General features: G+C 74.0%; 99 protein-coding genes and 4 tRNA genes (1 of these 103 only partly in view). 41 read left to right on the forward strand and 62 right to left on the reverse strand.

The features are described 5' to 3' along the window. On the forward strand, nt 1-369 hold a 369-nt coding region (locus tag ACFQ11_RS03860; protein ID WP_378296372.1), incomplete at its 5' end, for a magnesium transporter MgtE N-terminal domain-containing protein. 4 nt (nt 370-373) lie between these two features. Here ACFQ11_RS03860 and ACFQ11_RS03865 read toward each other — a convergent pair. Beyond that, on the reverse strand, nt 374-805 hold the full coding sequence (locus tag ACFQ11_RS03865) for a ChaB family protein (RefSeq protein ID WP_378296373.1): 432 nt from the start codon (nt 803-805) through the stop codon (nt 374-376). A gap of 146 nt (nt 806-951) precedes the next feature. Here ACFQ11_RS03865 and ACFQ11_RS03870 point away from each other — a divergent pair, with 146 nt between their 5' ends. Further along, a complete protein-coding gene (locus ACFQ11_RS03870; RefSeq protein WP_378296375.1) occupies nt 952-1,512 on the forward strand; it encodes a hemerythrin domain-containing protein in 561 nt (186 codons plus the stop codon). On the opposite strand, the gene ACFQ11_RS03875 is transcribed toward ACFQ11_RS03870, so the two are convergent. Further along, nucleotides 1,513-2,793 (reverse strand): ArsB/NhaD family transporter, encoded by a 1,281-nt coding sequence (locus ACFQ11_RS03875; protein WP_378296376.1) that lies wholly within the window; start codon nt 2,791-2,793, stop codon nt 1,513-1,515. Nucleotides 2,794-2,857: 64 nt separating this feature from the next. Continuing rightward, the gene (locus ACFQ11_RS03880) at nt 2,858-4,183 is read right to left on the reverse strand and encodes a cation:proton antiporter (RefSeq protein WP_378296377.1); all 1,326 of its coding nucleotides are present in this window, start codon (nt 4,181-4,183) and stop codon (nt 2,858-2,860) included. 150 nt (nt 4,184-4,333) lie between these two features. On the opposite strand from ACFQ11_RS03880, the gene ACFQ11_RS03885 reads away from it, so the two are divergent. After that, nucleotides 4,334-4,795, forward strand: coding sequence for a CBS domain-containing protein (locus ACFQ11_RS03885; protein ID WP_378296378.1), 462 nt, complete (start codon nt 4,334-4,336; stop codon nt 4,793-4,795). A gap of 211 nt (nt 4,796-5,006) precedes the next feature. On the opposite strand, the gene ACFQ11_RS03890 is transcribed toward ACFQ11_RS03885, so the two are convergent. After that, entirely contained in the window at nt 5,007-5,603 is a 597-nt protein-coding gene (locus tag ACFQ11_RS03890; protein ID WP_378296379.1) for a TetR/AcrR family transcriptional regulator, read from the reverse strand. 128 nt (nt 5,604-5,731) lie between these two features. Here ACFQ11_RS03890 and ACFQ11_RS03895 point away from each other — a divergent pair, with 128 nt between their 5' ends. Both ACFQ11_RS03895 and ACFQ11_RS03900 read left to right on the forward strand, forming a co-directional pair. After that, the gene (locus ACFQ11_RS03895; RefSeq protein ID WP_378296380.1) at nt 5,732-7,291 is read left to right on the forward strand and encodes an AMP-binding protein; all 1,560 of its coding nucleotides are present in this window, start codon (nt 5,732-5,734) and stop codon (nt 7,289-7,291) included. A 9-nt stretch (nt 7,292-7,300) separates the two neighbouring features. After that, on the forward strand, nt 7,301-8,548 hold the full coding sequence (locus tag ACFQ11_RS03900) for an acyl-CoA dehydrogenase family protein (RefSeq protein WP_378296382.1): 1,248 nt from the start codon (nt 7,301-7,303) through the stop codon (nt 8,546-8,548). Here ACFQ11_RS03900 and ACFQ11_RS03905 read toward each other — a convergent pair. From ACFQ11_RS03905 to ACFQ11_RS03920, 4 genes are all read right to left on the reverse strand, one after another. Further along, nucleotides 8,532-9,584: a glucose 1-dehydrogenase gene (locus tag ACFQ11_RS03905; RefSeq protein WP_378296383.1), complete on the reverse strand. Its 1,053-nt coding sequence runs from the start codon at nt 9,582-9,584 to the stop codon at nt 8,532-8,534. The genes ACFQ11_RS03900 and ACFQ11_RS03905 overlap by 17 nt on opposite strands. 10 nt (nt 9,585-9,594) lie before the next feature. Beyond that, entirely contained in the window at nt 9,595-11,376 is a 1,782-nt protein-coding gene (locus ACFQ11_RS03910; protein WP_378296521.1) for a glycoside hydrolase family 15 protein, read from the reverse strand. Between the two features lie 87 nt (nt 11,377-11,463). Then, complete coding sequence (locus ACFQ11_RS03915; RefSeq protein WP_378296384.1) at nt 11,464-12,501, reverse strand: hypothetical protein; 1,038 nt, start codon at nt 12,499-12,501, stop codon at nt 11,464-11,466. Nucleotides 12,502-12,674: 173 nt separating this feature from the next. Beyond that, nucleotides 12,675-13,856: a cytochrome P450 gene (locus tag ACFQ11_RS03920; protein ID WP_378296385.1), complete on the reverse strand. Its 1,182-nt coding sequence runs from the start codon at nt 13,854-13,856 to the stop codon at nt 12,675-12,677. Between the two features lie 152 nt (nt 13,857-14,008). Between ACFQ11_RS03920 and ACFQ11_RS03925 the strand changes: the two genes are divergently transcribed. Beyond that, a complete protein-coding gene (locus tag ACFQ11_RS03925) occupies nt 14,009-14,818 on the forward strand; it encodes an SAM-dependent methyltransferase (RefSeq protein ID WP_378296386.1) in 810 nt (269 codons plus the stop codon). Between the two features lie 46 nt (nt 14,819-14,864). Then, nucleotides 14,865-16,145, forward strand: a complete 1,281-nt coding sequence (locus tag ACFQ11_RS03930; protein WP_378296387.1) for an acyltransferase family protein — start codon at nt 14,865-14,867, stop codon at nt 16,143-16,145. A 148-nt stretch (nt 16,146-16,293) separates the two neighbouring features. On the opposite strand, the gene ACFQ11_RS03935 is transcribed toward ACFQ11_RS03930, so the two are convergent. Next, a complete protein-coding gene (locus tag ACFQ11_RS03935; protein ID WP_378296388.1) occupies nt 16,294-17,661 on the reverse strand; it encodes a carbohydrate-binding protein in 1,368 nt (455 codons plus the stop codon). A 294-nt stretch (nt 17,662-17,955) separates the two neighbouring features. Here ACFQ11_RS03935 and ACFQ11_RS03940 point away from each other — a divergent pair, with 294 nt between their 5' ends. Then, a complete protein-coding gene (locus ACFQ11_RS03940) occupies nt 17,956-18,954 on the forward strand; it encodes a LuxR C-terminal-related transcriptional regulator (RefSeq protein WP_378296389.1) in 999 nt (332 codons plus the stop codon). Between the two features lie 7 nt (nt 18,955-18,961). Here the strand turns inward: ACFQ11_RS03940 and ACFQ11_RS03945 are convergent, their stop codons facing one another. Together ACFQ11_RS03945 and ACFQ11_RS03950 are read right to left on the reverse strand one after the other, a co-directional pair. Further along, nucleotides 18,962-19,114, reverse strand: coding sequence for a hypothetical protein (locus ACFQ11_RS03945; protein WP_378296390.1), 153 nt, complete (start codon nt 19,112-19,114; stop codon nt 18,962-18,964). Between the two features lie 78 nt (nt 19,115-19,192). Continuing rightward, entirely contained in the window at nt 19,193-19,780 is a 588-nt protein-coding gene (locus tag ACFQ11_RS03950; protein ID WP_378296391.1) for a TetR/AcrR family transcriptional regulator, read from the reverse strand. Between the two features lie 80 nt (nt 19,781-19,860). Between ACFQ11_RS03950 and ACFQ11_RS03955 the strand changes: the two genes are divergently transcribed. Further along, nucleotides 19,861-21,384, forward strand: coding sequence for a CocE/NonD family hydrolase (locus ACFQ11_RS03955; RefSeq protein ID WP_378296392.1), 1,524 nt, complete (start codon nt 19,861-19,863; stop codon nt 21,382-21,384). A gap of 9 nt (nt 21,385-21,393) precedes the next feature. Here ACFQ11_RS03955 and ACFQ11_RS03960 read toward each other — a convergent pair whose 3' ends face one another. Both ACFQ11_RS03960 and ACFQ11_RS03965 read right to left on the reverse strand, forming a co-directional pair. Then, on the reverse strand, nt 21,394-22,557 hold the full coding sequence (locus ACFQ11_RS03960) for an NADH:flavin oxidoreductase (protein ID WP_378296393.1): 1,164 nt from the start codon (nt 22,555-22,557) through the stop codon (nt 21,394-21,396). A 14-nt stretch (nt 22,558-22,571) separates the two neighbouring features. Continuing rightward, nucleotides 22,572-23,402, reverse strand: coding sequence for an SDR family oxidoreductase (locus ACFQ11_RS03965; protein WP_378296395.1), 831 nt, complete (start codon nt 23,400-23,402; stop codon nt 22,572-22,574). 88 nt (nt 23,403-23,490) lie between these two features. On the opposite strand from ACFQ11_RS03965, the gene ACFQ11_RS03970 reads away from it, so the two are divergent. The 8 genes from ACFQ11_RS03970 to ACFQ11_RS04005 all read left to right on the forward strand — a co-directional run bounded on the left by ACFQ11_RS03970 (nt 23,491) and on the right by ACFQ11_RS04005 (nt 29,641). Further along, nucleotides 23,491-24,141 carry a TetR/AcrR family transcriptional regulator gene (locus ACFQ11_RS03970; RefSeq protein ID WP_378296396.1) on the forward strand — a complete coding sequence of 217 codons (651 nt, stop codon included), beginning with the start codon at nt 23,491-23,493 and terminating at the stop codon, nt 24,139-24,141. A gap of 31 nt (nt 24,142-24,172) precedes the next feature. Beyond that, nucleotides 24,173-24,790 carry a TetR/AcrR family transcriptional regulator gene (locus tag ACFQ11_RS03975; protein ID WP_378296397.1) on the forward strand — a complete coding sequence of 206 codons (618 nt, stop codon included), beginning with the start codon at nt 24,173-24,175 and terminating at the stop codon, nt 24,788-24,790. 121 nt (nt 24,791-24,911) lie between these two features. Further along, a complete protein-coding gene (locus ACFQ11_RS03980; RefSeq protein WP_378296398.1) occupies nt 24,912-25,925 on the forward strand; it encodes a zinc-binding dehydrogenase in 1,014 nt (337 codons plus the stop codon). A 55-nt stretch (nt 25,926-25,980) separates the two neighbouring features. Next, nucleotides 25,981-26,487, forward strand: a complete 507-nt coding sequence (locus ACFQ11_RS03985) for a S26 family signal peptidase (RefSeq protein WP_378296400.1) — start codon at nt 25,981-25,983, stop codon at nt 26,485-26,487. Nucleotides 26,488-26,645: 158 nt separating this feature from the next. Further along, nucleotides 26,646-26,786 (forward strand): hypothetical protein, encoded by a 141-nt coding sequence (locus tag ACFQ11_RS03990; RefSeq protein ID WP_378296401.1) that lies wholly within the window; start codon nt 26,646-26,648, stop codon nt 26,784-26,786. A gap of 14 nt (nt 26,787-26,800) precedes the next feature. Beyond that, on the forward strand, nt 26,801-27,325 hold the full coding sequence (locus ACFQ11_RS03995) for a MauE/DoxX family redox-associated membrane protein (protein ID WP_378296402.1): 525 nt from the start codon (nt 26,801-26,803) through the stop codon (nt 27,323-27,325). Between the two features lie 22 nt (nt 27,326-27,347). After that, nucleotides 27,348-27,857: a TlpA disulfide reductase family protein gene (locus ACFQ11_RS04000; RefSeq protein ID WP_378296403.1), complete on the forward strand. Its 510-nt coding sequence runs from the start codon at nt 27,348-27,350 to the stop codon at nt 27,855-27,857. Then, nucleotides 27,854-29,641, forward strand: coding sequence for an ABC transporter ATP-binding protein (locus tag ACFQ11_RS04005; protein ID WP_378296404.1), 1,788 nt, complete (start codon nt 27,854-27,856; stop codon nt 29,639-29,641). Before ACFQ11_RS04000 ends, ACFQ11_RS04005 begins: the two co-directional genes overlap by 4 nt. 250 nt (nt 29,642-29,891) lie before the next feature. Here ACFQ11_RS04005 and ACFQ11_RS04010 read toward each other — a convergent pair. The 3 genes from ACFQ11_RS04010 to ACFQ11_RS04020 form a co-directional block, all read right to left on the reverse strand. Further along, nucleotides 29,892-29,964 (reverse strand) — tRNA-Lys (locus ACFQ11_RS04010). Between the two features lie 85 nt (nt 29,965-30,049). After that, nucleotides 30,050-30,619 carry a response regulator transcription factor gene (locus ACFQ11_RS04015; RefSeq protein ID WP_378296405.1) on the reverse strand — a complete coding sequence of 190 codons (570 nt, stop codon included), beginning with the start codon at nt 30,617-30,619 and terminating at the stop codon, nt 30,050-30,052. Between the two features lie 214 nt (nt 30,620-30,833). Further along, the gene (locus ACFQ11_RS04020) at nt 30,834-31,598 is read right to left on the reverse strand and encodes a TetR/AcrR family transcriptional regulator (RefSeq protein WP_378296406.1); all 765 of its coding nucleotides are present in this window, start codon (nt 31,596-31,598) and stop codon (nt 30,834-30,836) included. Nucleotides 31,599-31,662: 64 nt separating this feature from the next. On the opposite strand from ACFQ11_RS04020, the gene ACFQ11_RS04025 reads away from it, so the two are divergent. Beyond that, a complete protein-coding gene (locus tag ACFQ11_RS04025; protein ID WP_378296407.1) occupies nt 31,663-32,538 on the forward strand; it encodes an ATP-binding cassette domain-containing protein in 876 nt (291 codons plus the stop codon). Continuing rightward, nucleotides 32,535-33,341 carry an ABC transporter permease gene (locus tag ACFQ11_RS04030; RefSeq protein ID WP_378296408.1) on the forward strand — a complete coding sequence of 269 codons (807 nt, stop codon included), beginning with the start codon at nt 32,535-32,537 and terminating at the stop codon, nt 33,339-33,341. Before ACFQ11_RS04025 ends, ACFQ11_RS04030 begins: the two co-directional genes overlap by 4 nt. A gap of 10 nt (nt 33,342-33,351) precedes the next feature. On the opposite strand, the gene ACFQ11_RS04035 is transcribed toward ACFQ11_RS04030, so the two are convergent. The 4 genes from ACFQ11_RS04035 to ACFQ11_RS04050 all read right to left on the reverse strand — a co-directional run bounded on the left by ACFQ11_RS04035 (nt 33,352) and on the right by ACFQ11_RS04050 (nt 35,462). After that, nucleotides 33,352-33,939, reverse strand: coding sequence for a hypothetical protein (locus tag ACFQ11_RS04035; protein ID WP_378296409.1), 588 nt, complete (start codon nt 33,937-33,939; stop codon nt 33,352-33,354). A 107-nt stretch (nt 33,940-34,046) separates the two neighbouring features. Next, nucleotides 34,047-34,122: transfer RNA gene (locus ACFQ11_RS04040), tRNA-His, on the reverse strand. A gap of 53 nt (nt 34,123-34,175) precedes the next feature. Next, nucleotides 34,176-34,769 (reverse strand): oligoribonuclease, encoded by a 594-nt coding sequence (gene orn, locus ACFQ11_RS04045; RefSeq protein ID WP_378296410.1) that lies wholly within the window; start codon nt 34,767-34,769, stop codon nt 34,176-34,178. A 45-nt stretch (nt 34,770-34,814) separates the two neighbouring features. Continuing rightward, nucleotides 34,815-35,462 carry a pyridoxamine 5'-phosphate oxidase family protein gene (locus ACFQ11_RS04050; RefSeq protein WP_378296411.1) on the reverse strand — a complete coding sequence of 216 codons (648 nt, stop codon included), beginning with the start codon at nt 35,460-35,462 and terminating at the stop codon, nt 34,815-34,817. 69 nt (nt 35,463-35,531) lie between these two features. Between ACFQ11_RS04050 and pdxR the strand changes: the two genes are divergently transcribed. Beyond that, nucleotides 35,532-36,875, forward strand: coding sequence for a MocR-like pyridoxine biosynthesis transcription factor PdxR (pdxR, locus tag ACFQ11_RS04055; protein ID WP_378296412.1), 1,344 nt, complete (start codon nt 35,532-35,534; stop codon nt 36,873-36,875). Here the strand turns inward: pdxR and ACFQ11_RS04060 are convergent. Beyond that, nucleotides 36,872-37,510 carry a hypothetical protein gene (locus ACFQ11_RS04060; RefSeq protein ID WP_378296413.1) on the reverse strand — a complete coding sequence of 213 codons (639 nt, stop codon included), beginning with the start codon at nt 37,508-37,510 and terminating at the stop codon, nt 36,872-36,874. The genes pdxR and ACFQ11_RS04060 overlap by 4 nt on opposite strands. Before the next feature lie 430 nt (nt 37,511-37,940). On the opposite strand from ACFQ11_RS04060, the gene ACFQ11_RS04065 reads away from it, so the two are divergent. Next, nucleotides 37,941-39,041 carry a phosphotransferase family protein gene (locus tag ACFQ11_RS04065; protein WP_378296414.1) on the forward strand — a complete coding sequence of 367 codons (1,101 nt, stop codon included), beginning with the start codon at nt 37,941-37,943 and terminating at the stop codon, nt 39,039-39,041. A 27-nt stretch (nt 39,042-39,068) separates the two neighbouring features. On the opposite strand, the gene ACFQ11_RS04070 is transcribed toward ACFQ11_RS04065, so the two are convergent. The 3 genes from ACFQ11_RS04070 to ACFQ11_RS04080 all read right to left on the reverse strand — a co-directional run bounded on the left by ACFQ11_RS04070 (nt 39,069) and on the right by ACFQ11_RS04080 (nt 45,068). Then, nucleotides 39,069-40,559, reverse strand: coding sequence for an RNA polymerase sigma factor (locus ACFQ11_RS04070; protein WP_378296415.1), 1,491 nt, complete (start codon nt 40,557-40,559; stop codon nt 39,069-39,071). A gap of 224 nt (nt 40,560-40,783) precedes the next feature. Then, on the reverse strand, nt 40,784-42,364 hold the full coding sequence (locus ACFQ11_RS04075; RefSeq protein ID WP_378296416.1) for an RNA polymerase sigma factor: 1,581 nt from the start codon (nt 42,362-42,364) through the stop codon (nt 40,784-40,786). A gap of 262 nt (nt 42,365-42,626) precedes the next feature. Continuing rightward, entirely contained in the window at nt 42,627-45,068 is a 2,442-nt protein-coding gene (locus ACFQ11_RS04080) for a substrate-binding and VWA domain-containing protein (protein ID WP_378296417.1), read from the reverse strand. A gap of 210 nt (nt 45,069-45,278) precedes the next feature. Here ACFQ11_RS04080 and ACFQ11_RS04085 point away from each other — a divergent pair, with 210 nt between their 5' ends. After that, the gene (locus ACFQ11_RS04085; RefSeq protein ID WP_378296418.1) at nt 45,279-46,094 is read left to right on the forward strand and encodes a TrmH family RNA methyltransferase; all 816 of its coding nucleotides are present in this window, start codon (nt 45,279-45,281) and stop codon (nt 46,092-46,094) included. Nucleotides 46,095-46,110: 16 nt separating this feature from the next. Here the strand turns inward: ACFQ11_RS04085 and ACFQ11_RS04090 are convergent, their stop codons facing one another. From ACFQ11_RS04090 to ACFQ11_RS04100, 3 genes are all read right to left on the reverse strand, one after another. After that, nucleotides 46,111-47,190: a hypothetical protein gene (locus tag ACFQ11_RS04090; RefSeq protein ID WP_378296419.1), complete on the reverse strand. Its 1,080-nt coding sequence runs from the start codon at nt 47,188-47,190 to the stop codon at nt 46,111-46,113. A gap of 115 nt (nt 47,191-47,305) precedes the next feature. Then, complete coding sequence (locus ACFQ11_RS04095; protein ID WP_378296420.1) at nt 47,306-47,674, reverse strand: hypothetical protein; 369 nt, start codon at nt 47,672-47,674, stop codon at nt 47,306-47,308. Continuing rightward, nucleotides 47,671-53,349, reverse strand: coding sequence for an SseB family protein (locus tag ACFQ11_RS04100; RefSeq protein ID WP_378296421.1), 5,679 nt, complete (start codon nt 53,347-53,349; stop codon nt 47,671-47,673). Before ACFQ11_RS04100 ends, ACFQ11_RS04095 begins: the two co-directional genes overlap by 4 nt. Before the next feature lie 262 nt (nt 53,350-53,611). Between ACFQ11_RS04100 and ACFQ11_RS04105 the strand changes: the two genes are divergently transcribed. Beyond that, nucleotides 53,612-53,986 carry a hypothetical protein gene (locus ACFQ11_RS04105; RefSeq protein WP_378296422.1) on the forward strand — a complete coding sequence of 125 codons (375 nt, stop codon included), beginning with the start codon at nt 53,612-53,614 and terminating at the stop codon, nt 53,984-53,986. Between the two features lie 10 nt (nt 53,987-53,996). Here ACFQ11_RS04105 and ACFQ11_RS04110 read toward each other — a convergent pair whose 3' ends face one another. The 15 genes from ACFQ11_RS04110 to ACFQ11_RS04180 all read right to left on the reverse strand — a co-directional run bounded on the left by ACFQ11_RS04110 (nt 53,997) and on the right by ACFQ11_RS04180 (nt 72,642). Beyond that, nucleotides 53,997-56,966 (reverse strand): transglycosylase domain-containing protein, encoded by a 2,970-nt coding sequence (locus ACFQ11_RS04110; protein ID WP_378296423.1) that lies wholly within the window; start codon nt 56,964-56,966, stop codon nt 53,997-53,999. A 166-nt stretch (nt 56,967-57,132) separates the two neighbouring features. Beyond that, nucleotides 57,133-58,260 (reverse strand): FKBP-type peptidyl-prolyl cis-trans isomerase, encoded by a 1,128-nt coding sequence (locus ACFQ11_RS04115; protein WP_378296425.1) that lies wholly within the window; start codon nt 58,258-58,260, stop codon nt 57,133-57,135. A gap of 163 nt (nt 58,261-58,423) precedes the next feature. Continuing rightward, nucleotides 58,424-59,011 carry a methyltransferase domain-containing protein gene (locus ACFQ11_RS04120; RefSeq protein ID WP_378296426.1) on the reverse strand — a complete coding sequence of 196 codons (588 nt, stop codon included), beginning with the start codon at nt 59,009-59,011 and terminating at the stop codon, nt 58,424-58,426. Nucleotides 59,012-59,020: 9 nt separating this feature from the next. Continuing rightward, nucleotides 59,021-59,797 (reverse strand): class I SAM-dependent methyltransferase, encoded by a 777-nt coding sequence (locus ACFQ11_RS04125; protein WP_378296427.1) that lies wholly within the window; start codon nt 59,795-59,797, stop codon nt 59,021-59,023. A 51-nt stretch (nt 59,798-59,848) separates the two neighbouring features. Further along, nucleotides 59,849-60,895 (reverse strand): hypothetical protein, encoded by a 1,047-nt coding sequence (locus tag ACFQ11_RS04130; protein ID WP_378296428.1) that lies wholly within the window; start codon nt 60,893-60,895, stop codon nt 59,849-59,851. Nucleotides 60,896-61,004: 109 nt separating this feature from the next. Beyond that, entirely contained in the window at nt 61,005-61,814 is an 810-nt protein-coding gene (locus ACFQ11_RS04135) for an SAM-dependent methyltransferase (protein WP_378296430.1), read from the reverse strand. A 14-nt stretch (nt 61,815-61,828) separates the two neighbouring features. Beyond that, nucleotides 61,829-62,344: an ATP-binding protein gene (locus tag ACFQ11_RS04140; RefSeq protein ID WP_378296431.1), complete on the reverse strand. Its 516-nt coding sequence runs from the start codon at nt 62,342-62,344 to the stop codon at nt 61,829-61,831. 306 nt (nt 62,345-62,650) lie between these two features. Beyond that, nucleotides 62,651-65,452: a DUF5682 family protein gene (locus tag ACFQ11_RS04145; RefSeq protein ID WP_378296432.1), complete on the reverse strand. Its 2,802-nt coding sequence runs from the start codon at nt 65,450-65,452 to the stop codon at nt 62,651-62,653. Beyond that, nucleotides 65,449-66,558: an ATP-binding protein gene (locus tag ACFQ11_RS04150; RefSeq protein ID WP_378296433.1), complete on the reverse strand. Its 1,110-nt coding sequence runs from the start codon at nt 66,556-66,558 to the stop codon at nt 65,449-65,451. The genes ACFQ11_RS04145 and ACFQ11_RS04150 overlap by 4 nt, the downstream gene beginning before the upstream one ends. A gap of 28 nt (nt 66,559-66,586) precedes the next feature. Beyond that, complete coding sequence (locus tag ACFQ11_RS04155; RefSeq protein WP_378296434.1) at nt 66,587-68,095, reverse strand: vWA domain-containing protein; 1,509 nt, start codon at nt 68,093-68,095, stop codon at nt 66,587-66,589. After that, nucleotides 68,092-69,471, reverse strand: a complete 1,380-nt coding sequence (locus tag ACFQ11_RS04160; RefSeq protein WP_378296435.1) for a hypothetical protein — start codon at nt 69,469-69,471, stop codon at nt 68,092-68,094. Before ACFQ11_RS04160 ends, ACFQ11_RS04155 begins: the two co-directional genes overlap by 4 nt. Further along, nucleotides 69,471-69,941, reverse strand: a complete 471-nt coding sequence (locus ACFQ11_RS04165; protein WP_378296522.1) for a hypothetical protein — start codon at nt 69,939-69,941, stop codon at nt 69,471-69,473. The genes ACFQ11_RS04160 and ACFQ11_RS04165 overlap by 1 nt, the downstream gene beginning before the upstream one ends. Before the next feature lie 309 nt (nt 69,942-70,250). Continuing rightward, nucleotides 70,251-72,440 carry a transcriptional regulator gene (locus ACFQ11_RS04170; protein ID WP_378296436.1) on the reverse strand — a complete coding sequence of 730 codons (2,190 nt, stop codon included), beginning with the start codon at nt 72,438-72,440 and terminating at the stop codon, nt 70,251-70,253. Nucleotides 72,441-72,442: 2 nt separating this feature from the next. Continuing rightward, nucleotides 72,443-72,515, reverse strand: a tRNA-Ser gene (locus ACFQ11_RS04175). 54 nt (nt 72,516-72,569) lie between these two features. After that, nucleotides 72,570-72,642 (reverse strand) — tRNA-Phe (locus ACFQ11_RS04180). Between the two features lie 171 nt (nt 72,643-72,813). On the opposite strand from ACFQ11_RS04180, the gene ACFQ11_RS04185 reads away from it, so the two are divergent. Then, complete coding sequence (locus ACFQ11_RS04185; RefSeq protein ID WP_378296437.1) at nt 72,814-74,307, forward strand: carboxylesterase/lipase family protein; 1,494 nt, start codon at nt 72,814-72,816, stop codon at nt 74,305-74,307. Between the two features lie 152 nt (nt 74,308-74,459). On the opposite strand, the gene ACFQ11_RS04190 is transcribed toward ACFQ11_RS04185, so the two are convergent. Next, nucleotides 74,460-75,329 carry a M23 family metallopeptidase gene (locus ACFQ11_RS04190; protein ID WP_378296438.1) on the reverse strand — a complete coding sequence of 290 codons (870 nt, stop codon included), beginning with the start codon at nt 75,327-75,329 and terminating at the stop codon, nt 74,460-74,462. 11 nt (nt 75,330-75,340) lie between these two features. Next, nucleotides 75,341-75,838, reverse strand: coding sequence for an ArsR/SmtB family transcription factor (locus ACFQ11_RS04195; protein ID WP_378296439.1), 498 nt, complete (start codon nt 75,836-75,838; stop codon nt 75,341-75,343). A gap of 217 nt (nt 75,839-76,055) precedes the next feature. Between ACFQ11_RS04195 and ACFQ11_RS04200 the strand changes: the two genes are divergently transcribed. Further along, nucleotides 76,056-76,685, forward strand: coding sequence for a hypothetical protein (locus tag ACFQ11_RS04200; protein ID WP_378296440.1), 630 nt, complete (start codon nt 76,056-76,058; stop codon nt 76,683-76,685). A gap of 211 nt (nt 76,686-76,896) precedes the next feature. Here the strand turns inward: ACFQ11_RS04200 and ACFQ11_RS04205 are convergent, their stop codons facing one another. Further along, the gene (locus tag ACFQ11_RS04205; RefSeq protein ID WP_378296441.1) at nt 76,897-77,418 is read right to left on the reverse strand and encodes a hypothetical protein; all 522 of its coding nucleotides are present in this window, start codon (nt 77,416-77,418) and stop codon (nt 76,897-76,899) included. Between the two features lie 70 nt (nt 77,419-77,488). Here ACFQ11_RS04205 and ACFQ11_RS04210 point away from each other — a divergent pair, with 70 nt between their 5' ends. Then, on the forward strand, nt 77,489-77,842 hold the full coding sequence (locus ACFQ11_RS04210; protein WP_378296442.1) for a hypothetical protein: 354 nt from the start codon (nt 77,489-77,491) through the stop codon (nt 77,840-77,842). 213 nt (nt 77,843-78,055) lie between these two features. After that, on the forward strand, nt 78,056-78,625 hold the full coding sequence (locus tag ACFQ11_RS04215) for a dihydrofolate reductase family protein (RefSeq protein WP_378296443.1): 570 nt from the start codon (nt 78,056-78,058) through the stop codon (nt 78,623-78,625). Between the two features lie 67 nt (nt 78,626-78,692). Here ACFQ11_RS04215 and ACFQ11_RS04220 read toward each other — a convergent pair whose 3' ends face one another. Beyond that, a complete protein-coding gene (locus ACFQ11_RS04220; protein ID WP_378296444.1) occupies nt 78,693-79,592 on the reverse strand; it encodes an oxidoreductase in 900 nt (299 codons plus the stop codon). A 66-nt stretch (nt 79,593-79,658) separates the two neighbouring features. On the opposite strand from ACFQ11_RS04220, the gene ACFQ11_RS04225 reads away from it, so the two are divergent. Next, complete coding sequence (locus ACFQ11_RS04225; protein WP_378296445.1) at nt 79,659-80,264, forward strand: TetR/AcrR family transcriptional regulator; 606 nt, start codon at nt 79,659-79,661, stop codon at nt 80,262-80,264. A gap of 60 nt (nt 80,265-80,324) precedes the next feature. Here the strand turns inward: ACFQ11_RS04225 and ACFQ11_RS04230 are convergent, their stop codons facing one another. Continuing rightward, entirely contained in the window at nt 80,325-81,344 is a 1,020-nt protein-coding gene (locus tag ACFQ11_RS04230) for an SDR family NAD(P)-dependent oxidoreductase (protein ID WP_378296446.1), read from the reverse strand. Between the two features lie 78 nt (nt 81,345-81,422). Here ACFQ11_RS04230 and ACFQ11_RS04235 point away from each other — a divergent pair, with 78 nt between their 5' ends. The 3 genes from ACFQ11_RS04235 (at nt 81,423) to ACFQ11_RS04245 (ending at nt 83,116) form a co-directional block, all read left to right on the forward strand. Further along, nucleotides 81,423-81,767, forward strand: coding sequence for a MerR family transcriptional regulator (locus ACFQ11_RS04235; RefSeq protein ID WP_378296447.1), 345 nt, complete (start codon nt 81,423-81,425; stop codon nt 81,765-81,767). A 277-nt stretch (nt 81,768-82,044) separates the two neighbouring features. Next, entirely contained in the window at nt 82,045-82,671 is a 627-nt protein-coding gene (locus ACFQ11_RS04240; protein WP_378296449.1) for a DUF6221 family protein, read from the forward strand. A 148-nt stretch (nt 82,672-82,819) separates the two neighbouring features. After that, complete coding sequence (locus tag ACFQ11_RS04245) at nt 82,820-83,116, forward strand: pyridoxamine 5'-phosphate oxidase family protein (RefSeq protein ID WP_378296450.1); 297 nt, start codon at nt 82,820-82,822, stop codon at nt 83,114-83,116. A gap of 36 nt (nt 83,117-83,152) precedes the next feature. Here the strand turns inward: ACFQ11_RS04245 and ACFQ11_RS04250 are convergent, their stop codons facing one another. Continuing rightward, a complete protein-coding gene (locus ACFQ11_RS04250) occupies nt 83,153-83,635 on the reverse strand; it encodes a protein-tyrosine phosphatase family protein (protein ID WP_378296451.1) in 483 nt (160 codons plus the stop codon). A gap of 170 nt (nt 83,636-83,805) precedes the next feature. Next, nucleotides 83,806-84,234, reverse strand: coding sequence for an ATP-binding protein (locus ACFQ11_RS04255; RefSeq protein ID WP_378296452.1), 429 nt, complete (start codon nt 84,232-84,234; stop codon nt 83,806-83,808). Nucleotides 84,235-84,333: 99 nt separating this feature from the next. Between ACFQ11_RS04255 and ACFQ11_RS04260 the strand changes: the two genes are divergently transcribed. Genes ACFQ11_RS04260 through ACFQ11_RS04275 form a run of 4 tightly spaced genes read left to right on the forward strand, consistent with a single transcriptional unit; the run spans nt 84,334 to nt 86,125 of the window. Continuing rightward, nucleotides 84,334-85,149 carry a Scr1 family TA system antitoxin-like transcriptional regulator gene (locus ACFQ11_RS04260; RefSeq protein WP_378296453.1) on the forward strand — a complete coding sequence of 272 codons (816 nt, stop codon included), beginning with the start codon at nt 84,334-84,336 and terminating at the stop codon, nt 85,147-85,149. Further along, nucleotides 85,146-85,340, forward strand: a complete 195-nt coding sequence (locus ACFQ11_RS04265) for a DUF397 domain-containing protein (RefSeq protein ID WP_378296455.1) — start codon at nt 85,146-85,148, stop codon at nt 85,338-85,340. The genes ACFQ11_RS04260 and ACFQ11_RS04265 overlap by 4 nt, the downstream gene beginning before the upstream one ends. After that, the gene (locus tag ACFQ11_RS04270) at nt 85,337-85,525 is read left to right on the forward strand and encodes a DUF397 domain-containing protein (protein WP_378296456.1); all 189 of its coding nucleotides are present in this window, start codon (nt 85,337-85,339) and stop codon (nt 85,523-85,525) included. The genes ACFQ11_RS04265 and ACFQ11_RS04270 overlap by 4 nt, the downstream gene beginning before the upstream one ends. A gap of 30 nt (nt 85,526-85,555) precedes the next feature. Next, nucleotides 85,556-86,125: a YciI family protein gene (locus ACFQ11_RS04275; RefSeq protein ID WP_378296458.1), complete on the forward strand. Its 570-nt coding sequence runs from the start codon at nt 85,556-85,558 to the stop codon at nt 86,123-86,125. A 77-nt stretch (nt 86,126-86,202) separates the two neighbouring features. On the opposite strand, the gene ACFQ11_RS04280 is transcribed toward ACFQ11_RS04275, so the two are convergent. Next, nucleotides 86,203-87,021, reverse strand: a complete 819-nt coding sequence (locus ACFQ11_RS04280) for an NAD(P)H-binding protein (RefSeq protein ID WP_378296459.1) — start codon at nt 87,019-87,021, stop codon at nt 86,203-86,205. Between the two features lie 331 nt (nt 87,022-87,352). Between ACFQ11_RS04280 and ACFQ11_RS04285 the strand changes: the two genes are divergently transcribed. Continuing rightward, complete coding sequence (locus tag ACFQ11_RS04285; protein ID WP_378296460.1) at nt 87,353-92,803, forward strand: ATP-binding protein; 5,451 nt, start codon at nt 87,353-87,355, stop codon at nt 92,801-92,803. Nucleotides 92,804-92,984: 181 nt separating this feature from the next. Further along, a complete protein-coding gene (locus ACFQ11_RS04290; protein ID WP_378296461.1) occupies nt 92,985-94,790 on the forward strand; it encodes a bifunctional metallophosphatase/5'-nucleotidase in 1,806 nt (601 codons plus the stop codon). A 39-nt stretch (nt 94,791-94,829) separates the two neighbouring features. On the opposite strand, the gene ACFQ11_RS04295 is transcribed toward ACFQ11_RS04290, so the two are convergent. The 12 genes from ACFQ11_RS04295 to ACFQ11_RS04350 form a co-directional block, all read right to left on the reverse strand. Further along, on the reverse strand, nt 94,830-95,894 hold the full coding sequence (locus tag ACFQ11_RS04295) for a restriction endonuclease subunit S (protein ID WP_378296462.1): 1,065 nt from the start codon (nt 95,892-95,894) through the stop codon (nt 94,830-94,832). Then, a complete protein-coding gene (locus ACFQ11_RS04300) occupies nt 95,887-97,308 on the reverse strand; it encodes a type I restriction-modification system subunit M (protein WP_378296523.1) in 1,422 nt (473 codons plus the stop codon). The genes ACFQ11_RS04295 and ACFQ11_RS04300 overlap by 8 nt, the downstream gene beginning before the upstream one ends. Before the next feature lie 12 nt (nt 97,309-97,320). Next, nucleotides 97,321-97,734, reverse strand: coding sequence for a DUF1257 domain-containing protein (locus tag ACFQ11_RS04305; RefSeq protein WP_378296463.1), 414 nt, complete (start codon nt 97,732-97,734; stop codon nt 97,321-97,323). A gap of 21 nt (nt 97,735-97,755) precedes the next feature. Continuing rightward, nucleotides 97,756-99,354, reverse strand: coding sequence for an Hsp70 family protein (locus ACFQ11_RS04310; protein WP_378296464.1), 1,599 nt, complete (start codon nt 99,352-99,354; stop codon nt 97,756-97,758). Nucleotides 99,355-99,427: 73 nt separating this feature from the next. Beyond that, nucleotides 99,428-101,806 (reverse strand): hypothetical protein, encoded by a 2,379-nt coding sequence (locus ACFQ11_RS04315; protein ID WP_378296465.1) that lies wholly within the window; start codon nt 101,804-101,806, stop codon nt 99,428-99,430. A 33-nt stretch (nt 101,807-101,839) separates the two neighbouring features. Further along, complete coding sequence (locus tag ACFQ11_RS04320; RefSeq protein WP_378296466.1) at nt 101,840-104,248, reverse strand: hypothetical protein; 2,409 nt, start codon at nt 104,246-104,248, stop codon at nt 101,840-101,842. 10 nt (nt 104,249-104,258) lie between these two features. Further along, nucleotides 104,259-104,393 (reverse strand): hypothetical protein, encoded by a 135-nt coding sequence (locus tag ACFQ11_RS04325; protein ID WP_378296467.1) that lies wholly within the window; start codon nt 104,391-104,393, stop codon nt 104,259-104,261. A gap of 9 nt (nt 104,394-104,402) precedes the next feature. After that, the gene (locus tag ACFQ11_RS04330; protein WP_378296469.1) at nt 104,403-106,790 is read right to left on the reverse strand and encodes a hypothetical protein; all 2,388 of its coding nucleotides are present in this window, start codon (nt 106,788-106,790) and stop codon (nt 104,403-104,405) included. Beyond that, on the reverse strand, nt 106,787-108,331 hold the full coding sequence (locus ACFQ11_RS04335) for an AAA family ATPase (protein ID WP_378296470.1): 1,545 nt from the start codon (nt 108,329-108,331) through the stop codon (nt 106,787-106,789). Before ACFQ11_RS04335 ends, ACFQ11_RS04330 begins: the two co-directional genes overlap by 4 nt. 15 nt (nt 108,332-108,346) lie before the next feature. Beyond that, nucleotides 108,347-108,904: a 4Fe-4S single cluster domain-containing protein gene (locus ACFQ11_RS04340; RefSeq protein WP_378296471.1), complete on the reverse strand. Its 558-nt coding sequence runs from the start codon at nt 108,902-108,904 to the stop codon at nt 108,347-108,349. Next, entirely contained in the window at nt 108,895-109,092 is a 198-nt protein-coding gene (locus ACFQ11_RS04345) for a DUF2997 domain-containing protein (protein WP_378296472.1), read from the reverse strand. The genes ACFQ11_RS04340 and ACFQ11_RS04345 overlap by 10 nt, the downstream gene beginning before the upstream one ends. After that, entirely contained in the window at nt 109,092-109,400 is a 309-nt protein-coding gene (locus ACFQ11_RS04350) for a hypothetical protein (protein WP_378296474.1), read from the reverse strand. The genes ACFQ11_RS04345 and ACFQ11_RS04350 overlap by 1 nt, the downstream gene beginning before the upstream one ends. 155 nt (nt 109,401-109,555) lie before the next feature. Here ACFQ11_RS04350 and ACFQ11_RS04355 point away from each other — a divergent pair, with 155 nt between their 5' ends. From ACFQ11_RS04355 to ACFQ11_RS04370, 4 genes are all read left to right on the forward strand, one after another. Further along, the gene (locus ACFQ11_RS04355; RefSeq protein WP_378296475.1) at nt 109,556-111,505 is read left to right on the forward strand and encodes a serine/threonine-protein kinase; all 1,950 of its coding nucleotides are present in this window, start codon (nt 109,556-109,558) and stop codon (nt 111,503-111,505) included. Nucleotides 111,506-111,624: 119 nt separating this feature from the next. Beyond that, nucleotides 111,625-112,260 carry a DUF5701 family protein gene (locus ACFQ11_RS04360; protein ID WP_378296477.1) on the forward strand — a complete coding sequence of 212 codons (636 nt, stop codon included), beginning with the start codon at nt 111,625-111,627 and terminating at the stop codon, nt 112,258-112,260. A gap of 62 nt (nt 112,261-112,322) precedes the next feature. After that, complete coding sequence (locus ACFQ11_RS04365) at nt 112,323-112,964, forward strand: TetR/AcrR family transcriptional regulator (RefSeq protein WP_378296478.1); 642 nt, start codon at nt 112,323-112,325, stop codon at nt 112,962-112,964. Nucleotides 112,965-113,054: 90 nt separating this feature from the next. After that, a protein-coding gene (locus ACFQ11_RS04370) for a nuclease-related domain-containing protein (RefSeq protein WP_378296479.1) crosses the window boundary here: on the forward strand, nt 113,055-113,577 show its 5' end (the start). 812 nt of this gene lie beyond the right edge of the window; the window shows 523 of its 1,335 coding nt (coding positions 1-523); its start codon is at nt 113,055-113,057; the stop codon falls past the right edge of the window.

Genomic DNA, 113,577 nt, shown 5'->3' on the forward strand with positions numbered 1-113,577 from the left:
CGGCGGACGGCGGCGCCCGCGGCGGTGGTGCTGCAGATGCTCGAGCCCCCGCAGGCCGCGGGCGCCGCCGGCGGGCTCGACCCGGACGCGGCCGGGGCCGTTCTGCCCGCGCACCCGCCGGACGACGCCGCGCGGGTCCTGGCCCGCGCGGAACCGCGCGCCGCGGCGGGGATCATCGGGGCGCTGCCGGCCGCCGTGGCCGCGCGGGTGGCGGACGCGATGCCGGTCCGGCCGCTGTGCGCGGCGCTCGCGTACGTGCCGCCCGCGGTCGTCGCGGACCTGCTGCGCGGCTCGGGGGCGGGCCGCACCGAGACGGTCCTGCGCAACCTCGGCCGTCCCGTCCGCGACCAGGTCGAGCGCCGCCTCTGACGGCTCAGGACCTGCTGCGCGCCTTGCGCGTCCTGCTGTTGTTCGCCTTCTCGATGGCCTTCACCAGCTCGTTCTTGTTCATGTTCGAGCGGCCCGAGATGTCGAGGCGCTTGGCGACGTCGTAGAGGTGGGACTTCGACGCGTTCGCGTCGACGCCGCCGGCGGTCTTGCGGGAGGTGTTCCGGCCGCCTTCGGCCTGCTTGTCGGACGGCCCCTTGGCGCCGCCGGACTTCGGCTCCCAGCGGTCGCCCACCTTCTCGTGGGTGTGCTTCAGGGCCGCGTAGGCGACCTGGTGGGCCCGGCGGCCCTCGCCGTACTCCTCGACGGCCGAGTCGTGAGCCTTCGCGAAGGTGCGCTGCGCCTTGGCGTCCGAACGCTTGATGGTGTCCGGCAGCTCCTCCTTCTTCGCCTGGCCCTTGCCGGTGGTCTTCGGCATCGTCCTGGCTCCTTTCCGATCGGCTCTGCTGGGGGCGGTACCCGGCGAACCGGGTTAATCACACGTGACGTGCGTCCCGTGGGCGCGGACGTTTGCGCCGCCCCCACGGGGCATGGGCGGAATGTCCGCCATCGAGAGGAGGACCCATGGCTGACGTCTTCGAAGTGCTCGGGCAGGACCACGACCACGTGAAGGAGGTCCTCGCCGAGCTGGAGGCCGGGGCCGGACGGACGGGTCCGGAGGGTCTCGAGCATCGCAGGAAGATGGTCGAGCGGCTGATCATGGACGAGTCCAGGCACGAGGCCGTCGAGGAGGAGTACTTCTGGCCGACGGTGCGGGAGCTGGTGCCCGAGGGCGACCGGCTCGCGGACCACGCCGTGGGGCAGGAGCAGTCCGCGAAGTTCGTCCTGAACGACCTCATGGGCATGGACCCGGACGACGAGCGGTTCGAGGAGCTGCTGCGCACGTTCATCGTGGACGGGCGCGAGCACATCTCCTACGAGGAGACCCGGGTGTGGCCGGAACTGCGCAAGGTCATCACCAAGGAACGGGCCGAGGAGCTGGGCCGGAAGCTGGCCGAGGCCAAGAAGAAGGCCCCGACGCGGCCGCATCCGCACACGCCGCCCAAGCCGGGCGTCCTGAAGGCCGCCGGGCCGGCGGTGGCCGCCGCCGACCGGCTGCGCGACCGGATGGCCCACCGCGGCTGATCACAGGTAGCGGATCCACAGGTACGGGGTCGCCAGCGCGATCGTGGTGATCGTGACGACGATCCCGTACCCGGTGAACCGCCAGAAGCCGATCGGCGCCCCGTTGCGGGCGGCGATCCCGAGCACCACGACGTTCGCGCTGGCGCCGATCGCGGTGGCGTTGCCGCCGAGGTCGGCGCCGAGCGCGAGCGCCCACCACAGCACCCGGCCGTCGTCGCCCGGGTAGCCCTGGACGAGGTCGGCGACGATCGGGCTCATCGTGGCGACGTACGGGATGTTGTCGACGATCGCGGAGATCGCGGCCGAGCCCCACAGCAGCACCATCGCGGCGAGCCCCCGCCGCCCCTCGGTGTGCCCGGCGGCGAAGGCCGACACCTCGCCGATGACGCCCGTCTCGACGAGCCCGCCGACCATCACGAACAGGCCCGCGAAGAACACCAGCGTGGGCCACTCGACCTCGCGCAGCGCGTCCTCGGTGGTCACCTTCGTGGCGGCGACGAGCAGGCCCCCGCCGAGCAGCGCCACGACGGACGGCTCGTAGCCCAGCACCGGGTGCAGGACGAACGCGGCGATCACGACGGCGAGGACGGCGAGGCCCTGCCGCAGCAGCCGCCGGTCGGTGATCGCCTCGCGCTCGTTCAGCGCCATGACCTCTTTCGTGCGTTCCGGGTCGTACCGGAACACGGACCGGAACAGCACCCGGCAGAGCAGGCAGAACACGGCGAGCAGCACCAGGACGAGCGGTGCCAGGTGGATCAGGAAGTCGTTGAACGACAGCCCGGCGCGGCTCGCGATGATGATGTTCGGCGGGTCGCCGACGAGGGTGGCGGTGCCGCCGATGTTCGACGCCATCACCTCGGCGATCAGGTACGGGACGACCCGCAGCCCGAGCCGCTCGCACACCAGGAACGTCACGGGCGCGACCAGCAGCACGGTCGTCACGTTGTCCAGCAGCGCGGACGCGAACGCGGTGATGAGGACGAGCATCACCATCAGCCGGTACGGCCTCCCGCGGGCCCGTTTGGCCGCCCAGATCGCGACGAACTCGAACACGCCGGTCTGCCGCAGCACCGAGACGATCACCATCATGCCGAGCAGCAGGAAGACGACGTTCCAGTCGACGCCGGTCTCCTCGGAGAAGAACGCCGCCTCGGCGTCGGTGACGTGCAGCAGGAGCATCAGCCCGGCGCCGCCGAGCGCGACGGCGGTGCGGTGGATCTTCTCCGAGGCGATCAGGGCGTACGCGACGACGAAGATCGCGATCGCGGCGGCGGCGGCCAATGCTCCTCCCTCCCGGGCCGGACACGCCCAGGGGGAGGGGCGAAGCGCTACGGAGACCAGTTGATCACACGGAGCGGTCCCCGGACGGCGGCGGGGAGCCGTCCCCGGACCCGCCCGTGCCGCCCGTGCCCGGCGCGGCGTCCGGGCCGTCGCCCGGACCGGCGGCGGTCTCGACGGCGTCCACCGGGCCCTTGTCCCGCTCGTCCCGCCGCCACCATGCGGGGACCTCCCGCTCGTTGTCGAACCCGCGCGCCACGACGATGTCGGTGGAGGAGTGCGCGAAGATCGACAGCATGATCGTCACCGCGATCAGATGGAAGATCTCGTCCGCGTCCGCGATCTGCGAGTCGAGGACGATCAGCCCGTAGACCACCGAGGCGAAGCCCTTCGGGCCGAACCACATCACGGCGCCCTGCTCGCGGGCGGTGAGCCGGGACCCGAGGAACGACACCCAGATCGCCACGGGCCGCGCGACGATCAGGGCGAGGACGGCGAACACCCAGCCCGTCCAGCCGACGTCGCCGAGGAAGGACGGGGACAGCAGCGCCCCGAACACCAGCAGCGCGGCGAGCTTCAGCAGTTCGGCGATCAGCTCGCCGAACTGCTCGAACGCCTCCTGGAAGTGCTCGCCGACCGACGCGACCGTGACGCCGGCGGCGAACGCGGCCAGGAACAGGTTGCCGTGGGTGGCCTGGCCGAGCGCGAGGACGAGCAGCCCGATCGCGACCGCGTTCAGCGGCGCGTACTTGGGGGAGACCGCGAACCAGCGGGTCGACTCCAGTTTCAGCGCCGCCCACGGCACCGCCACGCCGATGACGAGCCCGATGGCCAGCTCGCTCGCGAGCGCGCCGATGTGCAGGTCCTCCGAGCCCTCGGCGAGCGCGAGGAAGATCAGGACGAACGGCAGGATCAGGCCGTCGTTCACGCCGGACTCGACGTTCAGCAGGTGGCGCAGCCGCGGCGGGACCTTGTCGTTGCCGACGAGCGCGGCCGCGAACACCGGGTCGGTCGGGGTCAGCACCGCGGCGATCAGCAGCGACTCGATCCAGCCGAGCCCGACCACGTAGTGGGCCAGCAGCGCCGTGATCACCAGGGTCAGCGGGAGCCCCCAGCCGAGGGCGCGGCCGGGCAGCCGCCAGGCGCTGCGCAGGTCCTTCCACCCGGCGTGCATGCCGTCGGTGAACAGCACCGCGAACAGCGCCAGCTCGGCGAGGGTCGAGACGATCCCGTCCTCGGGCTTCAGCGGGATCACGTCGAGCATGCCGTCGCCGAGGAGGAACCCGCCGACCAGGAACAGCACCGCGGTGGACAGCACGGTCCGGTGCGCCAGACTCGACAGCAGCACCGCCATCAGGAGCATGACGGCGAAGGCCAGCAGCAGGTTCGTCATCCCAGGACTTTCGCGATCGACGACTCGGACGCCCCGGCGGACGTCCCGGCCAACAGGGTGATGACCTTAACCGCACGCGATGAACTTTTTCCACGTCGGGGTGGGGCCACGGGCTCGTGCCCGCGTGCCCGGCACGTATACCGTCGAGGTGTGCGCGCCCGCGATCTCGCCGTCGAGTACCCCGCCGTCACTCCGGACGACAGCGCTCTGGACGCCGCCTGGCTGCTGGCCGAGCACCGCTTCCCCGGGCTGATCGTGGTGGACGCCGCGCGCCGCCCCGTCGCCGTCCTGCCGGGCGCGCTGCTGCTCCGGGACGTCATGCCCGCGTACGTCCGGGACGACCCCAACCTCGCCCGCGTCTACGGCGAGCGGAACGCCGACCGGCTGTGCGGGACGCTCGCCGGGCGCCGGGTCGGGGACCTGCTGGCGCACGGCGAGCGGGTCCTGCCGGTGGTGGACGCCGACGCGAACGTCATGGAGATCGCGAGCGTCATGGCGGAGTCCGGCAGCCCGGTGGTCGCGGTCTGCGAGGCGGGCGGCGGGCCGATGCTCGGCGCCATCGCCGTCGCGCACCTGCTGACCCGGCTGCTGCCGGAACGCGGCGCGCCCTGACCGGGGCGGCCGCGTTCCACGTCCCCGACGCCGGGGACCGACGGCGGCAGCGGCAGGATGTGAACGAAGAGTTCAGTTACAGCCAGACTGTCAGCGATCTTGGTCACATTTCCGGTGCCCTCGCGAGGACGGCGCACGCGAACGGCCCCCGGCCGTGGCGGCCGGGGGGCGGAGACGCGCCTGCCGGAACGGGGGGCAGCGGTCCGGGAGGCTAGGCAGGGACGTCGAAACCGCTCGCCCAGTACCGGCCGTGGACGGCGAGGTCGAGCAGCATCCGGGCGACCTCCTCGGCCGGCGGGCGGGGATCGTCGATCTCCAGCCACCACTGCAGGACGGCCGTCTGCTCGCCGACCCAGGCCCGCGCGAGCAGCCCGGGGTTGACGCGCGGCTCGACGCCGTTGCGCTCGGAGCGGCCGCGGAACTCCTCGGCGGTGACCCGCACGCAGGACTCGACGAACATCCGCAGCGGCTTCCCGTCGCCCTCGCCCCGCAGGATGATCCGGTACAGGTCGCGCTCCTGCTCGGCGTGCCGGAACATCTCCAGGACGGGCTTGCCGGTGAAGCCCACGGCGTTCTCGGCGATCAGCGGGCGCTGCCGCGCGCCCAGCTCGTCCAGCAGGTCCCGGGTGAGCCGGGTGAACAGGTCGTCCTTGTCGCGGCAGTGGCTGTAGAAGGTGGCGCGGGCGATGTCGGCGCGCTCGGTGATGTCCTCCACGGTGATCGACGCGTAGCCGCGTTCCAGCACCAGTCCCACCAGGGCGTCGCGCAGCGCCTTGCGCGTCCGCCGTGTCCGCCTGTCCTCAGCCATCGCCGTCCCTCGTTCACGGTGGTTCCGCCCGCGCTCGCCGGCGGGTTCCCAAGTGTAGAGACCTCTTGACAACCAGGGAGATACTGAACACTCTGTCTGCTATTGATCTGACAGTACGGAGAGTGTGCATGAACCTGGGGAGCTACCTGACCCGCAGCGCCCGGTACTGGCCGGACGAGCGGGCCGTCGTCTGCGGCGAGCACGTCTGGACGTTCCGGGCGCTGGAGGACGAGGCGAACCGGCTCGCGTCGGCGCTGCTCGCCCGGGGGCTGCGCCCCGGCGACGCCGTCGCGTCGCTCGCCTGGAACCGCGGCGAGCTGGTCGTCGCCGAGTTCGCGCTGTACAAGGCGGGCCTGCTGCGGGCCCCCGTGAACGCGCGCCTCGGCCGCGGGGAGGTCGAGCACGTCCTCGGCTACGCGGGCGCGAGGCTGCTGCTGTTCGACGCCGCGCACGCCGACGACGCGCTCGCGGCCGTCCGCCCCGGCTGCGAGGCCGTCGTGCTCGACCCCGAGAACCTCGCCGGCGAGGCCCGCCCGCTCACCTACGCCGAGCTGCTCGAGGACGGGAAGCCGGAACCGGTCGCCGTGGACGTCTCCCCGGACGACCCCTGCACCCTGCACTTCACGTCCGGTTCGACGGGCAGGCTGAAGGCGGCCGTGCAGACGTTCGGCAACCGCCGGGCGAACATGCGCAAGCAGATGATGAGCGACGACTCCCGCTCCCGCCCCGGCGTCCGCTACCTGGCGTGCGGGCCGATCACGCACGCGCCCGGGATGGGGCTGCTCGCGGGCGTGTTCGGCGGCGCGACCGCGCACATCCTGCCCGCATGGGACACCGGCGCGTTCCTCGACACGATCGAGCGCGAGCGGATCACCGCCACGTTCATCGTCCCGGCCATGCTGAACATGCTGCTCGCCCACCCCGGGATCGCCGACCGCGACCTGTCGAGCCTGACGAGCCTGCGGATCGGCGGGGCGCCGGTGTCCCCGCAGCGGCTCCGGCAGGCGGTCGAGACGTTCGGCCCGATCGTCGCGCAGGGCTACGGGCTCGGCGAGACGACCAGCGTCGTCGCCGGGCTGAGCAGCGCGGCGCTCGCCGAGGCCGTCCAGAACGACCCCGAGCTGCTCGCGTCCTGCGGCCGCGCCGCGTACGACACCGAGATCCGCATCGTGGACGACGCGGGCCGCGAGCTGCCGCCCCGCGAGATCGGCGAGCTGGTCGTCCGGGGCGAGGACTGCGTCCGCGAGTACTGGCGCGAGCCCGAGCTGACGGCGGAGACGTTCCGGGACGGCTGGGTGCACACCGGCGACCTGGCGTGGATGCGCGAGGACGGCTACCTGTTCATCGTCGACCGCAAGAAGGACATGATCATCTCGGGCGGGTTCAACATCTACTGCACCGAGGTGGAGTCGGCCCTCTACGAGCACCCGGCGGTCCGCGAGGTCTGCGTCGTCGGCGTCCCCGACGAGAAATGGGGCGAGGCCGTCAAGGCCGTCGTCGTCCGCCACGACGGGACGGACGTCACCGCGGACGAGCTGATCGAGTTCTGCGCCGACCGCCTCGACCGCTACAAGAAGCCGCGCTCGGTCGACTTCGTCGCCGGGCTGCCGGTCAACCGCAACGGCAAGGTCGACCGCAAGGCCGTCCGCGAACCGTTCTGGGCCGGCGTCGACCGGCGCGTCAACTGAGGGGACACGATGACCTTCTCGCAGAGCTTCTCGACCTTCACGCTGCGGCCGTCCTACGACGACGACCCCGAGCTGAACGGCCTCGTCGCGTCCCTGCGCGGCTACCTCGCGGGGGAACTCGCCGGCTACGAGCGCGAGCACGGCGTCGACCGCACCACCCGGCTCACCCGCGAGATCCTCGAACCGGTGTGGCGGCGCAGCCGCGAACTCGGCTTCTACGGCATCCACCTGCCCGAGGAGTACGGCGGCCGGGGCCTGACGCACACCCGGCTCGCCGCGCTCAAGGAGGAGATCGCCGCGGGCGGGCGCGTCCTCGGGCACAGCGTCCTCGGCGAGATGGGCGGCCCCCTCCGCGCCGGCGACATCTTCCGCAACGCCACCGAGCGGCAGATCGAGGAGTACCTGCTGCCGGTCGCGCGCGGCGAGCGGGCCTGCTGCTTCTCGCTCACCGAGGCCGACGCGGGCTCGGACGTCCGCGCCATGCGGACGGTCGCGGTCCGCGACGGCGACGGGTACCGGCTCACCGGCCGCAAGGTGTTCAGCACGGCCGGGCCGTTCGCCGACTTCGCCATCGTGATCGCCCGCATGGACGGCACCGAGAACTCCTACTCGGCGTTCTTCGTCGACCTCGACGGGCCCGGCTGCCGCGTCGAGGACGGCGCGACCCCGATGTCCGGCGAGCACATCGAGGCCGACGTCGTCCTGGACGGCTGCCGCGTCCCCGCCGCCAACCTGATCGGCGCCGAGGGCGAGGGCATGCGCATCGGCCTCGGCCGCGTCACCGTCAACCGGCTCCTGCACTGCCCCACGCTGCTCGGCATGGCCCGCCGCGCGATCGAACTGTCGCTCGTGCGGGCGCGGACCCGGATCGTCCACGGTGCGCCGCTGCTGAAGTTGCAGGCCATCCAGCACAAGCTCGCCGACATGGCCACCGAGTACTACGCGGCCCGCTCGATGACCTACGGCGCGATCGCCGCGCTCGACGCCGGGACGTCTCCGCGCCTCGAGGCGTTCATGTGCAAGCTGTACGTCGCCGAGACCGCGTTCCGGATCCTCGACGAGGCCGTGCAGATCCACGGCAAGGAGGGCCTCACGCAGGGCTCCGAGGTCGAGTACCTGTTCCGGAAGGTCCGCATGTTCCGGGTCCTCACCGGCACCTCGGAGATCCAGCGCAACGCGATCGCGAAGGGCCTGTCGATGTACGCCGAGGCCCTCGCCGCGGGGCCCGCCGGGGAGGCCGCTACGAGCCGAGCGTGAGGGCGACCTTGACGTCGTCGGCGCGGGAGTCGAACGCGTCGGCGAAGTCGTCCAGCGGGACGCGGCGGGTGACCAGGCGGCCGAGCCAGTCCCGGTCGGCCTTCACGAGGGCGTCCGCCGCGGCCGCGTAATGGTTCAGGTTCGCGTTCACCGAGCCGACGATCGCGTCGTTCTCGAGGACGATGTCGCGGTTCAGCGTGCCCGCGTCCACGGTCAGGCTCCGCCCCGCCGGCGACACGCCGGTGAGGCACACGATCCCGTAGGTCGCGGTGGAGCCGATCGCGCCGAACACCAGCCGCCCGACGCCCGTCGCCTCGATCACCACGTCCGGCCTCGCCGCCCGCACCGCGGCGTCGAGGCCGTCGTGGTGGTACGTCGCGCCGAGGTCGGCGACCAGGCCGGGCTTCGGGCCCTCGGTGACCTGGTCCAGCACGTGGACGTCCAGGCCCCGCTGGACGCCGAGCAGCGCGGCGAGCAGCCCGATCGAGCCCGCGCCGGTCACCAGCGCCGTGCGGGGCTCGAACCAGGCACGGGACCCGACCTTCTCGACCTGCTCCCACGCCTTCGCGACCACGGTCGTCGGCTCCATCAGCACGCCGACGTCCGCGAGCCGGGGGTCGAGCGTCACCGCGTACCCGGTCTCGACCCGCCACAGCTCGCTCGCGTACCCGTCGATGTCCTTGATGCCGCGCTCGGTATAGCGGCCGTTGCGGCACATGTCGAACTCGCCGCGCGCGCACGCCCCGCACGGCTCCGGGTCGGGCCGCCGGACGACGCCCACGACCAGGTCGCCGGGGGAGAAGCCGCTGCCGGACGGCGCGTGCCGCACCCGGCCCAGCGACTCGTGCCCGATGACCAGGCGGTCGCGTCCCGGCGGGGCCGAGCCGTACTCCCCGGCCGCGATCTCCCGGTCGGTGCCGCACACCCCCACGGCGATCCCCTCGACGAGCAGGTCGTCGGGGCCCGGCTCAGGGTCCGGGACCTCGGTGACCGACAGCGACCCGGGCCGCCCGGGCAGGATGGTCAACGCGCGCATGCCGTCTCCTTCATCGCGTGGCGGGGCGCGCCGCCGGCGGCGCGCCGCTGAGGTGCCGGGCGGTGTTGACCAGCCCGACGTGCGAGTACGCCTGCGGGGTGTTCCCGACCTGCCGCCGGGCCACCGTGTCGTACTCCTCGCTGAGCAGCCCCAGGTCGTTGCGCAGGTCGAGGAGCCGCCCGAACAGCTCCTCGGCGTCCGCGGTGCGGCCGATGCCGTGCAGCGCGTCCGCGAACCAGAACGTGCAGGCCAGGAACGCGCCCTCGTGCCCGGGCAGCCCGTCCACCCCGGCGGCCGTGTCGTAGCGGAGGACGAACCCGTCCCGGTAGAGGTCGCGTTCGATCGCCTCGACCGTCCCGACCACCCGGGGGTCGCCCCACGGCAGGAAGCCGACCTGCGGGATCAGCAGCGTCGCGGCGTCCAGCGCGTCCGACCCGTAGAACTGCGTGAACGTGTTCCGCCTGGCGTCGTACCCGTTCTCGCAGACGTCCCGGTGGATCGTCTCCCGCAGCGCCCGCCACCGGTCGACCGGGCCGTCCAGACCGTGCCGCTCCACCGCCTGGACGGCCCGGTCGACGCCCGTCCAGGCCAGCACCTTCGAGTGGACGAAGTGCCGCGGATCCCCGCGCACCTCCCACAGGCTGTCGTCGGGGTCGCGCCAGTGCCCCTCCAGGAAGTCGAGCAGGGCCCGCTGGACGTCCCACGCCGTCTCGTCCGCCTCGATGCGGGCCTCCCGCGCGAGGTGCAGCCCCTCGAGGACCTCGCCCCACACGTCGAGCTGGAACTGCCCGGACGCCGCGTTCCCGATCCGCACCGGCGACGCGCCCTCGTACCCGGAGAGCCAGTCGAGCTCGTACTCGGGGAGCCGCCGCGTCCCGTCGATCCCGTACATGATCTGGAGATCGGCCGGGTTGCCCGCGACCGCCCGCAGCAGCCACTCCCGCCACGCCTTCGCCTCCGCGACGAACCCGGTGCCGAGGAGGGCCTGCAGCGTGAACGTCGCGTCCCGCAGCCAGCAGAACCGGTAGTCCCAGTTGCGGGAACCGCCGAGCTGCTCGGGCAGCGACGTCGTCGCGGCCGCGACGATCCCGCCCGTCGGGTGGTACGTCAGCGCCTTCAGCGTGATCAGCGACCGCCGGACGGCCTCGGGCCAGCGGCCCTCGTACCGGAAGCCCTCGATCCAGTCGGCCCAGAACGCCTCGGTGTCGGCGAGGGCCTGCTCGGGATCCACCGGGTGCGGGTACGGCTCGTGCGACGCACGGTACGTCAGGACGAACGGCACCCGCTCGCCCGCCGACACGGCGAAGTCGGCGTACGTCGTCTCCTCGCGGCCCTCCAGCGGCACGGGGGTGTCGAGCCACGCCGCGTCCGGCCCGGCGATCGCGTTGAGCTGCCCGTCGCGGCGCCGCACCCACGGGACGATCCGCCCGTAGTCGAACCGCAGCCGCAACGCCATGTGCACCGGGACCCGCCCGCTGACGCCCTCCACGATCCGGACGACGTCCGCGGCCTCGCCCCGGCGCGGCATCGCGTCGATCAGCCGGATCGTCCCCTCGGGGGTCTCCCACTCGGTCTCCAGGATCAGCGAGTCCCCCCGGTACCGGCGTCGCGTGCACAGCCCGCCCGCCGCGGGCGCGATACGCCAGAAACCCGCGTGCTCGTCGCCCAGCAGGGCGGCGAAGCACGCGGGCGAGTCGAAGCGCGGCAGGCACAGCCAGTCGATCGACCCGTCGCGGCCCACGAGCGCGGCCGTCTCCAGGTCGCCGAGCAGCCCGTAATCCTCGATCCGCAACGCCACAGATTCACTCCTCGGGATGGGGGACGCCCCCTGCCTACCCGTCTCCGAGGCGGTGAAAGCTCGCGCGGCGGACCGTGCCCGCTACCCGGTGACGACGGCCTCGGTGGTGACCGTCCCCGCGGTGGACAGGACCCACTTCGCGGAGATCCGCACCTTCGTGCCGACCGGCACCGACTCCGCCACGTCGATGCGGAAGTGCCTGCCCGCCTCGTCGGCCGGGATCTCGATCTTCTCCGGCACCGTCACGCCCGGGGTGTGGCTGGTCAGCTCGATGACGGCCCCGAACGGGTGCCAGCGGTCGCCCAGGCCGACCGCCCCGAGGTTCCGCCCGGCGCCCGCGCGCAGCTCGCGGACGACGCCGACCGTGTACTGCTTCGGCACCAGCAGCACGGCCTCCCGCATGGCGGGGTGCCCGAGGTCGGCCTCGACGTCGGCGATGCCGATCCCCTGGACGGGGACGCCGGGGTGCTCCAGGGTGAACGTGCCGCGGGTGCTTCCCGCGGGAACGACCGCGTAAGGCGGGATCTTGGCGTGGGGACCGTCCGGGAGGCCCGACACGTTCGTCATCCGCAGGTCCACCGACGTCCCGCCGACCGCGGCCGGGGCCGCCAGCTCCACCGAGCCGGTGACCTTCGTGCCCGCGACCACCGCGTTGGAGTCCCCGGGGACGTCGACCTCCACGTCCTTCACCGTCTGCTCGCGCCAGTCGAGCGGCTGCACGGTCACGTCCGTCCCGGCGGAGACGCCGTGCCGGCGGGCCACCAGCGGGACGACGGTCTCGTCCTCGTAGGCCTCAAGCCGGATCGGGAAGGTGACGCTGGTCCGGCCCTCGGGGACGCGGACGAACCCGCCGCCGGTGGAGTGCTGGTAGTTGCCGTCGGCGAACCCCACGCTGATCACCTCGACGCCGAGCCCGCCCGCGGGCGCGGGCGCGGTCAGCCGGACGGTCTGCAGCGCCTGCCCGCCGGCCGGGATCACGGCGGGCGAGACGCTGGTCGAGGCGACCTGGGGTGTCGTGTCGGCGGCGGCGGACGGGGCGGCGGCGAGCGCGGCGGGAACGGCGAGGGCGAGGGCCGCGGCTCCGAGGCCCGCCCGGCGGTGGATCGTCAGGTGCGACATGAGGGCGAACGTAGTGATCACCGGACCCGTCCGGGAGGTCCGGGATCATCACGTTCGCGGCCCGTAAGAATTGCTCACGCGGCGCCCCTGCGCGCTCGCGCCGCGAGACCGCCCCGGCCGCCCCGGCCGGGTCAGCGGCGCCGGGTCAGCGGCGGCGGGTCAGCGGCGGCAGGTCAGCGGCGCCGGGTGATGCGGGACGGCAGCGCCGCGAACCCCCGGTCGTTGGACGAGCGGACGCGCCGGGCGTTCGCCTCGTCGATCTCGAAGTCGGCGACGAGCCCGGTGATCTCCTCCAGGGCGATCCGGGCCTCCAGCCGTCCGAGGTTCGCGCCCAGGCAGTGGTGCCGCCCGTTGCCGAACGCGAGGGACGCGCCCGTGTCCCGGTCGAGGTCGAACCGGTCGGGGTCGTCGAACACCCGCGGGTCGCGGTTCGCGGACCCGGTGAGCAGCAGGATCCGCGCGTCCGCCGGGATCGTGGTGCCGTGCAGCGCGACGGCCTCGGTCGTCGTCCGGGCGATCGCCTGCGTCGGCGGGTCCCAGCGCAGCGTCTCCTCGATCCAGTCGCCGACCCGCCCGCCGAACGCCGCCGCCCGCGCCTCCGGGTGCAGCCACGCCGCGTTCCACGCGTTCCCGAGCAGCAGCATCGTCGTCTCGATGCCCGCCCCCACCAGCAGGATCAGCACCCCCACGATCTCCTCGGGGGTGAGCCGGTCGGCGCCGTCCGCGGCGTCGAGCAGCCCCGACAGCAGGTCGTCCCGGCGCTCCCGGCCCCGCTCGACCGTCAGCTCGGTGTAGTACCCGACCAGCGCGCCGATCGCCTGCAGCGCCTCGGGCGGCAGGTCGTCGCCCTCCTCGTCCCGGTACATGATCGCCATGCCGAGGTCGCGGACCTTGGCGCGGTCCGCCTCCGGGACGCCCACCAGCTCGGAGATCACGTCGGTGGGGAACCGCGCCGCGAAGTCGGTCATCATGTCGAACGCGTCGCCCTCGACGTGCGGGCGGATGCACTCCCGCGCGATCTCCCGGATCCGCGGCTCCAGCTCCTGGACGCGCCGCGCCGTGAACGCCCGCGACACCAGGCCCCGCATCCGGGTGTGCCGCGGCGGGTCCATCGCGACGAACGAGAAGAACCTCTCCGCGTCCGGCCCCCAGAAAGCGGGCTCCAGCCGCAGCCCGTTGACACTCGAGAAACGGTTCGCGTCCTTCAGCGCCGCAATGACGTCCGCATGGCGGGACAGGGCCCAGAAATCGTCCTTGTCATTACGGTAGACCGGCGACTCTTCGCGCAACCGCGCGTACACCGGGTAAGGGTCGTCCTGGACGGCGAAGTCGAACGGACTGTAGAAGGTTTCCACGGCGAAGTCTCCCGGTTCGTCGGCGCCCTGAGGAAACGATCTTGCCTGCTCCGGGGCGTGGTCGCCACCATTTCACGACAACTCCGGCGCACCCGCGTCCCGGTCAGGCGACCGGACGCAATAAAGTGGGCCGAAACATGCGGGAGGCGCCCATGGAACCGGTTCCGCCGGGGATCGATCCGACGAAGGCTCACCCTTCGCGCCGGTACAACTACTGGCTGGGCGGCAAGGACAATTTTTCGGTCGACCGCGAATCCGCCGACACGGTCGCGTCCGGCTTCCCCACCGTCGCCCTCGCCGCCCGCGAGAACCGGAAGTTCATGGCCCGCGCCGTCCGGTACCTCGCCCGCGACGCCGGCATCACCCAGTTCCTCGACATCGGCACCGGGCTGCCGTCGGCCGGCAACGTCCACGAGGTCGCCCAGTCGATCGACCCCGCGGCCCGCATCGTCTACGTCGACAACGACCCCGTCGTCCTCGTCCACGCGCGCGCCCTGCTCACCAGCTCCCCCGAGGGCCGCACCGCCTACATCGACGCCGACCTGCGCGAACCCGGCCGGATCCTCGCCGCGCCCGAACTCGCCGAGACCCTCGACCTGACCCGTCCCGTCGCGCTGATGCTCGTCGCCATCATGCACTTCGTGTCCGACGACGAGGACCCGTACGGCATCGTCGCGCGGCTCGTCGACGCGCTCCCGTCCGGCAGCCACGTCGTCATCACCCACGCCACCGGCGACCACCTCACCCCCGAGCAGTACGAGGAGGCCGTGGAGACGAACCGCCGCAGCGGCGTCCCGTTCAGCCTCCGCACCCGCGACGAGTTCGCCCGCTTCTTCGACGGCCTCGACCTCGTCGACCCCGGCGTCACGAGCGTCGTCGAGTGGCGTCCCGACCTCCCGCCGGAACACCGTCCCCGCGTGGAGGACGTCTCGATGTACTGCGCCGCCGCCCGCATCCCCTGATTCGGCCCGCCGCCCCGCGGGAACGGTTCCCGGTGCGGGGTGAGCGATGCCCGGAGTGCGCCGACTGGCCGAACGGACGCCGCCGCGGCGGGACCGGTGGGTCGACCTGGTCCGCGCGGTCGCGATCGTCCTCGTGGTGCTCGGCCACTGGCTCGCCGTGATCGTCACCTACGACGACGGCCTCGGCGGCCGCCACGTCCTGACCGCCCTGCCGTGGACCCGGTGGCTTTCCTGGGCGTTCCAGGTCATGCCGGTGTTCTTCCTCGCCGGCGGCTTCGCGAACGCCGCCTCCCTGAAACCCGACCGGCGCGCCTGGCTGCTCGCCCGCACCGACCGGCTGCTCCGCCCGACCACCGTGTTCCTCGCCGTCATCGCCGCGTCCGCGGCCCTCGCCCGCGCCCTCGGCGCCCCGCCCGGCCCCGTCGGGACGGCCGTCTGGCTCGCGACCGTCCCCCTCTGGTTCCTGGCCGCCTACCTCCCGATGGTGGCGCTCACCCCGCTGATGCACGCCCTGCACCGCCGCTGGGGCCTCGCCGTCCCGGCCGTCCTCGCCGTCCTCGTCGGCCTCGGCGACGCCGCCCGCCTGTGGGCCGACGTCCCCCACGGCGGCACGGCCAACTACCTCCTGATGTGGCTCGCCGTCCACCAGCTCGGGTTCGCCTGGCAGGACGGCCGCCTGCCCGCACGGGCGGCGCCGGCCCTGCTCATCGCCGGACTGTGCGGCCTCGTCCTGCTCACCACGATCGGCCCCTACCCGGTCAGCATGGTCGCCGAGCCGGGCGCGGACGTCCAGAACACCGCCCCGCCCACCTTCGCCCTCCTGTGCCTCGCCGCCGCCCAGACGGGCCTCGTCCTCCTCCTGCACGACCGGGGCGGCCGGTGGCTCCGGCGGACCCGCCCCTGGACGGCCGTCGTGGCGGTCAGCACCGTGATCCTCACCCTCTTCCTCTGGCACATGACGGCCCTCGTGATCGCCGCCGCCGTCCTGTACCCGACCGGCGTCTTCCCGCAGCCCCCGATCGGGACGGGGGAGTGGTACGCGCTCCGCGTCCCGTGGCTGGCGTGCCTGCTGCTCGTCCTGGCCGCCCTCCTCGCCCTCTTCGCGCGCGCCGAACGCCCCGCCCGTCCGCCCCGCCGCCGGACGCCCGCCGCCCTCACCGTCGCCTGCCTGGCCGGCGCGCAGGCGGGCCTGATCGGCATCGCCCTGGCGGGCCCCGCCTTCCACAGTCCCGCCGCCCTGCCCGCCTGGACTCTCGTGACGTACCTGGCCGCCGCGACCGTCCTCCACGTGCTCCGCCGGCGCGCGGCGGCCGATCCGGCGGCGTAGGCGGACGGCGCCGCCCGCGCCGCCGTACCGGCCCGGCCCACGGCACGGACCTGCCCCCGGCGGCCGCCGCCGGGGGCAGGTCCTGGGAGCGGCGCCCGGGGAGCCGGGTTCGGGCGCCGATTCAGGGTGCCGGTTCAGGTGCCGGTCGTCAGGCGCGTTCCCACAGCGCCGGCACGACGTCCGGGGTCCAGCCGGGCTGGGCCTGGTGGGCCTGGATGCACCGGTACCTGGCGCCGCCGTAGGTGACGACGTCCCCGGCCTGGTAGACGGTGCCCGCCGCCCAGGTGCCGCCCGGGGGCGGGTCGTCCGGCGGCGGGTCGTCGGGCGGGTTGGAACCGCCGGTGTGCAGCGTCAGGCCGTACACCTGGAGGAGCTCGTTGATCGGCTGGAAGAACGTCGTGCCGCCGCGCGTGCAGTCACCGGAGCCGCCGGACGTCACGCCCTGCGCCTGGGTTCCGGAGATGTACGAGCCGCCCGAGTCGCCGGGCTCGGCGCACACGGTCGTCTGCGTCACCCCGTAGATGGTGCCCTCCGGGTAGGTGACGCTGGTGTTGAGCTGCTGGATGGTCCCGCAGTGCCAGCCGGTCGTGGAGCCGGAGCGGCACACCGCCGCGCCCGGCTGCGCCACGGTCGAGCCTTCCACGGCCCGGTCCTGGACGCGGCCGTAGCCGTTCACCCGCGCGGTCGGGGTCCAGTTGCTATTCGTCGCCACCCAGGCGTAGTCGTTGCCGGGGAAGCTGGAGCCCTGGAAGGTGCCCTGCTGGACTCGGTTGTACCCGCTGGTGGTCGTCCCGGCCCGGCCGCAGTGCCCGGCGGTGGCGAAGCCGGCCTGCCCGCCCCGGGTGACCGGGAAGCCGACCGAGCAGCGTCCGCCGCTGCCCATGTAGTAGGCGTCGCCGCCGCGCAGGTCGTAGTACGTGCGGGGCTCGATGTCCGACCGCCGCACGGTGACCTTGCCGAGGTCGGCTCCGGCCGCCTCGACGAAGGCGCGCGCCTTCGCGGGCGCGGAGCTCAGCACCGCGACCCGGTTGCGGCGGACGTCCACGTACCAGACGGGGGAGTGGGCCGGCGCCTTCTTCTCGGCCGCGCGGTCCAGCTCGGCCTTGACGGCGGTGAGCTCGGCGAGGGTGTGCTCGACGACCTCCGCCCGGGCCGCGCCGCGGCGGATCACGTCCGCCTCGCCGGGGTCGGTGGTGGCGACGTGCAGCGTCCCGCCCGTCTTGCCGCTGACCCAGCTGCCGGCGAAGGACGAGCCGAGCCGCAGCCGCAGCCTGCCCGCGGCGACACCGGTCTCGAACTGGTTGACCAGCGACTCCTTCGCCTGGGCCGGGGTGAGGCCGAGGTCGCGCTGCATCGCCTTCAGCACGTCCGCCGGCACGTCCGCGACGGTCGCCGCGGAGTACGGCGCGGGGGGCTCCGGCCCGGACGGCTGGGCCGCCGCGACGCCCTGCACGCCGGTCAGGGCCAGGGCCCCGGCGGCGAGCACGGCGACGCGCAAACCGCGTCTGTGAGACATGGTCTCTCCTTGGTGTGGGGGGTGCGGCAAACTTAAGAGCCTTCGGGTCCGGCCGGAAAGGCTCTCTCCGTTCGCCGTTTGGCGAGTTCCCGCCGCTGTCGGAAGTCGCCATCCAAGGCGCTTGCCTCGCGTGCCCGAATGGCGGAAAGTCGAATGTTCTCATTCGCCCCCGCACGCATCGGGCGGTGGAAAAAGTGCAGTGGACGTCGCCGCGGGCGCGATAACTTGCGGGCCCCGTCAGAATCCGTGTGCGGCCTCTTGGCGGCCCCGGCCGCCTGCTAGATAATCGCCGGCATGTTCCCGCCCCCCGCAGCCGGGGAGAATCCGTTCGCGGCTCTCGGCGTCACCGCGCCGCAGCAGGCCCTTTACCGGACGCTGCTGCGCCACCCGGGCAGCACCGCGACCGAGCTCGCGGTGCTGTCGGGAGAGTCCCGGTCCATGCTGGCGGGCCTCCTCCGGGAGCTCGAGATGCTCGGCATGGTCGACGTCGCCCTGTCCGCCGACCCGGCCTACTTCCCGAACCCGCCGGACGCCGTCGTCGAGACGCTCATACGCATGCGGGAGACGGAGTTCATCCGCGCGCGCATCGAGGCCGAGCGGCTCTGCGGCGATCTGCGGGCCGCCGAGCAGCGCGCGGACCCCGAGAAACTGGTGGAGATCATCGACGGCCTGGACGCGGTCGTCCAGCGTTACGAGAACGCCCAGCGCGGCGCGAAGGCGCGGATCAAGGCGATCGACAAACCGCCCTACGCGGTCGATCCCCGCCGCCCCAACGAGATCGAGCGCGAACGCATCTCGGACGGCGTGGAGTATCGCGTCATTTATGCGCCGGAGGCTCTCGCCATCCCGGAGAAACTCGAACTCGCCCGCCTCGATTCGGGCCTCGGGGAACGCGCCCGGGTGCTGCGCGATCCGCCCGCCAAACTGATCATCGTGGACGATGAAATGGCGCTGATGCCGCTGCGCGGCGACGAACCCGGCATCACCGCGCTGATCCGCCCGTCCACGCTCCTCGACGTCCTCATCGGCGTGTTCGATTCCTGCTGGGAACAGGCCACCCCGTTCCACGGCGACCACGAGCCCGGGACCCGCGACGTCTGGCCCCGGCTGTCCGACGCCGACATGCACCTGCTCACCCTGCTGGCCGCGGGACTCAAGGACGAGGCGGTGGCCCGCCACACCGGGATGGGCCCGCGCACGGTCAGCCGGCACGTCGCCCGACTCCTGCGCACCCTCAACGCCCGCACCAGGTTCCAGGCGGGCGTCCACGCCGCCCGCCGCGGCCTGATCTGACCCCGGCTCACTTGCAGGCACCGACCCGCCGCATCGCCACGACGGTGCGCGCGGGGATCACCCGGGGACCGGCGCCCGCCCTCTCCTTCACGACCAGGTTCCGGGCGTCGATTCCGAGGAGCTCGCCGCAGGCCCGCCCGCCGTCGTACCGGACGTCCATCAGCGAGGCCGTTGACCGGATCAGGCCGGAGGCGGGACGCGGGCGCCGGTCGTGCGCCCGGCGAGCGGAGCGGCGCGGTCAACCGTCATTCGGTGGTGCGCAGAGGCGGTCGAAGGTCTCGACGAGGGCGGCCATGTCGAGGGACGGGTCGAGGAGCCACTGGAGCTGGAGGCCGTCGGACACGGCCAGGAGGAGCCGGGCCATGTGCTCGGCGTCCTCGTCGTCGCGGACCGCGCCGGAGCGCCGGCCCGACTCGAACCCGCGGACGATCGTGGCGGTGAGGTCGCGGTAGCGGTCGGCGAAGAACCCGTGCGCGGGGTGGGACGGGTCGGTCGCGGCGGCGGACAGGGCGACGAACAGGCGGACGAGGCCCGGCTGGTCCATGTTGTGCCGGACGGTCCGGGCGACGGCCTCGCCCGGGCCGTCGGAGCCCTCGCAGGCCGCGAGGTCGAGGGTGTCGCGGCGGCGGAGGACGGCGAGGAGGAGTTCCTCGCGGGAGCCGAAGTAGTGCAGGACTCCGGCCTGCGACAGGCCGACGCGGTCGGCGATCTCCTGCAGGGGCGCGTCGCCGCGGCCGGCGAACACCTCCAGCGCGGTGTCGAGGATCTGCTCCCGCCGCCGGACGCCCTTGCGGTACGGGCCGCGCGGCTTGCGTTGGGTCGTCACGGGCCCGACCGTACTCCAGACGCGGAAATGAGATGGTTTCGTGTCCGGACGCGAAACCCGAACTTCACTAGGTTTCCGGCATGCGTTCCAAGATCGCGGCCCTGGCGGCCGGAACCGTTCTGCTGTCGGCCGGGTTCGCGGCCGCGCCCGCCGCGGCGGCCGAGGCGTCCGGGCGGCGCACGGTCGAGGTCGCCTCCTTCGACGGCACGAAGATCGTCACGAACTTCTTCCCGGCGCCCGGGCTGAAGGAGGGCGAACGCGCGGAGTCCGTCCTGCTGGGCTCGGGGTTCGGCGGGCGCGGCGCCACCGACCCGGAGTCGGGCGAGCTGGGCTACCTGCTGGACGCCGGATACAACGTGATCACGTGGAATCCGCGCGGGTTCGGGTCCGAGGGTGAGGTGCAGATCGACCATCCGCAGGCCGAGGGACGCGACGTGCGGGCGCTGATCGACTGGATCGCGCGGCAGCCCGAGGTGCGCCTCGACGGGCGGGGCGACCCGCGGCTCGGCATGGCGGGCGGCAGCTACGGCGGCGCCATCCAGCTCGTCACGGCCGGGATGGACGACCGCGTCGACGTGATCGTCCCCGGCTACACGTACCACTCGCTGAACGACGCCCTGTACCCCAACCGGACGATCAAGGCCGGTTGGGCGTTCGGGCTGTGCTCGGCGGGCCTGCAGAACGGCAACAGGTTCCACCCGCGGGTGTCGTCGATCTGCTGGCGGGCGCTGCTCACCGGGCAGGTCACCGCGGCGGACGAGCAGTGGATGCGGGAGCACGGCCCCGACTTCCTCATGCGGAACATCGACGTCCCGACCCTGTTCGTCCAGGGCGTCACCGACACGCTGTTCCCGGTGAGCCACGCGATCGCCGGGTACCGGACGGTCAAGGCGAACGGCGCCCCGGTGAAGATGGTGTGGACGTGCGGCGGTCACGCGAACTGCATGGACGCCGAGCACGACGGGGCCGTCGACCGCGAGGCGACGCTCGCGTGGTTCCAGCGCCACCTGCGCGGCGACAAGAGCGTCCGGACGGGCCCGGAGTTCACCTACCCGGACAACACCGGCGCCCGGCACTCCGCGAAGGCGTTCCCGCCCCCGGCGGCGAAGCCGGCCCGCGGCTCCGGTTCGGGCACGACGCTGTTCAGCCCGGCCGACAACTCCGGCGCCATGTTCACCGGCGGGTACTCCCGCAACGCGATCGAGATCCCGGTCGACGCGCCGTCCACCGGGGTGCTCGTCGGCGCACCGAAGCTGACGATGGCGTACCAGGGGCGGGCGACGAACGCGAAGACGTCCGTCTACGCGCAGCTCATCGACGCGAGCGTCCCGGTGCCGGGCGACCTGCCCGCGTCGGTGATCCCGCCGCTGGCCGAGGGGGACCCGCAGGTCGTCAACGGGATGGTCACCCCGGTGCCGGTCACGCTGGACGGCGCCGCGCACCGGCTGACGATCGACCTGGAGGACGTCGTGTGGCGGCTCCGCCCGGGAACGAAGCTGAAGCTCCAGATCATCCCGAACAGCGCGATGTTCAACCAGCAGCGCGCCGCCGGCTGGATCAAGGTGTCCTCCGCGACCGTGACCGTCCCCACCACCGCGGGGTGAGGCCGCCGCTCACGCGAGGACGCAGCGCGTGCCGGTGAAGATCGTCGGCATGCACTTGTTGCAGTGGACGCACAGCGACCTCGTCGACGCGTCGGCCTGGACGCGGTTGACGAGGTCGGGCTCGCGGAGGAGGGCGCGGCCCATCGCGACGAACTGGAAGCCCTCCGCCATCGCGCGGTCCATCGTGGCGCGTTCGGTGACGCCGCCGAGCAGGACGAGCGGCAGGTCGAGGGCCGCGCGGAACTGGCGGGCGGCGCCGAGGAGGAACGCCTCCTCGTACGGGTACGCGCGGAGGAACCGCTCCCCGGCGAGCCGGACGCCGAGCCGCATCGGCCCCCCGAACGCCGCGGCGAACTCGCGGACCGGGGCGTCCCCGCGGAACAGGTACATCGGGTTGAGCAGCGAGCTGCCCGCGGTGAGCTCGAGGGCGTCGACGGTGCCCTCCGCCTCGAGCCACGCCGCGACCCGGATGCTCTCGTCCAGCCAGAACCCGCCGGGCACGCCGTCGTCCATGTTCAGCTTGGCGAGGATCGCGATGCGGTCGCCGACGGCCTCGCGGACGGCGCGGGCGGCGCCGAGCGCGACCTTCGCGCGGTTCGCGAGCGGGCCGCCGTACTCGTCCGTCCGCCTGTTGAGCTTCGGGGAGAGGAACGAGCTGGCGAAGTAGTTGTGGCCGAGGTGGATCTCGACGGCGTCGAATCCCGCCTCGACCGCCATCCGCGCGGCGTCCGCGTGGGCGCGCACGACCCGCTCGATGTCGGCGCGGGTCGCCCGTCGCGTCATCCGCATCGACTGCGGGTTGAACATCCGGACCGGCGCGATGGACGGGACGCCGTTGGAGCGGCCGTTCGCGACCGGCCCGGCGTGCCCGATCTGCGCGGACGCGGCGGCGCCCGCGGCGTGCACGGCGTCGGTCAGCCGGCGCAGGCCCGGCAGCGCCTCGGGCCGCCAGTGGATCTGGTCGTACTCGGTGCGGCCGTCGGGCGTGACCGCGCAGTACGCGACGGTCGTCATCGCGACGCCGCCCGCCGCGTGCGCCCGGTGGAACTCGATCAGCTCGTCGGTGACGAGGGCGCCCTTCGTCATGCCCTCGAAGGTCGCGGCCTTGATCGTCCGGTTGCGGAGGGTCAGGGGGCCGAGGCGTGCGGGGGCGAAGACGTCCGGGGTGGGCATGTGCGCCTCCAGGGTCAGAGTGTCATCGCTGTCGGCTGCGCGTCGGGGCGCATGGCCGCGTCGGTGCCGCCGTCCACGAACAGGACGGCCCCGGTGGTGAAGCGCGCCTCGGGCCGGAGGAACTGGTGGACCCAGAACGCGATGTCCTCCGGCTCGCCGAAGATCCCGAGCGGCATCGGGGTGGGGAAGTCGTCGGGGTCGTGGCCGGCGCCGGCGCCGGTCGCGCCGGTCATCAGCGGGGTCAGCACGGCGCCGGGCGCTATCGCGTTCAGCAGCACCCCCCGCCGCGCCCACGCGGGCGTGACGGCGGTGCGGCGCACCCAGCGGGCCAGCGCGAACTTCGACGACGCGTACGCGATGATCGACGGCGGCGCGAGGTCGGCGAACTCCTTCGGCATCTCCCGCGCGGCCTCGCCGGCCCGCGCGCGGGCGGCGTCCTCGTCGCCGGACAGGGCCCGCTCGACGAGCGCCTCGTCGATCAGCGGGACGGTCGTCGCCGAGTTCGACGCGATCGCGACGGCGCGGCCCGCGCCGGAGCGGGCGAGGGCGGGGCGCAGGCCGTCCAGCACGGCGACCGCCCCGAAGTAGTTGATCGACAGCACGGCGGCGGAGTCCGGCATGTCCGGCCCGACTCCCGCGACGGCCGCGACGCCGTCGAGGGCGCCGCCGCAGCGCGCGAGGACCTCCGCGACGGCGGACGCCCGGCCGTCCGGGGTGCCGAGGTCGGCGACGACGTCCGCGTCGCGCAGGTCGACCCCGATGACGGTGTGCCCGGCCTCGGCCAGGACGTCCCGGGTGGCCGCGCCCATGCCCGACGCGGACCCGGTGACGGCGAAGGTTCCCATGCTCGGTCTCCTCACGAATCGGCACGGCTCCACCGGCATTCAATCACTGATTGAATCGCGATTGCACCAGGTGTGGTGCAATGTCCGCATGGCTTCTGCCTCGACCTCCACCCGCGACCGGCTGCTCGACGCCGCCGAACGCCTGTTCCTCGCCAAGGACGCCGACCAGGTGTCCGTCCGCGCGATCAACGCCGAGGCGGGGCTGAACCCCGGCGCCGTCCACTACCACTTCGGCTCCCGCGAGGGGCTCGTCGCCGCCCTCCTCGAACGCGAGCTGCTGCCGCTGTGGGCGGAGCGGCTGGAGGACATCGCCGAACGGTCCGCCGCCGGGGAGGACGGCGGCGCGCCGTTCGCCGTCGCCGACCTCGTCGCCGCGATCGTCGAACCCTTCGACGAACTCGTCCGCACCGGCAAGGGCCGCATGCTGTGCCACCTGCTGGCCCGCTCGGTGCTCGCCGCGTCCCGGCTGCCCGCCGGCTCCCCGTGGTTCGGGCAGGCGCCGTTCGAGGTCATGCTCGGCCGCGCGCTCCCGGACCTGACCGTCCGGGAGATCTCCGACCGGTGGCGGCTGGCGTTCACCCTGCTGCTGGAGATCTACGGGCGCGCGGTCGCGCCCGCCCCCGCGCCCGCCGCGCCGCTCCCCGAGACCCGCACCGTGATCGCGTTCGTCACCGCCGGCCTCACCGCCCCGCCCGTCACCGGACGGCTCCCTCGCGCCGCCACCAAGGGCGGCGCTTAGCGCGATCATGCCATCACGTAAAGTGATGAATGTGGAACGACCGGAGCTCGACAAGGTCCTCGACACGGCCACGCGGCTGTTCGCCGAGCTGGGGTACGACGGGACGTCCCTGCAACTTGTCGCCGACGCCGCCGGGGTCGGCGTCGCGGACGTCCGCGCGTTCGGCCCCGGCAAGGGCGAGCTCTACCGGGCCGTGTTCCTGCGCGCCGACGAGGCCGAGCGGGACGCGCTGGAGCCCATGCTGGCCGCCTTCACCCCGGACATGCCGGGCGTGCTGCGCATCGTGGACGCCTACCTCGACTTCTACGTGCAGCGCACCGACGTCCTGGCGCTGTGGCTGCACCGCTGGATGGGCGACGCCGCCGACGTCCCGGGCCTCGAGGAGCACTACACGACGCCGCTGTCGCGCCGCGCCGCGGACGCCGTCCGCCCCATGGTCCCGCCGGACGTCGACCCCGACCACCTCGTGTGGACGATCGTGTGGTGCGTCTACGGGTTCCTCAGCGGCGGGATCATCTACAGCGACCGGGAGGAAGCCCCGCACCGGCTGCGCGGCCAGGGCATCGGCCCCCGCGACGCCGTCGCCGTCGAACGCTTCCGCTCCCACCTGCACATGCTCGTCGAACGCCTGCTGACGCCGCTGCCCTGACCGGCGGTGCCGTTCCGGAACGGCGGCGACCGGGCGGCCGCGACCGAGCCTCGCTTCACCCTGCGGGCATCGGGTACGAACCGCCCGTTGACGCACGCACCCGCACACGGAGGTCGGGGACATGGCGGAGATGCTGGCCGGACGGCTGGACGTGCGGACCCGGAGGTTCGCGGTCAAGGAGGTCCCGGTGCCCGAGCCGGGACACGGAGAGGTGCGGATCGCGGTGAAGGCCGCGGGCGTCTGCCTGTCCGACCTGCACCTGATCGACGGCACGCTCTCCCCCCTCTACCTGCGCGGGGACGAGGTCACGCTCGGCCACGAGGTCGCGGGCGTCGTCGAGGCGGCCGGGGAGGGCGCGACCCGGTTCGCCCCCGGACGCCGCGTCCTCCTGCAAGCGGGCGAGGAGGACCTCGACGGCAGGATCCTCACCCGCGGCGTCGACTACGACGGCGGCTGGGCCCAGTTCGCCGTCGCCGCGGAACGGACGATCGTCCCGATCCCCGACTCGCTCCCGTTCGAGCAGGCGTGCATCGTCCCCGACGCCGTCTCGACCCCGTGGGCGGCCGTCGGCGCCACCGCGCGGACGCAGGCCGGGGAGGCCGTCGGCGTCTGGGGACTCGGCGGCCTCGGCGCCCACGCCGTCAAGCTGCTGCGCCTGCTCGGCGCCGCCCCGATCATCGCGATCGACCCCGTCGAAGCGGCCCGGGAGCGGGCCCTGCGGTTCGGCGCCGACCTCGTGCTCGACCCGGGCGCCGCCGACTTCGGCGACACGGTCAAGGCCGCCACCGGCGGCCGCGGGCTCGCCGCCGCGTTCGACTTCGCGGGCGTCCCGGCCGTCCGCGACCAGGCCCTCGGCGTCCTCGGCAAGGACGGCAGGCTCGTCCTCGTCGGCCTCAGCGGACGGCCCGTCACCATCGCCCACGACACCCTGTTCAGCTACCTGCGCCAGCAGGTGCTCGGGCACTACGGCTCCGAACCCGAGCACGTCGAACAGCTCGTCCGCCTCATCGAGCAGGGCCGCCTCGACCTCGCCGAGTCCGTCAGCGACGTCCTCCCCCTCGCCGACGCCGCCCAGGCCGTCGAACGCCTCGCGGGCAAGGAGGGCAACCCCATCCGCCTCGTCCTGCGCCCCTGACCGCCCGCGCACGCCGCGGACGGCGCCGGGCTACCATCTGTCGGCCATGAGCCGGATGTCGATCTCACGGAGACGGCTGGCGCCGGGCGTCGCCGCCGCGGCGGCGCTGGCCGCCCTCGGATGGGCGCGCGGGAACCTGGTGGTCGTCACCGTCGGCGGCACCAGCATGGCGCCCACCCTGCGCGAAGGCGACCGCGTCCTGGTCCGGCGGCGGCCCCTGCACCGCGTCCGGCGCGGGGACGTCGTCGTCCTGGAACCGCCCCCGGACGGCCCCCTCCTGCCGGGCCCGCCGGGACCCGACGGCCGCACCTGGAACGTCAAACGCGTCGCCGCCCTCCCCGGGGACCCGCTGCCCCCGGGCGTCCCCGGCGAGGACGGGACGGTGCCCGCCGGGACCCTCGCGGTCCTCGGCGACAACCCCGACAGCGTCGACTCCCGCCACCGCGGACCGTACCCCGGCGACCGGCTACTGGGCGTGGTGGTGCGCCGCTTGAGCGTCACTCCGCCGCCCGGTCAACGGCCGTCCCATGGCACAAACCCACCAACCGGCGGGCACCGTTGATCGCACACTCCACAAGATCGGTCCACCGCGGGCCCGCTCCCTTGCCGGAGATGATCAGCGAGGTTAGCTTCTGGGCAGCGAGCGCCGATCACCTCCGAGACGCGCCGCACGACACCCCGCCGGCCGGTACGACACCGGCACGACCGGAGGAGGCCCCCATGATCCGTGCAGTCAACCGCCTGGGCGACCGGATTCTCGACCGGCTCCTGCCCTCCACCACCGCACGCGCCGAGCCCTGCTGGTGGACCTCCACCGGCATGCGCTGCTGCATCTACGCCGGTAAGACCTACTGCCGCTAGGACGCCGGGGCATCGTGCAGTACGCCGCGCTCGCCGCCCGCTGCGCCATCGCCGCGATCTTCGTCGTCGCGGTGCTCGGCAAGGTGCGCGGACGGGCGGCGTTCGCGGAGTTCCGGCGCTCGGTGCCCGGGCTGGCACCCGGCCTCCCGGCGACCGCGACGGCCCTCGCCGTCGTGGCCGCCGAGACGGCCGCCGCCGCCCTGCAGGCGACCGCGCGGACCGCGCCCGCCGGCCTCGCGCTGGCCGCCGCCGTCCTGCTCGCGTTCGCCGCGGCGATCCACCGCTCGCTCCGCGCCGGCCGTCCCGCCGCCTGCCGCTGCTTCGGCACGGGGACCGCCCCCCTAGGCCGCCCCCACGTCGTCCGCAACCTCGCGCTCGCGGCGATCGCCGCGGGCGGCCTGGCCGCGCACCTGACGGCGCCGGGCCCGGCGCACCCCGGGGGAGCGGCCGTCGCCGTCGCCGCCGCGGGCGTCCTCACCCTCGTGTTCGTCTTCTTCGGCGAACTGACCGACCTGCTGACCGCGCCCGCCCCACGCTGACGCGGCCACAAGGGGACCACCGTTGCCATACCTCGTCGCGGGCCTCGTCTTCGTCGGGCTCCTCAGCGTGTTCGACCTCGTACTGATCCTGGCGATCGTCCGCCGCCTCCGCGAGCGGCCCGCCGCCCCGCCCGTCCCGTTCACCCCGCCCGGTACCCCGCTGGGCGAGTTCACCGCGACCGGCATCGACGGCACCGCCGTGTCCCGCGCGTTCTTCACCGAGCCGACGATCGTGGGCCTCTTCTCCACCACGTGCGCCTCCTGCCGGGAGCGGCTGCCCGAGTTCGCCGACCGCGCCCGCGGCTCCGCCGGCCCCGTCCTGGCGGTGGTCGAAGGCGGACGGGACGACGCCGAACCGTTCGTCGCGGCACTGTCCCCGGTCGCCGCCGTCGTGGTCGAACCGCCGGACGGTCCCGTGGCCGCCGCGTTCGGCCGTCCCGCCTTCCCCGGCTTCTACGTCGTCGGGCCGGACGCGGTCGTCACGGCCGCGGCGCTCGACCCGTCCGGGCTGCCCGCGCCGGCCCGTACGTGAACGGACCCGCCCGGCGGGCCGGGACCGTCGCCGCGCTCGCGTGGCGCGCGCACCCCGCCGCGACGACCGCGTCCGTGCTCCTCGCCGTCCTCGCCGGCCTGGCCCCGGTCGCCACCGCGTGGCTCACCAAACTCGTCCTGGACGGACTCGCCCGCGGAGCCGACCGGGACGCCCTCACCCTCCTCGCCGCGGGGCTCGCCGCGTGCGGGCTGTCGGTCGTCCTCGTGCCGCACGCCTCCACCTACGCGCAGGCCCAGCTTCGCCGGGCCGTCCGCGCCCTGGTCGTCGACCGCCTGTTCGGCGCCGTCAACGCCGACGCGGGCCTGCGCCGCCTCGAGGACCCCGCGTTCCAGGACCGCCTCCGGCTCGCGCACGAGTCCAGCCAGAACGCGCCGGACCGGCTGATCGGCGGCGCCCTCGCCATCGCCCAGTCGCTCATCACCATGTCGGGCTTCGTCGGCACCCTCCTGGTGATCAACCCCTTCCTCGTCGGGGTGATCTTCCTGGCGACCCTTCCCGCGATCACGATCCAGCTCCGCCTCAGCCGGGAACGGGCCCGGACGATGTGGCGGATCAGCCCCGGCATGCGGCGCGAGGTGTTCTACGGGGAACTGCTGACCCGGCCGGAGGCCGCGAAGGAGACGCGGCTCTTCGGCCTGGGCGACCACTTCCGCGCCCGGATGCTCGCCGAGGTCCGCTCGACCAACGACGCCGAACGCCGGGTCGACCTGAAGACGCTGCGCGGCCAGTCCCTCCTCGCCCTCGTCGGCGGCGCCGTCGCGGGCGGCGGCCTCGTGTGGGCCGTCCTGGAAGCGGCCTCGAACCGCCTCACCCCCGGCGACGTGACCGTGTTCGTCGCCGCCGTCGCGGGCGTCCAGGCGGCCCTGGCCTCGGTCATCGACCGGTGGGCCGACGCGCACAACGCCCTCCTCATGTTCGCGCACTACTCGGCCGTCGTCACCGCGGAGCCCGGCATGCCCGCGCGTCCGGGCCGTCCCGTCCCCGCCCTGCGGCACGGCATCGAGTTCCGCGACGTCTGGTTCCGCTACGGGGACGAGCACCCCTGGATCCTGCGCGGCATCGACCTGTTCGTCCCGGCCGGCCGGTCCGTCGCCCTCGTCGGCGTGAACGGTGCGGGCAAGAGCACCCTCGTCAAACTCCTGTGCAGGCTGTACGACCCGGACAAGGGCTCGATCACCTGGGACGGCGTGGACCTGCGCGACGCCGACCCCACCGAACTCCGCGAACGGATCGGCGTCGTCTTCCAGGACTTCATGGAGTACGACCTCACCGCCGCCGAGAACATCAACCTCGGCGACCTGAACGTCCACGACGACGCCCTCGTCCGGGAGGCCGCACGCCGCGCCGGCGTCCACGACGCGATCGAGGCCCTCCCGAACGGCTACGCCACGATGCTCAGCCGCATCTTCGGCGGCGAGGAGGACGCGGGCGTCGCCCTGTCGGGCGGGCAGTGGCAGCGCCTCGCCCTCGCCCGCGCCCTCCTGCGCCGCGACCGCGACCTGCTCCTGCTGGACGAGCCCAGCTCGGGCCTCGACGCCGAGGCGGAGCACGACGTCCACGCGTCCCTCCGCCGCCACCGCCACGGCCGCACCAGCGTCCTCGTCTCGCACCGCCTCGGCACCGTCCGCGACGCCGACCTCATCGTCGTCCTGAGCGACGGCCGCATCACCGAACACGGAACCCACGACGCCCTGATGGCGGCGAACGGCGACTACGCCCGCCTCTTCACCCTCCAGGCCACCCCCTACGACCCCCGCCTCTAACCGGCGTCCTTCGCGGAAGCCGTGTCCGGCTTCACCACCTGAAGGACCTCCCGCCGGAAGCGGTCCACCAACCCGGCCGCGAGGGTTCTGCGTTGACGGAACGTCCGAATGCAGGGACGGCCGGGCCCGAAGGATCGGAAGTATGGGGCCGTGAAATGTGCGCGTGGAGGCGGGCGCGAGTGGCTTGATTCCGCCTTATGCGGCGACAGCGACGACTCTCGCCGGAGAGGTCGTCGCTGTTTGTCGTGGGTGCGCCGTCAGGGACTTGAACCCCGAACCCGCGGATTAAGAGTCCGCTGCTCTGCCAATTGAGCTAACGGCGCCTGTCGTTGGGGGCTCCGGCCTTGGCCGGTGTCCCTGGCGACAGGAAGAACAGTATCAGGAGCCGTGGAGCAGTGCGAATCGGTTTCAGTCCTTCGCCGGCATGACGCTCATCATGCCCCGCCACATGGCGATGGCGGTGGCGCGGGAGCTGACGCCGAGCTTGGCGTAGATGCGGTTGACGTGGTTCTTGATCGTCTTCTCGCTGAGGAAGAGCTGGCGGGCGATCTCGCCGTTGGAGCGGCCGGTGGCGATGAGGTCCATGACCTCGGCCTCGCGGGCGGACAGGCCGAGGGAGACGCGGGAGGCGTCGCGGACGCCGCGGATCAGGTCCTGCGGGGTGAAGGCGCCGGGGACGAGGTGGCCGCAGGCGCCGTCCCGGACGGCGGACGCGGCGGCGCCGTCGCCGGGTGCGGCGAGGACGAACACGCGGGCGGTGCGGGCCAGCGACGTCGAGTGCCGGGCCGCGGCGGCGTCCACGAGGACGATGTCGGGGCGCAGGCGTTCGGCGAGGGCGAGGGCGGCGGATCCGGTGGCGGTGTCGGCGACGACCGAGAGTTCGTCGCTGGACTCCAGCAGGGCGATCACGTCGGCGCGGACCCGGGCGTCGCCGTCCACCACGAGGACGCGCAGGGGGGCCGTTTCATCGACACTCATCCGTTGCCCTTGGGGTGTCGTTGACAGGTATGAAGACGGAGCATAACCGGCCGGTGATCCATAGTCGATGGAACCGTGCCGAGCGGGACGGACGCGCGTGTGCGATCTCCCCCGAACGGCGGGTGCGGCATCGGCCGCGCGGGGCCCGTGGGAGTCCGGCTGCTCGTTCAGCCTGGGCCCGGCCCAGGTGTCCGAGCCGCTGCGGCCGTCCTCCTCACGGTCGTCTCCGCGCGCGGCGTTCCAGGGACTCGAGGCCGGCGATGAGCAGGTCGAGGCCGAACTCGTACTCGTCGTCCACCCCTTCGGGGGCGTCCGGGGGCGCGGGGGCGTCGGCGACGTAGCCCCCGGCGGCCATGATCGCGGCGATGTGGGGGAAGCGGTCGGGGGCGATGGCCCGGCGGAGCTTCTCCAGCCCCTCGGGGGTGGCGGTGAACCCGCCTTCGGCGGCGAGGGACCGCTCGAGCTCCACCATCGAGGCGACGTGCTGGGAGATGAGCAGGAGCACGGCGATCTTCTCGCCGTCGTCGAGGGCGATGCCCGACATCGCCGCCAGCCCGAGGTCGGCGGTGCGGACCGTGCGGGGCATGAGGACGGCCGCCTGCCCGCGCGGGATCTCGAGCGCCCAGGGGTGCACGCGGTAGGCGTCCCGGATGAGGTCGGCCCACGCGCGCAGGGCCGCGCGCCAGTCGTCCGGCAGCTCGACCTCCTCGGGCAAGGACAGCGCGGCGTCCTGCATGAGGCGCAGCAGCTCGTCCTTGCTGGACACGTACCGGTAGAGCGACATGGTGGTGAAGTCGAGCGACTTCGCCACCGCCTGCATGGTCACGGCACCGAGCCCGTGCGCGTCGGCGATCTCGATGGCGGCGGCCACGATCCGCTCGTGCGTCAGCCCCCGGCTGGGGCCGCGCTGCGGGACGTCCTGCACCCCCCAGGCGATCGCGAGAGCGCGCGGCAGGCCGGTCTCGGTCGTGTCTCCCATGGTCCCCGATGCTCTCACCAAAATTACTGTGTATGAGATAAACGGTGTATGGCATACTCAGTGTATGCGATACACAGAACATCTCATCGAGCTCGACGGGCTCACCAAGGGGTTCGGGAAGCAGGAGGTCCTCAACGGCCTCGACCTGCGGCTCCCGCCGGGCGTCCACGCGCTCCTCGGCCCGAACGGCGCGGGCAAGACCACGCTGGTCAACATCCTGTCCACGCTGACGTCCCCCGACTCCGGCGCCGCCCGCGTGCTGGGCCTGGACGTCCGCAGGGACAAGAGGGAACTCCAGGGCCTCATCTCCCTCACCGGGCAGTACGCCGCGGTGGACGGGCAGCTCAGCGGGATCGAGAACCTGCTCATGATGGGGCGGCTCTTCGGCCTGTCCCGCCGCGCCGCCGCCGCCCGCGCCGCCGACCTGCTCGACCGCTTCGACCTGGCGAAGGCGGCGGGCAGGCGCGTCGGCACCTACTCGGGCGGGATGCGCCGCAAGCTCGACATCGCGGTGAGCCTCATCGCCCACCCCGAACTGATCTTCCTCGACGAGCCCACCACCGGCCTGGACACCCGCAGCCGGCGGGCGCTGTGGGAGGAGATCACCGCCCTCGCCGCCGGCGGCACGTCGATCTTCCTCACCACCCAGTACCTCGAGGAGGCCGACGTCCTCGCCGAGCGGGTCCTGGTCCTGAACGGCGGACGCATCGTCGCGGACGGCACCCCGTCCCAGCTCAAGGAGAACGTGGGCGGCTCGACCATCCAGGTGCACGACGGCCACGGCCGCGTCATCGAGGAGATCCCCACCCGGGGCTCGGCCGCCGACGTCTCCCGGCGCCTCGCGGCCCTCGCCGCCGCACGCCCCGACGTCCAGGTCACCGTCCGCCGCCCCACGCTCGACGAGGTGTTCCTCCAGCTCACCGGAAAGAAGGCAGCATGACCGCCACCCCCGTGACCCCGGCCCGCGGCGCCGGGTTCCTCACCGGCCTGCACGTCTTCACCGTCCGCAGCCTCCGGCACTCCTTCCGCGACGGCGAGTCGCTGCTGATGGCGGTCCTGCTCCCGGTCATGCTGATGCTGATCTTCACGTACGTCCTCGGCGGCGCGATGGACGTCGGCGGGGGCGGCGGGCGCGCGGCGTACCTGTCGTTCGTCATGCCGGCGATCGCCCTGACCGCCGCGGGCTTCGGCGCCTCCTACACGTCCGTCGTGGTCAGCAACGACATGACCACCGGGTTCATGAACCGGCTGCGCACCATGCCGTTCCCGTCCGTGACCGTGCTGCTCGGCCACACGGCGTCGTCGATGGTCCGCAACCTGCTGGCGACCTCGGTGGTGATCCTCGTGGGCTTCGCCGTCGGCTTCCGCACCGACGCGGACGTCCCGCGGTTCCTCGCCGCCGTCGGCCTGATCGCGCTGTGGATCCTCATGATCACGTGCGTGTTCGCGCTGCTCGGGATGGTCGCGGGTTCGGCCGAGGCCGCGAACGGCTACGGCTTCATCCTGCTCTTCCTGCCCTACGTGTCGAGCGGGTTCGCGCGCGTGGAGTCCATGCCGTCCTGGCTGCGCCCCATCGCGGAACACCAGCCGATGACGCCGATCATCGACGCCTCGCGGGCGCTGATGAACGGCCACTCCCCGGGCTCCGACGCCTGGATCGGCGTCCTGTGGTGCACGGGCCTGATGGCTCTCGCGGTCTGGCTGATCGCCGTCGTCTTCCCCCGCAAGGTCGCCCGCACCTGAGTCGCCGCGCTCAGAGGTCGTCGTCCTCGAGGGGCCGCGTCCAGGCCGCGGCGAAGGGCAGGCAGACGACGACGGCTCCGCCGCCGAACAGCATCCGCCTGGGCCAGGGGTTCTCGCTCCGGCTCTCCCAGTCCGCCGCCTCGACGGCGTCGGTACGGCCGCGGGGGTCGTACCGGACCGGGACGAGACCGTCCGCGTTCCGCGTGAGGCGGTCGGTCGTGAGATCGGCCGTCCGCCCGTCCGGACACTCCAGCCGCCACCGCCGGCTGTTCTCGCTGGGCGGGGGGAGCCGCCGCTGGAACCTGCACTCGGCGTCGACGCCGTGCTCGCGCAGAAGGCGGGTGTTGATCTCCAACGACAGCCCCACGCCGAACGCGAGCGCGGCGAACGCCCCGGCGAGCAGGGTGACGCACCCCAGCGGGGAGGCGCCGGAGGCGTAGAAGAACGTGCCGGGGCCGCAGAAGATCGCTCCGAGGACGATGATGAACATGCCGAGGGCGTCCCGCCCGAGCCCCTCGTCCACCCAGGCCCCGAACGCTCCGAGCGCGAGCGTCCCGCAGACCACCAGCGCCGGCCGGCCGAAGGCTTCCTTGATCACGCGCACAACCTAGCCCGGATCCCGTCCCCCGAACAGCCGCGCTGCACCGGCCGTCCGGGGAAACGGAAAGGGCCCCGGTCGCCTGCGACGACCGGGGCCCTTACGCCTGGGGTGAGTGAGGGGACTTGAACCCCCGACATCTTGGACCACAACCAAGTGCTCTGCCAGCTGAGCTACACCCACCGTGGCCGGAACTCGTCCGGCTCCCAGTAGTGTAGCGGGTCCGCGGGAGTGGGTCAGCCGGAGATCTCGGCGGCGAGGGCCCGGGCGGTGTCGGAGTCGGGGCCCGGCTGGGGGACGAAGACGGCGGCGCGGTAGTAGCGCAGTTCCTGGATGCTCTCGGTGATGTCGGCGAGGGCGCGGTGGCCGCCCTTCTTCTCCGGGCTGGCGAAGTAGGCGCGGGGGTACCAGCGCCGGGCCAGTTCCTTGATGGAGGAGACGTCGACCATGCGGTAGTGCAGGTGGGCGTCGAGGGCGGGCATGTCCCGGGCGAGGAACGACCGGTCGGTGGCGATCGAGTTGCCGCACAGGGGGGCCTTGTTGGCGTCCTTGACGTGTCCGCGGACGTAGTCGAGGACGGTCTTCTCCGCCTCGGCGAGCGTGACGCCGCCGGGCAGGACGTCGAGCAGCCCGGACGTCGTGTGCATGTCGCGGACGATCTTGGTCATCTGCGTGACGGCCTCCGGCGGGGGCTTGATCACGATGTCGACGCCCTCGTCGAGGATGTTCAGGTCGCTGTCGGTCACCAGCGCGGCTATCTCGATCAGGGCGTCCTTGCGCAGGTCGAGCCCCGTCATCTCACAGTCCACCCATACGAGCCGCTCGTTCATGGCCTTCACTTTACGACCATGGACGACCACGCGGGGCACCGAGTATCAGGACGTCGGACGGGACGTGATGTGCGGCGGGGGCTCGATGCCGGGGCGCAGCGTCGGGTCGGGGACCGGGGGGAGGAAGGTCTGGCGGACGGGCACCACGCCGGCCCACGCGTCGAGGGCGAGGTCCTCGGGGTCGTCGCCCGGGGGGCCCTGCCGGATCTTGACGGACGCCTCGGCGAGGGGGAGGGCGAGGACGGTCGTGGCCGCGAGTTCCTTGCGGTTCGGCCGGCGGGCGTGGTCCCACTGGCCGGGGGTGAGGTGCTCGGTGATGGCGCGCAGGCCGGTGAGCTTGTCGTCGCCGGTGAGGACGGCGGGGGTGCCGTAGACGATGGCGCTGCGGTAGTTGAGGGAGTGGTGGAACAGGGAGCGGGCGACGACGATGCCGTCGAGGTGGGTGACGGTGACGCAGACGTCGCGGGACGGGCCGTGGCGGAGGCTCGCGGCGCCGGATGAGCCGTGCAGGTAGAGGGTGTCGTCCAGGCGGCCGAAGCCGGTGGGGATGACGCGGGGGGAGCCGTCGATGACGACGCCGAGGTGGCAGATCAGCGCGGCGTCGAGGATCTCGTGGAGCACGGCGCGGTCGGCGGACGAGCGTTCCGGCAGGCGGCCGAGCCGCGTGCGGGGCGTCGCGGAGAGCGGGTTCATGCCGGTTTACGCTAGGCCGACGGTGGCCTGGTCGGGAGGGCCACTCGCGGTCGATAAGGAGAGACCACTTTGCTGCCCATCGTCGTCGACCGGGACGCGGACGAGTCCCTGCACGCGCAGCTCGCGGGACAGTTGCGCGGCGCCATGCGGGACGGACGCCTGGCGGCGGGGGATCGGCTGCCGGCGACGCGGGCGCTGGCGGCGCGGCTCGGGGTGAGCCGGACGGTGGTGACGGAGGCGTACGAGCAGTTGTACGCGGAGGGCTGGCTGGTGGGCCGGCACGGGTCGGGCACGTTCGTCGCGGAGGGGGTGACGGCCGATCCGGAGCCGGGCGCGGGACGGGTGCGGGCCGCGGAGCCGGAGCCGGGGGACGGGGTGATCGACCTGCGGCCGGGCCTGCCGTGGGTGGGCGCGCTGGACACGCCGGCGTGGCGGCGGGCGTGGCGGCTGGCGTCCGGGGTGCCGCCGCGGTGGCGGCAGGACCCGCGGGGGCTGCCGGGGCTGCGGGCGGAGCTCGCCGAGCACGTGCGCCGGAACCGCGGGGTGCACTGCCCGGACGTCCTGGTCACGCGGGGCGCGACGAACGGGCTGGACCTGCTGGCGGCGACGGTGCTGCGGCCGGGCGACCGGGTGGGCGTGGAGGATCCCGGGTACCGGCGGGCGCGGGCGGTGCTGGCGGGGCGGGGCGCGGAACCGGTGCCGTGCCCGGTGGACGAGCACGGGCTGGTCGTCGAGGCGCTGCCGGACGATCTGCGGTTGGTGTACACGACGCCGTCGCACCAGTTCCCGATGGGCGGGGTGCTGCCGGTGCCGCGGCGGCGGGCGCTGCTGGCGTGGGCGCGGCGGACGGGCGCGCTGATCGCCGAGGACGACTACGACGGCGAGTTCCGGTACGACGTCGCGCCGCTGCCGGCGCTGTACGGGCTCGACCCGGAGGTCGTGGTGTACCTGGGGACGACGTCGAAGATCCTCACGGTCGACATGGGCGTGGGGTGGCTCGTCGGGCGTCCCGACCTGGTGGAGGCGGTGGCGCGGCGGCGGGCGGAGCTGAACGACCGGACGCCGGTGGTGCCGCAGGAGGCGCTGCGGCTGCTGCTGGAGCGCGGGGACGTCGACCGGCACGTCCGCCGGATGAGCCGCGAGTACGCGCGGCGGCGGGCGGCGGTGGTGGCGGCGCTGGCCGGGCTGCGGCTGCACGGCGACACCGCGGGCCTGCACCTGGTGGTGGACGTCCCGGGGGACCCGGCGGACGTCGCGGCGCGCGCGGCGGCGCGGGGCGTGCTGGTGGACACGCTCGAACAGCATTCCGCCGGGCCGGCGGCCGCGTCCGGGCTGGTGATCGGCTACGGGACGGCGGCGGGCCCGGCGGAGCTGCGGGCGGGCTGCGCGGTGATCCGCGAGCTCGCCGGTTAGGACGGGGCGCCGACCGGGACGGGCTCACCGGCCGGCGGGCGCGCCGGGCCGGGCAGCGGCGCCGTGCGGGTCAGCAGGGACGGCTCGGGGATCGGCGCGCGCGGCCGGGGAATGGGCGCGACGGGCGTGTCGGGTCCGGTGATGCGGCGGATGTCGATGCCGCCCGGGTCGGGGCGCTCCGCGAGCGGGGCCTGGGACGCGCCGAAGTGCCCGCCGCGCGCCCAGTCGCGGCGGCTGCGCTGCGAGTGGTACGACTGCGGGGAGGGCAGCGGCGGGCCGGCGGGCCAGCGGCGGGCGATGTGCCAGGCGTCCAGCCAGCGCATGATGGCGTCGATGCCGGTGAGCAGCGACCCGGTGAACGGCACGCGGGCCTGCCCGACGACCATGATCTGCAGGCAGGTGCGGCCCTCGCGGCACACGGGGGCGGCGAGCAGCCGGGCGGCGCGGGTGGCGGGCAGGAGCTGGACGGTCTCGCCGGTGCCGGGATGCCAGACCAGGTGCGTCGGGCGGCCCTGCTTGACCAGGTCGGCGGCGACGGAACGGGCGGAGACGGAGCGGGGATCATGGTCCCCGGTGAACCAGACGACCCGAGGCGCACCTCCCTGCATTCCTCCGCCGTCGTCTCGTACGGGCATGCGTGCGGCTCCCGGCAGCCATGCGTCTGCCACGGTGCGTCCCCCCAATCGGGCCGGGGTCGGCCCCGAATGGTCTAGTCCTATTCTCTTAGCCCAGCGAGACCGATATGTCCAGCTTGCCGCCATGGGCCGGTGTCGGCGGCCGCGACGTCGCCCGGGACGCCCACTTCGTCCCGGTCATCGTCGCTCGCGCGGGCCCCGCCGTCCCGGAACGCCCGGCGCGGTGCCGATCGGCCGGGCGAAATTCTCATGAACCGGTCCATGCGGGGTGAATCCGGCGCACGTCAACACTTCCACTTGACGCTCGGTAAATCAGTGTGACGCGACGGCCGGATGTGGCCGAATAATCACGGTGCGCAAGGACATCCGATCGCGCCGACACCCCTCGGGGGTTTACCTTCCGAACCGAGTGGCGTTCTAATAGGGCGTCATGACCGTTGACGCAGACCTTCCGGCCGGGGTCCCCGGCATCGACGTCCCCCGCCTCGCGGACTGGCTGGCCGGCGCGCTGCCCGGCGGCGGCCGGATCACCGCGATCGACCTCATCGCCGGCGGCCGCTCCAACCTCACCTACGGCATCACGCTGGACGGCGGACCGGACGGCGCCCGCCGCATCGTGCTGCGCCGCCCGCCGCTCGGGCACGTCCAGCCCACCGCGCACGACATGGCCCGCGAGTACCGGGTGCTGAGCGCGCTCGGCGCCGGGACGTCCGTGCCCGTGCCGACGACGCTGGCGTTCTGCGACGACGAGGACGTCATCGGCGCCCGCTTCTACCTCATGGACTTCGTCGAGGGCCGGGTCCTGCGCACCCGCGAGGACGCCGCCGGGATGAGCCCCGGGCAGGCGCGCGGGCTCAGCGAGGCGCTCGTCCGGGCGCTCGCCGCGATCCACACCGTGGACGTCGGCGCCGCGGGCCTCGGCGACTTCGGCCGCCCGAACGGCTACATGGCGCGGCAGCTCAAGCGGTGGGGCAAGCAGTGGGACGGCTCGCAGGAGGCGGTCCGCGCCACCGGGGCCGTCCGCGACCTGCCCGAGTACGACCGGCTCGTCGCGCGGCTCGGCGAGCGGCTGCCCGCGGACGCCCCGGCCCGGCTCGTCCACGGCGACTTCCGGCTGGACAACGCGCTGGCCCGGCTGGAACCCGAACCGGAGATCGCCGCGGTCGTCGACTGGGAGATGTCCACGCTCGGCGACCCGCTGTCGGACCTCGGCCTGACGCTCGTGTACTGGGCGGAGGCCGCCGACGCCGCGGACGAGCTGCTGCCCGTCGGCGCGACGATCACCGCGGCGCCCGGGTTCCTCACCCGCGCCGAGTTCGCCGCCCGGTACGCGGAGCTGACCGGGTTCGACGTCGCCGACCTCGACTACTACGTTGCGTTCGCGTGCTTCAAGCTCGCGGTGATCCTCGAGGGCATCCACGCCCGCTACCTGCAGAAGGCGACCGTCGGCGAGGGCTTCGACCGGATCGGGGACGCGGTGCCGGTGCTGCTGGCCCGCGCGCACCGCGTCCTCGACACCGGCACGTTCTGACGGCCGGGCCGTGCGCGGAGGCGGGGGTCAGCAGTAGGTGACCGACGCGGCTCCGCCCGGGGAGAAGGAGACCGAACCGGTCCTCTCTCCCCAGCACGCGGCCTCCTTGCGCACCGGCACCGTCGTGGACCGGCCCGCCGCGAGGTGGCCCGACCCGCCCGCGCTGAGCCCGTCCGACACGCCGGTGACGCGCCAGTCGACCGGGCCGCCGACCGCGCGGATCGTGATGCCGCACTCGTCGTCCGGCCAGTCCATCTCGCAGCCGCTCACGGCGAGGCTGCCCCGGGTGGGACGGTCCGGGCGGTCCGGCGTGGAGGGCGGCGGGTCCTCGGCCGGCCGCTCGGTCGTCGGCGTCTGCGACGGCGTCTCGGACGGGGTCTCGGACGGCGACTCCGACGGCGACGCCGACTCGGTCGGGGAGGGCGACGAGCTCGTCGGCGACGGGTCGACCGGCTTCGACTCGGTCGGGATCGGCCCGCCGGACGCGTCGCTGATGCTGGGGCGGGCCGAGACCCGCGGCAGCGACGACGCGCCGTCGCCCTCGCCGCCGAACGCGGTCAGCGCCCCGGCCAGCACGACGATGCCCGTGACGCCCGCGCCGACCAGCGCGTAGACCGGCCCGCGCTTGCGCTGCGGCTTCTCCTTGGCGCGCGTGACCGTCGGCTCGTAGGGGAGCGGCCAGCCGTACTCGTCGAACGGCTCGGTCCACGCGGCGATCGCCCGCCGGTTCCCGGCCCGGTCGTCGGCGGTCGCGGCGGTCAGCACGTCCAGCCGCAGGTCGGCCGGGATCGCGGCGATCGGCAGCACGGCCAGCAGCCGGTCCGGCGGCGGCACCTGGAGTTCCCGCGCCCCGCACACGGGGCACTCCGCGACGTGCCGGACGAGGTCGGCCGCGGTCTGCGGAGGCAGCGGCCACGCGTCGGCGAGCGCGGCGGCGGCCGGGCAGTCCCGGAGGTGGTTCTGCGCGACGAGCGCCGCCCGGACCCCGGCGTCCAGGTCCCGGCGCGTCTGCTCGACGAGGGGATAGACGTCCTCGAGCGGCACGCCCAGGACGCCGCACAGGTCGACCTCGTCCAGCTCGTGCCGGACGTGCAGGTCGATCGTCTCCCGCTGCCGCCCGCTCAGCGCGGCGAGGGCGCTGTGCGCGAGCTTGCGGCGTTCGTCGCGGCGCGCCACCTGCTCGGGGGTCAGCCCGTCGTCGGCCTCCGGCGCCTCCTGCCCGGTGTGCCGGTTCGGGCTGTCGCGGCGCCGCATGCACTCCTTGCGGGCGATCGCGTACAGCCAGCCGCGCAGCCGCTCCGGCTCCGTCAGCCGGCCGGCGTGCTCGCGCGCGGCGATCACGCAGTTCCGCAGCGCCCCGGCCGCCTCGACGCGGTCGCGCAGCAGCCCGTGGCAGTAGTCGAAGAGGAACGGCGCATAGGCGTCGTAGACCTCGGTCAGCGCGATGACGTCCCCGGCCCGCAGCGACTCCGCCAGCCGGACGGCGTCGTTCTGCCCGGGCCTCGGCTCACCGGCCACGGATGTCCTCCTCGGTCGATTCCGGTGTGTCTGATCGAGCGCCCCCGGTGAGCGCCGACGTGCGTCGGGCCGCTCTGGTTGCCCGATCTTGCCACCAAATTTCGCGGATTTCTCCCGGATGACCGAATCTTTGTGATGGGGGACGTACTCCCCGTGGCCGTTTCGGCTACTTGATCAGGTACTACGCGCGCGAAAGTGATGTGGGTCTCATGACCGGCCGGTCGTCAGTCGTCCGGCCCGTCCCCCTGCCCGTCGTTCCCGCCGGGGCACGTCCAGGACACCTGGACCGACGCGCCGCCGGGGGAGAACGTTACCGCCCCCGTCCCCGACCCGGGCTCGGAACAGTGCAGCGACACCGCCGCGGCGCCGCCCTCACCGCTCCGCAACGTACCGCCGCCCGCGGCCGAGAGCGGCGGCGACGCGCCGGCCGACCAGCTCACGGGGCCGCCGACCGCGCGCACGGGAATCGAGCACCCGTCACCGTCGCCGTGCAGCCTGCAGGGACCGCCCTCCACCCGCAGCGACCCCGCGGCCTGCTCGCCGCCGTCCGGGGCGGACGGGCGGGACGGACGGGACGTGCGCGTCGCCGTCCGGCGCGGCGTCGCGGACCGGGCGGGCGACGCGGACGTCGCCGACGGCGTGGCGGACGCGGTCGGGGTGCCGCTCGGGGACGCCGACCCCGACGGGGACGGCGAGTCCCCCGGCGACCGCGCCGGGTCGGCGGGCGCGACGGCGGCGGTGCCGCTCGGGCCCGGGCGGGCGCCCAGCGGGTTCTCGTTCGACGAGTCCGGCATCATCACGAACGCCACGAGGACGACCAGGACCACGGCGCCCCCGGCGGCGAGCGCGGGCACGAGCCCGCGCGGGCCGTCCCGTCGGTCCCGCCCGGCGCCCTCGCCGGCCCCGCCGCCGGACGCCGCGGCGGCGAACCCGGGCGCGCGGTCGCCGGACGCGGGCCAGCCCCACTCGTCGAACGGCCCGGCGCGGTCGGCGGCGGCGGCGTACTCGGCGGCCATGGCCGGGTCGGTGGCCGTGGCCATGACGCGGCCGCGCAGGTCGTGCGGCATCATCGCGACCGGAAGCAGCGCCAGCAGCCGGCCCGCGGACGGGGACCGGTCGACGTGCGGGGCGCACAGCGGGCACGCCCCGACGTGCCGGACGAGGTCCCGGACGGCCGGCGCCGGGAGCGGCCACCCGCCGCCGGCGACGCCGGCGAGGTGCGGGCAGACGTCCGGCGCGGTGCGCAGCAGGATCGCCGCGGCGATCGCGTCGTCCAGCCGGGCGCGGGCGGCTCCGGTCAGCTCCGCGGCCTCCGGCGCGTCCAGGTCGAGGACGCCGCCGATCTCCGTGTCGTCCAGGCCGTGCCGCAGCATCAGGTCCAGCGACTCGCGCTCGCGGCCGCGCAGCACCGACAGGGCGCCGCGCACGAGCCGGCGGGCCTCGAGGCGCCGCGCCAGCTCGTCCTCGTCGAGGAAGCCGTCCTCGACCTCGGGCGCCTCGTGCCGCTCCGCCGGACGGCCGGGGGCGCCCAGCCGCCGCAGGCACTCCGCCCGGACGAGCGCGTACAGCCACGCCCGGAACAGGTGCGGCTCCCGCAGCCGCGAGATCTGCGCGTGCGCGCCGACGAGCGAGTCGTGCAGCGCCGCGGCGGCGTCGTCGCGGTCGCGCAGCAGCGCGTGGCAGTAGTCGTAGAGGCGGGCGGCGTAGCGGTCCATGACCTGGAGGAGCGCGGCGGGGTCGCCGCCCGCCAGGGCGAGGGCCGACCGTTCGTCGTCGGCGCGATCGAAGGTGGGCCAACCGGACACGAGGTCCTCCCGCGGGCTGAGAGCGCGGCCGCCGTCCACGTCGTCAGGGACGGGCGGGCCGGTGAGGCAGGGGGGGAAGCGTTCGACTCTCCCGGCCGCCGGACTCGAGGGCGTCGGCGCGGGCCGGAGAGAGGAGGAAGGAAGGTCGGAGGCCCGACGGCCCCGCTCCCCGTCGGGCCTCCGTATGTTCGACGGGCGACCGCGGCACCCGGTTGACAGATCTATGCGGAAAAAGTGGAAACTACTTGACGTGTCGGAAGTGTTACCGCATGCGGCGGGAGAGCATCTGCAGGAAGATCTTCTGGATGTCCGCCGGGGTCTGCGCGACCGCCACGCCGCCGCCCGTCGCCTCCGCGATCTTCTCCAGCTCGTTGCGGTCGACGCCGGGGCCGAACCCGATCATGTTGACCTGGATCGGCTTGTTCGGGTCCCGCATGTCCCGCAGCCGCTTGAGGGTCTCCTGGAGCGTCGGGCCCTCCGGGTCGTCGTTCTTCCCGTCGGTGAGCAGCAGGATCGAGTTGCCGAACTCCGGCTTGAACGTGTCGTTCATCTTCTTGTAGGCGTCCAGCATCGTCCGGTACAGGGCCGTGTCGCCGGTCGGGTTCGGGCGCATCTTGCTCAGCACCGACAGCACCCGGTTCCGCCGCGTGTTGGACCCGATCCGCTCACCGAGCGGGCCGATCGGCACCGTCACCTCGTACGGCGCGCCGTTCTTCATGTTCGTGGAGAACAGCCACTGGCCGAGCTCGGTGTCGTCCGACATCATCCCGAGACCGGCCTGCGAGACCGCGCCGATGGCCTGCAGCCGGTTGGTGTTCTCGTCGACCATCTCCGCCATCGAGCCGGACACGTCGATCAGCGTCAGCATCCGCAGGCCGAGCGTCAGCTTCGCCCACGCCTGCATGACGGCGTTGACCTCTTCGCTCTTCGGCGCGGGCAACTGCCGGGGCCGGGCCGGGCTGACGCCGCTCTGCTCGCCGAACCCCGCCGGGGCCTTGCCGTCGGAGGTGCGGAACCCGGCCGCCTGCAGGTCCTCCTGCGTCTCGGCGTCGCCGAGCGCCTCCTCCAGCAGCTTCGCGGCCTCCCGCTCGCCGGCGTCCTGGGTGGCGACGGTGTACGGGTAGTCCATCGGCAGCGTGCCCTCGATCGGGTACAGCGCCACCGCCGGAACCTCCGGCTTCTTCTGGTTGAAGGCCCACAGCGCCTGCTCCGACGACAGCGAGATCGGCTGCTTGCCGCCGCCCTGCCCCTTGCCGAACTGCTCGAACTGGGCTTCCACCGTCGGGACCTGGCTCTCCCGCACCGTCCGGACGATCCCGGTGAAGATCGAGTCGCGGTTGGGGTCGTTCGCCAGCAGGGTGCTCGTGATCATCAGCGCGCCCATGCCCGCCGCGTTCTTCATCGGGTCCGGGACGTAGAGCCGCACCGACCCCGCCGGGATCATCTGGTTCTTGGTGACGGCGCCGCCCGCGACGCCGCCCGCCGCCTTGAGCAGGTTGTCCCACGACGGCGTCGAGGTGACGCCGTTCTGCTTAAGCTGCTCCGCCAGGGTCGAGGGCATCCCGATGACGATCGGGCTCTTCGCGACCGACCGGGAGGACGCGAGCTGCGTCTTGCCGTCGTCGCGGGCCGCACGCGAGATCCACAGCGACGAGTCCGGGATCCACACGTCCGGCCGGTCCTCGTCGTCGGACGCCACGCCCTGCCCGGACAGCAGCGTCGCGACGGTCGACGGCTCGGCCGACCTCACGCGCGCCTGGACGCACTTCCCGGACACCTCGTGCCCGGCGTCGTTGAACCGGCCCGCGGCCTTCGCGATCACCGGCTGGATGTCGGGCGCCGCCGCGACCGACAGCGTCATCGCGTCGTCGCCCGAGCAGCCGCCGCCGCTCTGCGCGAACGCGTACACGCCGCCGCCCAGCAGCACCACCAGGCCGACCGCCCCGGCCAGCGGCCCCAGCAGGGCGCCCTTCCGGCTCCGCTTCTTCTTGCGCTTGCGGCCGTACTCGTAGCCGCCCGAACCGCCGTACTCGCCCGAACCGCCGGAGCCGCCGGAGCCGCCGCCGTACTCGCCCGAGCCCCCGCCGTACTCGCCGGAGCCGCCGCCGGCCCGTCCGCCGAAGAACCCGGACGGGGTCTCGTCGGAGCTGCGGATCGACTCGTACTCGCTGTATCCGGTACCGGCGAGCGGCGAGCTCTCCGGGGGCCGCCCCTGCGGCGCGCCGTGGCCGCCGGAAGCCGCGGCCCCGCCGGGAGCCGCATAACCGCCCGAACCGGCACCGCCTTGGTGCCCCGGCTGCCCGTAGGCGCCGGAACCGGACGCGCCGGGACGTTCGGCGTCGCCGTACCCGCCCTGCCCGTACCCGCCCGGTTCGTATCCGCCCGGTTCGTACCCGCCCTGCCCGTATCCGCCGGACGAACCGGACGCTTCGGGTCGCGCGGTTCCGTAACCCCCGGTGCCGTAGCCACCGGAAGCGGACGGCCCGCCGTACGAGGGCTGCTGCGGCGACCGCTCCGAGCCGGCCCACTCGCCGGTCTCACCCGGCCGCCCCCGGTCACCGCCCTGCCCGGGCGGGGGCGTCTGCGGGTTCCGGGTGCCGAACCAGTCGGACGATCCGTCGTTCGCCGGACCGAAGACGGGCTTGGACGGGTCCCAGCCGTCTTCGCCCCCCTCAGGGAAGTCACTGCGATGACGTCCGCTCATGGCTGCCCTCGATTCACCCAAAAACCCGCCGATGTTCCCCGGCACTGTAGTAGTACGGCATAGAGGTTACAAAGAACTCAAAACCGTTAATGACGCAGGTCATGAGCGTATGCTTGGACGAACCTGGCATCCCGCCCCACCGTAGCGCCGCGGGAACGCAACGGCGCCGCATGGCCGTAACCGGCCTTGTGGGCCCGGCACAATGGGGGGATGGCCACCCTGGTCCCCGTCACAGACCCCGCCGATCCGCGCCTCGCCGACTACGTCCGGCTCCGCGACGTCAACCTCCGCAAGAGCCTCGAGGCCGAGCACGGGCTCTTCGTCGCCGAGGGCGAGAAGGTCATCCGCCGCGCGGTCGCCGCCGGGCACCCCGTCCGGTCCCTGCTCATGGCGCGGCGCTGGGCGGCCCCCCTCGCCGACCTCCTCGACGGCCTGCGCGCCCCCGTCTACGTCGCCGCCGACGACGTCCTGGAGGAGATCGCGGGATTCCAGGTGCACCGCGGCGCGCTCGCCTCCATGGCCCGCCTGCCGCTCCCGCCCGTCGACGCCGTCGTCGCCGGGGCCCGCCGCATCCTCGTCCTCGAAGACCTCGTCGACCACGCGAACGTCGGCTCCATCTACCGGTGCGCCGCCGCCCTCGGCATCGACGCCGTCGTCCTGTCCCCGCGCTGCGCCGACCCCCTCTACCGCCGCGCCGTCAAGGTCTCCATGGGCGCCGTCTTCGCCGTCCCGTACGCGCGCATGACGAACCGGCGGGACGACCTCGCGAAACTGCGCGCGTCCGGGTTCCGGCTCCTCGCCCTCACCCCCGACCAGACCTCCGTCCCGCTGGACGCCGCCCCGATGGGCGACCGCGTCGCGCTCATGCTCGGCTCGGAGGGCGACGGCCTGTCGTCCCACTGGCTCGACGAGGCCGACGACCGGGTGTGCATCCCGATGAGCGCCACCGCCATGGCGAACGGCGTCGACTCCCTCAACGTCACGGCCGCCACCGCCATCGCCTGCCACGCGCTGCTGCGCGCCTGACGTCCGCCCGGGGGGCTCAGCGGCCGAACATGCCGCGGCGCGTCCGCCGGTGCTGCCCCCGCGGCACCCGTCCACGCGCCATCGCGGCGCGCCGTCCCAGCCGCACCTGCGTCAGCAGCAGCCCGAACACCACCATCAGGGCCGCGAGCCACGCCACCTGCGTGCTCGCCACCCGCTCGAACGTGAGCTCCTGCGCGACCGGCGCCTTGTTCTCCCGCAGCCGGCTCTGCGGCGTCGCCGGGACGGGGTTCGGCGCGACGGACGGGCTCGGCGCCGCGATCGGCGGGAGCGCCACGGCCGGGCTCCGCGCCTCGAACGACGCGTTCGGCGCGGGATCGGGGTAGTCGAGATCGGTCGACCCGCCGCCGGACCCGGACGAGCCACTGGACCCGGAGGAGCCACTGGAGCCGGACGACCCGCTGGAGCCGGACGAACCCGACGAGCCGCCGCCGTCGTCCTTGCCGTCGCCGGTCGGCTTCGGGGACGGGGACTTGGTCCGGGTCGGCTTGCCCGTGGGCTTCTCGGTGGGGTCCTTGGTCGGGGGCGGCGGAACGGTGAAGGTCACGGACGCCTCGGCGACGACGTTCTCCTCGAGCCCGGCCGCCGCCACCGTGACCGCGAAGGCGACCTTGACGGTCTTCTTCGTCTCCTTCGGCACAGACAGCGTCCAGGCGAGGGTGTCCTTGTCGTCCTCTTCGAGCGATCCGATGACGCAGACCGCCGACTCGAACGGCTCCGTGCAGTCGCCCTCGACGATCGGCTTCGCACCCGTCGGCGTCGCCTTGACGCCCACGACCTTGACGCCCGAGACCGGCCCGTCCTGGGCCGCGAAGTGCGCCGTCAGCTTCACCGGCTCGGCGCCGACCTTCACCTTCTGCGCGGCCGGCGCGATGTCGACCTTCAGCGTCCCCGGCCGCGGCGTCCCGGTGGGAGACGTCGAGGGGGAGGTCGTGGGGGAGGTCGTGGGGGAGGTCGTGGGGGACGTCGAGGGGGACGTCGTGGGCGGCGGCGTCGTCGGATCCGTCGCCGCGACGGCCGACGCACCGCCCGCGGCGACCACGGCCGCGGCCGCGAGCCCTACGAAGAGCGGTTTCATCGCCGGTCGGCAGACCACCGCCGCAGCACCTCCGTCGTCTTGTGAACGCCGTAACGAAAGGGGGATCGGCCCCGGACACATGCGAACACGGATCCAGCCCCGGATCAACCCCCGATCAAACGAACTCCTGGTGGACGTCCTCCACCTCCGCGCGCGGTGCCCACGCCTGCCACACCCCGTGGTCGATCCGGTCGAGGCCGAGCCGTTCGGCGACCGGGGCCCGGCCGCCGGTGTACTCCACCCGCACCCACGACTCGTGCTCGCCCACGACGACGAACGGCTCGCCGCGCCACGTGCACGCCGTCCGCACGTACCGCAGCTCCTCGACCTCCGACGCCGGGACGATCCGCCGGTACCGGCCCGGCCGCAGCTCCTCGAACCCCTCCGTCGGGTCCGGCGTGTACAGCCGGACCTCGCCGTCCGCACCGGGCGACGCCTCGAAGTCCCGCCCGAGCCACCGTGCGACGTACCCGTCCCGGATCACTGCGCGGCCTCCGTCCGTCCGTCCCAGCCCTCGGTACCCGCCTCGGGCCGCAGCCAGCCGAGCCGGTCCGGGTCGTACATCGCCACGAACCGCTCCGAACGATCCGGGGCGATGTAGTACATCTCCGACCCGTAGGGGAGCCGGATGCTGTCCACCTTGAACTCGCGGATCGACCCCGCGCTGCCCGGCGCGAACCCCGTCCCGACGAACGGCGCCCGCTCGACGACCCACCCGGCCTCGCCCCACGCGGCCATCTCCGCCTCCGTGGCGCCGCCGAACGGGACCCGGTAGACGTCCGGGCAGTACGCGGGCCACCGGATCACGTAGACGCCCTCGTCCCCGGGCGTGAACGGGGAGTCGTCGTAGAGCAGCCCCAGCGCCTCGTACAACTGCGCGGGCGTCTGCAACTCGGCCACGTCGCTCGTCAGGTGCACGAACCCGCCGACCCGGTCGTACCCCTGCTCCAGGTACCAGCCGACATGCCCGTGCGGCACGACCTTCTGCATGATCGCGAGCTGTGACACCCGGTCGTCCGGATCCGCGCCCGGCTGCGGCAGCGCCGCGGGGCGCGCCTCGGCCCGCGGCTGCGGCTCGGGCTCGCGCGGCGGCGGCGCCTCCGGCCGCGCCTGGATCAGCCCCACGCGGATCGCCCACTCGCTGAGCGCCCGCACCTGCTCGCCCCGCAGCGACGCACCGATCCGCGTCCCCGGATTGAGCAGCATCGCCCAGTCCGCGCGCGGCCACGCGCCGATCAGCTCCCGGAAGTCCGCGTAGACGAACCGGGCCTCCTCCGGCAGGACCTCGCGCAGCCGCACCAGCGACGTGAACACCCGAACCGCCGCGTCGTCCCGCAACGCGGCGTCCCACCGGAAGTCCCGCTGGATCGGCGTCACTTCGAGCGGCGCGTCCTCCGGGATCGGGACGAGCACGTTCGCGTTCAGGAGGACCCGCAGGAACGCGTCCGAGTCCCCGGCGAGCGTCGCGTCGTACAACTCCTGGTCGAGGCGGTTGCCGGGCTCGAACGCCGGCTCGGCGTCCGGCACGGCCCGCAGCCCGCGCCCGCCGTCACCCGGCTGCTCGCCGCCGGTGCGCCCCGGAAGCCCGCGCGGCCGCGCGTCCGCGGAGTCGTCGGCCGCCCCGCCTTGGGACGTCCCGTCGTGCGGGCCGCCGGACTGTGCGGGACGCCCGTGGTCGCGTCCCTCACCCGCCCGGCCCGGCCCGTCGACCGCCGAAGGCGGGTCGTCCCCCATGGGGCCGCCGGGCTCCTCGTCGGGCCTGTCGGCCGTGCTGCCCGGTGCGGTCGCCTCCCGTGGGCTCGCGGGCTCGTAGTCGCGCTCGGCGACCGTCCCGGCCTGCCCGGGGAACTCGTGGTGCGCCGCGCTGTCGGGGGCGTCGGCCGTCGTGGCCGGGCCGTGCCGGGGTTCGTCACCGCCCTGCGGCGGGTTGTCCGGAGCTTCGGGGGTTGGAAGCGGCCCGGTGCCGATCGGGGCGGGCGGGTTGACGCCATGTTGGGGTGCGTCGGCCCTGTCGGGTCCGTATTCGGCACCATCGGGGGCCTGTGCGGGACGGTCGTACGCTTCGGGCATCGCAGGCCGGCCGGGCAGCTCGGACGGCCGTCCGTCCCCGGGGTCGCCGGTGGTGACCGCCGGGGGTGTTGTGTCCTGCGGGTTCGCGGACTCGTGGTCGTGTTCGGCGACGGCTCCGGCTTGTTCCGCGCCGCCGTTGCCCGTGGTCTGCCGGGGGGACTCGTGCCGCGCGGCGTACTCGGGGGCGCTGGTCGGGGTGGCCGGGTCGTGTGCGGCCGGGGTGTCCGGAGCTTCGGGGGTTGGAAGCGGCCCGGTGCCGATCGGGGCGGGCGGGTTGACGCCATGTTGGGGTGCGTCGGCCCTGTCGGGTCCGTATTTGGCACCATCGGGGGCCTGTGCGGGACGGTCGTACGCTTCGGGCATCGCAGGGTGCCCGGGCAGTTCGTGTGGTCGTCCGTCGCCGGGGTCGCCGGTCGTGGGCGCCGGGGGAGTTGTGCTCTGTGGGTTCGCGGGCTCGTGGTCGTGTTCGGCGACGGCTCCGGCCTGTTCCGCGCCGCCGTTGCCCGTGGTCTGCCGGGGGGACTCGTGCCGCGCGGCGTACTCGGGGGCGCTGGTCGGGGTGGCCGGGTCGTGTGCGGCCGGGGCGTCCGGGAGCTCGTCGCCGCCCTGCGGCGGGTTGCTCGGAGCTTCGGGGGTTGGAAGCGGCCCGGTGGGAGTGGCCGAGGTGGGGCCGTGGTCCGGCTCGGCCGCCCTGACCGGCCCGTACTCGGCACCGTCCGGCGCCCCAGCAGGACGGCCGGACGCCTCGGGCATCGCAGGCCGGCCGGGCAGCTCGGACGGCCGTCCGTCGCCGGGGGCGCCGGTCGTGGGCGCCGGGGGTGTTGTGTCCTGCGGATTCGCGGACTCGCGGTCGTGTTCGGCGACGGCTCCGGCTTGTTCCGCGCCGCCGTTGCCCGGGGTCTGCCCGGGGGACTCGTGCCGCGCGGCGTATTCGGGGTGGTCGACCGTGGCCGGGCCGTGTGCGAGCGGGGCGTGCTGGGGCTCGCCGCTGCCCTGCGGCGGGTTGTCCACAGCTCCGGTGCCGATGGGGCCGAGCGGGTTGACGCCGTGCTCGGGTGCGTCGACCCTTTCTGGTCCGTAACCGGCATCACCGCTCGTCGGAGCGGGGCGGGCGGGCAGCCCGTGCGTCTTTTCGTCCTCGGTCGCCTTGGTGGTCGCGGCCGGGGTTGCCGTCTCCTCTGGGCGCGCGGACCCGTAGTCGGCGCTCCCTCCCGTCCTGATCTCGCCGTGCTCGTGGCCGGGGAGCCCAAGCGGCGCGGCATTCTCGGGCGCGTCGGTCGGGCCGTGCGCGGGCGGGTTGCCCGGCGCTTCGGAGGGCGGGAGCGGCCCGGTGCTGGTGAGGACGGGCGGGGTGACGCCGTGTCCGGGTTCGGCGGCGCCGCCGAACTGGGCGGGCCGACCGGGCAGCTCGTGCGGTCGTCCGTCCTCAAGGTCGCCGGTGGTGGCCGCCGGGGGCGTCGTGTTCTGCGGGTTCGCGGGCCCGTCGTCGTGTGCGGCGGCCGCCCCAATGCGGTCGTGCGTGGGGCTGGATGCTCCGGGCATCGCAGGCTGGTCGTTGCCTGCGGGCTGGCCGGGCAGTTCGGACGGCCGTCCGTCCCCGAGGTCGCCGGTGGTGGCCGCCGGGGGCGTTGTGTTCTGTGGGTTCGCGGGCCCGTGGTGGTGTGCGGCGGTCGTTCCGGTCGGGTCGTCGTTGCCTGTGGTGTGTCCGGGGAGTCTGCGGGGTGCGGCGTTCTGGGGGGCGCCGGTCGTGGCGGCCGGGCCGTGCGTGGACGGCGCGTGCCCCGGCTCGCCGCCGGCCTGTGGCGGGTTGCCCGGTGCTTCGGGCGTCGGGAGCGGGCCGGGGCCGGTGGGGGTGGCCGGGTTGAGGTTGTGCCCGCCGCCCGTCTCGGCGGGACGGCCGGACGCCTCGGGGAACGGAGGCTGGCCGGTGCCTACGGGCTGGCCGGGGAGCCCGTCGAGGCCGCCGGTCGGCGGGGCGGCTGTGTCCTGCGGGTTCGCGGGCCCGTGGTGGTGTGCGGTGGCCGTTCCGGTCGGGTCGTCGTTGCCTGTGGTGTGTTCGGGGAGTCCAGGGGGTGCGGCGTTCTGGGGGGCGCCCGTCGTGGTGGCCGGGGGGAGGCCGTGTGCGGGCTCGCCCGCCCTGTCCGGCCCGGGCTCGGCAGCGCTGGTCGGCTGGGCGGGACGGCCGGGCAGCTCGTGCGGCCGTCCGTCCCCGAGGTCGCCGGGCGTGGCGGCCACTGCGGCCGTGTGCGCGGGTGTCGGTGCTTCGGGGGCGCCGGTCTCGGGGACGCCGGGACGGTCGGCCGGGGGAGCCGTGCCGTCCGGGCGTGCGGGCCCGTGGCCGGTGCCGACCGGGCCCTGCGCGGACGGGACGGGCTGGGGCATGTCGCCGCCCTGTGGCGGTTCGCCCGCCGGGGCCTGCCCATGCTCGGGTCCCTCGCCCGGACGGCCGGTTCCACCGGGCGCGTCGTGCCGCGGCCAGCCGATCGTGTCGCCGGGGGCGCCCGGGGCGGGTTCGTGCTCGGGCGTCGCGGCGCGCGCGGGGTCGGGCAGGCGCTCGTCGGACGGGTCGTGCTGGGGCCAGGCGGTGCCGGGGCCTTCGGGGGCGACGCGGGTGCCCAGGGCGTCGAGTGCGTCCGACGCCGTCCGCGCGGGGTCGGCGTCGGACGGTTCGGGCGCGGCGGGGACCGGCGGGGCGACGGGGACGGCGGGGGCGTCCGGCGGCGGGGGCGTCGCGGCGGACGGGGGAGTCGCGGGCTCCTCGGGGACGGCGCGGCCCGCGAGGGCGCGGACCTGGTCGCCGGGCAGGCTCGCGTCGATGGGGGTGCCGGGGTTGAGGACGAACGTCCACGCGGTGTCCGGCCACGCGGCGAGCATGTCGAGCAGGGTCGGCATCACGAAACGCGACGAGCTGAGGGCGTCGTTCATCCACTTCGGCGACGTGAACACCTGGATGGACGTGCGGCCGTGGACGTTGACGGGCTGCCACGGGAACGCGGGGTCGTCCGGGGTGACGCCCCAGGGGGTGTCGGGGTCGGCGGGGACGAGGACCTGCGCGCCGAGCAGGATCTTGTAGAAGGCGTCGGTGTCGCGGCGCCGGGCGGCGTCGAAGAGCCGCTGCTCGACCTCGTTCTGCGGCTCGAACCCGTCGGTCATCCGCTGCGCGGCGCGCTGGTCGGCCCAGGTCGCGAGGCCGGGAAGCTGCTGCGCCTGGACGGTGCCGCCGGCGGGGGAACCGGAGTTGATCGCGAGCTGCCAGTCGGGGTGCGGCCAGTAGCGGAGCGCGACGGTGAACGGCAGCCGGATGTACTCGGTGCCGGTCCCGGCGGCGCGGGCGGCCTCGATGAGCCGTTCCGGGGACGTGAAGACGGGGACGACCGTGGCACCGTCGACGTCGCGGGTCTGCCACGGGAAGCCGGGGCGGCCGGGACGCAGCGAGTAGTCGGTGTCCTCGGGGACGGGCAGCAGGACCTCGGTCCCGGCGAGCGTCTGCAGGAACAGGTCGTGGTCGTTGTTCGCGGCGGCCCGCAGCAGTTCGCGTTCGACGTCGTTGGCGGGCTGGAACTCGGGCCGGCGGGACTCGCGGGGCAGGTCGCGGTGCTGCCCGCGGAGTTCCTCCCACGGCCCGTCGGCGGGCGCGCCGGGACGGCCGACGCGGGGCGGCCGCCCGTCCCCCTCGGCGACCTGCCGGACGAACCAGGACGGGAGCCGCGCCTCGATCGGCAGCGCCGCGTCGACGCCGTGCCCGGGGACGTCCACGGCGAGCCACCAGGCGGCGTCCGGCCAGCTCTGCGCGATGTCGCCGAACCGCAGCGTCATGAAGTGCTTGTAGGCGGGGCCGAGGCAGGCGCGCATCGCCGCGGCGGACGTGTAGGTCAGGACGTGGACGCGGCCGTCCTCCTCCTGGGTGGGCCACGTCGGCTGCGCCGTGTTGGCGAGGACGTCGTCGACGACGTCGGGCGGGACGGGCAGCACCAGCTCGCTGTCCGCGAGGACGCGGAAGTAGCCTTCCTGGTCGCCGGCCCGGACGCTCTCGTGCAGTCGGCGCTCGAGTTCCGACGTGGGTCGCCACGCGTCGGCCACGGTCGCCACCCCCTGTTTCTTCCGTGCTCGTCCCCACGCGACTGCCTACGCTACATGGGCGAACAGGACCAAAGAGCCTATACGTCCGGCTCTGCGGAAGTCCCCGCAGGTCAGCGGGTCGGCCCGGTCCGCGAGGGTGATGTGGATCAGGTTGCTCGGCCCGGTCCACCGACAGCGTAAGCGCCGTCCCGCGCGCCTTCCACCGGTCCGGCGAACCCGGCGCGATACGGAAGTATGTGCGGGGCGAACGTGCATCGAGCGGGAGGAATCAATGCCGATTCGGACACTTGCCGGGGCCGTGCTGCTGGCGGGCGTCGCGGGACTGCTGGGCGGGTGCGGCGTGCTCAGCGGCGACTCCGACGAGGTGTGCGCGTCCGTCACCGCGGAGTACCGGCGGTACACGGACGAGCTCGAGCGGGCGTCCGCGGCCGACGAGGGGACGTGGGTGCAGGCGACGCAGCGGTTCGCGGGCCGCGTCGACGCGCTGGCGAAGAAGGCGGACGATCCGGAGCTGAAGGAGGTCCTCCAGCAGCAGACCGCCCGCCTCAAGGCGGCCGCCGGCGGGCTCGGTGAGGGCGACGTCGCCGAACTGAACGCCGTCCTGCGGGACGCCCCCGCGAAGATCGGCGCCGCCTGCGACGGCTGACCGGGCGCGGTCAGCCCGACCCGGCGGGCGGGTCGCCCCCGCCGCCGGTGTCTCCGCCGCCACCTCCGCCGCCGGTGTCGCCTCCACCGCCGCCGCCGTCGTTCCCGCCGCCGCCGTCACCGCCGCCGCCGTTGTTCCCGCCGCCGCCGTCGTTTCCGCCGCCGCCGTCGCCCGGGTCGGGCGGGCCCGTGCCGGAGTCGCCGCCGGACGGCGGGGGCGGACCGTCCGGTTCCTCCGGTCCCGTGGACGGCGGGGCGTCGGACGGGCCGGACGGCTCGGGGTCCCCGCGGTCGTCGGGCCCGCCGGTCTGCGGGGCGCCGCCGTAGCCGCCGCCCGGACGCGTCGACGGCTCGCCGAACGACTTCGGTTCGAGGTCGCGGATCTGGACGGCCTCGGACATGTACGAGCGCCAGATCTGCGCCGGGAGCGCCCCGCCGTACGCCCCGTAACCCGGGATGTCGAGCGGTTTGCGCTCGCTGTGGAACATCGCCACGCTCGTCGCCATCTGCGGGATGAACCCGTTGAACCAGATCGCCTTGCCCTCGTCGGTGGTGCCCGTCTTGCCCGCGACGTCCCGTCCGTCCGGGAGTTGGGCGCCCGTCCCGGTGCCGTACTGGACGACCCGCTGCATCGCGTACGTGGCGTCCCGGGCGTTCTGGGCGCTGAACGCCCGCTCGCCCTTCTCGGTGAACGTGCGCTTGTGGCCCTCGTTGTCGGTGACCGCCTTCACCGTGTACGGCTGCCGGTACACGCCCTCGGAGGCGAACGCCGAGTACACGCCCGCCTGCTGCACCGGGTGCAGCGACACGATGCCGAGCGGCAGCGTCGCCGCGCTCCGCTGGCCCTCGGTGATCTGCGAGGACGGGATGCCGAGCTTCTCCGCCATCTCGAGGATGGCGTCGTTGCCGATGTCCCGGCCGAGGTTCACGTACGCGGTGTTGATCGAGTTCTGGGTGGCCTGCGCGAGGTTGACCGTCCCGAAGCTCCGGCCCCCGTCGTTCTTGATCGGGGTGCCGTTGATGTAGATCGGCGAACTGCCGTTGTACGACGTGGACAGCGACTTGCCCGAGTCGAGCGCGGCGATCAGCGCGATCGGCTTGAACCCCGAGCCGGCCTGCGCCCAGTCACCGAACGTGCTGGTCAGCGCCTCCTCCAGGTAGCCGCGCCCGCCGTAGAAGCCGACGACCTGCCCGGTGGCCGGATCCACCGACACGACGCCGGTCCGGATCTTCTTGCTCATCCCCTTCGGGGTGCTCGACTCGACGGCCTTCTTCGCGGCGTCCATCAGCCGCTTGTCGAACGTCGTGGTGATCTTCAGGCCGCTGCGGTTGATCTCGTCCTCGGTGTACCCGCGCCGCTCGATGAGCTCCTTGCGGGCCACGTTGACCATGTAGCCCTTCTGGCCCTTGAGGATGTCGGTGACGTGCTGCTCGACGGGTTCGGGGAACTTCATCGCGGCCGCGTCCGCCGACGACAGCATGTCGTTGTCGACCATGTTGCCGAGCACCGACCGCCACCGCGTCTCGGCGCGCGCCCGGTTGTCCCCGCTCGGGTCGGAGAAGTTGCTCGGCTGCTGGATGGCCGCCGCGAGGTACGCGCCCTCCGCCGCCGTCAGCTCACTGACGTCCTTGCCGTAGTACGCCTTCGCCGCGGCCTGCACCCCGTACGCGTTGCGCCCGAAGTAGATGGTGTTGAGGTACTGCTCGAGGATCCAGTCCTTCGACTTGGACTGGTCGACCTTCAGGGCGACCATGACCTCCTTGAGCTTCCGGGTGATCGTCTGCTCCCGGCCGATGCCGCCGTAGTAGTTCCGCACCATCTGCTGGGTGATCGTCGACCCGCCCTGGAGCTGCTTGCCCGTCACGGTCGACCACACGGCGCGCGTCGTCCCCTGGATCGACACCCCGGGGTCCTCGTAGAACGTCTGGTTCTCCGCCGCGATCACCGCGTCCCGCACGGGTTCGGGGATCCGCTCGAGCTCCACCGCCGTCCGGTTCACGCCCGTCTTCGCGATCTGCGTCTCGCCGTCGGCGTAGTAGAAGATCGGGCCCTGCGCGACGGCCTTCCCCTGCGGCGACGGCACCGGCGTGAACAGGTACGCGACGGCGAACGCCACCACGCAGAACCCGATGAACCCCAGCACGCCGAACACGACCCGCCGCATGATCCGCCGCTTGCGGCTGCGCGTCTTCTTCCCGGGCCCCTTCTTCCCGGACCCGTCCGACCCTTCCTCGGACACCACGCCCCCCGACGCAGTTCTCGCCTCGGACGCGCTGGCCGCGCGTCCCGGACCCGCGCCGTCCGCGGGCGTCCCGCCCGGACCGGCGCTCATCTTCCCGGCACCCGTTCCCGAGGACCGCCCGCTGAAGCCTCCCGGGCCGCCCCCGTCGCTCTCGTCCCCGTCGTCTCCCTTGCCCCCGCCGTCTCCGTGATCCCCGGCGTCCGCGTCGGCCCCGTCGTCGGCAACGGCCTCGTCCGCCTCGGCGGCGGTGCCGGCGGCGGTGCCGGTCTTGCCTGCGTCGTCCGCGTTCGCCGGACGGACGTCCGCGCCCTCGTCGCTCGCCTCCGGCTCGCCGCCCGCCCGGTCCGCGTCGCCCGCGCCCGTCTCGGCCGTCGCGTCGTCCGGCTCGTCCGCGCCCGCGGCGTCCGCGTCCGCGTCGGTTTCCGCCTCGGAAGTGGTCGGGGCGGGGGATGGCGGGGGAGTCGCGGAGGGCGAAGAATCGGGGGCGGAAAGTTCCGATTCGGAGGGATTCTGCGGGGCTTCGTCGTCGTGAGGGATGGGGGCTCCTGGCGCCATGTCGCCGTTCTGAGATATGTCGTTCTCGCGGCTTTTTTCGGATTCGGGTGGGGGAGGAGTCGGGGCGTCGGCCTGCTCGGACGTCCGTCCGGGCACCTGGTCGGGCGCCTGGTCGGGCACCTGGTCGGGCGCGGTGCCGTCGCCGTCCCGGGCGCGTCCGGCGCCCTTTCTCCTGTTGCTCACAAGCCCCCCGTGATCAATGCGTTACCGACGATACCCGAGGGGGTCGGTGCGGCGAGCCGTCGATGAGAAGGACGGCCGGCCTCCTCGCCCGGTTGTCGTCATCGGAGAACGCGCGAGCGGCGGGACCCGGTTCCGGGTCCCGCCGCTCGCGGAAGTGGGCTCGGTCTCAGAATTTGGCGAGGACGTCCACGACGAACACGAGGGTGTCGTCCCCCTTGATCCCGGCCTGCGGGTTGCCCTCCTCGCCGTAGCCCTCCTTCGGCGGAAGGACGAGCATGACGCGGCTGCCGACCTTGACGCCGGTCAGCCCCTTGTCGAAGCCGGGGATGGTGGCGCCCTCACCGATCGGGAAGGCCTGCATCTGGCCGCTCTTCCAGCTCGAGTCGAAGACCTCGCCGTTCCGCCAGAGCTGCCCCTGGTAGTTCATGATGGCCTTGTCGCCCTTGGCCAGGGCGGGCCCGGTGCCCTCGATGAGGGTAACGGCCTTCAGCCCCTTGGGCGGGTCGCCGTCGGGGATCTTCACCTCGGGGGCCTTGCCTGCGCCCTTGTCCTCGACGGTGGGCAGCGAGTCGTCGTCGACCTTCTTCTCGGTGCCCTTCGGGACGGCGTTCTGCGGGACGGACGCGCGGATGTCGGCGACGAACAGCAGCGAGTCGTTCTTCGAGACGCCGACCTGGGCGCCCTGCTCGCCGAACCCCTTCTCCGGGGGGATCTCCACGACGACGCGGCTGCCGACGGTCTTGCCGACGAGGCTCTCGTCGAGGCCCTTCACCGGGCTCTCGCCGACCTTGATCGTCGTGACGCCGTCGCCCTGCTCGTAGGTGCTCTCGGCCTTCTCGCTGGAGCTCTTGACCTTCGAGTCCTCCGGGTCGTCCTTCGGAGACCACTTGTAGTAGGCGAACTGGAGGAACGCGGTGTCGCCCTTGGCGACCTCGTTCCCCTCCCCGACGATCGGGGTGGACGCCTTCAGGGTCTCGGGCGGCGCGACCTCGGTCGGGATCTCGACCTTGGGCGCCTTGCCGAAGGCGCCGGTGACGGAGACGGCCGGGTCCGGGCGGGTCAGGTAGTACGTCGTCCCGCCGGCGATGGCGACGACGGCGACGACGGCGCCCGCGATCGCCGCGATGCGGCGGCGCTTCGCCTGCTTGGCGGTGAGCGCGGACGGCCGGTTCAGGCCGCTGCCGCGTCCGGCGCTGATGCCGTGCGGGGTGAACTCCGGGCTCCGGATGCTCTTGGCGCTGGGGATCTTCGCCTTGACCGCCGGTTCGCCCCGGGGCTTGTCATCCTCGGACATGTTTCCTCACTCGCTCCGGGTTCGACGACAACACGGATTGACCACCCTTCCAGGCCCGGGCTAAGCGCAGTGTGAAAACCGCGTGAAGGAGGCCGACCCGCAATCTACCGGTCAAACCTCCATGAAGGGGCCGCTCGGCGGCTTGGCAGCGGCACCCAGCGTACTAACTCCGGGCCAGGACGCGACGTTTCCCGCCCCGCACGTCCCGCTGGTCGAGGACGCGGAAGCCGTCCGGGAGCAGGGACGCGGGCTCCCCGGCGGCCAGGCACCACTCCGCGGGCAGGTGCGGGCGGTCCCGGCGCGCCTCCGCCGTGAACGCCTCCCACGCCAGCACGCCGCCGGGCGCGACGGCGGCCACGGCGGCGGTGAAGGCGGCGCGGTCCCAGAACCCCGTGCACAGGACGGCCGCGAACGCGGCGGCGGGCGGGCGCCACGTCCCGAGGTCGGCCTGGACGAGCGTGATCCGTCCGGTGAGCCCGCGGCGGCGGGCCGCGGCGCCCAGCCGGGCGAGGGCGATGTCCGAGATGTCCACCGCGGTCACGGGACGTCCGGCCTCGGCGGCCAGCAGCGCGGCGCCGGACGGCCCGCACGCGAGGTCGAGGACGGGCCCGTCCGGGGCCGCGTCCAGTGCCGCGACGGCCAGCGGGTGCGCCGCGGGCACCGGCCCGTCCGGCCCGTCCGGCCCGTATTTGGCGTTCCACCGCAGACGGTCGGGGTGCCCGGCCAGGTCCGGCGGCACGCTGTCGTCCATGCCCCGAGGTTAGCGGCGTTCCGCGATCAGCAGCATGAACAGCGCCGTCGGGAAGCCCTTCCGCCACCACGGGTCGTCCCGCAACTGCTCCGGCGTCGGGTGCGGCTCGCGCAGGTCGGCGATCACGAAACCGGCGTCTCGGAGCGTTCCAGAGTAGTACTCGAGGGGCCGCAGCCACGACGTGATCATCGCGGGGGACTCCAGGCCGTCCACGTTGAAGTACTGGTCGACGCCGCGCGGGCGGAAGTAGCGGGACGCCGGGACGCTGTTCATCGCGCCCTGCTCGGAGTTCTCCACGTAGAAGCAGGGGTGCAGGGTCAGCACCACGAGCCGCCCGCCGCTGCGCAGCACCCGCGCGAACTCGCCGATCGCGGACGTCGGGTCCTGCAGGTGGCTGAACAGGTGGTTGCAGACGACGAGGTCGAACTCGCCGTCCGCGGCGGGCACGTCGTCGACGCCCGCGCGGACGAACGACAGCGAGCCCCCGCCGCCCGCCGGGGCGCCCGCCGCGGCCGCCCGGGCCGCGTCGATCAGCCCCTGCGACACGTCCACCCCGAGGACGTCCGCGCCCTGCGCGGCGAGCGTCCGGGCGACGTACCCCTCGCCGCAGCCGGCGTCCAGGACGCGCAGGCCCGCGGTGTCGCCGATCGCGTCGAGGACGGCCGCGTCGGTCAGCTCGGTCCGGTACCGGTCGCGGCGCTCCCGGATCACCCTGACCCAGTACTCGGCGTTGTCCTCCCATCGCTGCCTCGTCAGCTTCGCGATCGCTTCCGCCGTGTGCTCCACCGGCTCCCCATTCTTCCCGTCGCGACGCGCCCGCACGTTCGGGCGGTCGATTCAGATGCGGCCCTTCAACCGGCGCACCAACGTGTTGCAGGACTCGCGGACCCTGCGGTCCGCGCAGTCGGCCATCCGCAGCTGCAGCGCCCGGACCAGCTCCGGGAGCTTCCCGCCGAACGCGGGGTCGCGCCTCAGCGCGAGCGGAATGTACGTGGACGCCAGGTAGTACACGCAGGCGTCGTTGTACGCGGTGATCTCCCGCAGGACCTCGTTCGCGGTGTTGCGCAGCGACAGCGAGCTCGGGAGCGTGAAGTCGGAGCTGATCCGCCCGTCCCGCATGTACGTGGGGAACGACCATTCCTCCAGCGCCGCGTAGACGGGCGTGGCGTTCAGCTCCCTGCGGTAGCGCTCGGCGAGGTCGATGTCACCCGTCTTGATGAGCAGGCCCATGACGACGCCGCGCATCATGAACGCGTCCTGCCGCCCGGGCACCTCGAAGCCGAGGTCGGTCTCCAGCTCGGCGCCGACCTTGCTGACCTGGTGCGTCAGGATGTTCAGCGCCAGGATCGAATGGAACGAGTACGACTTGCGGTTCAGCCGCGGCGCCAGATCGACCGACGACTCGAAGAGCCGCTGCGGGTTGCGCAGCAGGCCCTGGCCGGGTTCGGCCGAGTACAGCGACTCCAGCGCGCTGTCCTGCTCGCGGCCCCAGAACCGCGCGATGAACGACGACGTCTTCTGCGTCGCCTGCCCGCGCACGATGTGCAGCCCGGCCTCGAGCGCGTTCAGCAGGTGCTGCTGCGGGAGCGCCGACCGCTCCAGGGCGTCCACGTTCACCTCGAGGCCCGCGTCGTGCAGGTCGGCGACGAGCGCGTTGCGGCGCTTGCGGACGGCGTGCGCCATCGAGTACTCGGCGATCCCCGGGATCGACGACATGAGCGCCTGCAACGACCGCCCGGTCACCCGGTCGAGCCACTCGGTGTTGTCCCACAACCGGAACACGGTGCTCTCGTCCAGCCCCGAGAAGGCCGCCACGTCGGACATGTTCAGGCCCATGTCCTTGGTGATCTCGGAGAGTGACTTCGGCTCGCCGTCCGCGGTCATCGCCCGTCCCGGGAGTGGCAGGTATGGACGGTCCGATCGTAGCGAAACGGGGCGCATCGGGCGCTGCGGAACGGCGGACGCGCGGAGACACGGCATGGCGGGCCCCGGGTCAGTCCGGCCTGCGGCCGATGCAGCCGACGAGCGGCGCGGGGCCGGACCGGCGGCCGGCGGCGGCGAGCGGCAGCGCGACCGGGTAAGGGCCGGTCACCGCGAGCTCGCCGCAGATCCGGTCGATCTCCGCGCGGCTCCGCGGCGTGAACGGCAGGCCCGCCGCGTGCCCGCGCGCGCTCAGCTCGTCCAGTTCGGGCGTCCGCTCGACGTGCGTGAGCGCGACATGGCTGCCCGGCGGGAGCCCGCCCACCAGCGCGCGGACGACGCCGCACGGGTCGTCCCCGCCGGTGAGGAACTCGAGCACCCCGCACAGCAGCACCCCGACCGGCCGGTCGAAGTCCAGCGGGCCGCGCAGGCGGGCGAGCAGCGCCGCCGGGTCGCGCAGGTCGCCCTCGATCGCCGCGGTGCCCGGGCCTTCGGCGAGCAGCGCGCGTGCGTGCACCAGCACCATCGGGTCGTTGTCGACGTACGCGACGCGGCAGGACGGGTCGGCGCGGCGGACGACGTCGGCGACGTTGACGGGTGCGGGCAGCCCGCAGCCGATGTCCGCGAACTGCCGCACCCCCTCCGTCTCGGCCATGATCCGCGCGGCGTGTTCCAGGAAGCCCCTGTTCGCCTGGACGAGCCGCGTGACCACCGGCGCCAGCCGCAGCGCCCGCTCGGCCGACTCCCGGTCGAGCGCGTAGTTGTCCTTGCCGCCGAGGTAGTAGTCGCACATCCGCGCGATGTTCGGGAGGTCCCCGCCGAGCCGGCCGTCGTCGTCCCCGCCCCCGCGGCGGGACGGCCCGGGCCGGCGGCCCGCGCTCAACGCGGCCCCCCGCGTCACGGCAGCCGCCACCCCTCGTCGACCGCGATCCCGAACCAGGACACGGCCGTCCCGTGCGGGCCGCGGTGGACGCCGAAGTCGGCGGCGAGCGCCTGCATCAGCGCCAGCGCCCGGCCGTCCGCCGGGCCCGGCTCGTCCGGGCCGCCGGGCCGCCCCGGCGGCGGCCCCCCGCCGGTGATCTCCACGCGGACGAACCGGTCGATGTGCAGGACGGCCAGCATCACGGTGCCGTCCGGCCGCGGCCGGCCGTGCAGCACCGTGTTCGTCATGGCCTCGCTCGTCAGGAGCTCCAGGTCGCCGAGCCGGGACCGGTCGGCGCCGAAGTGCTGCCCGACGAGCTCGCGGACGTAGGAGCGGGCGAGCCGCACGGCGGGCGGGGTGGCCGCGAGGTCGATCTCCCCGATCAGCCGGCCGGACGACCCGTTGGTGCGGCCGGCGGGTGCGGAGATCTCCAGTGCGGGAACGGACATCGGGACGAGCACCGGCGTCCCGGTCCACGTGTCGGCGTTCATGGCAGCGACGGCTTCACGTCCCCGTGTCGGGCTGTAAGCGAACATCATGTTCCATGACCTGCTGGGAGTCTCGGGCATGGGCGTGGCACACTGCGGGCGACCTGGTGTTCCGCTCGCACGACACACACTCTGACGCAGTGCACGGGCCCCGGTCACGGTCGCTTGCGCGCGTGCAAGCACCTAGCGCCCGCCTGCACCGCGTCACGCACCGTCCAAGATCCACCGCATACCGATCCGGTAACGGCCGGGCCGCTCACGCGGCGGGCCCCGCCCCCTGCGCAGAGGGCGGGGCCGCGCGAGCGGGGGTTACCGGACGAGCAGCGCCGCGACCGCCTCCGGCGCCCCGGGATGCCGGGCCACCAGCGCCGCGGCCTCCCCGCCGCCCGCCGCGGGGACCGCACGCCACTCCACCGGATGCCCCAGCAGGGCCGCGACGGCCTCGCAGGCCGCCGGACGCCCCGCCAGCAGGTCCGTCACCGGACCGGACGCGGCGGACGGCGCCGCGATCGCCGCCGCGGGCCCGGCCGGGCCCGACCACGGGGGCGTCCACGCGTCCAGGGCCGGGAGGGAACCCGGGAACGTGCGGGACGCCTCCTGGACGAGCACGGGCACCATCTCCCGCGCATGATCCTTCAACGTCGCGATCAGCTTCGGCAGCCAGGGCAGCAGCACCGCGTCCGGGAGGCGCCCGAACGCCTTCGACAGCACCTCGACGACGAGCGGCGCCAGCGCGGGCGCGGGATCGAGGGCCTGCACGAAACCGCTCAGGTAGTGCGGGAACGACGGGACCGACAGCGGGGACGCCAGCAGCTCGTCGCACCGGGCCCGCACGTCCGCCAGCGGCATCAGGCCGAGCTGCGACTTCGCCGCCCACAGCAGCGCCACCTTCGCGGGCGCCTCCGGATGCGACTGCCGCACCGCCAGCTCGAGCTGCGCGCGGTCGCAGCCGAGCGACAGCGCGAGGCTCTCCATCCCGAGCAGGAACCCGAGCATCGCCGCGACCTGCCGCACGCCCGAATGCTCGTCCACGAACGCCGTCGGCAGCAGCGTGCAGTAGTGCGTGTACCCGGCGGTGACGAACTCGCGGCACCACTGCGGCAGCTCCGGCTCCGTCGCGCGGTAGTGCGCGAGGAGCCGCCGGATCCGGCGCAGCACCTCGGGCGCGTCGTCCACCGTCCGCTCGGCGGCGAGCAGCTCGACGGCCCGCGCGCCCAGCTCGTCCGCGAACCGCCGCGCGCCCAGGTACACCACGGCGTCCTCGACCGCCCGCAGCGCCACCGCCGCCGTCGCCTTCGGGCCGTACACGGCGCTGCGGAGCCGCCGCTCGAGGACCTGCTCGGCGGTGACGCCCTCGTAGCCCAGCTCGACCAGCGACCGCTGGTTGCGGCCGATCGCCAGGTCCCAGCTCTCCTGGATCGACCGTTCGCCCAGCTCCCGCGCACCCATGATCGGGCGGACGGCGTCGTCGGGCAGCAGCCGCCGCAGCACCCACAGCAGATCGGAGCACGGGCGCAGGCCCGGGTCGGCGTCGAGGTTCAGCAGCGCCCGCTGCACCGTGCGTTTGCCGAGGTCGAGACCGAGCGGCTCCAGCCGGTCGAGGACGTCGCGGGCCAGCGGCGGCAGCGACTCGTACCCGACCTGCCCGACCCGGTCGCCGCCGAGCAGGATCTCGCACAGCCGCGCCACGTCCCGGCGGCCCGGCACCCGGTCCTTCTCGATGCAGGTGACGGCGGCGTCCTGGAAGTCGTACGGGGTCGGGCGGGTCCGGCCCCGCATCCCGGCCAGCAGGACGGACGTCTCGAACACGGCGATCGCGTCGGCGGTGGACGCCAGGTACCCGTTGCGGCGCGCCAGCCCGACGATGTCGACGCACCAGCCGAGCAGCTCCGACTCGTCCAGCGGGTCGAGGGCGGGTGGCCGGGCCAGGAACCCCGACAGCCGGTCGGCGGCCCCCGCGCCCGCCGGGGCCGCGCCCGCGGGCGCCTTCTTCCGCGCCGCCGCGGGCGCGCCCCGCCGGCCCTTCAGCCGGAACGGCGTCACCCCGCCCCGCTTCACGGCCTTCGCGAACGTCGCCGCCGCGATCGACACCGACCCCGACGCGAGCCCGAACTGCGCCTCGATCGCCGAATGGCTCGACGGGATCAGCCCGTACCGCCACCGCGTGCCGGTGCGCGGCGGGATCTCGAACGGCTCCGCCGCCTCCGGGCGCAGCCCGAACTGGTCGACCCGGCTGACGGCGTGCGCCGCACCGCACACGTACAGGCAGTCGGACGGGTCGGCGCCCGTCGCGGCGATGTGCTCCCGCATCCGCGTCCACATGTACCGCTCGCGGCGCTCGTTGCGGGCACGGCTGCGGGCGTCCGGGTCGAGCCGCCGGAACAGGCTGCCGATCAGCGTCATGACCTGCCGGTACGTCGCGTAGTCGGCGCCCGCGAGCGGCTGCTCGACGTACTGGTCCCACCACTCCGACCAGTGCCGCACCTTCCCGTGGTGCAGCAGGTGCTCCTCCAGCTCGGCGAACCCCGGCCGCAGGTCGCCGATCTCGATGCCGACGGCGTCGCCGTGCAGCGCGTCCTCGCCACCGGAACCGTCCGGGACGCCCGGTTCCGCGGGGCCGCCGGGCTCGGGCGGATCCCACTGGTAGACGTGGTCGGTGGACCGGTCGACCAGAACCAGCTCGACCCCGTCGGTCTCCTGCGCGTACGCGATCGCCTGGTACTCGGCGGACGCCTCGGTGATCGGCGCGATCACGCTCAGCGGCGCCCACTTCTTCGGGAACCCGTCGAGCTCGTTCGCGAACGACTGGAGCGCCACCGGCAGCCGGCAGTTCCTCAGCTCCGCCAGCAGCGGCGCGAAGTCCTCGCACAGCTCCAGGTAGACGACCTTCGGCCGCTTCTCCCGCAGCCGCCGCGCCATCGCCAGCGCCGACGCCGGCGAGTGGTGGCACACCGGGAAGATCTCCAGTTCCTCCCGGAGCGCCCGGTCCACATCGTCGACGATCCCGGCGAGGAACCGCGCGACCCCGTCCCCGTCGCCGCCGAACGCGCGGGCCGCGTCCAGCAACTGCTCCCGGAGCGGGTCGAACACGCCCGTGGCCGTGCCGCTCATGAGAGCGTCGCGATCGTGTCGCGGCCGCCCTCCAGGAAGCCCCGCCACGTGCCGTCGTCCTTGCCGCGCGGCTCGACGACCCCGTGCCAGAACTTGTTGAGGATCGCCAGGTCCTCCGGGGCGCGGCGGGCCAGCGACCCGACGAGCGAACTGCCGAGCGTCTCCGCCTTCAGCGTCCGGTCGCCGAAGAACCGGCTGTGCAGGATCGCGTCCTCCAGCACCCCGATCTGCTCCGCCGTCGACAGCGCCGACTCCAGCTTCTCGTCGTCGCTGGTCGCCGACTCGGCGGCGGCCCGCAGATCGGCGAAGCTCTGCAGCAGGACGTCCAGCAGCGTCGGCGGCACCTCCAGGTCGATCTCGTGGCGGCGCAGCAGCTCCGCCGTCCGGAACCGGACGATCTCCGCCTCGCTCTTCTTGTTCGTCACCACCGGGATGCGGACGAAGTTGAACCGCCGCTTCAGCGCGGACGACAGGTCGTTCACGCCCCGGTCGCGGCTGTTCGCCGTCGCGATGATCGAGAACCCGGGCTGCGCGAACACGATGTTGTCGTCGTCCAGCTCGGGGATCGACACGTACTTCTCCGACAGGATCGAGATCAGCGCGTCCTGCACGTCGCTCGTCGAACGGGTCAGCTCCTCGAACCGGCCGATCACCCCCGACTCCATCGCCGTCATGATCGGCGAGGGGATCATCGACTCCCGCGACTGCCCCTTCGCGATCACCATGGACACGTTCCACGAGTACTTGACGTGGTCCTCGGTGGTGCCGGCCGTGCCCTGCACGACCAGCGTCGAGTTCCGGCAGATCGCCGCCGACAGCAGCTCCGCGAGCCAGCTCTTGCCGGTGCCCGGGTCGCCGATCAGCAGCAGCCCCCGGTCCGACGCCAGCGTCACGATGCTCCGCTCCACGAAGCTGCGGTCGCCGAACCACTTCTGCGGTATCTCCCGGTCGAGGCCGTCCGCCCGCTCCGACCCGAGCACGAACAGCCGCACCATCCGGGGCGACAGCCGCCACGCGAACGGCTTCGGGCCGTCGTCGACCGACTCCAGGTAGTCGAGCTCCTCGGCGTACTTGACCTCGGCGGGGGCGCGCAGCATCTCGGACATCGCTCTCCTCATCGTCTGTGCCCTGGGCTCAGGCCAGGAAGTTCTTCAGTTCGGTCACGAGCTTCTGGATGCGGCCCGAGACCACCGGGGTCCCGAGCCCCTTGAACCGCTCCCGGAACCACGGGTTCACGATCTGCGACCCGGAACTGGTCACCGAGCCGACCGGGATGAACTTCACCCCGGACCGGTGCACCGCCTCGATCATCGTGAACAGCGGCCGGGACGCCTCGAACTCGTAGAAGTCCGAGATCCACACCATCACCGTGTTGCGCGGATCGGTGATCTTCGGCTGCGCCAGGTTCATCGCGACGGGGCCGTCGTTGCCGCCGCCGAGCCTCGTCCGCAGCAGCACCTCGAACGGGTCGTGCACCCACGGCGTCAGGTCCAGCGCACGCGTGTCGTAGGCGATCAGGTGGACGTCCACCTTGGGCAGGCCCGCGAAGATCGACGCCAGGATCGTGCAGTTCACCATCGAGTCGACCATCGACCCCGACTGGTCCACCACCACGATCAGCTTCGCGGGCGTCGTCCGCTTCGCCGTCTGCCGGTAGAACAGCTTGTCGACGTAGAGGCGCTCGTCCTCGGGGTTCCAGTTCGGCAGGTTCTTCCAGACCGTCCGGTCGAGGTCGAGGTTGCGGAACACCCGCTTCGGCGGCACCGACCGGTCGATCACGCCCGCGCTCGTCTGCTGCACCTGCGTCCGCAGCACCTCGGCGACCTCGTCGATGTACCGGCGGATCAGCGACTTGGCGTTGGCCAGCGCGACCCCCGACAGGTTCGCCTTGTCCCGCAGGAGCTGCTCGATCAGCGACATGCTCGGCGTCAGCCGGCTCGCGAGCCTCGGATCCGCCAGCACCTCCCGCAGCGCCATCCGCCGGACCAGGTCGCCCTCCAGCTCCGACAGCGTCCCCGAGATCTCCCGGCCGCCCTCGCCGCCGAGCGCGCACTTCAGCCACCCGGCGTCCTTCTGCCACTCGGCGAGCCGCGTCGCCGACACCGCGCCGGACCCGGTGGAGAACGCGTTGAGCAGCAGCTTCGACATCAACGCCGCCCGCCGCACCGCCACCCCGCCCGACCCCGCGTCATCGTCGGCGTCCGTGCCGCCGTCCGTTGCCGAGGCCGCGTCGTCGTTGGCCGTGCCGCTCGCGTCCAGGTCGGCGCCCGTCGCGCCGCTCGCGTTCGTCGCCGCGTGCCCGGTGGCGTCCGGCGCGTTGCCGTCCGTTCCGGAGGGGCCGGATGCCGGGACGTTCACCGCGCCGAGTGCCTCCGCGTCCGGCTCGCCGGGCGCGGGGACGGGGCGGGCGGCCGGGGGATCGGCGAGGTCGGCGAGGCCCTCGAACTCGGGCCCGAGGTCCGGAAAGCGCTGGACCAGGTTGTCGACCGAAACGCCCGGGTCGAGCACGGCCGCCGGAAGGCCGAGGTCGTCGACGATCGCGACGCTCGACGACTCCAGCGCGGGCCGCTCCTCCGGGTCGAACAGGCGGGCCAGCAGCCGCCAGTACAGGACCTGCCGCCGCTTCTCCTCGATGTCGCTCATTTCCGCAGCAACCGTCCCGCGCGTTCGCGCAGTACCCCGACGGCGTCGCCGTTCCGGGCCGACGCCTTGAGCGCCTTCGGGTCCGTGGGGCCGAGCGCCCAGTCGCCCGTGCACGCCTCCACCGCCTTCTTCCGTACCGTCGCCCGCACCGCCAGCGGCTGCAGGCGCCACGTGCCGGCGTCCCAGCGGACGAGCCCGACGCAGGACGACGAGACCTGCACGAGCTCGGGGGTGACGGGGCCGCACGCGGGCAGCCGCTCGAGGTCGATGCCGATCGCGCGTCCGTCCAGTTCCAGGGACGTTCCGTTCACCGTGTACCCCTCCAGGAACACCGGCTCGGCGATGCGCACCGGGTGCCGGTCCAGCGGCGGCACCCCCGGCGCGACCGCCTCCGCAAGCTGCACCCGCGCCACCGCAAAGGGATCCGCCTCCTCGCCCGCGCGCGCTCGGGCGTCGTCCCAGAGGAGGTCGCCGCCCGGGCGGAGCGCCATGTCCGTGACGTGCAGGCACCGGCGTTCCGCGAGCGCCTTGAGCAGGGTCGGGTGGGCGTCCAGCAGGCGCCACATCGGCGGCCCCGTGATGGTGTCGACCTTCGACGCCGCGACGGACGTCCGCACCAGCCGCGCGTCGGCGCCCTCGGCCTCCAGCACCCCGTGCACCTGCACCTGGACGGACGTGCCGTGTTCGTGCACGTCGGCGCCCAGCACCAGCAGACGTCCCGACACCGGTTCGGCCGTCGCCGCCGCCGCGCCCGCCCGGGTCAGCAGCATCCCGCGCGCCCACAGGTCGGCCCAGCGGCGCTCGGGGACCGTCTCCATCGTCGCGACCGGCGACGACGCCCGCAGCTCGGCCGCGAGCCCGTCCAGCAGGACGGCCGCGCCGCGCAGCCGCGGCTCCTTCAGCAGGCCCTCGACGAACTGGTCGGCCGCCGACACCAGGTCGTGGTCGACGCCGCGCCAGCCCGCGATCGCCAGTTCGGCCAGCCAGGACCGGCACCCGGCGAGCAGGTTCGCGGCGACGTCGTCGCCCCCGGCGTCCGGGCCGTCCGCGCGGGCGCGGCCCGCCGCCCCGTCCAGCCGGGCGAGCAGCGCGTCGTGGACGGAGCCGAGCAGCGCGGTCCGCGCCCCGGCCAGCGTGAGCAGGTGCGTCTCCGCGACGGCACCGGCGGCGATCTTCTCGGCCGCCTCGGCCGCCGGACCGCCCAGCGGCGACCCGGCGAACGCCCCGGCCAGCGCGGTCAACGCCGCCGCCTGCTCCGCGCCGAGCCGGCCGAACCCGCCCGCCAGCGCGGCGTCGAACCCGTCGACCAGGCCGAGGGCCTCGTCGACCCCGGCGGGCGCCCCGCCGGTCAGCTCCTCGAGCCCCACCGCCTGCATCAGCGCGTCCCTCCCGGGAACCAGTGCATCTCCGGCAGCGGCTCCGGCGACGCGGGCACCTCCAGGTACGCCAGGTGCCGCAGGAACCGGTTGAACACCACGGCGGCGGGCGCCGGGTCCTTGCGCCCGTCGAGCGCGTCGACCAGATCGCCGTCCTCGCCCGCGTCGACCTTCAGGTACCGCGCGACCCGTTCCCGCCCGTACTGCAGGACGGCCTCGGCGACGAGCGCCTGCAGGTGCTTGCAGGGGTACGTCCCGCGGAGCCCGCCGCACGGACGGTTGTTGTTGGTGCTGCAGCTCAGCCCGTGCGTGCCCGCCGTGATCGACGACACGTACACGCGCGACACGTCCGACCCGCTCGACACGACGCCCTGCAGGCGCCCGTCCGCGAGTTCGACGAACGGCACCTTCGCCAGCTTGCGCGGCCGCACGGGCGGGACCACCCGCACCGAACTCGACCGTTCGAACACGCCCAAACCACGTCCTCCCGCCGGTGGAACACGAACCGTTCAGCCGTGATCCACACTTCCAGCGGGGTCCGACAAACCGCACCCACCCGGACGCCCGCGCCGCGCGCGTCCCGCCGTTCACGCACCCCCGGCCGCCGTCCCGCGCCGGGCGCGGCGTCGGCGGGCCGTTCGGCCACGTGGTGCGGTCGCGAACCGCCGTCCACGGGGGCCGATCGGGTGGGGCGTGCCCTCGGTGGCCGTGCGGGTGCGCGCCGCATGGGAGGGGGCAGGTGTCGCCGCGAGCCCGTCCGCTCGCCGCGCCGCGGTCGATCAGGCGTGGCGCATCCAGTGGCCGGTCGCGGACCAGGCGAGGAGGCGGCGGGTGCCCGGGGGCGGGGCGGTGTCGAGGCCGCCGCCGGTGAGGACGTGCCGCAGCCCCGCCAGCACCGGGTCGAGGCGCCGCACGGTCGACGGGGGCTGCCGGTCGAGTTCGCCCTGCATCCACGCGACCACCGCGACCTGCTCCTTCAGCCCGCACAGCGCGAGGAAGAACACCGCCTGCCGCCACGCGTACGCCGCGTCCTTGATCGTGCCCAGCGGGCGCGGGTTGCCGTGGACCTTCCGGACGAGGCGGCACGCGATGCCGAACGCACGGCGGGCGAGCCCGTCCCAGCCGTCCAGCGGGTCGGCGCCGACCGGGTGCACGAGCAGCGCGAGGTTGTGCGTCGTCAGGATCTGCGCCTGCTCGATGATCGACCCGTTCGCGGCCACCGACCAGCCGCCCCGCCCGCCCGCGCGCCGCTTGCAGAGGTCGCCGAACGACTGCGCGTCCAGGGACCGGTAGTCGATGCCGTAGTAGCGCGCGTAGAGGGTGCCGTCGAGGAGCTCCCCGGCCTGCCGGGCCGCCCTCGCGAACTTGTCGGAGAAGCGCCCCATGAAGATGTCCGCGGCGAGCTCCTCCACGAACGGGACGTCCAGGCCCGAACGTTCGGCGAGGGTCCGGAGCTCCGCGATCAGCGGGTTCGGCAGGATCGTGCCCGGGAAGCCCTGCAGCGCGAGCTCCGCGACCCGGGTCAGGACGCCGCGCACCCGCGGCGCCGTGGCGCCCGCGTCGCGGTGCCGTTCGGCGGCCCGCACCCACGGCAGCTCGTGCGGCCGGACCTGGCTCTCCAGGTTCGTCAGCAGCAGCGACCGCCGGTTCCGGAACGCCCGGTACGTCGCCGCCATCACCCGCTGCAGCGCGGGATCCGCGTACGCCTCCGAGGTCGCCGCCGCGGTCAGTTGCGGCACGAGCGCCGCCAGCACCTCCGCCGACGGGACGACGCCGCGCTCCATCAGCGTCGTCACCGGCGCCTCGAGCGCCGCCTCGACCGTGTCCCGCAGCCAGTCGGGGACCTCCGTGCCCTCCGCGACGCCCGTGCGGCGCGCCTCGTCGGCGGTCACCGGACGGACGAACGGCTCGACCGCCGGGACGCCCGCGCCGTCCGGTTCGTCCGCCAGCCGGGCGAGGACGACCTGCGCGATCGCGTGGTACGGGGCCCGCGCGGCGTCCGCCGCCTGCCGCCCGCGCAGTGCCGCGTGCTCCGCCGACCCGGGCGTGCCGCGCCGGGCGACCATCGACGCGATCGCGTGCCGCAGCAGCCGCGACGGCTCCCGGCCCGCGAGGACGTCCGCCAGCGACGTCCGCAGGATCGCCGCGTTCTCCTTGGGCCTGCGGTGCTTCGTGCAGCGGGTGTGCTCGGCCGCGAGCCGCTCGTAGCGGTCGAGCAGCGCCGCGCCGCGCTCGCGCCAGCCGTCCGGCTCGACGGCGCGGACGCGCCCGTCCCGGACCGTCTCCAGCCAGTGCTCCAGCAGCTCGTCGGCGAACGGGTTCCACACCGCGAGCGCCTCGTTCATCGTCTCGACGGCCGCGTTGGGGCGGCGCCGCCCGAGCCGGTTCCGGATCTCCCCGACCGGCTCGCGGTGCACGAGCGAGGCGTCCGCGGGCTGCGCGCCCGGCCGGGGGACGAACCGCAGCCGGTCGGCGAACGGGCCGATCTCCTCCAGGACCTCCAGCGCGCCCGCGCGGTCCCCGGCACGCAGCAGCCACGCGACGACGAGCAGCGCGGACTCCTCCGGCAGGACGATCTCGTACCGGCCGTCGTCGAGGCGCTCCCACAGTCCGCGGACGCCCTCGTCGGTGAGCATGTGCCGGAACAGCGCCGCGCGCCCCGCGGGCAGCCCGGCCCGCCGCGCCGCGTCCGCCTCGAAGTCGAGCAGGTCGCCGCCCGCGGCGGCCGCGCCCGTCGCGAAGCCGCCGCGCAGCACCTCGAGCGTCACCCACGCGGGGAGCCCGGCGACGGGCGTCCGCGACCCCACCGACAGGGAGCCGTCGCCCATCCCGTCGAGGACGCGCCGCCAGCGCGCGAGCCGCTCCTCCGCGCGGCGCCGCGCGTCGGCGTCCTCGTGCGACAGCGCCGTCGTGAACGCCCTGGCCATCTGCCCGGCGGCGTAGCCCGGGTTCGCCTGCACCTCGTTCATAGCCAGCGTGGCGGGTTCCGCCCCCGCGCCCTCCGGGTCTCGAGCCCGGCGCTCTCCTGACTGAGCTACACGCTGATCACGGCGAACCGTACGTTCATCATCTTTCCGGCGGCAACCGGTTTACCGTCGCCGACGTGGCGGGACCCGCCCCCGCACCCTCCGGGACTTCAGCCCGGTGCTCTGCTGATCGAGCTACACGCCGCAGGGCGCACACGGTACGGCGAACGGTCGTCACGCCGCGAAACGGTGCCGCGGAACGGGACGCCGCCACTCACCCGGGTTCGCGGATCACGGCGCCCGATTGCGCGCCGAACGCATACCCGTCCGGGCCCCCCGAGGGCAGTCTTCGCCCTCCCAGACACAGGGAGGAAGCATGATTCGACGCGTACTCGGCCTCGCGGCCGCCTGCGCCGTCGCCGCCGCGGTCCTCGCGGCGCCGGCGACGCGGGCCGCGGCGGACGCCGGACCCGTCGTCGCCACCGACAAGGGGAAGGTCGAGGGGGTCGCCACCGACCTCGGCCGGGTGTTCCGCGGCATCCCGTTCGCGGCGCCGCCCGTCGGGCCGCTGCGCTGGAAACCGCCGCAGGCCGCCGCCGCGTGGGACGGCGTCCGCCCCGCCACCGAGCACGGCCGCCCCTGCGCGCAGAACGGCTCGCCGTTCATGGGACGCGACCAGGTCACCAACGAGGACTGCCTCTACCTGGACGTCTACACGCCCGCGCGGGCGTCCGGGAACCTCCCGGTCATCGTGTGGATCCACGGCGGCGCGTTCGCCTACGGGTCGGGCACCACCTACGACGCGCAGCGGCTCGCCGCCGCCGGGAACGTCGTCGTGTCGATCAACTACCGGCTCGGCGTGTTCGGGTTCCTCGCGCATCCCGGACTGCCCGCCGCGGAGGGGGCCGGGAACTTCGGGATCCAGGACCAGCAGGCCGCGCTGCGCTGGGTGAAGGCGAACGCCGCCGCGTTCGGCGGCGACGCCGGCAACGTGACGATCGCGGGCCAGTCGGCCGGCAGCGGAAGCGTCTGCTCGCACGTCCTGTCGCCCTCGTCTCGGGGGCTGTTCCACCGCGCGGTCATGCAGAGCGGCCCCTGCCAGCTCGTGGCGCGCACCCTCCCGGACGCCGAGGCCACCGGAACCGGACTCGCACAGGAGATCGGCTGCGCCACCGCCGAATGCCTGCGCGGCAGGTCCGCCGCCGAACTGCTCGACGCGACCGCGCCCGCCGAGGGCGAGTCGGCGCTCTCCCTCAGCTTCGCGCCGACCACCGGCACGCCCGTCCTGCCGAAGCCGGCCGCGGACGCGTTCCCGGCCGGCGAGTACGCGAAGGTCCCGATGATGATCGGGACGACCCTGCACGAGGCGAGCACCCTCCTGTTGTCGTCCGGCGTCGAGGGCGACCCCGACTCGGCGATCGTCCGGGCGATGACGAACGCCGCGTTCGCCTGCCCGGCGCGCCGCGACGCGAAGGTCCTCGAGGACCGCGTCCCGGTGCACATGTACGAGTTCACCGAGCCGAACGTCCCGAGCGTCTACGCGACCCCGCCCGAGCTCGAACTCGGCGCCTACCACGGGGCCGAACTGCCGCTGCTGTTCGACTTCCCGCTCCGTCCGATCGACCTGAACCCGGCGCAGGAACGGCTCGCCGCGACCATGATCGGCTACTGGAGCCGCTTCGCCGCGACCGGCGACCCGAACGGCCCGGGGCTGCCCGCGTGGCCCGCGTACCGTCCCGTCATCGGCAAGGTGCAGAACCTCCACGCGGACGGCGTGACGAACGTGCGGGACGCCCGCTACTACACCGACCACACCTGCGCGATCTGGGACAACACGGCAGGGCTTCCGGACATCCCGGGCACCGAGTGACCCCTCCCTGACGTGCGAGCGGCTCCCACCCGCCCGCACCCGGGGCCGGGCGGGCCGATTCCGTGGCGGCCCGCCCGGCCCCCTCTCCGCGCCCCGGTCTCCGGACGGGCGGGGAGTGCGGACCGGGAGCGCGCGAGAGGGCGGGGGAGCGGTCAGGAGACCCGGTCGAGGCGGTCGTCGGCCGGGACGGTGAACGGGCGCTGCCCGCCGGGGACGCCCTCGTGCGCGGCGCCCCCGGACTCGTAGGCGAACGTGAACGGGAGCCCGGCGGCGGTCGCCGGGCGGCGGCGGTCCATCAGGTGGAAGTGCAGGTGCGGCTCGGACGAGTTGCCCGAGTTGCCGCAGTCGCCGAGCGGCTGCCCGGCCGTCACGCGGTCGCCCCTGCGGACCCGCACCGACCCGCGTTTCAGGTGCGCGAACACTCCGTACACGCCGTCCCCGAGGTCGAGGACGACGTGGTTGCCGAGGACGAACCGTCCGCTGGACAGCGTCGCCAGGGACAGGATGCTCCGCGCGATCCCCTCCACCATCAGGTACGGGAACGCGACCCAGGAGTTGCGGCTCAGGTGGTCGCGCTGCCACCGGCCCACCGAGACGACGACACCGTCCGCCGGGGCCAGCACGGGCTCGCCGAACGCAGGAAACGCGGACGGGCGGCGCATCGGCGGCCAGGCGTGCAGGGCCGTCCAGGACGCCTTCTCGTCGGGCTGGTGCACGAGGTCGATGGCGTAGGCCTGGCCGAGTTCGTGCGTCCCATGGCTCGGGACCTTGTCGGCGGGGCTGTTCACCGGCACCCAGCGGCCCCGGACGGGCGCCCGCAGCGGCACGGGGGAGCGCGGCGGCTCGCCCGGCTTGACCACCAGGCCCGCGACGAAGACGACCAGCCCGGCGCCGACCAGCACCATTCCGGTCGTGCTCAGCCACTGGGCGCCGTGCAGCCATTCGCCGAGGGTGAGGAGCACGCCGACCACGATCAGCGGCAGCTGGTACCGGGCGGCCTGCGTCACGATCTTGCGGTTCATCGGTTCCTCCCTTACCTGTGCACGGCGGCGAGGACGGCCAGCAGCGGGACGACCCGCTCGCCCGGCACCGCGTACCGTCCGCGGGCACCGGCGCGCAGCCATCCGGCGGTGACGAGCGCGCGCAGGTGGTGGTAGAGCTGCCCGGTCGTGCCGAGCCGCTCGTGTCTGCCCAGTTCGGCGGTCGTCCGCGCCCCGCGCAGGATCTCCTGCAACAGCAGCAGCCGGACCGGATGGCTCAGCGCGGCCAGCGCGGGCGCGAGATCGCTCCAGTCGATGTCCAGCAGCTCGTCGGCCGTCCGCCCCTCCTGCCACTCGTAGTGCTCGCCCGTCGGTAGGTCGACGGTGCCCGTGAACAGCACCGCGCCCGGCTCGGACACGCGCACCTTCAGCTCGTTCAGCGCCCAGAAGACGTCCCCGTCCAGGGGTGCGGCCGCCGGTTCGTCCCGCCCCTCCAGACGGTCGACGCGCCGCTCCAGCCGCGCGAGCCGCTCCTCCAGTTCGTCCTCCACGGCTCCAGAATAACGTAATTCCGTAGTAGTGTGCGCACCCGACGTCGGTAACTACGTTTTTCCGTATGTGCGGGGGCGGCGGCAAGACCGCACGGGTCCGGCGCACGGTCTTCGGCCGGTTCCCTCGTGCGGGTGAGGCGACCGCCTCCCGCGGGTGAGGCGGCGGCGTCCCGTCCGGCGGCAGGCTCGACGGAGATCGCCAACCGGAGGGAACACCATGCCGAAGCAGCGCAACGCCGCCGTCCTGGCCGTGACCGTCGCCGCGCTCGCCGTGACCGCGGCCGTCGCCCCGGCCGCGTCCGCCCGTCCCGACAAGAAGGAACCGAAGGTCGCGAGCGTCACCGGATGGGGGGAGATGCGCCGGACGTACCACCAGGACCAGGACGTCCGCGCGTTCGCCTTCGACGCCCGTGCGACCCCGTACGCGAACGCCGAGGGCGACTTCCCCGGCGCGCCGAACGCCGCGACGGGCACCGTCCGCATCTCGCACCACTCGCCCGACCTGAACAAGACGATCACGGCGTCCGGGCGCGTCGACTCCCTCACGACCGCGCCCGGCTACGCCGTCCTGACCGCCGTCATCGACGAGGTGGACGAGGGCGGCCCGGACTGGGTCGGCCGCCGGCTCGGGTTCAGCGTCTACGACGGCGGCAAGGACAAGCCCGGCCGCACCCGCGACCGCGTCGGCTACGGCTGGGAGTTCATGAACCTCACCCAGAACGAGAACGGCGAATGGGCGGAGAACCTCCATACCGGGACGGGCATGGCCCCCGCCCCGTTCGGCCCCGTGACCCGAGGCGGTTTCACGGTCGTCCACACGGACCTACCGCCCGTCCCGGGGAGCTGACCGAGCGCCCGGCACGTGCGGGCACTGCGAAGCGAGACGTGCGCCGGCGTGACGCGCGCCACGTCCGCGAGCGCGGGGCCGGGTTCCCGACGGGCGCACGAGGCGCCCGGCGGCCGGGCCGCGTGGCGCTCCGGGCAGACGCCGACGGCGACCTTGCCGAAGGCCCGCCCGGGAGCGCCGTAGCGGCCGTCCCTCCGGTGGGCAGGGGCTTCTACCGGGGTTCGGCGGTCTTGGCGCGGAAGAGGCCGACCGCCCCGGCGGCGAGGCAAGCGGCCGGCACGCAGGCGACCATACCGAGGACGGTCATGAGCGACACCTCTCCGAAGTACTTCTCAAGGTTCTGCGCGGGCGACCGCTCGCCGATGAGGGCGATGCCGACGAGGCCGACGACGCCGACGAAGAGGTAGCCGAAGAGGGCGGCAGCGGCGGCGGCGAACGCTCCCGCAGCGGCGGAACGGACCAGGAACAGGGGAGCGGCGGCGACGGCTCCGGCGGCGGCCGAGATCAGCACGTTGACAAGGGGGAGAAGGTCCGCGGCGGCGGCGCCGGAGCCCATGACGCTCGCCAAGCCCGTGAGCACGGTGTAGACGACGACGAAGAGAACCGAACCGAGGCCGACTGCGGCTGCGACCGCGCGGTTCGATGTCCGGGAGCTGGATCGGGGCATCCGATCATTGAACAGGAGGCAGGACCCCCATCGGGGAGAGCCGCTCCCCGACCCCTCGGGCGGCACGGTCAGCTCGGAATGGGCTCGGGGGGACCCCCGGACCCAGCGGCGCCGCCACGGAGCCTCGACGGCGCGCTTGTGGTGGTGCTCGCGCGCCCAGGCGACGGCGCCCGCCGCCGCTCTGGCCGAGACCGCCGCCCGGCCGGGCTTCCGCGGCTGCCGCTACCTCGCCGCCGATCTCGCCCTGGCCGTCCCCGACAACCCGGCGCACGCCGTGACCCGCGAGTACCGGGAAGCTCTGCACCGGCTCCTGGAGGGGGAACCGGTCGGGCTCGGGCATCCGCGGCCCGCGCGGGCGGCCGACCAGCTCCTCCTGCTCATCGAGGGCGTCCTGGTCGCCGGCGCGACCAGGTGCGGCGCCCACCCCGGGACGTCCCTGGGCGAACCCGCCGCGCGCGTCCTCGACTGCGACCGCCGTTCCCCCGGCTGACAGGGACGTCCGCCGACGTTCGGCGGTCCGGCGCGCAAGAGGCCGACCGCAACCGGGAGGCGCGGCCCCTCGAAGGGCGCGTTCCCGGTCGGCGCGACCATGCGTTCCCGTGGTCGCCGTCCGCGATTTTCGCCGCGCATGTCGAGAACGCGGCCGGTGCTCCGATCACACCGTGAACGCACCCCGCGAGGGGCCTACCGGAGGAGCACGATCATGCGGCAGATCATCCACTTCGTCCACGTTTCGCTGGACGGCTACATCGAGGGCCCGAACGGCGAGTTCGACTGGCCCGCCATGGGACCGGAGCTGTCGGCCTACTCCTTCGACCTGATGGAGCGGGCCGACACTTTCCTCTACGGCCGTCCGGTCTGGGAGATGATGGCCGGCTACTGGCCGAACGTCGAGTCCATCTCCGACGACCCCCACGACCTCAAGTTCGCCCCCGTCTGGCGACGCACCCCCAAGGTGGTGTTCTCGCGCACGCTGCGGGAGCCCGGCCACGGTGCGCGGGTCGTCAACGGCGCGAACCCGGCCGAGCAGGTCGCCGCGCTGAAGGCCGAGCCGGGCAAGGACCTGCTGTTGATGGGCGGCGCGTCCCTGGCCGCCGAACTCACCGCCCACGGCCTGATCGACGAGTACCAGGTCGTCGTGCATCCGGTCGTTCTCGGTGGCGGCAAGGCCCTGTTCCCCGAGCCCGAGCGGCGCCTCGATCTGCGGCTCGTCGAGTCGCGGACCTTCGACGCTCGGACCGTTCTGCTGCACCACCGCCCCGCCTCCCATTGACGCCCGCCCCGGCTCTCCGGGTCGTCGTGTCGTTCGGGCGGGTCGGGGCGGCCGGGCGGTGCCGGGGTCAGGTGGTTTCGAGGGAGTGCCGGGGGAAGGCGACGCCGGTCAGTTCTTCGGAGACCTTCCACAGGCGGCGCGCCACCTCGGTGTCCCGCGCTCTCGCCGAGCGGCCGACGAGCGTGGGGGCGCCGCGTCCCTGTAGGAAGCCGTCCGGGCCCGCGTAGCCGTTGCCCGGCATCTCCGCCACGGTCGCGTACAGGGTGGGCAGTGCGCCGTCGTCGTCGCTCTGGGCGACGACCCTGGTCACCGCCCTCTCCACGAAGGTGCGCACGCGGCGGCGGGGGTCGGTTCGCAGCAGGTTCGTGGCCGCCGTGCCGGGGTGCGCGGCGGTCGCGAGCACCGGCGAGCCGACCTCGGTGAGCCGACGCTGGAGTTCCGCGGTGAACAGCAGGTTGGCGAGCTTCGACTGGGCGTACGCGGCCATCGCCCGGTACCGCCTGCGCTCCCAGTTCAGGTCGTCGAAGTCGATCGAGCCGACCCTGTGACCGACGGACGACACGGTGACGACCCGGGCCCGGATCCGTGGCAGGAGCAGGTTCGTGAGCGCGAAGTGCCCCAGGTGGTTGGTGCCGAACTGCAGCTCGAAGCCGTCGGCCGTACGGGAGAACGGAGGGACCATCACCCCCGCGTTGTTGATCAGCACGTCGACGGGTTCGGCGAGGCCGGCGGCGAACTCGCGCACCGAGGAGAGGTCGGCGAGGTCGAGCCGCCGGACCTCGGTGCGCCCGGTCATCCCGGCGGCGGCCTCCCGTCCCTTGGCGAGGCCGCGTACGGCGAGGACGACGCGTGCGTCCCGGGCGGCGAGGACGCGGGCGGCGGCGCGGCCGATCCCGCTGTTCGCGCCGGTGACGACGACCGTGCGGCCCGTCATGGACGGCACGTCCGAGGCAGAGAATGTTGTCATGGACTACAAAGTAGGCGGTGACTACTAAGTAGTCAAGGAAAACATTGCTTTGCTAGGGTGGCCTCCATGCCAGGCGTGACCGAAGATCGGCCCTACCACCACGGGAACCTCCGCGCCGCGCTGCTCGACGCCGCCGGGCGCAGCCTGCGGGAGCGTGGCGCGGATCGGCTGTCGCTGCGCGACCTGGCCAGGGAGGTCGGCGTCAGTCACGCCGCGCCGCGCCGCCATTTCCCGGACCGGCAGGCACTGCTCGACGCGCTCGCCGAGGACGGGTTCGCCGATCTGGACGCGGCGCTGCGCACCGCGCTCGCCGACGCGGACGAGGATTACCCCTCCCGCGTACGGGCCGCCATGACGGCGTACGTCCGCTTCGCCACCGAGAACGCCGCGCTGCTGGAGCTGATGTACGCCGGCAAGCACCGGCCGGGGGCGACGCGGATCGCCGAGGCGGCCCGGGCGCCGTTCGAGCTGCTGTCCGGGCTGATCGATCAGGGGCAGGAGGAGGGGGCGCTCCAGGCGGGCGACCCGGAGCGGATCGGGATCGTCCTGTTGGCGACCCTCCAGGGCCTCGCCTCGCTCATCAACGGCGGCCTCGTCAGGCCGGAACTGCTGGACGGGCTCGTGGAGACCACGGTCGAACAGTTCGTGCGCGGCGCCCGTCCGTCGATCTGAGAACGCGTCGGGTCGGTACCCGCCCATCGGTCCGCGGACCGCGGACGCCGCCTTCAGGCGTCATGACGCGGCACTCGCCGATGGCTCGCCGGGACTCGCGATCGCCGCGTGGTAGTGGCGGATCCGCCAAGTGTCGTCCTCCAGTTGAAGGTCCAGCGACAGCCGCACGCGAGTGCCGCCGGTGGGGGCGCTGAACGCGACGTCCGCGAAGGCCGCGACCGCGCCGCCGGGCGACCGCGCGGCACGCAGGACCCGCGCGTCGGCCGTCGTCCCTTCGGGGACGCGCTCGTAGTAGCCGCGGATCTCGCCCGGGCCGGCGAGCGGGCCGGGACCGATGCCCTGGAAGAGCGCGTCGGCGGTGAACATCGCCGCGAGATCGGCGGCACGGCGCTCGTTGAACGCCTCCGTCCATGCCGTCAGGAGTCCGGTGACGATGTCGTGCGCGCTCCGTTCGGTGTGCAGGACCTCGCGTTCGGGACGTTCGTGCAGCCGCCAGTAGTGCTCGGCGATGTCGTCGGGATCGAACGCCGTGCCGGGCGCGACGGGGCCGTCCACGGTGACGGTCGCGGCGTGCACGCCCGACGGCCCGTACCGCTGGTCGAGCAGCGCGACCAGCGTCCGGACGGCGGCCTTGCCCAGGGACAGGGTCGCGTACGACGGCTTCGGCGCGGGCATCCCGCCGGTGATGATGAACGTGCCGCCGCCCCGTTCCGCCATCCGCGGCATCAGATGGGCGGCCGCGACGGCCGCTCCCGCCACGTTGACCGCGTACGTCGCGAGAAGCTCGCGGGCGGGCAGTTCGTCCAGGGCGTCGGCGCGGACGACGGCCGCGTTGTAGACGGCGACGTCCGGGACCCCCATCTCCGCGATCGTCCGGTCGAGGGCACCGCGCAGCGCCTCCTCGTCCGAACTGTCGGCCCTCGCGGTGAACACCGGCACCCCGTCGACCGCGGCCGCGACCGCCTCCAGCGTCGCATCGGTACGCGCGACGAGCGCGATCGGTTGGCCCGCGCGGGCGAACCTGCGGGCGACCGCCCGGCCGATACCCGGCCCCGCCCCGATGATGACCACTCCGGACATGTCCCATCCTTTCGCCGGTCAGTGAGAATGGGACGGTAAGGCGTCACATCGATGTGAAGGTCAAGCTCGGGAGGGCCGGTGCGGATCGGGGACCTCGCCGCCGCGACCGGAGTCAGCCGCCGGCTGCTGCGCTACTACGAGGAGCAGGGGCTGCTGCGGCCGCGGCGCCTGCCCAACGGCTACCGCGAGTACTCCGCGCTCGACGTCACCGCGGTACGGCACATCCGCCGGCTGCTCGCCGCCGGGCTGCCCACCGCGGTCATCGTCCGGTTCCTGCACTGCGTCCGGGACGATATGCCGGTCGCGTCCTGTCCCGAGATGGTCACCGACCTGCGGCGCGAACGCGAGCGGATCGCCGGGGAGATCACCCGCCTGGAGACCTCCCGGCACCTCCTCGACGCGCTACTCGACGACGCCGACTGAAACCGGCCCGAGCGCGCGCGGCGCCGCCCACGGGGTCTCGACGGCGCGCTCTCGGCGGTGTTCCCGTGCCCGGCCGGAGAGGCGGTGACACGGGCCCTGATGCTGCGAGTCGGCCGCCCCGGCACCACGTCTCAACCGCGTCGCCACACGGGACGGACGAGCAGGCCACGGTCACATGCCCGGGGACCGCTCGGGCCGGTCTCCTCCGTGGGGTCGGGCGCTTCGCATCGCCGATGCCCGTATCTTCTCTGCGAGTCCGGCATGAATGGATCCTTTGGTGAAAAGTATCGCGAAGTTCCTCGACCGCCAGCTAGCAGAGGATGCCAAGTACGGCGGGCAGATGAATCTGGACGAGTGTCCTTCGCTGCCTCCGGCAATCGATCGGTATCTGCGTTCCCGCGCATGCCGCTCGGCTGCTTGGTGTCGTGTCAACAAGGAAGTCCGGAGCCACTGCTCACAACGCCCCATGTTCTTCCGGCTGCTGGCGTACATGTACGCCGGGATGCCCGGCTACCGGCCCGGCTGGCAGCCGGTCTTGACGGAAGGCGATGTCCCCTCTGATCCGGTCGCCGACCTCTTGCTGGAGCGGTGGCGCGGTGAGGAACGCCTGGCACGTGAGGCCGCAGCGGAAGTCGGCCTGGATTTCTCGTGGCGGGAGATGGAGCGCCAGGACGGGCAGGGCCTCGTTCTTGACGGTGCCGGCCGTCCCCTGTGGGCGGTCGCCGTCTACCCGGAGGACGGCTTCACGGTGTCTCGCCACGGTCCGGGTCGTGTTCTGCGCGAGCTTGCGGCCCGCCGGGCGCTGCTGGCGAGTCTGGACGTGTCGGACGAGCCCGGTCGGCGACTCCTCCGGCTTCTCGCCGAGCCGTACGCGGAAGAGACGGATCGGGCTGCCCCCGGCTGACGCGCTCCCGCCCTGACCGCGCCGCCGCTCGGCCCGGCGCCACCTGTGCGCCGTTCGCCGGCACCTGCCCGATCGGGGGCCGTGCGGAAATCCGGGCGCGGGTCGCGGCGACGTCCGGTTGAGCCCGCCGTCGGCACGGGACATCAGCGTGTCCGGGAGAACCCGGTCCACCCTTGATCGGCAAGGCCGGGCCGCCTTCGCCTACGTCTCCCTCCAAGCGGACGCCGAAGTCGTCGACGACGTGGCGGAGCGGGTGGCCCGGTGGGAGGTCGGCCTGAAGAGCTTCTTCCCGGACGGCCCGGCCGGGAACGACTTCGTGCTGATCCGGCTCACTCCGCACACGGTCGAACTCCTGGACTTCTCCCGCAGGATCCACCCCGACCCCTACGGACTGGTCCCCGCCGCAGCCGAGCACCGTGACGGGTCGTGGACGACCACCCGGTGACCTGCGAACTTCGCCCGTCCCGGGAGGGACGCCGCCTCAGCCGACCGGGAAGGTGCGCACCCAGCGGCGCTGCCACGGGGTCTCGACGGCGCGCTTGTGGTGGTGCTCGCGCGCCCAGCCGACGGCGTCCGCCGGGTCGGTTCCGGCCAGGACGGCCAGGCAGGCGATGACCGTTCCGGTGCGGCCGACGCCGCCCCCGCAGGCGACCTCCACCGCTTCGCCCGCTCTCGCCCGTTCATGCAGGTTCCGAATCTCCCGGACGGCCGTGTCCCGGTCGCGGGGGAGCCGGAAGTCGGGCCATTCGATCCACGTGTGCGGCCACCGCAGCTCCTCCTCGTGCCGCCGGCGGAGTTTCGCGGTGCCGAGGTAGAGCCCGAAGGCGGGTTCGGGGCCCGACGGGGAGGGATTGCGCAGGCCCCGGCCCCGCACCCGGGAACCGTCCGGAAGACGGATCGCGCCCACGAGCGGCCGGCCCGTGCCGGTGCCCTTGCCGTCCTGCTCGTTCGTCGTTTCGTCCATCAGGAACCTCCCTGGCCAATGCGCGAGACGGTGGCGACGCGGTCTCTGTGAGGCGTCCTGAACATGGCCCCCAAATTACGAGCAGGAGGGTGGCGGCCGCCATGGGGTGGACCGCACAGCGTGCTGTGGTCGACCGCAGTACCGATACTGCGGCCGACCACCGCGAGCCGCTACGGGCTGAGCCGGGCCCAGATCCATTTCCCTCCCGTGGGGTCTTTCGTGACGCCGCACGCGTGCGAGAGGGCCTGGACGAGCGGCAGCCCGCGCCCGCCCGGGTCGTCGAACGCGCCGTCCAGCGCGTCGAGATCGTCTAGGGTGACCTCCGGCAGCGGCCGCGCCTGCGGAATCTCCGGGCTCGCGTCCCACACCGCGATGACGATCCCGCCCGCGTCCCGGCTCACCTGAAGCCGGATCTCCTCGTGCGGCGTCTGCCGCGCCGCGTTGGTGACCAGTTCCGAGACGATGAGAAGCGCATCGTCCGAAATGTGATGACAATTCCACTTGTTTAGCCGTGCGCCCGCAAGCGTGCGCGCGAGCCCCACGGCCGTCGGCGTCCCCAGCAGCGGGATGATCAGATCCCCGGTTGCAGTGATCGACATTGCGTCCCCTCGCCTCGTTTTTCGATTTCCTGTGGCAAGGGTCACCGAGGTGTCCTACGTTTGGCGTGTTGATGTAAACAAACATAAACAGGAGCGGTCGTGCCGATCGTCCGTGAGCCCCTTGACCCCAAGACGTCTCAGTGGCACTTCCTGGCCTTCTACCTGCGCTTTCTTCGTGAGCAGGCGGGCCTGTCGCTCACCCAGTGTGGTCGGATCCTCAATGTCGCGAGGTCGACTGTTTCTAACATGGAGGCCGGAAGGCTGCGTCCGCACGAAGGGCATCTGGCGAAGCTTGATGAGAGGTATGGCACTGGTGAGCTATTGCGGGTAATGCTGTGGTATGCCCGGATGGCACACGATCCGGACTGGTTTGGCCAATTCTCTGCATACGAGCAGGAAGCCAGGTCGATCAAGACCTACCATGGGCTGGCCGTCCCGCATCCCCTGCAAACGGAGGAATACACGCGTTCGCTCGTGTCGGCGGGCTCTCCGAAGGGCATCGAAGACGAGTTGCGGGAACGGGCCGAGCGGAAGGCCGCCATCCTCGATCGGGGAGACCCGCCCGACCTATGGGTGCTGCTGGGTGAAGGCGTGCTGGCGCAAGAGGTCGGCGGAGTCGCGGTGATGGCGGGTCAGCTTCGCTACTTGCTGGAGTTGGCGGACGAGCATCGCGTGATCCTGCGCATCGTGCCCTTCTCGGCGGGCGGGACTCTGGGGGTTGATGGTTCGCTCCAAATAATCCGGCTTGAAGCCCGTGATGTCGCCTATGTGGGCGCTCAGTGCGGCGGACGCTTGATCGAATCGCCTCCCGAGGTGAGGGAGGTAGCGGATATATTTGACCGGATCGGCGCAAATGCCCTGCCGGAGAGCGATTCCCGACAGATGATCAAGCGGTACTTGGAGAGATACACATGATCGTCCAGTGGCGTAAGAGTTCCTACAGCGGTGGTGTGAACGACAAGGCCTGCGTTGAGCTGGGGTGCCTCTCAGACGGCGTCGGGGTGCGGGACTCTGAGGATCCCGGGGCCGGGCACATCACCGTGACGCGGGAGGCGTTGGCTGCGATCTTCGCCGAGATCAAGCACGAGGGCGGGGTTTCGGAATGACCGTCCAGTGGCGGAAGAGCTCTTACAGCGGCTCGGCGAACGACGACGTGTGCGTTGAGCTGGGCCGACTTGCGGACGGCGTCGGGGTGCGGGACTCGAAGGACCCGGACGCCGGGCATCTGGTGCTCACCGTGGCCGAGTTCGCGAGGCTCGTGGACCGGTTCAAGCGGCTCCCTGCGCGCTGACGGCGACGTCCGTCCGGCCGGTTCCGGCCCGTGGGCTGGGAGACTCGGCGGATGGAGTTCTTCTGCTACCACCGGGATCGGCCCGGGTCCCTGGGGCTTCGTCAGGCGTTGCTGGAGGAGCACTGGTCCTACATGGACCGGTTCGACCGGCAACTGATCGCGCGCGGGCCGACGTTCGGGGAGGGCGGCGGACTCTCCGGCAGTGTGCACATCGTGGACCTGCCGGATCCGGCGGCCGTCCGGGCGTTCGCGTTCGACGAGCCCTGCTACCAGGCCGGGGCGTACCGGGACGTTCTGGTGCGCAGGTGGCGTAACGCGCTGGGGCGCACGATGTGGGACTTCCCCGGCGGCCGGACCGGGGACGACCGGTACCTGGTGCTCGGCCTCGGCTCTGGTGCGGCCGCCGACCTCGGCGTGCCGGACGGGTGGAAGGACGACCTGGTCGCGTACGGGCCGCTGCTGTCGGACGACGGCGCCGCCTGGCTGGGGACGGCGGCGCTGGTCCGGGCGCCGGGGCGGGACGCGGCGCGGGCCGTCCTGACGGCGGACCGGTACGCCGACGTCGAGGTCCACGGGTGGGAGTTCGGCGGACGGCGGTGAACGACCGGCGTGAGGTCCGTGCGTGACGACGGCGGCGGCCGGTCCGGGGCGGCGCGCCGACCCGGACCGGGCGGGGATCAGCGGAACGCGTCGGCGTGCTCGGCGGCCCAGGCGGCGAAGTCGCGCGGCTCCCTGCCGGTGATCTCCTTGACGGCGTCGGTCACCTCGCCCACGACGGGCGGGACCGTCGCCCACATGTGGAGCATGAACTCGATGCCTTCCTCGGGCCAGCCCTCGGCGCGCCACTGCTCCCGGGCCTGGTCGTCGGTGAGGTTCTCGAAGCGGACGCGGAGGCCGGTCGCCGCGGCGATCGCCTCGACCTTGGCGGCTGGGGTCAGGGCCTCGGGCCCGGTCACGCGGTAGGTCTTCGCGGCGTGACCGCCGTGGACGAGCAGGGTCGCGAACACCGACGCGACATCGGCTTCGTGTGCCGAGGCGGTGAGCCGCCCGCCGTACGGCTCCCGCACCGCGCGGTGGTCGCGGATGGAATCGGCCCACCCGAGGGCGTTCCCCATGTAGTCGATCGGCCGGATCTCGGTCCACTCCAGACCGGACGCCCGCACGGCCCGTTCCAGGGGCCCGTCCTGCCCGGCGGCCAGGAGCGTGACCCGGCGGACGCCGGCGTCGACGGCGAGCTTCGCGATCTCCGGCCCGGTCTCCAGCGAGGTGTGGTCGTCTCCCGCCGAGGTGAGCAGGTGCGCGGCCGTGACTCCCGCGAAGGCGGCGCCCAGGGTCTCCGGCCGGGTGAGGTCGCCCGCGACGACGTCCACGCCGCGAGGCAGGGCGGCGGCGCCGGGTGCGCGGGTCAGGGCGCGGACCCGGTGGCCGTCCCCGAGGAGCCGATCGACGATGCGGCTCCCCACCCTGCCGGTCGCGCCGGTCACCAGATACGTCACTTGCGCCTCCCTCGTTCCGTTCTCCCAAGATAACAGAACGGAACGATCTGTTCCAGTGGTTCGATGTCCGGTCGCCGTGTCCGGTCGCCGTGGCGCAGGCCGAGGTGGAGCGGGGGCGGCGAGGTGTCCGGGAGGCGCGGGCCGGGTAGGCCCTCTCCGCCGTGCGTCCGGGGGCCCGCCGGCACCGCGGTGCGCTCGGTTCCCGGGCGTTTGGAGGAATCCCACAAACCTCGCGGCGCAGCATGCGTCGTCGGCGACATGGAACTACCGGCCGAATGACGAGAGGCTGACGCCGCCGGTGTGTCACGCGTCTACAGGAGGGTTCGGTCAGGTGTTCAGTCGTGTCGCCATCGTCAACCGTGGAGAGGCCGCGATGCGGCTCATCCACGCCGTGCGGGACATCGCCGCGGAGACCGGGACACGGATCGAGACCGTCGCCCTGTACACGGACGTCGATCGTGCCGCCGGTTTCGTCCGCGAAGCGGACCGGGCGTACGACCTCGGGCCCGCGTCGGCGCGCCCGTACCTCGATCTGGACGTGCTGGAGCGCGCGCTGGTGGAGTCCGGCGCCGACGCCGCGTGGGTCGGCTGGGGGTTCGTCGCCGAGGACCCGGCGTTCGCGGAGCTGTGCGAGCGGATCGGGGTGACGTTCGTCGGGCCGAGCGCGGACGCGATGCGCCGGCTCGGCGACAAGATCGGCGCGAAGCTGATCGCCGAGGAGGTCGGGGTGCCGGTGGCGCCCTGGAGCCGGGGCCCGGTCGAGAGCCTGGACGCGGCGGTGGCGGCGGCCTCGGAGATCGGCTACCCGCTGATGCTGAAGGCGACGGCGGGCGGCGGCGGCCGCGGCATTCGGATGATCGCCGACGAGGCGGAGCTGGTGGACGCCTACGAGCGCACCGGCCAGGAGGCCGCGCGGGCGTTCGGCAGCGGCGTCGTGTTCCTGGAGCGGCTGGTCACCGGCGCGCGGCACGTCGAGGTGCAGGTCATCGCGGACGGCGAGACGGCGTGGGCGCTCGGCGTGCGGGACTGCTCGGTGCAGCGCCGCAACCAGAAGATCATCGAGGAGTCGGCGTCGCCGGTGCTGCGGCCCGAGCAGGCGGCCGAGCTGAAGGCGTCCGCCGAGCGGCTCGCGGTCGCGGTCGGGTACCGGGGGGCGGCGACCGTCGAGTTCCTGTACCACCCGGGCGACGAGATGTTCGCGTTCCTGGAGGTCAACACCCGCCTGCAGGTCGAGCACCCGATCACCGAGGCGACCACCGGGTTCGACCTGGTGAAGGCGCAGCTGCACGTCGCGTCGGGCGGACGGCTGGAGGGCGGGCCGCCGGTGGAGCGGGGGCACGCGATCGAGGCGCGGCTGAACGCCGAGGACCCGGACCGCGACTTCGCGCCGTCCCCCGGGCGCATCGCGCGGCTGGAGCTGCCCGCGGGGCCGGGCGTGCGGGTGGACACCGGCGTCGCCGAGGGCGACACCATCCCCGCCGACTTCGACTCGATGATCGCGAAGATCATCGCCTACGGCCGGGACCGGGACGAGGCGCTGGGCCGGCTGCGCCGGGCGATGGCGCGCACCACGGTGATCATCGAGGGGGGCGCGACGAACAAGGGCTTCGTCCTCGATCTGCTGCACCGGCCCGAGGTGATCGACGGCAGCGCGGACACCGGCTGGATCGACCGGGTGCGGGAGGCGGGCGGGCTCGTCTCGCACCGGCACTCGGGCGTCGCGCTCGTCGCCGCCGCCATCGAGGTGTACGAGGAGGAGGAGCGCGCGGAACGGGCGCGGCTGCTGTCGACGGCGTCGGGCGGGCGCCCGCAGGTGCGGCACGAGAGCGGCCGGCCGCTGGACCTGAAGCTGCGCGGCGCCGGGTACCGGCTGCGGGTGGCGCGGGTCGGCGCGCACCGGTTCCGCGTCGGTGTCGAGGCGGGCGACGGCGTCCGCGCCGCCGACGTCGAACTGGACCGGTTCGACCGCCACACGGGCCGCATCACGGTCAACGGCACCCGGTACCGCCTGGTCACCGGGACGCACGGGCCCGTTCACCTGGTCGAGGTGGACGGCGTGCCGCACCGGGTCAGCCGGGACGAGGGCGGCGTCGTCCGCTCGCCCGCGCCCGCGCTGGTCGTCGCCACGCCGCTGGAGGCCGGCGCCGAGGTCGAGGCGGGCGCGCCGGTCCTCGTGCTGGAGAGCATGAAGATGGAGACGGTGCTGCGGGCGCCGTTCAAGGCGCGGCTGAAGGAATGCGTCGTGTCGGTGGGCAGCCAGGTGGAGGCCGGCGCGCCGCTGCTGAGGCTGGAGCAGCTCGCGGACGACGCGGAGGCCGCGGAGGCCGCGGTCGGCGGGGCCGTCGAGCTGGAGCTGCCCGCCGCGCCCGCGACGATCCCGGCGCGGGAGCGCGCGGCGCGCGGCCTGGAGGACCTGCGCAGCCTCCTGCTGGGCTTCGACGTCGACCCGCACGACGAGCGGCGCGTGCTCGAGGACTACCTCGCCGCGCGCGCCGCGGCCGCCGAGGGCGGGCACCGTCCGCTGGCGGCGGAGCTGGCGCTCGTCGAGGTGTTCGCCGACCTCGCCGAGCTGGGCCGCGACCGCCCGGCGGGCGGCGACGAGGGGCACGTGCGCAGCCCCCGCGAGCACTTCCACGCCTACCTGCAGAGCCTCGACGTCGAGCGGGCCGGGCTGCCGGACGCGTTCCGGGAGCGGCTCGGCAAGGCCCTCGCGCACTACGGCGTCGCCGACCTGGAGCGCTCGGCGGAACTGGAGTCCGCGGTGTTCCGCGTCTTCCTCGCGCAGCAGCGGGCGTCCGCCGACGCGACGGTCGTCGCGACGCTGCTGCGCGCGTGGCTGCAGGAGCCGCCGCCGGACGAGCGGATGCGCGAGACCGTCGGGCTCGCGCTGGAGCGGCTGGTCGCGGCGACGCAGGTCCGCTTCCCCGCGGTGTACGACCTCGCGTGCGGCGTGGTGTTCGCCTGGTTCGCGCAGCCGCTGCTGCGCCGCAACCGCGCCCGCGTGTACGCCGACGTCCGCCGCCACCTGCGGCACCTGGACGCGAACCCCGACGCGCCGGACCGCGCGGAGCGGATCGCCGAGATGGTGCGCAGCACCGAGCCGCTGGTGCGGCTGCTCGGGCGGCGGCTCGACCGCGGCGACGTGGACAACACGGTCATGCTGGAGGTGCTGACCCGCCGGTACTACGGGAACAAGGGGCTCATCGGCGTCCGCACCCGCGAGGCCGCGGGCTGCACGTTCGTGGTCGCCGAGCGGGCGGGCTCCCGCCTGGTGTCGGCGGCGGTCCGCTTCGAGTCGCTGGGCGGCGCCCTGCGCGGCCTCGCGGAGCTGGCGGGGGACGAGGACGTCGACGCCGACATCTACCTCGCCTGGGAGGGGCAGCCGGACGACTTCGACGCGATGGCGGCCGCGCTGCACGAGGTCATCGGCGCGCACCCGCTGCCGGACCGGGTCCGCCGCATCACCGCCACCGTCGCGGGCAGCCGCGGCGCGGTGATGCACCACCACTTCACGTTCCGCCCGTCCGCCGACGGCATGGCGGAGGAGCGGCTGATCCGCGGGCTGCACCCGTACATCGCGCAGCGGATGCAGCTGGAGCGGCTGAGCGAGTTCGACCTGACCCGGCTGCCGTCGTCGGACGAGGAGGTCTACCTCTTCCAGGCGGTCGCGCGGGAGAACCCGTCCGACGATCGCCTCGTCGCGTTCGCGCAGGTGCGGGACCTGACGGAGCTGCGCGATTACGACGGCCGGCTGGTCACCCTGCCGATGGCCGAGTACACGATCGCGAGCTGCCTCGACTCGATCCGCCGCGCGCGGGAGCGGCGGCCGTCGAAGAAGCGCTTCGGCACCAACCGGATCGTCGTCTACGTGTGGCCGCCGATCGGCCTCACCCGGGCGGAACTGGAGACGATCATCGGGCGGGTGCTGCCGACGGCCGCGGGCGCCGGGCTGGAGGAGATCCTGCTCATCGGGCGGCGGCGCGACGGGGAGACCGGCGAGCTGAGCAAGATGGCCGTGCGCATCGCGTTCGACGCCGCCGGGGGCGTCCAGGTGACGGTCGGGGAGCCGTCCGACGAGCCGGTCGAGCCGGTCGGCGGCTACCGGCAGAAGGTGCTGCGCGCCAGCGCCCGCAACACGGTGTACCCGTACGAGCTGACGCGCCTGCTCGGCGACTTCGTCGAGCACGACCTCGACGACGCGAACGCGCTGGTGCCCGTCGACCGGCCCGCCGGGCGCAACACGGCGGCGATGGTCGCGGGCGTCGTCCGCACGCCCACGCCGCTGTACCCGGAGGGCGTCACGCGGGTCGTGCTGCTCGGCGACCCGACGAAGTCGCTCGGCGCGCTGTCGGAACCGGAATGCCGCCGCGTGATCGCCGCGCTGGACCTGGCCGAGCGGATGCGGGTGCCGCTGGAGTGGTACGCGCTGTCGTCCGGCGCCCGGATCTCCATGGACTCGGGCACGGAGAACATGGACTGGGTGGCGGCGGCGCTCAAGCGGATCGTCGAGTTCACCCAGGACGGCGGCGAGATCAACATCGTCGTCGCGGGCATCAACGTCGGCGCGCAGCCGTACTGGAACGCCGAGGCGACGATGCTCATGCACACCAAGGGCGTCCTCGTGATGACGCCCGACTCGGCGATGGTGCTCACCGGCAAGCAGGCGCTCGACTTCTCCGGCGGCGTGTCGGCCGAGGACAACTTCGGCATCGGCGGCCACGACCGGGTGATGGGCCCGAACGGGCAGGCGCAGTACTGGGCGCCCGACCTGGCGTCCGCGCGGGACGTCCTGATGGCGCACTACGCGCACACGTACGTCGCGCCGGGCGAGGACGGGCCGCGGCGGGCGGAGACGACCGACCCCGCCGACCGCGACGTCTCCGACTTCCCGCACGCCGTCGAGGGCAGCGACTTCACGACCGTCGGCGAGATCTTCTCCACCGACGCGAACCCGGACCGCAAGAAGCCGTTCGACATCCGGACCGTGATGCGCGCCCTGTCCGACCAGGACCACCCGGTGCTGGAACGCTGGGCGGGCATGGCCGACGCGGAGACCGCGGCGGTGCAGGACGCGCACCTCGGCGGCATGCCGGTGTGCCTGCTCGGCATCGAGTCGCGGTCGGTGCCGCGGCGCGGGTTCCCGCCCGCCGACGGCCCGGACGCCTACACGGCGGGCACGCTGTTCCCCCTGTCGTCGAAGAAGGCGGCGCGGGCGATCAACGCGGCGAGCGGCAACCGGCCGCTGGTGGTGCTGGCGAACCTGTCGGGCTTCGACGGGTCCCCGGAGTCGCTGCGGAAGCTGCAACTGGAGTACGGGGCGGAGATCGGCCGCGCCATCGTGAACTTCCGCGGCCCCATCGTGTTCTGCGTGATCTCGCGGTACCACGGCGGCGCGTTCGTGGTGTTCTCGAAGGCGCTGAACCCGAACATGACGGTGTTCGCGCTGGAGGGCTCGTTCGCCTCGGTGCTGGGCGGGGCGCCCGCCGCCGCGGTGGTGTTCTCCGGCGACGTGGACGCCCGCACCGCGGCCGACCCGCGGGTGCGGGACCTGGAGGGTCGCGCGGCGTCCGCCGCCGGTCCGGAGCGCGCCGCGCTGCTCGCGGAACTGAGCGAGCTGCGGGCGTCGGTCCGGGCGGAGAAGCTGGGCGAGGTCGCCGCCGAGTTCGACCGCGTGCACGACATCCGGCGCGCGGTCGAGGTCGGCTCGGTCGACGCGGTCATCAGCGCGGCGGAGATGCGCCCGCGGATCATCGAGGCCCTGGAGGCCCGCCGGCCGCGGTGACCGGTCCCCGGGCGGCGGACGGGGCGAGCGCGTCCCGTCCGCCGCCCGCGCCCGTCGTGGGAGAAAAGGACCTCCGTAACGTGCCTGCCGGGTCGTCCCTATCCGGCGTTCATCGGGCGTTCGGCGATGCGCGGGAGACTCCCGGGGCGATGTCCCCTCGGGTGTTCAGGAGTCCTCCCCCATGCACGCAAACCCATCGACGGCCGGGGCCCGGCTGAGACGGTCCGCGCTGGCGGCCGTCGCCGGCCTTGCCCTGCTGCTCGCTCTCCCAGGGGCGGCGGCGGCCGCCGGGCCGGACCGCGCGGCGGTTCCGGTGCAGCTCGTCTCCATCACCGACCTGCACGGATACTTCGGGGACTACAGCACGACGGTGCCCGGCGCACGCGCCGGGGAGCCCGCGCAGCGGGTCGGCGGCGGCGCCTACCTCACCACCCACATCAAGCGGCTGCGGGAGGGGAGGCGGAACTCGATCCTCTTCTCCGCCGGGGACGACTTCACCGGCTGGCCCAAGGAGACCGGCTGGTTCTGGAACGAGCCGACGATCGAGTACCTGAACTCCCTCGGGCTCGACTTCTCCACCGTCGGCAACCACGAGATGGACCGGGGCCTCGGGTTCCTGCGCCACATGGTCGACGGCACCTGCGAGGGGCGTCCGGACGACGACCTGTGCTTCACCGACTCCACCGGCCGCCGGTTCCGGGGCGCGGACTACGGCTACTTCTCCGGCAACCTCGTGCACGACCGCAGCGGCAGGCCCGCGCTGCCGCCCTACCACGTGGAGTACGTGGACGACGGGCGCGGCGGGCGGCTGCCGGTCGGGTTCGTGTTCGCCACGTCGAAGCTGACCCCGCAGGAGCAGATGTCGTACAACCCGAAGGGGGTCGAGTACATCGACGAGGCCGACACCGTCAACAAGTACGCGAAGGTGCTGCGCGGGAAGGGCGTGCGGGCGATCGTGGCGGTCGTCCACGAGGGGTTCTCGCAGCGGAACGGCGCGGGGTACGACGAGTGCGTCGACCCGTCGGGCCCGATGGTGGAGTACAACGCCCGGATCACCCCGGACGTCGACGCGATCGTCACCGGGCACTGGCACGCACTCGTCAACTGCATGCTGCCCGACCCGGCGGGGAACCCGCGCCCGGTGGTGGAGGCGGCGAATCACGGCCGGCTGATCAACGAGATCGACCTGCGGCTCGACCCGCGGACCGGTGAGGTGCTGCGCGACCGGACGACCTCGGTCAACCACGCCAACACCCAGGACGTCCCGCCCGACCCGAGGACGCTGGAGATCGCCGACTACTGGCGGAAGAAGGCCGTGGAGCGGGGCGGCACGCCGGTGGCGACGGTCACCGGCGACCTGACGCGGGAACCGGGGGAGGGCGGCGAGTCGAGCCTCTACAACCTGACCGCCGACGCCTTCCACTGGGCCGCGAACCGGGACGGGCGCGCCGACCTCGCGGTCGCGATGCCGGGCATCCTGCGCCGCGACGTCCGGTACGCGCCGGACCCCGCCGACCCCGCCGACGCGCCCGGGCGGGTGCTGTTCTCCGAGGTGGCGCTGGGGACGGTGTACGACGGCGGCATCGGGGTCGGGCTCGTCCGGGGCGACGTCACCGGCCGGCAGCTCGACGCGCTGCTGGAGAGCCAGTGGCAGCGCACCGCCGACGGGACGGTGACGTACCGGCCGATGGCCGTCTCCGGCAACGTCCGGTACGCCTTCGACCCGTCGAAGCCGGTGGGCGAGCGGATCGACCTGCGGGACGTCCGGATCGGAAAGCGGCCCGTCAGGGCGCACGCGACCTACCGGATCGCGACCCTGGCGAACAACTTCTTCGCCAAGAACGCCACGCCCGGGTTCACCGCGCTGTTCGACGCGAAGCGGCAGGACCGCAGCCTCTACAACGGCGGCGACGCGCTCTGGCGCTACCTGGAGCGTAACTCGCCCGCGAGCCCGCCCGAGCCGGGACGGTCGACGCCGAAGAACTGACGCCCCGCTCCGCGAACCGTGACGTCCCGTCGCCCGCGATCACGCGGGGGACGGGACGTCCGCGCCGGCGACGAGGCCGGGCAGGCGGGCGTCGCGGAGGGCGGCCAGGACCCTCGACTCGGCGGCGGCGGCGACGGCGCGGCGTGCGAGCGGGTCGACCGCGGCGGCGAAGCGGCGGGCGGCGGCGTCGCCGGGCCAGGGCACCTCGTGGCGGGCCAGGTCGGGCCAGGCGGCGCGGGGCATCCGGGTGCCGTCGCCGACGGCCGCCGCGTGCGCGACGACGCCGTCGCTCGCCAGGGTCGCGAGGAGCCACGCCCGGTGCGCGTCCGCCGCGGGACGGACGACGAGGATGTCGGTGGACGCGACGCCGTCCACGAACGCGAGGCCGACCTTGTGGAAGTACGGGCGGAGCTTGCCGAACAGGACGTCGCCGGCGGCGAAGCGCGCCTTGCCGCTGCGGACGCCGGCGGCGTCCGTCCACGTGGTGAGCCACATGTGGCGGCGCGGGACGTGCTCGAGCGCGATGTACGGTTCCCCGCGCGCGATGCGGGACGCCGGGACGAGGTCGCGGACGAGCGTCCCGAGCGCGTCGACGCGGACGGACGCGCGCGCCGCGGCCGCCGCCTCGTCGTACGCCGCGCGGACGAGCCCGTCGGCGAGCGCGGCGAGCCGGCCGTTCACCGCGATCTTGTCGTCGAGGGCGCCCAGGACGTCCGCGGCGGCGTCCTGCTCGGCCCGTGAGACGCGCGGCACCGGCAGGCCGGTCAGGATGCGCTGCGTGAGCAGCGGCTGGCCGGAGCCGAGCCGGTACCGGTTCAGGTCGAGGGCCTTGAGCAGGTAGTGGACGTAGCGGGGGTTCACGCCGTCCTTGGGCGTGACGATGATCGCGTTGTCGGTGACCCAGCAGCGGTCCGGGCTGTAGTGGACGGCGCCGCAGTACGTTCCGACGCGCCCGACGACGACCGTGCCGGCCTCCGCGTTGAACCGGCCGGACGTCCCGATGACGCCGTTCGACCCGTACGTGCGGTACGCGGTCCCGGGGGCGGGCCGCGCCTTCCCGTTCGCCAGGTCGACGAGGTCGCCGAGGGGGACGACGTCAGCCATCCGGGTCCCGCGATCCGTCCAGCCGGGCGCGGACGACCGCGTCGAGGCGGGCCGACTCGTCCAGGCAGGCGAGGAGTTCCTTGGTGAGCCGCTCGATGCGGTCGGCGGCGGGTTCGGCGGCCTCGGCGGCGGGCGTCCCGACGTAGCGGCCGGGCGCGAGGACGTGCCCGTGCTCGCGGATCTCCCGCAGGGACGCCGAGCGCGCGAAGCCCGGTTCGTCCACGGGGGAGCCCGCGCGCCAGGCGCGGTGCGCGGCCGCGATCCGGTCGACGTCGGCGGGCGTCAGGACGCGTTCCGTGCGGTCCACGAGGGCGCCCATGCCGCGCGCGTCGACGAAGAGCACGTGTCCCGCGCGGGCGCCCTTGTCGCGGGTCAGGAACCACAGGCACGCGGGGATCTGCGTGGTGCGGAACAGCTGGGACGGGAGCGCGACCATGCAGGACACGAGGTCGGCCTCCACGAGCGCCGCCCGGATCTCGCCCTCGCCCTTCTGCGCGGACGACATCGAGCCGTTCGCCATCACGACGCCCGCGGACCCGGTGGGCGCGAGCTTGGCGAGGATGTGCTGGATCCACGCGAAGTTCGCGTTCCCGGCGGGCGGGACGCCGAACCGCCAGCGGGGGTCGTCCTCCCGGCGGTACCAGTCGGACATGTTGAACGGCGGGTTCGCGAGCACGAAGTCCGCGCGCAGCCCGGGGTGGGCGTCGGTGTGGAACGTGTCGGCGCGGCGGAGGTCGCCGGTGATGCCGTGGACGGCGAGGTTCATCCTGGCCAGCCGCCAGGTCCGCTCGTTGGCCTCCTGCCCGAACACGGCGATGTCGTCGCGGCGGCCCCGGTGGCTCAGCACGAACTTCTCCGCCTGGACGAACATGCCGCCGGAGCCGCAGCACGGGTCGTACACGCGTCCCCGGTACGGCTCCAGGATCTCCACGAGCAGCCTCACCACGCTGGACGGCGTGTAGAACTCGCCGCCGCGCTTGCCCTCGGCGCGCGCGAACCGTTCGAGGAAGTACTCGTAGATCTCGCCGAGGACGTCGCCGGGCCCCTCGGAGCGTGCCGTGCCGGAGCGTGCCGTGCCGGAGCGTGCCGTGCCGGAGCGGGGCGCGTCGAACCGGGCGGTGTCGATGAGGGCGACGAGTTCGGCGAGGCGGCGCCCGTCCACGGTGGTGAAGATCTTCGGGAGCGCCCCGGCGAGGACGGGGTTCGCCGCCATCAGCGCCTCCGCGGCGGCGTCCAGCGCCCGGCCGTCCCCGGAGGCGGCGAGCCGTTCCCAGCGGGCCGGCTCGGGGACGTCGAACGCGCCGGAGCCGGAGGCGAACTTGAGGAACACCAGCCCCAGCACGAAGTCCTTGTACTGGGCGGCGTCCATGGAGCCGCGGAGCTTGTCCGCGGACCTCCACAGGATGTCCTTCAGAACCGTCCTCCGTCAGAACGTCGTGCGCCGCAGCGTCAGCCTGACCTCGCCGGTCCGGCGGTCGGTCTCCTCGGCCGCGACGTCGAAGCCGCGGCTCTCCGCGAACGCCATCGCGGTGAGCCGCCCGTACCGCTGCGACACCTTGCCGAGCCATCCCGCATCGTACTTGCGCCGGTCGTAGCCGCTGATGATCGCTTCGAACGTGCCGTCGGGCGTCCGGTGGAAACCGAGGTCGTTGCTGGCCGCGCCGATGTACCGCCGCCGCACGACCACCTCCGCCTTCTCCGGACGCTCGTCGCCCTGGTAGCCGTAGAGGTGCGTGGGGGAGGAGTGCGACTCGACGTGGTCGAACCCCAGGTCGTTGAGGGCGGCGACGAGCCGGTCCTGGTCGGTGATCGCGGTGCGGAGCTTCGTGTAGTGCGACATGGCGTCCTCCCTAAGGACGGCTCAGGACAGCCGGACGACGGGTTGGCGGTCGAGTACGAGGGTGTTGCGCAGGATGTCGTAGGCGGAGACGGTCAGGCGCTTCTGCGCGTCCACGCGGAAGTCGAGCCGGAACCGGTCGACGCCCGCCTCCGCGGGCGGGTCGGCCTCCAGGAACGTGGGGCTGTCCTCGTTCAGCCACAGCCGCGAGCGCTCCTGGAGCCGCTGGGCGGTGACGGCCACGGTGCGGGCGCCGCCGTTCGCGTCGAACATGATCTCCAGGTCGGAGCTCGCCTCCCGGTGGCTGGCGTGCGCCAGCTCGTAGACCGCGATGCCGAGCTGCCGCTGCCCGTTCCGGATCGCCTTGATCGTCAGCTTCTTCACCGGTTCGGGCGTCGGGTACTCGGTGCCCGCCTCCACCAGCGTCTCGAACTCGTACGCGCCGGTGTCCCGGTTGACGTGCCGGATCGCGTAGTCGTGCTGGATGTGGTCGCTCAGCTCGTACCCGCCCGCGATCCCGGCCGCGCCCGCCGCGACGGCCTCCAGGGGACGGTCGAGGTGCAGCGAGTCCGGCGGGAACTGCAGGGACAGGACGTCCTGCACGGCCGGGATCAGGCTCGTCCCGCCGACCAGGAACACCTTCGAGATCTCGTCGGCCGGGAACCCCTTCGCGGCGGCGCCGTCGAGGGTCTTGCGCAGCGCCCGGTTCACCCGCCCGAGGACGTCCTTGCGTTTCAGCAGCCCGTCGAACTCCGCCCGGGTGACCTCCATGCCGAACCGCCCGGCCTCGACCTTCGCCGCGTCCCGCGTGGTCAGCGCGACCTTCGCCCGCTCCGCCGAGCGCAGCAGCGCACGGAAGACCCGGTTGTACTCCTCGGCGTCGCCGAACGGGACGCCGGTCCGCTCGGCGACGTGCTCGGCGAGGAGCGCGTCGATGTGGTCGCCGCCGAGGTCGAGGCCCGCCTTGGCGATCGTCCGGACGGACGCGCCCGCGGTCGCGTTCGACGGGTTCAGCACCTTCACCACGGACGTGTCGAGGGTCCCGGCGCCGAAGTCGAACACCAGGAACACGTCCCCGGGGTTCAGCCGCGCGCTGTACCCGACCGCCGCGGCCGTCGCCTCGTCCACCACGCGCAGCCGCGCCGCGCCGCCCGCCTCCTCGCCGACCTCCCGGACGAGCCAGTCCCGGTAGGTGTCGAACGACTCGACGGGCGCGGTCGCGACGATCTCCAGGTCGCCGGAGTCGACGGCGAGGGTCGCGGCCGCCATCACGTCCGACAGGAAGCGGGTCGCCGCCTGCCGCGCGGTGACCGTCCGGTCGCCGCCGAGCCGCCGCGGGATGTCCACCGCCCGCCCGGTCACCGCGCTCTTCGTCGACTGGAACGCCGCGTTCTCCGGGTCGTCCGCGATCTCCGGCGTCACCTGCGCGCCGATCCATCGCCGGTCGCCGCCGCCGGAGAACGCGATCCGGGACGGCACGACCCGCTGGTCGACGCCCCGCGTCCCCTCCCGCCGCAGGTCGAGACCGGGCAGCGGGATCGGCTCCCCGCGGTCCAGGTCGTGGTCCCAGCCCGCGACGACGGTGTTGGCGGTGCCGAAGTCGATGCCGATACGGGTCGTCATCGTCCCCCTCCCACAGGTCTCCTCCGCATTCTTCCGTGATCTCCTCTCCCGCGCCGCCCCTTACGCCGTTGACTCACAGGCTGATGTCGTGCTCGCCGCCGGTCAGTTCGACGGCCTCGCCCAGCGCGACGTCGAACCGGAAACGGTGGGCCAGGGACGCGTCGAGGAGTTCGAGGACGGCCCGGTCCCGCCCGGCGACCGCGGGGTCCGCCAGCGCCGCGCCCACGGCGCCGAGGTCGCGCGGGACGAGGTCGGCGATGGGGCGCGGGACGAGCCCGGGCACCTCGCGCAGCCGCAGGTCGTACAGGTCGACGCGGCCGTCGCCGTACCCGGCCGCGAGGAACTCGCCGCCGGGCGACACGGTCAGCCCGGTCGGCCGCTCGCCGGACGGCGTCCGGTGGACGTCGACGGCGTCGAGCGTCGCACCGGTCAGGAAGTGCAGGTCGCCGGTCCGGTCGGCGATGACGAGCTCGCCGGAGCGGGGCAGGACGCCGAGGCCCGCGCAGCCGCGGATCTGCGCGTTCCGGGGGGAGACGCGCCGCCCGTCCGCCACCCGCAGCAGGACCGTCCAGCCCCGCGTGTCGGCGCACGCGACCGTGTCGGCGTCGGCGAACCCGACCTCGCCGACCGTCCGTCCCGGGTGGGCGCCGACGGAATGGCCGGTCGCCGGGTCGATCAGGTGCACCGAGCGGCCGAGCAGCGCGAGCCGCCCCGACCCGCGGTGCGCGATGATCCGCCGCGGCCACTGCCGCCGCCCCAGCCCGAACTCGGTGATCGGCCGGACCCGCACCGGGCCGTCGGCGTCGCCGAGCAGCAGGTCCCCGTCGCGGGTGCCGCCCGCGAACGTCCCGTCGCCGGTCAGCGCGAGGGAGGTGATGGAGCCGAGGGAGGTGTGCAGGGTCCGGTCGGCCCCGGCGGCGCAGCGCACCACGCGGCACGGCCCCGCCCCGTGACGGCCCCGCTCACCGGCGAGGACGACGCCGTTCCCCACGTGCAGGACGGTCCCGACCGGGGAGTCGAACCAGTCGTACCGCTCGACGAGGCGGGCGGTGCGCAGGTCGAACACGCCCGCGACGCCCGCCCGTCCCGCGACGGCGAGGAACGGGCCGTCGGGGGAGAACGAGATGTCGTCGACGCTGTGCCGGAACCGCAGCCGGGCCCGCCGGGCGGCCGTCCACACCGTGTCGCCGCCCTCGTCCAGGCCGGACGCGACGGCCGTCAGATCGGCCGCGCGGAACAGGGCGAAGAGTCGGCGTTCGTCGTCGCCGCCGGGCGTCCAGTCCTCGAACAGCCGGAACAGCGCGGCGCCCGTCGCGATCGGCACGTCCTTCACCAGCGACCACAGGTCGCCCCAGGCGCGGCGGTGCGCGAGCTGCTCGGCGAGGTAGCGGGTCTCGTCGGCGGACAGGTCGCGGACGCGGCCGCGCCGGTCCTCGCCGACGATGACGCGGACGAGGTCGAGTTCGCCCTCCGCGAGCATCGCCGTCCGCAGCCGCGCCCGCTCGTCGTCCGGGCGCGACAGGTACGCGAGCGACAGCAGGCTCCCGTCCGGATCGAGCGCCCGGTACTGCCGCGGCTGCCCGGTGAGCAGGAAGAACGCGGCCCGCGCCACCGGGTCCGCGGGCGCGAACCGGTGCTCGGCGCAGAACGCCGCGAGCGCGGGGTCCGCCACGGCGCGCCCGCACAGCTCCTCGACGAGCGGACGGTCGTGCACCGCGCGGAACCGGGCGGCGGCGATGTCCCGCAGCGGGTGGTCCCGCAGGGCGAGCGCGTCCAGAAGCGCCTCCCGGTAGGGCGTCCGCCGCAGGATCACCGCGTCCGTCTCCAGCGCGACGACGCTCGACGGGGCGAGCCACGGGTCCTCGGCCGGGCGCCGCCACCGCAGCAGCGCGGCGCCCGCCTCGTCGTCCGGGTCGCGCAGCCACGCCCGCCACAGGGCGTCCAGCACCGGGCCGGGCGGCGGCGCACCGTTCGCGAGGAGGGCACCGCGCAGCGGTGTCCCCGGCCCGGTGTCGGCCGCCCACAGGGCGTGCAGCATCGGCCCGGCCGCGCCCCGGCAGAACGCGGCGGCGTGCGCCCGCACGTCCGGGTCGGGGTCGGCGAGCAGCTCCGCCGCCCGCCCGGCGTCCGCCTCCCGCCACGCGCCGCCGAGCCGGTCGTGGAGCGCGAGCGTCACGCGGCGGGCGGCCCGCAGGCCGCCGGCGGCCGCCGTCTCCAGGACGGCCGCGCGCAGCGCGGGGTCGCGCGTCCGGACCCACCACGCCGCGACCCGCTCCCGCGCGCGGTCGCACAGCCGGTGCCCGGGCGTCCGCGCGATCCGGACGACGGCCTCGCGCGCGCCCGCCGCGCCGTCCCCGGCGTCCGCGAACAGCCGTTTCGCCGCGCGGGCGCCCCAGGGGCCGCGCCGCCCGCTCGCGATCACCCGCCTGTCCTCGTCCGTCCGCCGCGTCACCGTCTCCTCGCTCCTCTCACGGGCCGATGCCCCTCACAGGCCGATGTCGTGCTCGCCGCCCGCGAACCGGACGGCGTCGCCCACCTCGACGTCGAAGCGGAAGCGGTGCTCCAGGGCCGCGCGGAAGAGGTCCAGCAGCGCCCGCACCTGCGGGTCCGCGGCCCGCGCCGGCGCGGCCGCGGCGAGGTCGGCGTGGCGCGGCAGGAGTTCCGCGAGCGGTCGCCCGAGGACGCCGCACAGTTCCCGGAGCCGCATGTCGAACACGGCGAGCTCGCCGTAGACGTGCCCGGTCGCGACCAGCGACCCGGAGGGCGACGCCACGACGCAGGTGGTCCCGGGCCGGGACTCGACGGGCGGCGCCGCACCCCCGGCGCCCGGCCGGTCGGCGTCGAGGAGGTACAGCCGGCCGTGGATGTCGGCGGCCGCGACGCCGCGGTGGACCGTCGCCAGGCCCGCGCAGCCGTCGTCGCATCGCAGCACCGTGCGTTCCGCGCCGCCCCCGGCCGGCAGGAACGTCACCGACCCGTTCCGTTCGGCGCACGCGACGGTGTCCGCGTCGACGTACGCGGCGCGGACCGGCCGTTCGGCGGGATGGAGGACCTCGGCGGCCCCGCCCGCCGGGTCGAACAGGTGCACCGCCCGGTCGACGACCGCGAGCCGGGGCGTGTCCGGGTGCGCGGCCACCACGCGGGGCCGCAGCCGCGGGTCGAGCCCGAACCCGGCGAGGCTCCGCACCGTGACGTCCCGGCCGTCCGGCCCGCCGCGCAGCAGCTCCCCGGCGGCGGTCACGGCGGCGAACCCCCCGCCGTCGCCGTGTTCCCCCTCGCCGTGTCCCCCGTCGCCGTGTCCCCCGCCGCCGGTGCGGGTGAGCGAGGTGACGGCGCCCTCGACCGGATGCGCGGTCCGGGCGCCGCCGGGGGCGCAGCGGAACAGCCGGTGCGGGCCCGCGCCGCCGCCCGTGCCGACCAGCACCGTCCCGTCCCCGAGGAGCAGCACGCGGCCGGCGGCGCCGAACCCCCCGTGCCGCCGGACGTCCCGGCCGGTGCGCGGATCCAGGACGCGGACGGTCCGGTCGAGGCACGCGACGGCGAGCAGCGGGCCGTCCGGCGCGCCGGGACACCCTTCGGGGGAGAACGACAGATGGTGGATCCCCGCGGGCATCCGGAACACCGTCCTGGGAGGCCGCGCCGCGGGCCCGGCGCGGAAACGCTCGAGCGCGGCGCGGACGGTCTCCGGGGTGACGCCCCGGTACAGCTCGAACAGGCGCCGGCCGTCCTCGTCGCGCGGCCGCCAGCCGCCGAACAGGGGCACCAGCGCGGCGCCCCGCTCGAGGGGGACGTCCCGGACGAGCGCCCACAGGTCGTCCCATGCGCGGCGCTCGGCGAGCCGCTCGCCGAAGTACCCGAGCTCCTCGCCCGACATGTCCGTGACGTGGGCGCGGCGCTCACCGGCCACGATCGTCCGGACGAGGTCGAGGTCCCCGGCGGCGAGCAGCGCCCCCCGGGCGCGGGCGCGCTCGTCCGGCGGCGCCGCCGCGTAGGCGAGCGCGAACAGCGACCCGTCCGGATCCAGCGCGCGCCGCTGCCCGCCCTGGCCGGTGAGGGCGAACAGCCACGCGCGCCGGACCGGATCCCGGGGGACGAGCCCGCGCGTGCGGCACCGCTCCGCGCGCTCCGGGTCCCGGATCGCCAGCTCGCACGCCGCGTCGATGACCGCCTGGTCGCCGCGCGCGATCGCCTGCTCCGCGGCGAGGTCCGCGACGGCGTGGTCCTCGAGCAGCGCGGCGGCGAGCACGGGAACGCCGTGGGAACCGTGCCTGCCCACCGCCAGGGCGGTCACCGCCGCGAGCGGCGCCCCCGCCGCCGAGCGCCCCCACCGCAGCAGCGCGTCCCGCAGCGGGCCCGGCGCACCCCGGGCGCACTCCTCCCACAGCGCGTCCAGCTCCGGGTACGGCGCGGGCGCCGGGTTGGCCAGGAGCGCGTCCCGCAGCGGCGTCCCCGGACCGGTGTCGAGGTCCCACAGCGCATCGAGGACGGCGCCCCGGGCCCCGCCGCAGAACGCGGCCGCGCCCTCCCGCACGGCGGGGTCCTCGTCGCCGAGCAGCCCGGGCACCCAGGGCACGGCGTGCTCGCCCCAGCCGCCCGTCCGCCCCAGGAGCGCCTGCGTGACGAGCCGTCCGGGAGGCGCGAGGGCGGTCGCCCCGGTGTCGAGCACCGCCCGGCGCAGCTCCGGGTCGCGCGTGTCGACCCACCAGCGCGCGACGTGCGCGCGGGCGTGGCCGCACCGCGGATGCTCCGGCGTCCGCGCGACCCGGACCACGCCGTCCCGCGCCTCCCCGCCGCGCCGCGCGGCGTCCGCGAGGAGCCGCCGCCACGCCCGCGCGCCGGCCCGCCCCCGCCGGGCGCTCCCGGCGATCCGCCGCTCGGTTCCCGATCGTCGCATGACCGTCCCCTCACAGGCCGATGCCGTGCTCGCCGGCGGCCGGGGACTTACGGTGCCCGGCGGCGGCCCCCGGTTCGCCCCGCACCTCGCGACGCCGCCGCCGTCGCCGGACCGCCCGCCGCTCCCGCCGTCGCGCGTCCACCATCGCCGCTCCTCAGAGGCTGATGTCGAACTCGCCCGCGGACAGCCGGACGGCGTCCCCGAGCTCGACGTCGAACCGGAACCGGTGCTCCAGGCACGCCTCCAGCAGCCGCAGCGCGTCCGCGGACCCCCGGTCCAGCCCCGGCACGGCGCGCGCCGTCGCGACGATGCCGAGATGCCGGGGGAGCAGGGCCGCCACCGGGCGCGCGACGAGCCGCGGCAGCTCCCGGACGCGCAGGTCGAACAGGTCGGTGTGCCCGGCGGCGTCGCCGACCGCGAGGAAGCCGCCGTCCGGCGACACGGTCACGCTCGTCGGGGCGCACGGCTCCGGCGCGCGGTGGACGGTCGTGCGCGCCGATGCCCCCGCGTCCAGCACGTGCAGGTCGCCGGTCCCGTCCACGAGGACGCTCTCGCCGGTGCCGGGCAGCGCGCCGAGCCCGCGGACACCGGCGTCGACGTGCACCGCGCCCCGCTGTGCGAGCACCGTCGAGTACGGCGTGTTCGACCGCAGCAGCCGCACCGTCCCGCCGCGCTCGGCGCAGACGATCCCGGACTCGTCGACGAACGCCGGCCACGCCGCCGGCGGCTCGTAGTCGATCAGGGGGAGGTCGTCGGCGCCGGGGTCGGCGACGACGAGGTGGCGGCCCAGCACGGCGATCCGCCCCGACGGATGCGCGGCCACCGAACGCGGCCAGGACGAGCGCGACAGCCGGAACCGGCGGGCGGGCAGCTCCGCGACGGGGCCGCCGTCCGGCGCCCCCCGCAGCAGCTCCCCGGCGCGGGTGCCCGCGACGAAGCCGCCGTCGCCGGTGCCGGTCAGCGCGGTGACCGAACCGCGCGCCGTGTGCAGGACGCGCGTCCCGCCGTCCGCGCAGCGCACCACCCGGCAGTCGCGGTCGACGCGGTTGGTGCGCTCGGCGGCGACCACGCCGTCCCCCGTGTGCAGGACGCGGCCGACGGACGCGCCGAAGCCGGCGTAACGCTCGGCGAGTTCCGCCGACCGCAGGTCGAAGACCCCCACGACCCGGTTCGTGCCCGCGACGGCCAGGAACGGGCCGTCCCGGCCGGGGGAGAACGACACGTCGTTGACGCGCCCCCGGAACCGCAGCCGCGCCCGGGGCGCCGCCCGCCCCTCGGACGCCGCGAGACGCGCGACGGCGCGCGCCGTCGCGGCCGGGTCCGCCGCCCGGTACAGCTCGAACACGCGGCGGTCGTCCGCGCCGCGCGGCGCCCAGCCGTCGAACAGGCCGCACAGGTCCGCGCCCGTCGCGATGGCGACGTCCTGGACGAGCGCCCACAGGCCGTCCCAGTCGCGGCGTTCGGCGAGCCGCTCGGCGAGGTACCGGATCTCCTCCGGCGGCATCTCCGGGATGCGGGCCCGGCGGTCGTGCCCCACGATGACGCGGACGAGATCGAGGTCGCCCGCCGTCAGCATCGCCCGCTGCAGCCGGCCGCGTCCCGCGGGCGGCGCCGACGCGTACGCGAGGCCGAGCAGGCTCCCGTCCGGGTCCAGCGCGCGGTACTGCTCCGGCTGCCCGGTGAGCAGGAAGAACGCCGCACGCCGCACCGGGTCGGCGGGCGCGAGACGGTGCTTCCTGCAGATCCGGGCGAGCCCGTCGTCCTCCAGCGCGGCCGCGCACAGTTCGTCGGTGAGAGCCGGGTCGCGCAGGTTCGCGAGCCGGTCCTCGGCGATGCCGCGGAGCGGGTGGTCGCCCAGCGCGAGCGCCTCGATCAGCGCCGCCCGGTACCGGGGTTCGCGCAGGACGTCCGGGGCCGAGCCGACCGCGACGACGCTGAGGCCCTCGACACCGCCCCCGGTCGCCGGGCGCCCCCACCGCGACAGCGCCGCCCACAGCCGCTCGTCCGGGCGGTGGAGCCACTCTTCCCACAGCCGGTTCAGCGGACCGGACGGCGGGGGCTCGCCGTGGCGCAGCAGCAGCCCCCGCAGCGGCGTGCCCGGCCCGGTGTCGAGCGTCCACAGGGTGTGCAGCGTGTCGCCGGACGCCTCCCGGCAGAACTCCTCCGCCCGCGCCCGCACGTCCGGATCGGGATCGGCGAGCATGCCCGGCACGGGACCCGTCTCCGCCGCCGTCAGGTCCGTGCCGAGCCGCCCGAGCAGCGCGAGCGTCCATTGCCGCGCGGGCGGCGACGCCGCGACGGCCCCCAGGTCCAGCACGAACCGCCGCATCAGCGGGTCGCGGGTCTGCGCCCACCACAGCGCGACCGTCTCCCGCGCGCGCTCGGCCAGCCGGTGCCCCGGCGTCGCCGCCACCGACGCGACGGCGTGCCGCACCGCCGGATCGCGCTTCCGCGCCGCCGCGAACAGCCGCCGCTCCGCCCACCGGCCGCGCGGCGACCGCCCGGCGGACGCCCCGGCCCACCGGTCGGCCCGCGGCCTCATGCCAGTTCCAGCCGCACCTGGTGCTCCGCCGCCTGGGACGCCTCCGCGAACGACGCCGACTGCGCCCGCCCATCCCGCAGCCACGACCGCAGGTCCTCGATGCGCTCGCGCTGCGACCGGCTCAGCGGGACGAGCCGTTCGATCGCCGCCGCGACGTCCTCGGTCGTGATGTCGCGCGGGCCGTCCGCGAACGCCCGGTACAGCGCGTCGACGATCGCCTGCTCGATCTCCGCGCCGACGTACCCGTCCGACAGCCGCGCCAGCCGCATCACGTCGAACGCCGCCGGGTCCCGCAGCCGCTTGCGCAGATGGACGTTCAGGATCTCGCGGCGCTCACTGTCGGTCGGCAGGTCCAGGAAGAACACCTCGTCGAACCGGCCGCGGCGCAGCGTCTCCGGCGGCAGCGCCCCCACGTCGTTCGCGGTCGCCACCACGAACACCGGCGACGTCTTCTCCTGCATCCACGTCAGGATCGTGCCGAACACCCGCTGCGACGTGCCGCCGTCCAGCCCGCCGGACGCCATCGACTTCTCCAGCTCGTCGATCCACAGCACGCACGGCGACACCGTCTCGGTGATCTTCAGCGCGAGCCGGAGCCGCTCCTCCGATTCGCCCACCAGCGAGCCGAACAGCGCGCCGACGTCCAGCCGCAGCAGCGGCAGCCGCCACAACCCGCTGATCATCTTCGCGGTGAGGCTCTTGCCGGTCCCCGGGATCCCGATCAGCGCCATCCCCTTCGGCGCCGGCAGCCCGAACTTCGCGGCGTCCTCCCCGAACGCGCTCTCCCGCAGCGTCAGCCACTCCTTGAGCAGCTCCAGCCCGCCGACGTCGTCGAGCGTCTCCTCCGAGCTGTAGTACTCCAGGGCCTGCGACGACCGGATGACCGCCTTCTTCTCCTCCAGCACCGCCGGGATGTCCAGCTCGTCCAGCACCTTGTCCCGGACGATCGCCTTGGAGAACGCCCGCCGCGCCTGCGTCGCCGTCAGCCCCAGCGCCGCCTGCGCCAGCCGCCACCGGCCGTGGTGCGTCAGGTCGCACTCCACCCGCGTCTGCCGGATCAGCTCGTCCAGGTCCGCGCGCAGCTCCCACAGGTCCGGCAGCGGCATGTCGAGGACGACCACGTCGTCGCCCAGCTCGGCCGGGACGTCCGCCGAGTGCGTCGTCACGACCAGCGACGCGTACGTCGACACCAGGCTGTGCGCGAGGTTGCGCAGCTTCCGCTTCACCGCCGGGCTCTTGTGCCAGAACTCGTGGAAGTCCTTCAGGACGTAGAGGTCCTTGCGGTTCGGGCTGTCGCGGGTCAACTCCGCGATCTTGTCGAGGGCCGCGTCCGGCGTCGGCGCCGTCGGCATCGGCCGCCCGTCCCGCGACACCAGCCCCCGCGCGACGTCCCACATCACGAGGTCGGACTTCGCGGACGCGTCCCGGCCGACCCGCACCTCGTTGAGGACCTCCAGCGCGCGCTGCTCCTCCACCGTCACCAGGACGATCATCGGCACCCGCGCCCGCAGGTACAGGTTCAGATCATCATGGACGCTCATCGGTCTCCTCGGCGCTCATCGTTGTTCCCAAGCGTGCATGCCGGTGACCGAGATCGTCCCGTCCGCGGAGATGACGATCTCGCTCTCCGGAACCCCGGCGAAGTCCTCCGGCCCGTACCGGTCCGTGATCGCCCAGTACTCCTTGTTGGACGACCCGCGGAGCCCGGTGCCGATCCGCAGCCGCGCGTTGTACCGTCCCGCGATCACCATGTCGGCCGTCTCGACGGCCGCCGACAGCGCCGGGTCCGCCTCGATCTCACGCCGCGCGAAACCCGTCAGCACCACGATCCCGAGACCGGACGGCCGCACCCGCCCGCAGAACTCCCGCAGCGCCTCCGGCTGCTCCAGCGGCTCGCCGCCGCTCACCGTGACCCCGTCGATCCCGGACGTCCCGAGCGCCTCGGCCGCGACGTCCTCGACCGTCCGGACGTCCCCGCCCGGCCCGTGCGTCTCGGGGTTGAAGCACCCCGGGCAGCCGAGCGTGCAGCCCTGCGCCCAGACCACGAACCGGGTCCCCGGCCCGTTCGCGGCGCTCCGTGACAGCGTGGCGTGCACCCGCCACGTCAGTGCCACAACCGGTCCTGCTGCTCTTCCCCGGTCTCGTTGTACGCCTCCGCCGTCAGCTCCTGCGCCTCGACCTCGCCGCCGAGCATCCGCACGAGCTCCTCGGTGGTCTCCAGGCAGGCCATGCCGTCGACCCCGGTCACATGGATCTCGACCTTGCCGTCCGGCTTGATCGTCACCTCGACGGTCTCGTCCATCACGCCCCCGCCCGCCGGAGGACGACCCTGATGTCCCCGGACTTCTCCGTATTGCCGGAATAGACCTCGAACCCGCGCTTCCGCAGCGTCGAATCGGCGACGGCCTCGTAGCCGTTCGCGCCATTCACGAACCCGGTCTCGTGCTCGCCGCCGTCCGGGCAGACCTCGAACTCCGCGTTCGCGTGCCGCCCGGCCCGGCCGCGCACGCCCGGGCCCACCGGCCGGGCCTCGCGGCCCATGCCCGCCGGCGCGCGCCGCGGCACCGTCCCGTCGGCGAACCGTGTCCGCACCCTCGTGAAATGCGACAACCCGTCCTCCCGAATCCGCGAACCCGCGAACCCGCCCAGCATATGGCGGCGCAATGACACCGAACAGGCATTTCTTCGCACTGCGCCGATGCGCGGCCGAACCGGGCGCGGCATTCCGGCGTCCCACAAGGTGGCCGACTAAGGAGGCGACCGCGATGAGCTGGGGTATCTCGGGCTTTCGCGAAGTGCGCGAACTGGGACGCGGGACGCAGGGCCGGGTCGTCCTGGCCCGGCACGTGACCGGCGGCCCCCCGGTCGCGATCAAGTACCTGGCGCCCGGCTCCGACCCCGCCGCGCGGGAGGTGTTCCGGCACGAGGCCAGGATGCTCGCCCGCGTCCGCCACCCCAACGTCGCGCGCCTGTACCGCCTGTTCGAGGACGCGACCGGCGCCGCGATCGTGATGGAGGTCGTCGACGGCGTCGCCCTCAAGCGCGTCCTCGCCGACCGCGGCGCCCTCACCCCCGAGGCGTCCCTCCTGCTGCTGAAGGGATCGCTGCTCGGCCTCGCCGCCGCCCACGCCGCCGGCGTCGTCCACCGCGACTACAAGCCCGCGAACGTCGTCGTCCGCGCCGACGGGCTCAGCAAGCTCATCGACTTCGGCGTCGCCGCCCGCGCCGGGCACGGCGGCCGCGTCGGCACCCCCGCCTACATGGCGCCCGAACAGTGGCGCGGCGAACCCGCGACCCCCGCCGCCGACGTCTACGCCGCCGCCTGCGTCTTCTACGAGTGCGTCACCGGCCACCGCCCCTACGCGGCCCGCACCGGACCCGACCTCATGGCGGCGCACGTCCGCGAGCCGGTGCCCGCGCACGACGTCCCCGCGCCGCTGCGAGCCCTCGTCGTCCGGGGCCTCGCGAAGTCGCCCGCCGACCGGCCGCCCGGCGCCGCCGCGTTCGCCGCCGAACTAGAGGAGGCCGCCGCCCGCGCGTACGGCCCCGGCTGGGAGGACCGCGCCGCCCGCGCCCTCGCCGTCGCCGCCGCAGCCCTCGCCCCCGCCTTCCCCCTCGCCGCCGCGGCCGCCCCGGACGGCTCCGTCCCCGACCCCAACGACCTGGGCGGCGCCGATCTCGGCGGGGGCGACGCGGGTTGGGTCGATGCGAGTTGGGGCGAGGCGGCTGAGGCAGACCCGTTCGGCGCGGACGCGTTCAGCGCGGACGTGTTCGGCGGGGACCCGGCGGGGGCCGACTCGGTCGCGGCCGACTTGGGCGGGGCCGACTTGGGCGGGGCCGACCCGATCGGCGTGGACCCGACCGTGACCGGCCCTGCCGGGGCTGACCCCGCGGGCGGGGACCCCGTCGCGGTGGAGTCGCCCGACCCGGATGTCGCCGCGACGCTCGTTCGGGAGGCGGGGCCGGACGCGGCCGGGGCGTCGGGCGGGGCGTCGGGCGGGGGAACGCCGGTCGGCGCGAAGGCGGCCCTCGCGGTCTCGGCCGTCGTCGTCGCGGTGGTCGTCGCCGTGTTCGTCGGGACGGCCGGCGGGGACGAGCCGGTCCGCCGCGTGGCGGCGTCCCCGGAGGCGTCCGGGACCGCCTCCGCCCCCGCGCCGCCCCGGCCGTCCCCCACGCACCCGTCCGCGACGCCGGCGCGCGAGGCCCCGTCGCCGACCCGTTCGTCCCCTGCGCCGACGCACTCCCCGGGACCGGCGGGCTCGTGGCCGTCGCCGGGCGCGTCCACGCACCGGACGCCGCCGCACGGCGGCACCCGCCTCGGCCCGGACGGCTTCGGCGACGTCGAGCTCGGCATGACGGCCGAGCGGCTGGAGGCGTCCGGGCGGGCGCGCCCCCGGCCGCACACCGCCGGGGACTGCCGCGTCTACGACGTCGCGGACGCGCGGGGCGCGGCGGCGACCGTGCACGTCTCGCCCCGCTCGGGTGTCGTCGCCGTCTTCGGCGGCGCGGGCCTCCGCACTCCCGAGGGGATCGGCGTCGGCTCGACCGTGGCCGAACTGTCGGCGGCCTACCCGTCCTCGCAGCGGTCCGCGGACGGCTGGACGACGCCCGTCCCCGGCAACCCGAACGCCCGGTACACGTCCCGGATCGCGGACGACCGGGTCGCCGAGTTCGCCCTCCGCCTGCGGGACGCGGGCTGCTTCACCGTCGACTGAACGCCGCACTCCCACGCAACCAGAGTCGTCCTAAATTTAGTGTTGACACATTCATGTGTCTGACATAAATTTCCCCCCGTGAGCGCCGTCGTGGCGTGCCGACCCTGAAGGAGACCTGCTTGACGAGCGAGCCGATGACGATCGACGCGACGACCGAGTTCGACCGGCAGGTCGCGAACCTGGAGCCCGCGGTGCCGGACGCCGGGCGGTTCGGGGCGCTGGTCGCCCCGCTGCGGGACGTCGCCGCCGGGCTCGGGAGCGTCGAGGTCGACACGGCGGCCGGACGGCTCCCGTTCGTCCTCGTCGTGACGCGGAACGTCGTCCCGATCGAGGAGTCGATGCCGCGCACGACCCTGCACGGCAAGAAGAAGCCCGGGTTCGTGGACCGCTCGTTCGAGCCCGGCTCCCTTGAACGGTTCGTCGCCGTCGAGGAGCTCCCGAACCCGGACGCCTACCTGCTGTTCGACGTCGAGCGGGGCGAGGAGTTCTGCAACGAGGTGCCGAACGACGCGATGGACGTCATCGCGAAGCGCGAGCGGACCCTGCTGACCATCGAGGAGGGCATCGCGGTCATCACCCATTTCCCGGAGGTGCTCGTGAAGAACAAGTGCTTCTCGCTGGGCGGCTCCCGGTGCGGCGACCGCCGCGTCCCCGCTATCTGGATCAGCCAGAACGCGCCGAAGCTCGGCTGGTGCTGGGCCGGGAACCCGCACACGTGGCTCGGCGTGGCGTCCGGCGGCGCCCGCCGCGCGTGACGGGCGCTCCGGCGCAGGTCGACGGGGTGGGCCGGGTGCGGTCCCTGCTCTAGGCTTGGGCGATGGCCAGCACATCCCCGCGCCGGCTGCCACGAGGGCGGCACGCGCTCGCCCCGGAGGAAGTGGCCCGGATCCAGCGCGAGCGGCTGTGCCGCGCGATGGCGGAGGTCATGTCCGAGAAGGGGTACGCCGCGACGGCCGTCGAGGACGTGCTGAAGCACGCGGGGGTGTCGCGGCAGACCTTCTACCGGGTCTTCTCCTCGAAGCAGGACTGCTTCCTGGCGTCGTTCGAGATGGCCTGCTCGGTGTCCCTGGACCGGATGCTGGTGCCCGCGGAGGGCGAGGACCCCCTGGAGCGGTGCGAGCTCGCGCTCGACCACTACCTGCGGACGGTCGCCGCCGAGCTGCCCTTCGCGCGGCTGTTCCTGATCGAGGCGTTCGCGGCGGGCCCGGAGGCGATCAGGCGGCGCGCCGGGCGGGAGGCCGCCATGGCGTCCGCGCTGGCCGGCGTGCTGGGCGTCACCGACGACGGCGGCCGGTTCACCTGCCGGACGGTGGTGTCGGCGATCTGCGCGATGGCGGCCCCGCCGGTGGCCCGCAAGGACCTGGACGCCCTGCACGCGGTCGGCCCCGCGATGATCGCCCACGTCCGGCGCCTCTGGGCCGCCGGCGCGTTCGGCGAAGGCACCGGCCCCCGCCGGTAAAGCGCTCCGCATTCACCTCTACCGCGACGGTAATGATTGTTGCTATGTCTTGTAGAGCGTGAATTTCTGCCGACGTGCCGGGGGTGGGCGATGGTGGCGGGCGGTTCGGCGGGGGAGCGTGGGCGCAGGGCGCGCGAGGCGGCGCTCGAGCTGAGCCGCCGCGCCCGCGCCGCCTACGCGGAGGCCGGGCGCTGGGAGGCGGCGTCGGAGGCGGAGCGGCAGGTGGCGGCGACGCTGGTGGGGCTGACCGCGATCGGCTGGCGGCTGCTGGTCGACCGCCGGTGGCCGGGCACGCACGGCGCGAACGTCGACATGATCCTCATCGGTCCCGCCGGGGTGTTCGTCATCGACGTGAAACGGTGGCGGGACGCGCCGTCCGTGCGGGACGGGGCCCTGCGCGCCGGGCGCGAGCGGCGGGACGGGGACGTCGCCAAGCTGCTCGCGATGACCCGGACGGCCGAGGCGCAGGTGTCGGCGCTCGGCATGTCCCCGGTGGCGCTGCGCCCGCTCATGGTGTTCGCCGGGCACCGGCTCGACGCGACGCTCGGGCGGGTGCGGCTCCTCGGGCATCCGGACGCGGTGCACGCGCTGCTGCGCGAGCCGCGGCGGCTCA

The organism is Actinomadura sediminis (assembly GCF_042675525.1).
Taxonomy (GTDB): Bacteria; Actinomycetota; Actinomycetes; order Streptosporangiales; family Streptosporangiaceae; genus Spirillospora; species Spirillospora sediminis.

Bases quoted from the DNA above. Each gene is read 5' to 3' on its own strand.
- ACFQ11_RS03865 (WP_378296373.1), bottom strand. From the start codon at position 805: ATGCCGAAGACCACCGGCAAGGGCCAGGCGAAGAAGGAGGAGCTGCCG.
- ACFQ11_RS03870 (WP_378296375.1), top strand. From the start codon at position 952: ATGGCTGACGTCTTCGAAGTGCTCGGGCAGGACCACGACCACGTGAAG.
- ACFQ11_RS03880 (WP_378296377.1), bottom strand. From the start codon at position 4,183: ATGACGAACCTGCTGCTGGCCTTCGCCGTCATGCTCCTGATGGCGGTG.
- ACFQ11_RS03890 (WP_378296379.1), bottom strand. From the start codon at position 5,603: ATGGCTGAGGACAGGCGGACACGGCGGACGCGCAAGGCGCTGCGCGAC.
- ACFQ11_RS03895 (WP_378296380.1), top strand. From the start codon at position 5,732: ATGAACCTGGGGAGCTACCTGACCCGCAGCGCCCGGTACTGGCCGGAC.
- ACFQ11_RS03900 (WP_378296382.1), top strand. From the start codon at position 7,301: ATGACCTTCTCGCAGAGCTTCTCGACCTTCACGCTGCGGCCGTCCTAC.
- ACFQ11_RS03905 (WP_378296383.1), bottom strand. From the start codon at position 9,584: ATGCGCGCGTTGACCATCCTGCCCGGGCGGCCCGGGTCGCTGTCGGTC.
- ACFQ11_RS03915 (WP_378296384.1), bottom strand. From the start codon at position 12,501: ATGTCGCACCTGACGATCCACCGCCGGGCGGGCCTCGGAGCCGCGGCC.
- ACFQ11_RS03925 (WP_378296386.1), top strand. From the start codon at position 14,009: ATGGAACCGGTTCCGCCGGGGATCGATCCGACGAAGGCTCACCCTTCG.
- ACFQ11_RS03930 (WP_378296387.1), top strand. From the start codon at position 14,865: ATGCCCGGAGTGCGCCGACTGGCCGAACGGACGCCGCCGCGGCGGGAC.
- ACFQ11_RS03935 (WP_378296388.1), bottom strand. From the start codon at position 17,661: ATGTCTCACAGACGCGGTTTGCGCGTCGCCGTGCTCGCCGCCGGGGCC.
- ACFQ11_RS03940 (WP_378296389.1), top strand. From the start codon at position 17,956: ATGTTCCCGCCCCCCGCAGCCGGGGAGAATCCGTTCGCGGCTCTCGGC.
- ACFQ11_RS03945 (WP_378296390.1), bottom strand. From the start codon at position 19,114: ATGGACGTCCGGTACGACGGCGGGCGGGCCTGCGGCGAGCTCCTCGGA.
- ACFQ11_RS03955 (WP_378296392.1), top strand. From the start codon at position 19,861: ATGCGTTCCAAGATCGCGGCCCTGGCGGCCGGAACCGTTCTGCTGTCG.
- ACFQ11_RS03960 (WP_378296393.1), bottom strand. From the start codon at position 22,557: ATGCCCACCCCGGACGTCTTCGCCCCCGCACGCCTCGGCCCCCTGACC.
- ACFQ11_RS03965 (WP_378296395.1), bottom strand. From the start codon at position 23,402: ATGGGAACCTTCGCCGTCACCGGGTCCGCGTCGGGCATGGGCGCGGCC.
- ACFQ11_RS03970 (WP_378296396.1), top strand. From the start codon at position 23,491: ATGGCTTCTGCCTCGACCTCCACCCGCGACCGGCTGCTCGACGCCGCC.
- ACFQ11_RS03980 (WP_378296398.1), top strand. From the start codon at position 24,912: ATGGCGGAGATGCTGGCCGGACGGCTGGACGTGCGGACCCGGAGGTTC.
- ACFQ11_RS03985 (WP_378296400.1), top strand. From the start codon at position 25,981: ATGTCGATCTCACGGAGACGGCTGGCGCCGGGCGTCGCCGCCGCGGCG.
- ACFQ11_RS03990 (WP_378296401.1), top strand. From the start codon at position 26,646: ATGATCCGTGCAGTCAACCGCCTGGGCGACCGGATTCTCGACCGGCTC.
- ACFQ11_RS04015 (WP_378296405.1), bottom strand. From the start codon at position 30,619: ATGAGTGTCGATGAAACGGCCCCCCTGCGCGTCCTCGTGGTGGACGGC.
- ACFQ11_RS04020 (WP_378296406.1), bottom strand. From the start codon at position 31,598: ATGGGAGACACGACCGAGACCGGCCTGCCGCGCGCTCTCGCGATCGCC.
- ACFQ11_RS04025 (WP_378296407.1), top strand. From the start codon at position 31,663: ATGCGATACACAGAACATCTCATCGAGCTCGACGGGCTCACCAAGGGG.
- ACFQ11_RS04030 (WP_378296408.1), top strand. From the start codon at position 32,535: ATGACCGCCACCCCCGTGACCCCGGCCCGCGGCGCCGGGTTCCTCACC.
- orn (WP_378296410.1), bottom strand. From the start codon at position 34,769: ATGAACGAGCGGCTCGTATGGGTGGACTGTGAGATGACGGGGCTCGAC.
- ACFQ11_RS04050 (WP_378296411.1), bottom strand. From the start codon at position 35,462: ATGAACCCGCTCTCCGCGACGCCCCGCACGCGGCTCGGCCGCCTGCCG.
- ACFQ11_RS04060 (WP_378296413.1), bottom strand. From the start codon at position 37,510: ATGCCCGTACGAGACGACGGCGGAGGAATGCAGGGAGGTGCGCCTCGG.
- ACFQ11_RS04065 (WP_378296414.1), top strand. From the start codon at position 37,941: ATGACCGTTGACGCAGACCTTCCGGCCGGGGTCCCCGGCATCGACGTC.
- ACFQ11_RS04080 (WP_378296417.1), bottom strand. From the start codon at position 45,068: ATGAGCGGACGTCATCGCAGTGACTTCCCTGAGGGGGGCGAAGACGGC.
- ACFQ11_RS04085 (WP_378296418.1), top strand. From the start codon at position 45,279: ATGGCCACCCTGGTCCCCGTCACAGACCCCGCCGATCCGCGCCTCGCC.
- ACFQ11_RS04090 (WP_378296419.1), bottom strand. From the start codon at position 47,190: ATGAAACCGCTCTTCGTAGGGCTCGCGGCCGCGGCCGTGGTCGCCGCG.
- ACFQ11_RS04105 (WP_378296422.1), top strand. From the start codon at position 53,612: ATGCCGATTCGGACACTTGCCGGGGCCGTGCTGCTGGCGGGCGTCGCG.
- ACFQ11_RS04115 (WP_378296425.1), bottom strand. From the start codon at position 58,260: ATGTCCGAGGATGACAAGCCCCGGGGCGAACCGGCGGTCAAGGCGAAG.
- ACFQ11_RS04120 (WP_378296426.1), bottom strand. From the start codon at position 59,011: ATGGACGACAGCGTGCCGCCGGACCTGGCCGGGCACCCCGACCGTCTG.
- ACFQ11_RS04130 (WP_378296428.1), bottom strand. From the start codon at position 60,895: ATGACCGCGGACGGCGAGCCGAAGTCACTCTCCGAGATCACCAAGGAC.
- ACFQ11_RS04140 (WP_378296431.1), bottom strand. From the start codon at position 62,344: ATGAACGCCGACACGTGGACCGGGACGCCGGTGCTCGTCCCGATGTCC.
- ACFQ11_RS04145 (WP_378296432.1), bottom strand. From the start codon at position 65,452: ATGAGCGGCACGGCCACGGGCGTGTTCGACCCGCTCCGGGAGCAGTTG.
- ACFQ11_RS04150 (WP_378296433.1), bottom strand. From the start codon at position 66,558: ATGTCCGAGATGCTGCGCGCCCCCGCCGAGGTCAAGTACGCCGAGGAG.
- ACFQ11_RS04155 (WP_378296434.1), bottom strand. From the start codon at position 68,095: ATGAGCGACATCGAGGAGAAGCGGCGGCAGGTCCTGTACTGGCGGCTG.
- ACFQ11_RS04160 (WP_378296435.1), bottom strand. From the start codon at position 69,471: ATGCAGGCGGTGGGGCTCGAGGAGCTGACCGGCGGGGCGCCCGCCGGG.
- ACFQ11_RS04170 (WP_378296436.1), bottom strand. From the start codon at position 72,440: ATGAACGAGGTGCAGGCGAACCCGGGCTACGCCGCCGGGCAGATGGCC.
- ACFQ11_RS04185 (WP_378296437.1), top strand. From the start codon at position 72,814: ATGATTCGACGCGTACTCGGCCTCGCGGCCGCCTGCGCCGTCGCCGCC.
- ACFQ11_RS04190 (WP_378296438.1), bottom strand. From the start codon at position 75,329: ATGAACCGCAAGATCGTGACGCAGGCCGCCCGGTACCAGCTGCCGCTG.
- ACFQ11_RS04200 (WP_378296440.1), top strand. From the start codon at position 76,056: ATGCCGAAGCAGCGCAACGCCGCCGTCCTGGCCGTGACCGTCGCCGCG.
- ACFQ11_RS04215 (WP_378296443.1), top strand. From the start codon at position 78,056: ATGCGGCAGATCATCCACTTCGTCCACGTTTCGCTGGACGGCTACATC.
- ACFQ11_RS04220 (WP_378296444.1), bottom strand. From the start codon at position 79,592: ATGACAACATTCTCTGCCTCGGACGTGCCGTCCATGACGGGCCGCACG.
- ACFQ11_RS04225 (WP_378296445.1), top strand. From the start codon at position 79,659: ATGCCAGGCGTGACCGAAGATCGGCCCTACCACCACGGGAACCTCCGC.
- ACFQ11_RS04230 (WP_378296446.1), bottom strand. From the start codon at position 81,344: ATGTCCGGAGTGGTCATCATCGGGGCGGGGCCGGGTATCGGCCGGGCG.
- ACFQ11_RS04250 (WP_378296451.1), bottom strand. From the start codon at position 83,635: ATGGACGAAACGACGAACGAGCAGGACGGCAAGGGCACCGGCACGGGC.
- ACFQ11_RS04255 (WP_378296452.1), bottom strand. From the start codon at position 84,234: ATGTCGATCACTGCAACCGGGGATCTGATCATCCCGCTGCTGGGGACG.
- ACFQ11_RS04265 (WP_378296455.1), top strand. From the start codon at position 85,146: ATGATCGTCCAGTGGCGTAAGAGTTCCTACAGCGGTGGTGTGAACGAC.
- ACFQ11_RS04270 (WP_378296456.1), top strand. From the start codon at position 85,337: ATGACCGTCCAGTGGCGGAAGAGCTCTTACAGCGGCTCGGCGAACGAC.
- ACFQ11_RS04290 (WP_378296461.1), top strand. From the start codon at position 92,985: ATGCACGCAAACCCATCGACGGCCGGGGCCCGGCTGAGACGGTCCGCG.
- ACFQ11_RS04295 (WP_378296462.1), bottom strand. From the start codon at position 95,894: ATGGCTGACGTCGTCCCCCTCGGCGACCTCGTCGACCTGGCGAACGGG.
- ACFQ11_RS04305 (WP_378296463.1), bottom strand. From the start codon at position 97,734: ATGTCGCACTACACGAAGCTCCGCACCGCGATCACCGACCAGGACCGG.
- ACFQ11_RS04310 (WP_378296464.1), bottom strand. From the start codon at position 99,354: ATGACGACCCGTATCGGCATCGACTTCGGCACCGCCAACACCGTCGTC.
- ACFQ11_RS04320 (WP_378296466.1), bottom strand. From the start codon at position 104,248: ATGCGACGATCGGGAACCGAGCGGCGGATCGCCGGGAGCGCCCGGCGG.
- ACFQ11_RS04325 (WP_378296467.1), bottom strand. From the start codon at position 104,393: ATGGTGGACGCGCGACGGCGGGAGCGGCGGGCGGTCCGGCGACGGCGG.
- ACFQ11_RS04330 (WP_378296469.1), bottom strand. From the start codon at position 106,790: ATGAGGCCGCGGGCCGACCGGTGGGCCGGGGCGTCCGCCGGGCGGTCG.
- ACFQ11_RS04335 (WP_378296470.1), bottom strand. From the start codon at position 108,331: ATGAGCGTCCATGATGATCTGAACCTGTACCTGCGGGCGCGGGTGCCG.
- ACFQ11_RS04345 (WP_378296472.1), bottom strand. From the start codon at position 109,092: ATGGACGAGACCGTCGAGGTGACGATCAAGCCGGACGGCAAGGTCGAG.
- ACFQ11_RS04355 (WP_378296475.1), top strand. From the start codon at position 109,556: ATGAGCTGGGGTATCTCGGGCTTTCGCGAAGTGCGCGAACTGGGACGC.
- ACFQ11_RS04365 (WP_378296478.1), top strand. From the start codon at position 112,323: ATGGCCAGCACATCCCCGCGCCGGCTGCCACGAGGGCGGCACGCGCTC.